Raw genomic sequence first — 114690 nt, forward strand, 5'->3', positions numbered from 1 at the left:
GACGGGACGTCCCAGCACAGCCAGCTCTGGCTCAGGGTGACCGGGACGAACATCAGCCGCCCCCGGAAGAGTTCCAGCGGCGGGCCGTCGCAGACAGTGGTTCGCAGACGGTCGCCCCCGAGCCAGCGCATGTCCGGGCGCATCTCGTTCAGAGCGGCGGCCCAGCCGTGCCGCCCGAGCCGGGCGGTACGGGCGACGATATCGGCCTCCATGATCCCGAGGCGGCGTGGCCACGAGGGCTCGACGGTCTCCGACCAGACCCACTCCAACAGGCCCGCGGCCCGCTGGGCCAGGTCGTCGCGGCGCAGCAGCTCCGGCAACGGGCCGTTGAGCGACTCCTCCAGGTCGGCGCGGACTGCCGCGGGCGGGGCGCTGCGGACCTGTTCCAGCTCCTCGGGGAACGTGCGACCGCCGTCGCCCGCCGGGGCGGGGGTGAGGAAGGTCGCGTTCCAACGGCGTCGCAGCGCGGCCCTGACCAGAATTGCCGTCACCGGATCACCGGCGAGGCGGTCCCGGTAGCGGGACAGGTGAGCGGCGAGCCACTGGTGCTCCCCGAGGTGGGCGGCGCGGCCGTGGTGCAGGGTCTTCAGGCCGGCGAGCGTCTCGGCCAGCGGAGAGATGACGAAACGGCTCCCGGCGAGAGTGTCCGAATCGACCCGCCACCAGCTCATTGGTTTCGCCTCCCCGCGAAGGATTACGACCGCTGCCCCATGTCGGAGACGCTCTCCGCCATGCGTGCGTATCGAGAATTGTTCCGTACCAGCGAATTCACCCCCCTCTTCCTCGCCTCGGCCGGGCAGACCACGGCCCAGACGATCGGCGGGCCGGCCCTCGGCATCCTGGTCTACGAGCGGACGGGCTCGGCGCTGCTGTCCTCCCTTGCCATGTTCGGTACCGCCTTCGCCCAGGCGGTGGGGGCGGCCACCGTACTGTCCGCAGCGGACCGGCTGCCACCGCGCGCCGCCATGACGGTCCTCGGCCTCCTCTTCGGAATGGGCGTGGCCGTGCAGGCCATACCCGGCCTGCCCGTGTGGGCCGTGTTCGCGGTACTGCTGGCGCTCGGCGTCGCCGGGTCGGTCAGCGGCGGGGTCGGATACGGGCTGCTCAACGAGATCCTGACCCGGGACGGATATCTTCTGGGGCGCTCCGTCCTCAACATGTCGGTCGGGGTCATCCAGATCTGCGGCTTCGCGCTCGGCGGCGCGCTGGTGCCGATGATCTCGGCGCGCGGCACGCTGCTCCTGTCCGCCGTCCTGTACGTGGTGGCCGCCGTGGTGGCGGGCTGCGGGCTGAGCAGCCGGTCACCCCGGGGTGCCGGGAGGGCGTCGATCGCCGAGACCTGGCGCACGCACGCACGGCTGTGGTCGCTGGCGCCCCGGCGGTACGTCTACCTCGCGCTGTGGGTGCCGAACGGTCTGATCGTCGGGGTGGAGTCGCTGTACGTCCCGTACGCGCCCGACGACGCGGGCCTCCTCTTCGCCTGCGGGGCCGTGGGGATGCTGGTCGGGGACGTCGTCGCGGGCCGCTATCTGCCGGCCCGCTGGAGGGAGCGGCTGCCCGTCCCGTTGTGCGTCCTGCTGGCCGCTCCGTACCTGCTCTTCTCGATCGGCCCCGGATTGTCGATCGCCCTGGTGCTGGTCACCGTCGCCACCTTCGGATACGCGGCGGGGCTGCTGCTCCAGGAACGGCTGATGGCACTGACGCCCGACGCACTGAGCGGGCAGGCACTCGGCCTGCACAGCTCCGGGATGCTCACCATGCAGGGGGCCGGGGCGGCGGTGGCCGGGTCCGTGGCCGAACTGACGTCACCCGCCACCGGGATGGTGGTGACGGCGGCGGCCTCGCTCGCCGTGACCTTGCTGCTGGCACCCGGGCTACGCGGCGGCCCGGCGGCCACCGTGGCCACGGCCCCGGAACAGAGAGCCGCCACGCCGCCGTCCTCCTGAAGGCGCACTGGAGCCGTACCGCCGATCCGATCCCGATCGGGCGACTCCTCCGCCGGCAGCTCGCGTCGGCGTCAGGCCTCGCGCCGCTCATACGGGGGGCGTTGAGTACCCGTACTCATGCGGGCGGCGTCGCCTCGTTCGTACCGTCGACCCCATGAGGAAGATCGCCGCGCTCCTGGCCCTGCTGCTGGCCGCCCTGACGACCACGGGCTGTTCCGTACTGGAGCGGGATTACCCTGCCGGCGACCCGGCGAAGCTGGCCCAGCGTCTCAGGGACCGCGCGCAGTGGGCGTACGACGGCATGGCCCTGCCGCCCCACAAGGCGGTCGGTCCCCGACCCGTTGAGCCCCAGCACAGCTGCTACGCGGGCGGCTTCACGATCGACGAAACGGTCCCCGACGTTGTCACCTTCAGCCTCACCTGGACGGTCGAAGGCATCCCGGACGACGTCGCCCGTGCCACGGAAGCCCGCTTGCGCCGGGAGTTCACCTCCGCCGGCTGGACCCTCACCCACGACGGCAACCGCCGGATCAAGGACCACGTCGAGTACGGCTTCCGCTTCGAAGATCCGTCGACAGGCGACAAGTTCGACCTGGACTGGAACAACTCGACCACCTCCCTCTTCCTGTCCGGCTATACGCCTTGTGCGCAGGTCCCCCAGGAGGCGGCCGACCATCCCTCAGCGCAGACCTGGACCCCTCAAACCGCCTGAAACGCCGCTCCGATCCGCGTCTGCGCGTAGGCGCTCACCTTCTGGCCCGCGTGCACGTCCGAGGGCCTCCCTTCCCCGACGTGGCCCGTCCTTAGCTGCTGCGCTCCCATCGGCGTCCCAGGGTGTCGTACGTGTACTGGGGCAGGCCCTCGATGGCGCTGGTGCGGAACGGACGGCCGTCGTCGTCGATGCGCACCGTGCCCTTGCGGCCCTGGGAGGACCAGTCCAGCTCCAGGTACCAGCGGCAGTCGCACGAGCTGGTCCCGGCCGTGACCAGCAGGACCTCGGGTTCCTTCGCCGAGACGCGGTAGGGCATGCGTACGGCCGGGATCGGCGTGCCGGCATCGTTCCCGGCGACCGCGCGGGCGAGGGGGCGGTCCTTGTCCAGGTCCACGGCGAAGTACCGGGGAGTGATCGAGCCGCCGCAGCCCTGATCCATGGCGTAGGCGTTGCCCTCGGCCGGCGCCTTACGGCCGACCACGCGCACACGCAGCGCCTCCAGTACGACGGCCGTGTCGCTGCGCCCCTGCACCGACAGATGCACGAGCGTTTCGCCGCCGTCCACCGCGCCTTGTGTCGCCGCCCAGGGCGCCGCGTCCTGCGGGGCCGGGGGAGGGGGGACCTGGCTCGGCGGCTTGGCGATGACGTAGTCGTGACCGCAACCGAGCTTCCACGTGTGGGAGGTGACGGACCAGGTGAGCGGCAGCCCGGCAGGCTGTGCACCGCGGGGCGGGGTGGAGGTCGCGCCGGGCGGGCGAGAGGTGTCCGGCTTCCTCTTCGGGGTGGCCGAGCCCGAAGGCCGCTCGGAGGCGGGGGCCTGGCTCGGGCTGGGTGAGGCATCCCGTCGCTTCGGGGGCCTGGCCTTGGCCGTATTGGGCGCCGCCGGACCGGCGGCCGGGGAAGGACCGTCGGCGGACGCCCGCCGCCCGTCCGGCAGCACGAACAAGGCCCCGAGCATCGCGAGTACGGCGCAGACGGAGGCCAGTCCGACCACGAGAGGTCTACGGCGGTGCCAGGGGCGGCGCGGGGGCGCCGGCGCCGGCGCGGGCGCGCCGGGCGGTCCGGGCGCAGGGTCCGCTGCGGCGACCGGACCGCCGGTGGCCTTCGGCGCCGTGTCCGGTTCGGCGATGCCCTCCACCGCTGTGTCCGGTCCGTTCGCCGCGTCGTTCACGGCTCCCGCCGCCATGGCGTCGGGCGAGCTCTCCGCCGCCCCCGCCGTAAGAGGCCGACGGCGGGCTGCCGCTGCCAGGAGCCAACGGCGGTGGAGTTCCAGGCGGTGTTCCGCAGTCGCCCCGCACAGGGCCGCGAAGCGCTCCACGGGGGCGAAGTCGACCGGCACCGCGTCACCCGCACAGTAGCGGTGCAGCGTCGAGGTGTTCATACCCAGACGGCGGGCCAGCGAGCCATAGCTGCGGTCCGTTCGCTCCTTCAGCGCCCGCAGCAGCGCCGCGAACTCCGCCACCTCGTCGATGCCGTCGCCGTCGTCCCGTACCGCCACGGCTTCCCCCGTCCTCGTACGACCCCACCCGGCCCGGGACGGCATCCCAGGCACCTCATGTACCTGCACGTCAGAGGGGCTGGGACGGTTCCACCCCGCCCGATCGGCCGTCGGCTGTTGCGCCCGGCCGCTGTGATCGCTGATGCTCTTGGTGCCGCACCGACCAGGCCCGGGCCGACCAGCCGGCCTCGCCGCGGCGTCCACGTCCACGCACTCATCCACGGGGGAACACCCATGTCCATGCGCATCCGAACGAGCGCTCTCACCGCACTCGGCGTCGCCGCCCTCGCAGCGGGCACGGTCCTCACGGCACCGGCCGCCGGCGCCGCGCCGAAGGCCGCCGCGCCCACGTTCCTGTCGGCGTCCCAGTTGCCGCCGCACCCGACGTCGTCCTGGACCGCCGGGCCGGTCACCGACGGGTTCCCGGAGGAACTCGGCCTCTGCGTGAGCACGGAGGGCGTGCCCGCCTACGACTACCGGCACCGGACGTTCCGGACCGACCTGGACACCAGCGCAGTGCAGCTGACCGTCGTGACGGGCACAGCCGCCCAGGCCAAGGCCCTGGCGAAGCACTACGACGACCTGATCCGCACCTGCGCCGACCGTATCGAGAAGTCCTCGCCCGACGTCGAGGCCGAGGGCCGGGACTACGGCACGCTGCCGGTCGAGGAGGGCGCCCGCGTCCGTGGCCTGCACACCGAGACGTCCTGGGGTGCCACCGACATCGCCCTGCTGTCGGTCGGGCGCGACGACAGGACCGTCACCGTCGTGGAGTGGAGGCAGATGGGCGACTTCGGGAACGCGCCCGTCGCCGCCTTCAAGAAGACCACGAGCACGGCCGTCAACAAGCTGTACTGACCGGGCGGCCATCCGGAAAGGGCGGGACCAGTGGTGCGGCCACCGGCCGTGCCGCTGCCCTGCCGGGTCTCGCCGCTGTGTCGCTGTCCTGCCGTCGTGCGGTCGCTCCGTGCCCATTCCGTGGCTGGGCCGACCGGTCACCGTCGCGCTGGTCGCCCGCGCCGAGGGCGGGCGCCCCTGGGCGGGCGCCCGCCAACACGCCCAGGCCGTACCCGCGATCCGCCGATCCGTCCCGCTGAGCTTCCTTGGGCGGCGGCAGCAGATGCTGTGCCTACAGCGGCACCGGCACGGCCGGCCCGCCCACTGCGGCGGCTGCGTCTTGCTGAGCCGGAAGTGGTGGAACACTCCAATACAGGCTCATGATCGTTGTTCCTGGCGGGGCCGCCGAGTACGGGGAAGTCTGCGCAGACTTGCAGGGCGTGGTCGGCCGGGCCGGTCACCACGTCCGTGCCCCGACCGACCCAAGGACTGTCATCGTGAGCGAGCGTGTTCTCACCCCCCGCAACCGGGGCTTCCTCTTCCTCGACTCCCACCCGGCGGGCTGCCGGAAGCTGGTGGACGACATGTGGCGGGCATGCCCGGCACCCGCCGGCGTGCCTGTCGACGACGGGCCGGTCGCGCTGGTCATCGGCTCCTCCGCGGGATACGGCCTCGCCGCCACGCTTGCCGGACTCAAGCGCGCCGGTATCCGCGGTATCGCGGTGTCCTTCGAGAAAGCCCCCACCGTGCGGCGTACCGCGACGGCCGGCTGGTACCGCACCGCGGCCACCGCCGACATCGCCCGCAGCGCCGGGCGGGACATGGTCTTCCTCAACGGCGACGCGTTCTCCGACTCGATGAAGGAGCAGGTCGCCGACCTCATCGAGCAGCGTTTCGGGGGCCGACTCGACTACCTGATCTACTCGGTGGCCGCGCCCCGGCGCACCGACCCCGACACCAATACCACCTACGCATCGGTTCTCAAGCCGATCGGCCGGGCGAACCGCACCAAGACCCTCATCTTCGACGATGAAGGCGTTGCTGAGGTCCGCGAGGTGGAGACCGAACCCGCCGAGGGCGACGACGTGGAGCAGACCGTCGCCGTGATGGGTGGTGCGGACTGGGAGCGCTGGATCGAGCACCTCGCCGCGCGAGGGCTGCTTGCCGACGGGTTCGCCACCGCCGCGCTGTCCTACATCGGCTCGTCCCTGACGGCGGCGATCTACCGGCAGGGCACCATCGGCGCGGCCAAAGCCCATTTGGAGGCCACCGCCCGCACCCTGAACGAGCGCCTCGACAAGACCGTGGGCGGGCTGGCCGTGACCTCCGTCAACGGCGCCGCCGTCACCCAGTCCTCCACCGCGATCCCCGGCATCGCCCTGTACACCGGCCTGTTGCGCGGCGTCCTCGGAGAGGGCCTCGTCCCGCCGATCCGCCAGCTCGCCACCTTGTGGGACCAGCTCACCGGCGCCGCCCCGCTCGTCCTGGACGACGAAGGCCGCATCCGGCTGGACGCCTTCGAACTGGCCGACGACGTGCAGGCGGCCGTCGCAGAACGCTGGGAGACCGCCACCACGGCGACCGTCGCCGACCTGGCCGACCTCGACTGGTTCCGCGCCGAGGTCCGACGCCTCTACGGATTCTCCGTCCCCGGCATCGACTACACAGCGCCAGTCGCCACCGACGTCCCTTGGCCCGCCTCCACCTTCTGACCGGTCCGTTAGGAGGACAAACATGATCAACTCCTTCCCCCCTCGGAAGGTACGCGGAGCACTGGTCATCGTCGCCATGCTGACCGCTTCAGCCTTCCCGGCGCTCCTGGCCGTCCTACCGCTGGCGCTCAACGGCGCGCAGCAGCTCCTGACCGACTCCACTCCCACGCACACCACGTCCGCCGCAGCGGGGTCCGTCATGCTCATGGCCGCCGCGCTTCCCTTCGTCGGCGGGCTCGCCACGCTGGGCTATGGACGGGCTCGACTGTCGAATGACAGGGCCTGGGGGGTGACGGCTGCGTTCGTATTCATTACTGGCCTCATCGCCTGCGTCGTCGCCATGTTCTACGCCGCCTGATCGTCTCCCCGATGGCTGCCGGCCCACCGTGCACCGTGCCCGAAGCACACATTCGGGCGGACGCCGCCTCGGCGTCCGGCACATGACCAAGCGGGCGAAGCAGCTCGGGGCGCCGTTCGAGGGCAGAGGGTGGCGGCTCAGCCGGACAGCGCGACGGTGAGGCCCACGTCGGCCCGCTTCCCGGGAAAGCCCAACTGTGTGACGCGCCCCGGCCGCGCGCGCTCGGCACCGCTGACTCCAGCACCGCCCCGCGCCGCCGGCGCGGCCACGTGGTCGTGTCGCTCCCGGACAGCCGCAGCAGAGCGAACGTGACGAAGTGTGCCGGCCACTGGCCCGTGGTTCGGGCCGCATGGGTGCCGTGCCGCGCCGCGCGAGCCGGTCCCGCAGCCGTTCGCATGCGAGGCGCCCGGCGGCGTCCCGCACCACAGACTCGTCGTCCAGTGTGGTTGGGTAGAGCGCGGGCGGACCATGCAGGCGTACCGGCGGGCCAGGAGGACCAACTCGGCACGCTCGGCCCGGTCCTCGACGCCGCCGTGCTCTCCGGGCCGCCGCACCGTGTCCCTCCACCCCGGTTGGCGGCGGCCTGGCCGCCTCGCGCAGCGCGGAGGCGGTCCGCCTGGACGACGAGGCCTGCGCCGAGGAAGGAGCTGGACCCTCGGGTCCGGCTGGTCAGCCGTTCACCGGGGGGCCGAGCCCGGAACCGGGGTCGTGGATCGGAAGCATCAGCGCCGAGTCGGTGTGGAGCGTGATGCGCACCGGTGTGAAGGAAGTGGTGTCCACCGGCGACACCCCGTTGCCGGGATTGCGGGCGTAACGCGGATGGGCGCCCCCGCTGATCTGCCAGCGTATGCGGTGACCGACGGCAAATCTGTGGGCGGTTGAGCTCATCGGCACGGTAATCTGCGACGGCTCGTGCCCGTCCGTCCGCAGACGGCCCAGCCCGTCACAGATGTTGACGGAGCGGCCCCGCGTGTCGACGTCGCACAGACGGGTGAAGACGTCGCCATGACCGGTGTCCGTGGAGATGCTCAACCGCGCCGAGACCGGTCCGAGGATGTCCACGGGCTCGGTCAGCGGGGGGCTGGTGAACGTCAGGACGTCTTCCCGAGCCTCCAAGCTGCTGTTGTCGCGAGGTCCGGCGGTACGGGAGAGCACAGGGCCGCCGAGAGACGGGGTGGGGTCGTCGGGGTCGTAGCGGAACGACGCCAGTGGTGCCGAGTCCGTGGGAGCCTGCCGGGTCAGATGCCCCTGCGCGGTGGGAAACCAGGGGCCGACGGCCCTGGTCGGTGGCCAGTCGTCGAGGTCCCGCCAGGCGTTTTCGCCGCCGATGTGCACGCGCACCCTTGTGGGACGAACGCCGGAGGGGTCGGCGTGCAGGTGAGCGCGCAGCCAGGTGAGGCTTTCGGCGAACACCTCGGGCCACCCCTGTTGCAGGGCGGAGGTGTGGGTCCAGGGGCCGACAAGCAGGCTGGTCTCGCATCCGGCCAGACGTAGCCGGTCGTACTGCTCGAAGGTCTGATCGGCCAGCGCGTCATGCCATCCGGTGATCAGACTCGTGGGCACGCCGAGCCGCCCCGCCACCCGCGCCAGGGAAGCGCCCCGCCAGTACGCGTCCTCGGCGTCCGGGTGTGTCATCACGTCGTCCAGCCACGGCACTTCGCCCCCCAGGGCTGACGCGTACGCCCCGCGCAGCGGCTGCGCGGTGGTGACATCACGCAGGCGTCGTTGCAGGCGCAGTGTCGCCCTCAGGAACGGCCCCATCCCCTGGTGCTGGTAGGTCATGCCGACGGCGACGGCGAGTGCGGTCTCCAGGCGTAGCGCACCGTGCGCATGGAACAGGGCGTAGGGATCGTGCAGGCCCACCTGCACCACCATTGCCTTCAGCTCCGGTGGCGGGTCCTCGGCGAGGGCCCATTGCACGTAGCCCAGATAACTGGGGCCGACGGTGCCCAGTGTCCCGTCGAACCAGGGTTGCTCGCGCAGCCAGGACACCGAGGCCTGGCCGTCGGCGGCCTCGTTGCGCCACAGGTCGAACGCACCCCCGGAGCCGCCGGTGCCGCGGCAGCTCTGCAGGAGTACGTGGAAGCCCTGTTCGGCGAAGAGCAGGCCGTACATAGGGGACCACGGCAGGCCTCTGCCGTACGGCGAGCGCACCAGGAGGGTGGGGAAGTCGCCCTCGGCACGCGGAAAGTAGTGGTCCGCGATCAGCGAGCTGCCGTCGGCGGCCGGCACCAGCAGCCCCGGCTCCCACCCGACATCGTGCCGTTTGGCTGGGAGGCCGCGCCAGGTCGCCCTCATCAACCGTGAGGCCAGTGGCGGCCTACCGGAAGGCGGAGCCCAGGGCGGCCTCGACGCGGAACCGTGCACGCGTGATGTCATCGTTCTCCTCGCTATTCTCGTACGTTGTACGAGAATAAAGGATGCTTGACTGTGGCCCACAAGGGCCACCGATCAAGGAAGGAGCATGGTCATGCCCCGCGACGGAGGGGGCGATGCCCCAAGCCTCGACCCGCAACAGCTCTGGCTGACCTCCGGTCGGCCGCGCAGGGGTCGGAAGCCCGGCTACAGCCGAGAGACGATCACCGCGGCAGCCGTTGCCTTGGCGGACGCCGAGGGTCTCGAAGCGGTCACCATGAGGAAGGTCGCCGCACAGGTCGGAGCCGGCGTCATGTCGCTGTACAGCTATGCCCCGGACAAAGAGACACTGCTGCACCTGATGGTCGACCATGTCAGCGGCGAACTGCCGATCACGGACACGCTCACCGGCGACTGGCGCGCCGACCTGAAAGCCATCGCCCACCTCCAGCGCACCCAGATGCTGCGACACCCCTGGCTGCCCGCAGCCCTGTCCACCCGGCGCATCCCCGGTCCCAACACCCTGGCCTTCCTGGAGTACGCGCTCGCCGCCATGCGGCCCACTGGACTGGACGGCAGGGCGAAGCTGGAGATCTTCGCCCAGCTCACCGCATTCGTGGCCGGGCATGTCGCCCACGAAATCGCGCAGGCCACAGCCGCGCAGTCCCCTGAGCGGGCTGCAGCCGAAGCCCGCTACCTCGCCGCCGTCGCCGCGGACGGACACCACCCGGAACTTGCCGAAGCCCTCTCCGCCCCCGGGCGCCCCCTCACCCCCGAAGCCACCTTCGTCCGGTTCCTCAACCGCCTGATCGGTGGCCTCGACACCAAGTGATCCCGCACTGCCGGTGTTCGACGAGAGTCCGGTAGGTGTTCGCGACGGCGCGTCGGCGGGCAGCGGGGTGGTGCGGCCGACCGGCCGCGGACCGCGCCGGAGTCCTCGCGGCCAGCACGGCGCGGGCGGGGCGGCGCCCGCGCCCGGGTTGCCGCCGTACTTCAGGCCGTGCTCACGCGTCTGCCGACCTGCGGACGCGGGCGTGGGGGCCGGCACCACGGAGCTAATCAAGTTTGACTACTTGACTCTCAGGGCATACGGTCAACGAAAGTCAGCAACCTGCACAAGGGGGACCCGTGACCGTACTGCCCGACACCGGCTATACCCCGTCCGCCGAGGACCGCGCGAGCCTGGACGCCTGGTTCGCCGCGTACGACTCGGCCAGCGCCCGGCGCGACATCGGCCGCATGGCCGACATGGCGGTCTTCCCGCTCAACCTGGTCAGTGATGACTCCAAGGGCGACGGCCGCACCACTCAGTGGACCCGCCAACAGTTCATCGACACCATGAGCCAGGTCATGAGCGAAGGAGGCGGCGAGGCGATCTCCTTCGAGTCGACCCGCACCCCGGTCTTTCTGAGCCCGTCGATGGCCGTGGTGTTCACCGACTCGACCATGACTGCCGGTGAGGAGAAGCGGCAACTGCGGTACGCCGACATCCTCGTACGGCGAGGGGGAACCTGGGCCTTCCAGACCATGGTCCAGAGCGGCTGGGGCGACGCCCTGAGCTGACCGGCCGACGGGTTCGTGGGTCGGGAACGCCCCGGAGGAGCAGGCCGATGTACTGGGCCGACGCCGTCGGCCACGTCCGTCCGGGCCTGGGCCGCCCTGCAACTGGCGGTCCAGGCCGTGCCCGATTGAGCGATGTACTTCCATGGCCTCGGCGTGCCCTGACGCACCCTCACACGGCGCGGGAAGGCGAAGGCGGACGGACGGATACGGGCCGGGGAGCCGGGGGCGTACGGGCCGGCGGCTCCCTGGCGTTTAGGCCGCCACGAGTTCCTCGGCGACGAACGTGTCCACGAACTCCTTCGCGCGCCGGTCGAGATCGGCGTACTGCGCCTCTCGCTCAGAGCCAGTGACCGCTTCGCCGACCAGGAGGTTGCCTTCGGCGTCGACGCGCTGCGGGCGTTCCTCCGCGTCGGTGAGCAGGGCGACGGTGGAGTGGGACAAGCCGCAGTAGGAGGCGATGCCTTCGCTCAGATTGGCTTCGAGGACGGTTTGCATCCCCTCCACGACGGGATCGTCGCCAGTGGCGCCGGCCAGGCCCAGCCACAGCATGCGCTTGCCGGCGAGGCGGGGCTTGCTGCGGCCGTAGGCGAACCCGTAGTTCCATACGCGGTCGATCCAGCCCTTGAGGATGGCGGGCACGCTCTGCCAGTACACCGGGAAGACGGCGACGATGACATCGGCGTCGAGGATGCGCTGCATATGGGCGTGCACTTCGTCCGAATACGGCTTTTCCCTGTTGCCCCAGTCCGGCTGGTCCGACGTGGTCATCCGCGGGTCGAACCCCTCGGCGTGCAGGTCGAGCAGGTCAATGCGGTACCCGGCGGCTTCGAGCCGGGCGGCAGCACGGCGGGCCGTGTGCGCGGTGAGGGAATCGGTGCGGTGGTGGGCGACGACCACGAGGGCTGTCCTGGCATGGCTGTTGTGCTGCTGCACGGTGTGTCTCCCGGCTGGTCTCGGTCGATTCGGTGAAACCAGTACAGCCGCGGTGACGTAGATGATCCATGGGAGAAGCGCTTCGGAACATAGGAGATCGTCTACGATGCGTTCCGTGGATCCTTTGAGTTCGTTACTGAGCGGCATCCGGGCCGAGGGTTCGGTCGTCAGTCACGCCGTATTGACGGCCCCTTGGACCATCCGCTTCGCCGACGACGCACCGCTCACCATGATCAGCGTGCTGCGCGGCGGGGGCACTCTGATGTTGCCCGACGGCACCGAGAGAGCGGTCGGCGTGGGCGATACCGCCATCGTGAGCGGCCCTGCACCGTTCCATCTCGCGGACCATCCCACCACTGTCCACAGCTCCCATGCCGCGTACGAGATCGCCTGCTTCACCAAGGACGCCGAGTGCACCGCCCAAGAACTCGACGGTATCCACTGGGGCACCGATGCGGAGGAGGCGACCGCGCTCATCGTGGGCGCCTACCGCGCCTCGGGCCATCGGCACGAGCGGCTCCTGCGTGCCCTGCCGCCCGTCCTGGTGATCAAGGAGGACGTCGAGGTATGTGCCTGGCTGGAGACGGCCGCCGCCGATGCCGCCCAACTCCCGGCCGGTTCACAGGCGTTGATGGACCGGCTCCTCGACTGGGCCCTCGTGTGCACGTTGCGCAACTGGTTCGACCGGGCCGGCGCCGACGCGCCCAGCTGGTACCGGGGTCTCTCCGACCCGGTCCTCGCCCCCGCCCTGGAGGCCTTCCATGACCGGCCCGCCGAGGCCTGGACAGTGGCGTCGCTGGCCACTCGAGCCGGCGTCTCCCGGGCGCTGTTCGCCAAGCGCTTCACCAAGCTGATGGGCCGCCCGCCTCTCGCCTACCTCACCGAATGCCGCATGGACGAGGCCGCGGCGCTCCTGACCGACACCGATCTCAGCATCGCCCAGATCGGAAGGTCGGTCGGCTATGCCGACGCGTTCGGCTTCAGCGCCGCGTTCAAACGCCACAAGGGCCTGAGCCCCAGGACGTTCCGCGCCGCAGCGGCCTGAGTTCCGGTCCGGGCGACCTCTGCTGGCCACCATCCACTGCACCCCTCAGCGGGGGGATGGCTGCGGGGGCGGCGCCCCCGCCGTTTCGCGGCCCGGCGCCCGGTCCCGTTGGGGCGCTTCAAGTCGCGGCGTTGCGTTGGTTGTCATTCGGTGCCGGTGCCGGTGCCGGTGCCGGTCACGTCGGCTGCGGGAGCGCGGCCGATCGTTACGGGTGGACGCTGAGGTCGCCGTAGGTCGACAGAACACCGGCCAGGCTGCCCGGTTTGTGCCGCAGCGTGGAGTCCAGGAAGGCGAGAGTGGCTGCGGCGACGACGCGCGGGCTTTCGGCGCGGCCCAGGGAGCCGACCATGGAGCGCACGGGCGGCAGGTAGAGAGGAGCGTCCATGAAGGTGAGGTGTGCGGAGCCGGGGATGGTGAGCCGGTAGCTCGTCGCGGTGCTGCGCTCGAGGGCCTTGGTGAGGCGCGGTATGTAACGCGAGTCGGTCTGGGGAGTGATGGCCTGGGTGAGCCCGAGCGCCGGCTGGTGGTAGGAGGTCGGGTCGGGATCGCGGGGATAGCCGTCCAGATCGATGACGGCGGCGAACCGGCGGTCCTGGCGGGCTGCCTGCAAGGCGGCAGCACCACCCAAAGAGTGACCGGTCACCGCGGCCCGGCCGGTGTCCAGACGCCCGGTCAGCGGGCCCGCGATCCGACCTTTGTCCAGACGGCCCAGTTGAGTCAGGCCGAAGCTGAGGTCCGCGGCGCGAATTCTCGTTGTTTCAATGGCCCGCTTGTCGTCTTCGTCGTCGTTGCCGGTGGGAGCGATCTTCGTGTTGATCGTTCTGCCATCGGCGAGAACGACGGCGGCGGAGTCGTAGGGGTGGTCGAAGGCGGCGACCACGTAGCCGTGGCTGGCCAGTTCCTCCGCCCAGGCGGTGCTCTGGGTACGCACTCCGCCCAGCCCGGGGGAGAACAGTACGACCGGAAACCGTCCGCCCTTGTCGGCGACCGGGGCGTTGAAGACCGCATGGGTGTGGGCGCGGGGGACGCCGTCGACCAGGAAGCCGGGCAGACCGGCATAGCCCGCGAGGGCGTCGGAGACGGTGTGTGCCTCGTCCCGCGTGCGTCCGAGGTACTGGGCCCGCTGCGCGTCTGCGGGGCTCTGTTGCGCCGGGTACCAGAGCTGGACCACGACCGTGCGCCGGTCTCGAGGGTCCGCCGTGGCGGTCTCAAGACGGTCAGGGTCGGTCCACTGCACCACGCGGGTACCGACCGCGAAGTCCCCTGACGGCGTGGGGAACACGGGTACGGGGAACGCCCAAGCGGCCACCGGGCCCGTGGCGATCAGGCCGAGGCAGGCCGCCGACCCCGGCAGCGCCAGCCACCATCGCGCCCGCCACGCCGGCCGGCCGCTGCGTCGCAGCAACGGAGACACGGCGAACGGCAGCGCGCAGGCAGCGCCGGCCAGTACCGGCAGCATCTGCCAGCGGAGCCCCGCCACGCTCAGCACGATCGCAGACAGTACGACGACCGATCCCGCCGCGATCGTGACGCGTGGACGGGTGGCGGGGGGAAGCCAGCGCGCCCCCACGATCGCGGCGGCACCCAGCAAGGCGAGGACTTCCAGGGGGGACATGTACAGCCTCGTGATGATCTCGGTCACCCGGCCATCCTCGGCGCGGGGCACGCGCTGCTGCATCGGCCCCCGGTCGCTATCGGGTGCGACTGGAGTCGCACCCGAACACGCCGGGTCAGCGTCCGGTGTGCGACCACGGGAGGAGGCAGAGACCATCCTGTGGTGGCATCGCGCCCGGCGACGCCCGGCGGAGTGGGACCTGGGGCAGCAGGGCGGAGCGCGGCCCGGAAGCGGCGGGGGCGCGTGGCCGGCGCTCGGCCGGGCCGCCGGTGGCGGCGCGCGGCACAGCAGCGGATGACGCGCCTTCGATCGAGCTAGGCCGGATCGGGTTCGTCGTGAATGCTCAATGCTCCTGCGAGGTCGAGGTCGCCGGCGGTGCCATGTGCGCCCGCGCGGACGAGAAGCACTGCGCCGAGCGCGGTGCTCCAGAACGTCCTGGCCTCCACGTTGAGCGGCCGGCGGGCCCGCCAGCCGCGCTTTTCGATGAGCTGGCGCACGAAGCGCTCGGATTGCAGGAACAGCAGCTGGAGGTGCTCATCGACGACGGGGGCGAGCTCGGGCTTGGAGATCCCGGCGGCGAGTGCTCGCGTGACTGACGGGAGCGAGGGCATGGCCAGTACGGCGCGGGCGATGTTGCGCCGAAACGTCGCCGCATCGGGGGCCTGGCGACCGATGCGCTCAATGCGTCGGGCGTCGTGCAGCAGGCCGAGAAACGCGGCGTGCACCAGGAGCGAGTCCTTGGAGCCGAAGTAGTACGTGACCTGGTTGGGGAAGGCACCTGCCGCGTTCGCGATCTCCGCGACGCTCACCTCGGCGCCGGGCCGTTCCCTGCAGAGCCGCGCGGTGGCCTCGATGAGCCGGTGCCTCGTCGCGCGACCGCGGTCACGCGACGGAGCCGGCGTTGATCGTGCTTCGCTGCTTCGCTTCTTCTCCACACCGGAATTGTATGTGATACAACAAAGGGGTTCGCTTGTATCTCATACAAGAAAGTTTGAGGGGCATGCACCGCACGCACCGCACTGAAGTCGTCGTGACCGGACTCGGCGCGATCACCCCACTCGGGGCAGACGTAGCGTCCACCTGGGACGCCCTGCTCGCCGGCGAATCGGGCATCCGCGGAGGCGTCCCGCGAGGCCACGAGGACGCCGGCCTTCCCGACGACCTCGTCGCGGGGACGATGGCGATCGACCCCGCCGAGTCGCTGCCGCCGGTGCGGGCCAGGCGGCTCGACCGCTCACAGCAGGCGGCCTTGGCCGCGGCGGCCGAGGCCTGGGCCGATGCCGGGGCCCCGGAGGTGGAGCCGGAGCGACTCGCATCGGCGATCGGCACGGGCATCGGCGGCGTACAGACGCTGCTGAAGGAAGACGACGTCCTGGAGGCGTCCGGGACGCGGCGCGTCTCGCCCCGTACGGTCCCGATGCTCATGCCCAATGCGGCGGCGGCGCTGATAAGCATCGAATACGGTGCACGGGCCGGTGTCTACACACCCGTCTCGGCGTGCTCTTCCGGCGCCGAGGCGATCGCCCTGGGGGCCAGGCTCATCCGGGCCGGCGAGGCGGACGTGGTGATCGCGGGCGGGACGGAGGCCGCGATCACACCGATCACCGTCGCCGGATTCGCCCAGGCGAAAGCACTGTCGCGGCACACCGTCGAACCCGCCTCTGCGTCCAGGCCGTTCGCCGCGGACCGCAGCGGATTCGTCCTCAGTGAAGGCGCGGCCGTCATGGTGCTGGAAAGCGCCGAGCATGCCGACGCCCGGGGAGCGCGCGTCCACGCGGTGCTCGCCGGCGCCGGCATCGCCGCCGACGCCCACCACATCACGGCACCCGCACCGGACGGCTCCGGTCAGATCGCGGCCATGCGGAAGGCCCTCGCACAAGCCGGTTTGGCTCCCGAGCAGATCAGCCACATCAATGCCCATGCCACCGGGACGCCGGTCGGTGACGCTGCCGAGGCGCACGCGATCGCGGAGGTCTTCGGCCCCGCCACCGTGACCGCCCCCAAGGCGGCGCTCGGTCATCTCTTCGGCGCCGCCGGCGCGATCGAAGCACTCATCGCCGTCCTCAGTGTGGAGCACGGTGTCATCCCGCCGACCCGCAATCTCACCGCGGTCGGCGTCGATCCCGACATCGATCTCGATGTCGTCGCAGAGCGACGAGACGTCCCTCAGGAGGCCGTGCTCAGCAATTCCTTCGGCTTCGGGGGGCAGAACGTCTCGCTCATCGTCACCGGTGCACCGCACCATGCGTCCCGCGTGGCCTCGACGGCACCTTGACCGACGCGAACGCCGGCACCCCACTGTGGTGTGGGCCGGGCCGGGCCGGGTCTGCTGCCTGCTGGAAGCAGGCCCGACGCCCGTGCATGCTGCCGTGCGTGCCGCGCCCCGTCGGCCGCCGGCACGCCGGCCCGGACTGTCCGTTCACTTCGTCGTCGTTGCCCCATCGGCGGCCCGGGCCGACGAGGACCAGGGCGCCGCCGTGGTCTACCGCAAGGACGACGCCCAGGTCGTCGTCGACCGGCTACCCACACGCCCGGCTCGACCGCGCGGCGGTCGACATGGTCGAAGCCGACCGCACGGACGCCGAGGCCGTCATCGGCTACGAGACGGTCCGAGCGGTGATGGATACGGCTTGTTCCGAGGCGTCAGGGGGACGATCATTCGGTCATGAGACCCGAAGTGCAGACGTTCGTCGCCGACGGACCGCTTCCCGACTGGGACGCGAGCGAGGATGAGATCGACCGGCGTGAACGCCAGCTGGTCGGGATCTCCCGTCCCGTCACGCCAGAAGAGGCGGCTGCCCTGGCCACTTGCTTCGGCCCCGACGATTGCTACGGCGTCGCCTGGACGCTCGTGCACCTGATCGAGACGGCTCCCGGCCCGGTGCCACAGCTGGAGGGCCCGGGTCCGGAAGCCGGCGACTGGGCCGAGGTTCTGAGGACGCGATGGGGCGGCTAGCCGCCGCTCTCGGACCGTGCCGTTGGCCCACCCCTGCCCCTTCGTTCCTGCCCACCAGGCGGCAGGATGGGCGGTGGCGATGAGCGAGACGGAACTGCTGGCGCTCCAGAGTGAACTCGACTGACCGGATGGTGAGGGGCGTGCACGGCGACGCCACCCGCCCCCGCCGTCGCGAAAGGGCGCCTACGGTGAGCTGCGGGGCGGCGGATAGCGTGCGGGCATGGCGATGACGGGGAAGCGACGGATTCTGTACCGGCAGGGCACTGGGTTCTGGCGGATGACGGCCAAGTGGGTTGTGGTCTTCGGGGCTCTGTACCTGGTGGACGGCGGGCTGCTCCGGTCGTGGGGCGACGCTCTGGTCTGGCCGATGATCGGGATCCTGCTGTGGGTGCCGTTCGGGATCGGCGTCGTCTGGTATCCGAAGAAGGACCAGCGCGTCGAGCTGACGGCGCGTGAACTGCGGGTGCGCCGCAAGCGGCTGCCGATGGAGAAGGTGAACCTGCAGCATGTGGCGCGGCTGTGGCTGGAGGGGCGGTCGACCGCGGACGTTCAGCCGGTGCTGGAGTGGACACGGGGCGACCGGGTGGTGTGGGTGCCGCTGCGGGACGGCCGGGCGTTCGGCGTGGAGTTCCGCGACCCGGCCGCTTTCGCCAAGGTTTTCGGGGCCTTGGCGGTCGCGGCGTGCGGCGGGCCCGACATCGTCCGCGCGAGGGCCGCAGCGGAGACCTACCAGGAGCCGCGCCCGATGCGGCCCCGTCCCGCCGACGACGCGGGCTCCTGGCTGGACGTCCTGGACGTCTTCAGCTGACAGCCGGAAACGCCCGGCAAGGGGCAGCGCTCCGGGCGCGGCCGCCTGACGCCGTCGTGGACGCTGTGCCCGGCGGCTGCTGAGCGAGCGGGGCGTGGTCCGCTTGTGGCAAGTCCTCCTCTTCAGGGGTCCTCCGTCTCCCTGAACCAAGGAGGCAGAGGGCGAAGCCGACGGGGACCGTGACCAGCCCTGGCGTCTGTAAGGGGAAGACGTGGAAGTCCCGGTCGGGGAACAGTGCCGAAGGTGTGCCCGAGACGGCAGGGGAGAGGGCCATGAGCGTGGCCACAAAGGACAGGGGTGTCCCGTACAACCCCCACCGCGCGCCGTGGGCCGTCATGCCGGTCCAGAACAGGGAGCACAGCAGCACAGGTGCCAGTGCGGACGCTGCCACGACGAAGGTGAAGGCGAAGAGGACCTGAGGGTTGCTGTTCTGGGCCCATACGGAAAGGACCACGGCGACGGCACCGACCAGCAGCACGGCGTACCGTGCCCGCCTGAGCTCGGGCAGGGGGGACCGACACAGGCGGCGGCGAAGGGATGGTGCCAGATCGTGGGCGAGCGATGCGGCGACCGCCACAGTGATCCCCGCGACCGCAGCCAGCGTGGTCGCGCAGACAGCGTACGCCACCACCGCGAAGAGCGACGAGATCACGGGCGAGCTCCGCGACACCGTATGGCGGGGGTGGATCAACGACGACCCGTACCGCCCGACCTGGCCCGACGACGGAACGAACGCCCGAGCAGGTGTGCGGATGATCCCGTCAGCCGGGCGCGCACGGCCCTGCGTCGTTGGATCGTGGATGCGCGACAGTTCGGCCTTCACCAAAGCCGGCACCCGGGGACCGGTGGCCGTGTGGGCGACCTTCAACCGGCTTCCTGTGCAGGCCGGTCAGGCGGTGGAGCCGGTGACGGTCGCCCGGCGCCGCGGTAAGGGGCCGGCCGGCGGCGCGAGAACTCCTCCAAGATCACAGCAGGCGATCACGTGATGACACGTTGTCAGTGAGGCTCTCTATATGGGTGGGTTGCGCGGGAAAGCGCGCGTTCGACCAGGGAGGGGGCTCCGGCCTTGCCGTTCGTCAAGGGGTACACCAAGCCGGACGGGACAGTGGTCCGGCCGCAACTGGCGAGCGCCCGGAGGGAACGCGGCGGGAGACCGCGCTCGATGTCGGCATCGTGGCAGCCGTGTTCAGCTTCGGCAGCTTCGGCCGGTCGACAGGCGGCGGAACGGGCAGCGAGCGGTTACCGGCGCCGCGGTCCTCGGCGGCGTTGACGTACCCCATGAAGTGGCGCAGCTCGGACAAGCGGACGCCTCGCCCGGCTCCGCCGGTGTCGTATCGATCTGCCCGAATGTGGTTCTGCTAGGGGGACTTGAGGCGAGGGGACTGCGAGTGTGCCCCGACGCGGACCAGGCCTGCCGCCAGGTTGTTTGCCTGGGTCATGCCCGCAGACCTTCGGTCACGGGCAGGCACTCGGCGAGCAGGTCGACGACGTCGCGCCAGGCTCGCTGCGCGTGCTGTGGGTGGTAGCCGACGCCAGGGACCGTGGGGTGGTCGACGGGCGGGTGGTGGAAGGCGTGCAAGGCGCCGCCGTAGACCGCGAGGCGCCAATCGACGCCTGCGGCCTGCATCTCGGCGGTGAACGCGTTCCGTTGTGCGGGCGGCATGATCGGGTCTTCCGACCCGACGCCGGCCCACACAGGGCAGCGAATGCGCGCTGCCTCGCCCGGTCGGCCCGTGGTCAATGCGTTGACTGTCCCGATCGCGCGCAGGTTGACGCCGTCGCGCCCGAGTTCCAGCCCGACGGCGCCTCCGGTGCCGTATCCGATGGCGGCGACCCGGTCGGGGTCGGCCCGCGATTCGGTGCGCAGCACGTCGAGCGCCGCATGGCCGATGCCCCGCATCCGGTCGGGATCAGCGAGCAGCGGCAGGCAACGGGCCAGCATCTCCTCGGGGTCGCCCAAATAGCGCCCGCCGTGAAGGTCGAAGGCCAGCGCTACGTATCCCAGCTCGGCGAGAGCATCGGCCCGGCGGCGCTCGACGTCGCTGAGCCCCATGCCCTCTGGTCCGAGCAGCACCGCGGGCCGGCGGTCGACACCGGCCGGGAGCGCGAGGTGCCCGATCATCGTCAAACCGTCGGCCGGATACTCGACCGTACGCGTCGTAATCGTCGCCATGACACCGGACTGTAGTGAACGTCGAGCCCGGTCCGTCCGGTGTTCTGCCGCTGGCAGAGCAGTGCGCGTGTCCCTCCGAAATACGGGGGCCGAGCGCTCAGGGCCTCAAGATCACCTCGTTGCCTCTTCAGCGCGTACCCCGGTCACACCCCGTACAGATCCACCCCGACCAGGGAGCGCCGTTTCCCGCTGCCCATCGTCGACTACGCCCGCGCCGACGGCTGCCCCGCTGACCGACGAGGACTTGGACCGGCTTCAGGAGCTCGCCGGCACCCCCTCCTCCCTTCCCTTCCCGTCCGGAAAGGTCACCATCCGATGCCGCTGAACGTACCGTTCCTCTTCTTGCCGGGAGAGGTGGACCGCGCCGCCGAGGCCGGGCAGTGAGCAAGCCGACCCCCGTCTGGGACGACACCCTCCGCTGGCCAGGAGTCATCCACGCCTCCGACGCCCCGCTGTCGCGCGTAAGGCCGTCCACAGAAAGGAATCCTGCCGTACAAGACGCCCGCGCCGGGGCGGACGACGTCTGGAGGCTGCCCGCCGGCCTGGACGGCGAGGCCCTCCGAGCCGCCTGGGGCCGCATCTACGATGCCCTGCCCAAGGCCCTGATTGACGAGCGGCACGCGCTGCGCACCGGCAAGGAGGTCGCCGGAGGCCCGAGCGGCACACAACCGAAAACCGGCGGCGCCGGCGGGTGGCCGACGGCACGGCCGGCGCGGAGCGGTTCACGGAGCCGACTGCCCTCCGTCCTGATATGGCCGGCCGTGGTGCCACCCACCGTGCAAGCCGACGCAGCCGCGCAGCACCCAAGTGGCGAATCGCCCCAGGGTGAGTTGCCATGGGAGGGATGGCGTCCAAGGCCCTGTCCGAGCGCCTCCGGCGGATCGCGCACCGACGCGCCGCACGACGGAGGCGGCGCGGTCGTGACCGCCGCTCCGGAGGCCAGGGGCTGGGCCGTGCCCGCGTCCAGTGGTCCGGGCTCCTGGCCAGTCTCCCGGGCCTGGCGGCACTCCTGGCTCTGCTCTTCACATGGATGCAGGTGTCGCAGGCCAACAAGGAGATCGCGATCATCGAACGAGGACAAGTAACCAACCGGTTCAATGCCGCCATCGGCAATCTGGGATCCGACTCCGCGGACGTCCGGCTGGGCGGGATCTACGCGCTGGAGCGCCTCATGCACGACTCCGCGCGAGACCACCCCACCGTCGTGTCCGTCCTTTCCGCCTACGTCCGCCGTCAGGCACCGGTCCGGGGCGACCCGAGGCAGCTCCCCGTGCCGTCTGAGAGCGAGCCGCCCGCCCGCGCCGACATCCAGGCCGTGCTGGCTGTGCTGTCCTCTCGCGATCCCGCGAAGGACCCACGTCAGCCCATCGACCTCAGCGGTACCAGTCTCCGTGGCGTCGAGCTGTACGAGACACCAGGGCAGGAGATTCAGTTCAGGAACGTGGACTTGACCGAGTCGGATCTGAGCGGCGCGGCCATGCACGGCGTCGACTTGAGCGGTGCCGATCTCTCCTGGGCAAATCTGGCAGCCGCTCAGTTCACTTCCTCCCGGCTTGTCGGTGCGCACCTGTACGATGCGGAACTCACCGACGCGAACCTCGAGAAGTCGGACCTTCGCGAGGCGTATCTGGCGGACGCTGACCTAACGGGGGCATGGTTCTGCTCGGAAACCGTCGACGGCGCCGGCGAAGTGCTTGAGAGGGAATGCGGCAGCCTCAAGGAGGCGGATCTGACCGGCGCGACGCTGACCGGTGCGGGCCTGAGCGGCATGAACCTCAGCACCACGGAGTTCTGCCCGCCCGACGAGCCGCTCTTCTCCGAGCTCAAATGCGCGAAGTTGGAGGGCGCCAGCCTCGAGGACACAGATCTGACGGGTGTGGATCTGGCCGGCGCAAACCTGAAGGGCGCACGCCTCAACGGAGCCGACCTGACCGGTGCCGATCTCTCCGGGGCGGACCTGACCAAGGCGGACTTCACCGGTGCCACCACAGCGGGAGCCACCTTCAAGGGGGCAAGAACCAAAGGTTCCCAAGGCCTTCCACCATCCGTCACCGCGGGTTGACCGACCGACTCGTCGATGCGCCATCGAGGGGTGCGGTGCCATGGATCTGTTGGGAGAGGCGTCCGCATGGGGTAGGCGTTGCTCATCGGTGCCTTACCGCGCCGTCCTGGTGCAGACCTGCTTCCTTGCCTTTCTCCTGGGGCCTGGATCTCAGCTCGCAGCCGAAGTCCAGGCCCCGGTGCCGACCGGCGGGAACGGCAGGCACCACATGCGACCTGACCGCGCCGGGCGGTGCCCGGGGGAGCGGGGGGCCGGATGCGGCGAAGCCCCCCGCGACCACCGGCCTCAGCCACGACCAGCGGCGGCGCTGTGCCGAAGGACGTGAAGAGGCCAGTCGGTACCGATCGTGGCGTTTACCCGCTCGAACATGCGAGGGGCGCCGTGGTAGGCCAGCGGCTGAAACGGACGCCGCAGCGTCCACCACACTGGCCGTGTCCGGCCTCGCGGCACCAGCTCGTGCAGCTCACGCCGATCAGCTCCGAGGCCCGGACTCCACTGGAACCAAAACGTGGGCCGGTAGCGGCGACCTGTCCGCTCCGGTGCTCAGGCGTCCATCGGGTTGTGGTGTGCATGCGCGCGGCCGGACGGAGCGACGCGCCAGATCCGACGGGAACGGGTTGAGCAGCCGCTCCGAACCGGCATCACGGTGCAGGTCGCAGAACCAGCGCAGCACCGTCTCGCTGTGGGCGACGGTCGACGGGGCATAGCCGGGCCCAGGCCTCGCTTTCCCGGTCAACGGTACTGGGCGACAACCGCACTTGTGCCCTGAAGTGCACATGCAACATGGTCCGTTCAATCAGTGGGGCGTCCGTTGTTCGATGCTCCGTCCCGGCGCGGGGAAGGCGCCGGCCTTCAAGTCAGCCATGATGGGACAAAGGCCAAGCTCGCCCAGCTCGACGGCCGCTCCGCCGCCCCCTCGGCATGCCCAACATCAGCCGCGTGGTCGGGTGAATCGTCACCGGTCCGGAACCCTCAGCAGACGATGACTGACGCAGCGAACCCAGGCTCGGCTCATCGCCAGCCCGGGTTGTCGGTGGGCACGAACTCTCCGAAGAGTGACTCGTACTCATCCCCGGACTCAGTGACTACCAGGTGGTCCGGTTCCGTCCTCATCACCGCACTCCTCAGCCCACGGGACCACCCTCGGGGCCCAGTCAAGGCAAGCCGAAATCCCGTGGAGCCCACTTGCGCGGAGTGGAATGCTCTTCGGCGACCGCTGACGGAAGGGAAAGCTGAAAACGTGTACGTACCGTCATCTGCACGAGCGCTCGATGATGACGAGCGTGAGCTCGTGGAGCTGGCACGCCGCACCATAGAAGCGCATACCGACGCAGGGCCCGACGAGGACGGGATCCACACGATGGGCGCCGCGGTCATGGCCGCCGACTACCGGATGTTTGCCGGCGTGAACCTCTACCATTTCACCGGCGGACCCTGCGCCGAACTCGTGGCTCTGGGAGCCGCACGAGCCCAGGGCGCCCGCCAGATGCGCTGCATCGTTGCCGTGGGAAACCACGGGCGCGGGGTCATCGGCCCGTGCGGGCGCGATCGGCAGGTCTTTGTGGACTACTACCCCACCATGCGCGTCATCGTGCCCACTCCCGCGGGGCCCAGGTCGGTTCTCGCCGCTGACCTGATGCCGCTGACTCAGCGATGGGCCCCGGAAGGCATGAGTGGTCTCGACCCATCGCTCTACCAGGACCCCGAGACGGCCGGCCCCCCGATCATTCGGTTCAACCCCCGTTACCTCGAAGGCGTCCGCTCCGGCACCAAGACCAAAACCACCCGCTTCCGGGACCCGGCCCAGCTCGGGCCGGCACGGCTGGTGTTCGAGAGCGACCCCGAGGTGGTCCTGCCGGCAGAGGTGACCGGCATCAGGCATTGCCCGGTCAGCGACCTCACCAATCAGGACGCCCAAGCCGAGGGACTCACGACCGCAAACGAACTCCGGGAAGTCCTCAAAGACCACTACCCAGACCTGGCGGAAGCCGACGAAGTCGACGTAATCACCTTCCGGATCAACGGCAAGACAGGCGCTGCTTAGACCGCGGAGGCATCAACGACGACTGGGCAAGTTGCCGCGTTTTCGTCCTCAGTCGTCGTGCCGGGCGAAGTCGCCCGAGACGGCGAGCTGTTCGCTCCGCGTCCGGGCGGTGGCCGCGTAGCGGTCGTCCCGGGCGTCCCGGCCGCCGCGGGCGTGTGTGTACTGCCCGGCGAACACCCACTGGCCGGCCGGGACCGTACGACCCTCCTTCAGCCTCCAGGTGTGGACGAGGTAGCCGTCCTTCTCGGCGATCGTCAGTGTGAAGTCGGCCTCGGGCAGCGACCGCCAGGCACCGGTGGAGGTGACCCCGCCGGTCTGGGCGATCCGCAACTCGACGGTCAGCGCGGTCAGTTCTTCGCGCGTCTTGAGGGTGACGTTGCTCTGTGCCCAGAGGTCGTTGCTGTGCGGGTCCACGGAGCCGTCCGACCACAGCGGCCCGTCCTGCTCACCGGCGGCGGGCGCGCCGGCATCGGGCGTACGCGACGGGGAGGCGCTCGGCTCGCGGGTCGCGCTCGGCACGGGGTCCGCGGGCGCCGGATCCACCGGCGTCGGGTCCATCGGCGAGGGTGTCCGGCGCGTCGCGTCCGTCGACGGGGTGGGCGTGGAGGTGGAGGTGCGGGCGGGCGTCGGTGGGACCGCGACCGTCTGCTGCTCAGGCTCCTCCTTCGCCACGGAGGCCACGCCGTAGCCGCCGGCGGCGAGGATCCCCGCGACCGCCGCGGTGACGCCCACCGCGCGCACCCAGCCGAACCGGGGAGGGCGGGCCGCTCGGGAGCGGGGCAGGTTCTCCTGCGCCATGCCGCGTTCGAGCCGTGCCAGGATCCGCGCGCGGTCGGGCCGGTGCGCCCCGGCCGCCTCGTGCAGCCGGGCGCGCAGTTCGTCGTGCACGTCCCGCCGCATGGTCATCGGTCCCTTCCTCCGGCAGCCCCGGTACGCGCCATCGCCGTGTGTACCTTACGCGGAGCGTGCTGCGTGCCGAGCAGCCGCTGCAGCTCGGCCATCCCCTTCGACGTCTGGCTCTTCACCGTACCGACCGACACGCCCAGGGCCAGCGCGGTGTCCTTCTCGGACAGGTCGAACGCATGACGCAGCACAACACACGCCCGCTTCCGGAACGGAAGCCTGCGCAGCGCCTCTTGTACGTCGACCACCCCGGCCACGTCCGGATTCTCCGTCTTCTCCTCCCGCTGCGCCCAGAACAGCGCGATACGCCGCCGCTCGCGCACCGCGCTGCGTATCCGCGTCCGGGCCAGATTGGCGACCACGCCCCGGGCATACGCCACCGGATACTCGCTCGCCCGCACCCGGTCCCAGCGGTGCCACAGCGCGAGCAGCGCATCCGCGGCCAGGTCGTCGGCGGCATCGGCCTCGCCGGTCAACAGGTGCGCGAGCCGGGCCAATTCTGCGTAGTGCCGCTCGAAGAAGGCATGGAACTCCACGGAGGCGGCGTCATCGACAACTGTGGCCACGGGCGATGTCTCCTCGCAGCGACCTCGGGGCCCCGGAACCGGGCGCCTGTGCGTGTCATGTGTGCGACATATGAATGTCCGGACGAGATCCGCAAGAGTAGCAGTGAGCAAGCGCTTGGTCTGCAACCCCTGCTACCTGACGGCACTCCTGGTTTCGATCGGGCGGGCAGAGGTGCCGGCACGGATGGGCAGGGGGCGCCCGCGGCCGTCAAGGCGATCGGCTGCATCGAGGCGCGCTCGGACCGGGAACGTGGACGGCGTCTTGGACACGCATACAAAGACAGAGATAGCTACCTTCGGTGACCCCCACCTGCTTCATCGGGTCTCTGGGTGGCGGGGTGTGAACCCACGACCTCTTCGTCCCGAATGAGGTTCTTGCTGACCTGGCCCGTAAAAAGATCCCCGCACGCGGCAACCATTCACGGGTCGGCGGCCACTGACAGGGCGTAACCCCGTTCCTCCCCCTGTAAGGAAGCCCCGTGGCTGCTCGCTCCCACCGCCGGTCCCTCCGCTCCCGTCGTGCTGCCGTCATCGGCGCGGCCGTCGTGGCCGCTGGCGTCGGCGCTGGTGTCGTCGTGATGAACGCCAATGCCGGGACCGTCGACCTGTACCACCAGACGCTCACCGCGGGAGACGGCTGGGCGTCCTCCGGTACGGGGACCACTGGTGGCACGAAGGCCGACGCCGCCCACACCTTCACCGTCTCCACCCGTGCGCAGCTCGTGAAGGCGCTGGGCTCGGCCTCCGACACCACGCCCCGCATCATCAAGATCAATGGCATGATCGACGCCAATACCGATGACAGCGGAAAGAAGCTGACCTGCGCCGACTACGCCCTCGGTACCGGCTACTCCCTGTCGGCCTACCTCAAGGCCTACGACCCGGCCACCTACGGCCGCTCGAAGCTGCCCTCCGGCGCCCAGGAGAAGGCACGCGCCGCCGCCCAGGCCAAGCAGGGCAAGAACATCGTCTTCAAGGTCCCCGCCAACACGACGATGGTGGGTGTCCCTGGCACGAACGCGGGCCTCAGCGGGGCCATGCTCCAGATTCAGAACGTGGACAACGTCATCGTCCGCAACCTGACCTTCGCCGCCACTGAGGACTGCTTCCCGCAGTGGGACCCGACCGACGGCGACGACGGCAACTGGAACTCCAACTACGACTCGGTGTCCCTGCGCGGCGCGACCCACGTGTGGGCGGACCACAACACGTTCACCGACGCGCCGCACTTCGACAGCGCCAACCCGAAGTACTTCGGACGCGAGTACCAGATCCACGACGGCGCCCTCGACATCACCAAGGGGTCCGACCTGGTGACCGTCTCGCGCAACCAGTTCACCAACCACGACAAGACGATGCTGATCGGCAGCAGCGACTCCGACAGCGTCGGCAGGCTGCGCGTGTCCATCCACCACAATGTGTGGAAGGGCATCATGCAGCGCGCCCCGCTGGCCCGCATCGGTCAGATCCACATCTACAACAATTACTACGACGTCACGCCCCTCAACGGGTACACGCCGCAGTACAGCATCAACTCCCGTGCCAAGGCTCAGGTCGTCGCGGAGAACAACTACTGGAAGCTGCCGTCCGGCGCGAAGGCCGCCAAGCTCCTCAGCGGTGACGGCACCGGCTCCGTCAAGGGCTCCGGCAACCTCGTCAACGGCACGGTGACCGACCTCGTCGCCGCCTACAACGCCGCCTCGTCCAAGGACCTGAAGACCACGGTCAACTGGACCCCGACCCTCACGACGGGCCTGGAGGCCCCGGCGAGCCACCTGCCGACGTCGCTGGCGACGACGACGGGGGCGGGCGTGCTCAAGTAGCACCCGAGACACGCGAAGGCCGGGACACCACGAGCCCGGCCCTCGCGTACCCATGCTGCGCGGTCCGCCGCGCCACGGACTGTGCGGGGCCCGGGATGCTTCCCGGGCCCCGCACGGCGTGTGCCGCGACAGTCCACAGGCCGCTTCACCCACGCCGCATGCTCTTGTTCTCGGTGGCAAGAAGCCGGCGGAGATGGTCCACGAGCGGCGCCGGCCGCTACCTGTGGTGCTTCCACGGCTTCGGCCGACCACTGCTCGAGTGAGATTACCTCTCTGCCGGACACGCGAAAATCTATGTCGGCCAGAGTAGACATTGAGCAGTGGTGTGGATATGTTTCTCCCGTAACCCAGAAGGACCGCAGGGCCCGGCAGAGACGAACTGCCGGGCAGTAGTATCCGCAGTTGCAGGACGGTGCGGTGGTGGAGTTCCGAAGCCAGGGTGGTTGCAGGACGGCGACGGGACTGACGACCGGACCGGGCGGCCCGCAGTGATCAGGGGCCGCCACCGTAGGGGCAGTACCCAGCAGTGAAGTCAGTGAGCGGTACCCCGGTGAAGGCGTCGGCTGCGGACGCGCGCACCGGGAGGTTCGGCAGTGGGGTTCTAAGCCAGAGCAGACGCAGGACGGGCAACGGGGCTGGCTGCCGAAGAGTGGCGCTGTCACAGGTCACTTGAGCGGTTCGCATCACCAGCAGTACGCACCAGAGCAGTACCCGCAGGAGAAAGTTCCCGTTTGGTAGGTAGTTGATCACCGAGGGAAGAACGGAGGAACGAAGCGCCATCAGGATCGCCCGGGCGGAAGTGTTGAACCCGGGTACCGCAGGACATCGATAGTGAGGTGGTCTCCGGTCAAGCAACCGCGATCCCCGCACCCCCGACGGCAGCCAGGTCGAGTGGGCGGACACAGAAGGCCGGCGCAGTATCAGGGCCGGCAGATGGTGTAGTTCCTTCGGGGCCCTGGTGCCGTACGGCACCAGGGCCCCTCCATGCGTTCCGCAGAGAGGTGCAGAGGACAGCAGACGATTCGTGCGGCCGTCTCGACGACGATGACTGTCCCGCCTGCACCATGCGCCGGGCCGCCGACATGCTCCGCACCACCCCCGCCTTCCTCCGCGCCCTCGGCGAAGCCCGCCTCATCACCCCGCTCCGCTCCGAAGGCGGCCGCCGCCGCTACTCCCGCTACCGACCGCGCATCGCCGCCCGCGCTCGGGAACTCGTCGACCAGGGCACTCCCATCGAGGCCGCGTGCCGCATCGTCATCCTGGAGGACCAGCTCGAAGAGGCCCAGCGCATCAACGCCGCGTACCCCCGCGCCGCCGAATCCGACGGCCGCGGCCTGAGAGCGCGCGTCCGCCACCGGCGGGCCCTGCGCACATCAGGGTTCCTGGGGTGACAGGGTGCGCGGCGTGTAACGTCCGGGCATCGGGAACAGCCGGCGGACAAGGGGCGGAGGCGACCCGCTGTGACCGCATACGTTCACCGGCTTGGGTGTCGGTGGCTCGGTTGGGCCTGGGTACCCTCGGCTCGTGGAAGATCGCGAGGAGTATGTGAGGTATCGGCAGGATCGGGCCGTGCTGGCATCGATCGGGGCTCATCTTGATCCCCAGATCAGTCGGATCAGCGTGCGGTTGCCTCGGTCCGTGGCTGAGTCGGCAGTCGCTGCCTGGGAACGCGAGGAGCTGGGCGGGATCGGCGAGGAGAGCCGCGAAGAGTACGAACTGCGTGACGATGCTGCCGAGCTGGCTTTCATCGGCCTGGCAATCTCCTCGCGCGGCGTGTGGGACGGCGAGGAGGTCGTCGTCGACCTGGATGTCGTCCAGATCGCGGCGGCGTTGCGGGCTGCGCGGTAGATCAGGCTGCAGCGGCGGGGGATCGTCCTCCCCAGCGGATGCCTCTCTCGCTGTGGATTCGGGCGCGTTCGCGTCGCTGGGCGGCGAGGACGTCGGGGTGGCGGGCGTTCTTGTCGCGCCAGCGCGGGTAGGCGTGAAGGGCTCTGGTCCGGGCGGGTGGCTCGGATCGTTCTCAACGCGACCCAGGTGTGGTCGATGCCCTTGGGGTAAAGCCACTGGCCAGCAGGGCTGTTCCCGTGGCAGTGTCCCGGTCGTGACAGAGATAGACAGCATTGTGATCACCACTCTTGCCGAGCGTCCGTCGTTGTTCTCCCGTATGTATGAGATCGCTGAGACGTGGCCGGCGTTCATACCGCACGATCCGGTAGGGGAAGCGTTGCTGGGCCGGGTGGCGGAGGACTTCCCTCGGTACTGCGTGGTGGCAACGGATGGTTACCGTGTCGTCGCCCGCGGGTTGAGCGTGCCGTTCAACGCAGAGCTTGACGGCCGTGAGGAGATGCCGGACAAGGGCTGGGATCAGGTACTCGTCTGGGCGTTCCGTGACCAGCGCCATGGGCACTCACCGACAACGGCCAGTGCCTTGGAGATCACGGTGGACACCGAATATCTCGGCCGTGGTCTGTCCTACCGCATGCTGGCCGCGCTGCAGGACGCCGTCGGCCGGCAGGGCCACAACGTGCTGTTGGCCCCGGTCCGTCCCACAGCCAAGCACCACGAACCGCGAGTCGCCATGAGCGACTACATTCGGCGACAGGGCGACGACGGATTTCCGATCGACCCCTGGCTCCGAGTACACGTCAAGGCCGGTGGCAGCATCGAGAAGATCGCCCCGGCATCGATGACGGTCAGCGGCTCACTGTCCCAGTGGCGTCAGTGGACTGGCCTGCCCTTCAACAGCAGCGGTGACATCGAAGTACCAGGCGCTCTCGTCCCGGTGCACTGCGACACCGCACATGACCAAGCGGTCTATGTCGAGCCCAATGTGTGGATTCGGCACAAGGTGAAGCCGCCCACTCCTTGACCACACCGTTCGACGAGACAAACCACTGGCCCAGCGGTTGACTTCGAGGCTCGTCAGGACGAGCAGGGCGCGCATGAGCTGGGCGGTGCGGGCCGCCGGCCTCGGAGCGGTGGCGGACCTGGGCTTTCGCGGTCCGGACAAGGACGTACTCGACCCTGTGATCGTCACCGGCTCCATGCTGGCCGCACTCACAAGCTCGCCACCGGCGAAAAAATCGCCAACCGCGTCCTGGCCGTCGGACGGGCACCGGTACGAGCACGGCCTCGCCCATCTCAAGAACTGGCGGACGCTCACCGAGCTACGCACCTATCCTGCCCGCAGGTGGGTCAGGACGTGGTCGTGGCGGGCGGCGGTGTTGTCGTGGGTGCGGCCGCGCTGGGCGGCGGATATCCACATCAGCCGGCTTCTCTCGTCGGTCAGGGCGAGGAAGTGCAGGCCGTGATGTGGCGTTTGCCGGAGTAGTGGCGTCGGTCGGACTTCCCTCGGCCTGGCGGCTCGGCTCCTCGCCCTCCAGCACGCGCCCCGCTCGCTGAGCTCCGGCCGGACGGGTACGGCGTCGGTCACGGACAAACCCGCCCGGTCAGGGGGCAGTCAAGGCGAGAACGGACATCCGTCAGCGGTGGCTGTCAGACCGCGATCAAGGGGTGGCTCCTCACGGTGGCTCCGGCCCGGGCGCAGATCCGCGCGCGGGCCGGACGACCGCCGACCCGGCCCGCGGGCCGGAGGAAGCCGAGGACCACCGTGCCCGCCCAGAGCGCGCCCGACCCCGCCCACGGGAGGTCGAGCTCGCAGGTGCGGCCGAGGGTCTCTCGGCAGGCGGAAGCTGCCGACCGGGCTCAAGCTGCTGGTTCGCGCCTGGCATCCCACGATCGGAGACCTGGCACCCCATCAGCCCCGCGCGTGCTCCACGAGTGGCAGCACCGTGCGCGGGTCACCGCCCGCGAACCACACCCCGATCACGAACGCGGCGGTGGCTTCCACGTAACCAGCCCGGTCCAGGCCACCCGCGTCGAGCGGGATCGCGCCCAAGTCCGTCACCAGCGTGCGCACCAGGTCCAGGGCGCCCGCGTCCTCCCCGCACAGCGGTACCGCCAGGCCGTCCGCGTACCGGGCCCACACCTCTGCCGCACACACGTTGAACGCCTTGACCACGTGCGCGTCCGGCGCCGCGTCCGCGATCAGGCGGGCCGCGGACGGGCCGCCGCCGGTGGTGAGCATGAGCCCGCCCGGCCCTTGCACGATCGGGTTCGAGCAATCGATCACGGCCCGCCCCGCGAGCGTATCGGCCAGCGACGCGACCACGTCGAGCATCACGGCGTGCGGAAGGGCGGCGAGCACCACGTCCCCGTGGGCTGCCGCCTCGGCGAACGTGCCCGCACGGGCACCGAGCCGGGCCGCGAGGTCCCTCGCCTTGCCCGCGTCGCGCGCTCCGACGACGATGTCGTGTCCCGCCTTCGCCCAGCCCGCGCCAAGGGCCTCGGCCATGGCGCCCGCACCCACAATTCCGATCCGCATATCGATCCCCTTTGCTTGACCTGCCGCTTCGTTCCAGTGAATCTAGGCCGGCCGAAAGGAACCGTTCGGTTCCCGCCGGGGGACCATACTCGGGGGATGGGGAACAACGGTGAGTACCTGGCGGACTGTCGGGCGCGTGTGGGCTTCGACTTGTTGACCAATCGGTGGAACAGCGTGGTGCTGTTCGCGCTCGCGGACGGCCCGATGCGGCCCGGGCGACTGCGCGCGGCCATCGGCGGAATCAGCGCCAAGGTGCTCAACGAGACGCTGCGCCGCCTTGAATACGACGGGCTCGTCATACGGCGCGCCTACGCGGAGGCGCCCCCGCGCGTCGAGTACGAACTGACCGACCTGGGCCACAGCTTCATGGTCCCGATCCGCGCGATGGGCGCGTGGTCGGCGGAACATGGGCACCTCGTCCTGGAGGCGCAGGATCGCGCCGACGAGGCGTCAGCCACGGCGTAACGTATCGCCTGTCGCTGACCGCCCCCGCAGGATCGGTCACTCCTTCCCGTGCTCGTCGCTTTAGCCGTGCCGTCGTGCTGACCGCCTCCGAGCGCCACCGGCCGAAGAAGATGGCCTACAGCCACAAGACCGCACATCGGGCTCGGCAGGCGGGCAACCATCGTCCGCTCGACGAGCGCCCGCAGCCCGGTGACGCTCAGGAGCGTTTGAGGTCCGGGTCCTGGCGCAGCTGGGCTTGACGCTGCTGCCCCTCTCGCCGGGTCCGCGCTACCCCGAGCGCGCGGACTCCGGCGACGTCAACGGCCATTGGGCGAAGCCAGCGCTACCCCCAACCGGCAGGGCGCTGACCGCGGCGCGGGCTCCCCCCAGCACGCGGGGCCGCCACCCGAGGCCGCACCGCCCGAGCTGGGGGTGAAGACCCCGGTGTTCTTCATCGCCCTTGACGCCCTGCAGATCGACGGCATCGAGCTGCTGGCCCTGCCCTACGCCCAGCGCCGCAGGCGCCTGTAAGTCCTCTTCGCCATCCGCCCACTGACCGCACCATGGACGCTGTACCCGATGAGCACCGGGTCGGCCAGAGCCGGGAGTGGCTGGAGGACTGGACGGACGTCTCCGGCGTCGAGGGCCTGGTCGTGAAGAAGATGGACCAGCGCTACTAGGCTGTGCGCCGGTCGGCCCCGGGCGCGGGGTCCAAGGGGGTGGGGAACACGATGTCCGTAGAACGTCATATAGCGGGGATGCTCCAACAGATCGCCCGTCAGCAGGACGTTGTCGAGATCGCCCCCCAGGGCTCCGCGCCGAAGGCGGCCGCCCTGGCGCACGTGGCGGAGCAGTACGGCTACACGTACGGCATGGCGTACAGGACCGGGTTCAAGAACTCGCTGGTCCAGGTCCGGATGTACCGGGACCCGCGGCCCGACGCGCGCGTCCGCGAGGCGGCCACCATCGCCGCCCATCCGCGGGCGGGCAACGGCGGGACAGTGCCGGGGCTGAAGCAGGGCTCGCTGAAGCCGCTGCCCGAAGCGGCCGCTGCCGTGGCCGTGCTGAAGGACCTCGTCACCTTCGACGTCATGGCCCTGTACATAGCCGACCGTAGGCAGAAGGTGATGTGCTACCTCGCCTGCGTAGTCCTGGCGGGCCTTCTACTCATCGACAAGTCGCCGGTCGAAGCGGTCGCCTCCGGCGGGGCGGTCGCGCTGCTCTGCACCGTGGCGTTCAAGGTGGGCGCGATACGCCGCGGGAAGATCGCACAGCGGCTGACGGACGCCGGGTTCCTCGCGGTGCGCGACGAACAGGGCGCCCAGCGGTTCCTGCGCCCGGGGCAACAGTTGCCCGGCCACACCAACCCGTTCGCCGCCTGAGACCCTGGCCTGCGGCGCAGGCAGGACTGGAACACCGCGCTGCGCCTGGCTCAGGCCCTTCTCCGTGCGGCCGACTGGAACTTCGAGCGGCCCACCGCGGTGGTTCGACGCCTTTGACCTGACCGTGGGCCTGGTCATCGACCCCGACCTCCGCCGGTACGAGTGGAAGGACGTGGACGAGTACGCGCACGTGCGGCGGCTGGGCGTCATCACCGACACCGACCCCAAGGCCGTGAACGCCGCTCGCGACCAGGCCGTTGCGACGCTTGAGGAACTCTCCGGCCCCTTCGCCGATGCCGTCGCCTGGACGACCTGGCGGTGAAAGCCGGGCTGGCCCACCCCACGCCTCTCCGCGGCCGACGACGGCCGCCGCAGAAAGGGTGCACCGAAAGAGCAGCGGCCCAGGTCGGACCTGGCGGCCTGCTTCGCCAGCGCGGCGAGCGGGAAGCGCCGGCCTTCTCCACCGCGCGCAGCTACTCCCAGTCGACCACAAGGTGTGCGGGGATGACCGCGTCGACGGACGCCGTGATGTACAGGGCGACGTCGACTGCTCCGGCCCGGCTGGTGCCGAAGCCGACCTCGATCGACCGCGGGGAGCGGACCCAGCCGAGCCGCACCGTCCAGTCGAACTCGGCCCTGCACACCCCGAGGCGGGCGGCTGCCTGCTCGGGTTCGAGCGGGGTACCGGCGGCGAACAGGTCCGCCGACCATCCGTCCTTGCTGATGTCCTTGCTGCCTGGGACCGTGCGCCTGGGCGATGAGGGGGCCGAGCGGCGTGGCGAACTGCTGGCCCAGCAATGAGGGTCTGTCTCTTCGATCTTGCTGAGTGTCACGGAAATCTGGTCGAGTTCATCCCGGTCGGACCGTACCCTGACCCGCATGGCCCACGCGAAGACCTCCTACGTCTGCCTGCCCTGTCGGGCCTCCTACAAGCAGCCTTACCTCGGTGACCACGACCGGATCTGTCCGCGCTGCGCCAAGCCGTTGATCCATGCGGGTTCCGCCTTTGCAACGCCGCGGCGGCGCGACACTGCTGCCTGGCGGACCCTGTCGGTACTTTTGAATGCCGGTGTCCGTTTCCACAAGAGTTGCTGTGGCGGCCCTGGCTATCGTCCGCGCACACTCAGCGAGGTGCGCGAGCGAATGGCATTCGCGCGCAAGACCGGTGAGCCGTTCGCGCGTGCACTGGTGCGCCGCGAACTGCCGTAGCCCTTGGCTCAGCAGAGCAGCCATGCCTGTTGTGAAACCACACATCGACGACTGGTTGCTCGCTGAGGCCCTGGTCGACGTCGCAGAGAGAGCTGCCTGTACTGCGAGGGTCCCATGCCATCCCTCCTCCACGAGAACCGAGACGAGCTGGTTCAGCACTTCGGTCGTGAAGGGCCGCGGCGATTCGGGGTCGGGCGGCAGTCAGACCCCGGGAAGCGGATCGGAGCGTCGGAACCCCGAGAAGCGATGGGAGGGGGCGAACTACGCCTGGCTATGGGACAGTTCATGATGCCGTGTCACTGGCTGCTGGGAGAAGGGCAAGATATGGCTGACGAGTTGGAGGGCGACTGGCTGACGGAGCGCCAGGTGAGCACTTTGTGGCCGGGCGTCGGTGCTCGCTCGGTGTATGTAAATGCGCTGGCCCATGGAGTGCGGGTCCGTACGGAGAGCTGGATGACCACTACCGGGTCCGCCGGTAAGAGGCGGTATCGGGCCGACGACGTGCGCCGAGTGGCGCCGCAGATAGCAGCCCAGCCACCCCTCAAGGGGCCCTCCCCGCTACCGTGCTGTCTACTGCTGATCGTTCTGGCAGCGGGACCAGTCGTCTGGCTGGTGCTGGCCATACGAAGCGGGCAGTAGAGGTCAAGCGCGTGGCTGCGGCTGGCCAGCCGTGAGAGCGTGCGGTGTCAACTGCAGCATCTCTGGCTCGTTGGGCAGGGCGCCGCCGAGCCTCGAGGGGAGGCCAGTCAGATGCCTGCCCGCGAGCGGCCGCCTCCGCCCCATCGGCCGCACGGTCCCGCTGCGCCGCGACGCCGCCCGCCACCTCGCTGAGCACCTGACCCCCGTCGGCGGCCACCCTGGACCGGCGCGAACCCCGCCTCGAGGAGACCCGTTTCGAGGAAACTGGCCTCGAGAAAAGCCGTCTTGCGGAAACTCGTCGCCACCCGCTGGACCTGGCCGCCCGCTCACCGGACGACGCCGGCGTGGCGTACCGCACGGCCTGCGTCCACGACCGACTGGGCCTGGAGGCGGAGGCGGCCCCGTTCTACGAGCGCTGCCTGACCGGAACCGGCCTCTCGGCCGAGGACCGCCGTGGCGCCTTCCTCGGGCTCGGCAGCACCTACCGGGTGCTCGGCCGGAACACCCGCGCCGTCGACACCTTCCGCCGAGGCGTGGCGGAGTACCCCGACGACGGCGGCCTCCGGGCCTTCCTCGCCATGGCGCTGTACACGGGCGAGCGCCACGAGGCCATGCGGATTCTGCTGGACATGCTCGCCACGACCAGCCACGACCCGTCCGTCCAGCAGTACCGCCGCGCCCTCGCCCTCTACGCCGAGTACCTCGACGCCACGGGATGACGACGGCACGTCGGGGGAGCCCCGGGGCCGGGTCTAGGTAAAGAATCATTGACATCATGTACGTGATTCTTTACGCTCCTCGATGTCAAGTTCGTTTTACGTGGGGGAGGGCGAGTGGCGTTCGAAGAGAAGCGCGCATGGATCATGGCGGTGGTCGCGGTCGGGGCGTATCTGGCCTACGTCGCTGTGATCCTGGGGCGCGCGCAGGGCATCCCCCTGGCCGAGGTGACGTACGCGGCGACGCTGCTGTGGAGTGTCGGAGCCGCGATCGCCGCGGCGATCGCGCTCAACATCCTGGCCGCGGTCGCCTCGCCCAAGGAGGCCCACAAGAAGGACCAGCGCGACAGGGAGATCAACAGGTTCGGCGAATACGCCGGACAGTCGTTCCTCGTCGTCGGCGGTGTGGCCGTCCTGGCCCTGTCGATGGCCGAGGTCGACCACTTCTGGATCGCCAACACGATCTACCTGGCGTTCGTTCTCTCCGCCGCCCTCGGGGCCGTCGCGAAAATCGCCGCCTACAGGTGGGGTTTCCAGCCGTGGTGAAGCCGACCCGCGTCACGAACCAGATCCGCTCCCTCCGGTTCGCCCACGGAGAGATGACCCAGGCGGAGCTGGCGGACCGCCTCGGCGTGACCCGTCAGACCGTCATCGCCATCGAGAAGGGCCGCTATTCGCCCTCCCTCGAAATGGCGTTCCAGATCGCCCGCGTGTTCAAGGTCCGCCTCGACGAGGTCTTCCAGTACCCGGGCAACGAAGGAGATACGCCGTGAAAGCCATCGCGCACGACAGGTACGGCTCCTCCGAGGTACTGGAGCTCCGGGACGTCGACCGACCGACCGTGCCGGGTGAGGGGGACGTACTGATACGGGTGCACGCGGCCGCCGTCGACGCGGGCGTCCGGCACCTCATGACGGGCCTGCCGTACCTGCTCCGGCTCATGGGGTTCGGCCTCCGCGCCCCCAAGGTCCCCGTTCGGGGCCGCGAGGTGGCCGGCCGCGTCGAGGCCGTGGGCGCCGCGGTGACCCGGTTCCGGCCGGGCGACGACGTGTTCGGCTTCTGCGAAGGTGCCTTCGCCGAGTACGTGTGCGCCCCCGAGGACCGGTTCGTCGCGAAGCCCGTGAACCTCACCGCCGCGCAGGCCGCTGCCCTCCCCATCTCCGCCGTCACCGCCCTCCAGGCCCTCCGGGACGCGGGGCGCGTCCAGCCGGGTCAGAAGGTCCTGGTCATCGGCGCGGCGGGCGGTGTGGGCACGTACGCGGTCCAACTGGCCAAGGTGTTCGGCGCGGACGTCACCGGCGTATGCAGCACCACCAAGACGGAACTGGTCCGCTCGATCGGCGCCGACCGGGTCATCGACTACACCCGCGACGACTTCACCGCCGGTGGCCACCGCTACGACCTCGTCGTCGACACCGCCGGCAACCGCCCCCTCTCCCACCTCCGGCGCGCCCTCACCCCCCGCGGGACCCTGGTTCTCGTCGGCGGCGAGAACGGAGGCCGCTGGCTCGGCGGCACCGACCGCGTCCTGCGGGCGCTGCTGCTCTCCCCGTTCGTGGGCCACAAGCTGCGCGGTCTGTTCTCGGCGGAGCGCCAGGAGGACCTCCAGACGCTGAAGGACCTCATCGAGGCCGGCCGTCTGACCCCGGTCGTGGACCGTACCTACCCCCTGGCCGACACCCCGGAGGCCATCCGGTACTGGGAGCGGGGCCACGCGCGCGGCAAGGTCGTCATCACCGTCTGACGGTCGGCCCGGCCGTCGCGTGTCCTGCGTGTTCCGCGTATTCCGCGTGTTCGAGAAGGGCGCACCCCATGCCTGAGTTGCCGGACGTCGAGGGTTTCCGCAAGGTGCTCGAAGCCTGCGCGAAGGGCAGGGTCGTCCAGCGCGTCGAGGTGCGTGACGCGGGCATATGACACGGGGTGAGCGCGCGGCGGCTGCGCGACGCGCTGGAGGGCCGCCGGTTCACCAAGGCGGAGCGGCACGGGAAGTGGCTGCTCGCCCGCACCGACGGTGGCCCCACCCTCGTGCTGCACTTCGGAATGACCAGCCTGCTGGTCTGCGGCCACCCCGACGAGCCGGCCGGGCCCCACGGCCGCGTCCTGTTCACCGTCGGGGACGGCCGTCAGCTCCGCAGCCGACGCCGGTCCGGGTCTGCAGCCGCGCGGGGGGCGTGGTGTCCCGTGAAACGACGCGGCATGTCCCCTCTGTGCGCATGCGGGAATGCCCGAGCTGGGTAAGCTGGAAGATGGAACGCGAAAAAAAGGACAGTCGTCTTGGCGACAAGGAGTCCGCAAGCTCGCTATCCCGGCGAGCGAGTGCGAGTGTACCTATGACGTGGGTATACCGGCCGCGTTCCCAGGCGACCAGGGCTGAGACCATTCGGAGAATCCCCCCGTTCAGCCGTCATTCCTATTCCTCGGGATGACAACTGACGTCCGGTGCCGTTGACCCAGCTCAGTCCACCCGACAAGTTGCCCTCCCGGGAGGTTGGTTGGGGTGAACCAGCGACCGCGAAGCCAGGCCGTGATGGTCGCCGTCAGCGTATGCGTCGTCGTGCTGATCGCGCTCTACTACACATATCCGGAACAGCCGCTGATCTTCGTATGCATCGGAGTGATCGGCGTCATCGGTATCGGTCTGGGCGTCTATTTCAACCGGCCGGCGCATCGACTTCCTTGGCTGCTGCTCGCCGCGGGAAATCTCACCTTCGCCGCGGGTGAAACCGCTCAGATCGTCCTCATCGAGACGCACCCCGAGCAGATGCCGTTTCCGTCCGTCGCCGACGGATTCTATCTCGCGGCCTATCCGCTCTATGCGGCAGGGCTGCTGGGCTTCGTTCATTGGCGCACGGGGTGGCGAGACCGCGCGAGCCTCGTCGACGCGCTGACGCTGACGGTCGGCCTGGCACTGCTGGTGTGGCTCTATCTCATCGAGCCCTACTCCCGCGTCCCGGGTCTCACCTGGGTACAGAAGGCATTCTCCATGGCCTATCCGCTCGGCGACATCCTCGTCCTGGCGATGCTGCTGCGCCTGCTCACCGGCCGAGGCGGCAAGAGCCTCGCGCTCGTACTGCTCACCACAGGCACCCTCGCCCTGCTCGCGGCGGACGTGGCTTACGGCCTCATACAACTGCACGGGACCTGGCGCACGGGTACCGCGGTCGATCTCGGCTGGGCCGTCCTGTACGGCGCCTGGGCGGCCGCCGCGCTCCATCCGTCCATGCGGTCGCTGACCCAGCCGGTGGCATGGCACGGCGAGACCGGCACGAGCCGGCTGAGCCTACTCACCCTGGCGTCGCTGATCGCGCCGACCATCCTCCTGACGGAGGCGGTGCGCGGGGAGAGCGCCAACGTCGGCGTCATCGGGGTGTTCTCCGCGGTGCTCTTCGTCCTTGTGCTGTACCGCTTGTCCGGCGTGGCGGCGACCCACCGGCAGGCAGTGGGGCGGGAGAAGGTGCTGCGCAAGGCGGTGTCGTCGCTGGGCGGGGCGGGCAATCCACGGGATGTGGCCGCTGCCGTCCTCTCTGCGGTGACAGAGCTGATGTCGCACGGCCCGCCGCGTTCCGCGCTGCTCACCGTGCCGGACAACTCGCTCTGGCTGGACCGGATGCACGGCGGCGTACGAGGTCCACTGACCGCGCCGGTGACCGCGAACGTCCGGGAACTGATCGCGTCGGGCGGGAGCCGCCTGGTCACCCTCGACGGGGTGGGGCCAGAGCTCGCCTCCCACCTCACGGGCCAGGACAAGGAGCCGAACCGCACCGGCCATGCGCTGGTCTGCCCGCTCACCTCGCAGGATCACCCGTCGGGCGATCCGCTGATCGGGGCACTGATCGTGGCCGGGGACGAGCGGAACCTGCTTGTGCTCCGCGAAACGCTGGCGACTCTCGCCGCGCAGGCGGCACTCGCCGTGGCGCGGGTGGCGCTCGCCCAGGAGGTCAACCGGCGCAACAGCGAGATGTACTTCCGCACACTGGTGCAGAACGCCTCCGACGTCATTCTGATCCTCGACGACGACCGGGTCCGTTACGCCAGCCCGTCCGCCGACCAGATGCTCGGCGTTGCCAACCTCGAGGGCGCCCACATCATCGACCTGGTGCCGCCGCAGGACAGCCGCACGGTGGCCGAGACGCTGGGACGGATACGGAGCCGCGAGTACCAGAGCAAGAGCGAGCACTGGCGCATGGTCCGCGCCGACCGGGCGACCATCGAGGTCGAGGTGAGGTGGAGCGACCTGCGCGACGAGGCCACCGTCGGCGGGGTGGTGCTCACCCTGCGGGACGTGACCGAACAGCGAAAGCTCGAACGCGAACTCACCCACCAGGCGTTCCATGACTCGCTCACCGGTCTGGCCAACCGCGTGCTCTTCGAGGATCGGGTCAACCACGCTCTCGTGCAGGCCCAGCGCGACGGCACGGTGGTGGGCGTGCTCTTCGTCGACGTGGACGACTTCAAGGTCGTCAACGACATACACGGCCACGGTGTGGGCGACGAACTTCTCGTCGCGCTGTCGCTCCGGCTGCAGACCGCAGTCCGTGCCTCCGACACCGCCGCGCGCATCGGCGGCGACGAATTCGCCCTGCTGGTGGAGGGCTCCTCCACGCCGACGGGCGTGGAGAGGTCCACCGAACACCTGATGTCCGTGTTCGCGGAGCCGTTCCGGCTCAGCGTGGGGCCGCTGAGCACCTACGCCAGCATCGGCGTCGCGACGACGGAGGACAGCGTCGACTCGGTCGAATTGCTGACGCACGCCGATCTCGCGCTGTACGCGGCGAAGACGGCGGGCAAGCGCCAGTGGCGCCGCTACCACCCGGATCTGCAGCGCGGCATGGCCGAACGCGCCAGGTTGCAGGAGGGGTTGGACAGTTCGTCGATCGAGACCTCGTTCATGGTGCTTTACCAGCCCATCGTGGAGTTGGCCAGCGGGCGGATCGCCGGCTTCGAGGCACTCGTTCGCTGGCCCCACTCCACGCACGGCATGGTGCTGCCGGAACAGTTCATCACGCTCGCCGAGGAGAGCGGGCAGATCGTTCCGCTCGGAGCGTGGGTGCTCGACCAGGCCGCGGCCGAGGCGGTCCGGTGGCAGGACTCCGTGCTGCGCGAGGGGACGGCCGACCACAACGCTCCGTACATCAGCGTGAACGTGTCTCCGCGTCAGTTCCGGGACGAGGGGTTCTACGACGTGATCCGGCGCGCTCTGGAGGTTTCCGGTGTCGCACCGTCGTCCCTGGTACTGGAGCTGACCGAAAATGTGCTGATGTACAACGATGAACGGATTCTGGCCGAGATGAGTTCGCTCACCGACCTCGGTATCCGTATCGCGATCGACGACTTCGGAACGGGCTACTCGTCGCTGAGCTATCTGCGGGAGTTTCCGATCTCGATACTCAAGATCGACAAGTCGTTCGTCGACGAACTCGGCCGCTCGCCCGAGCAGTACGCCCTGGTCGAGGGGATCACGCATCTCGCGGACACGCTCGGCCTCACTGTGATCGCCGAAGGAGTGGAGGACGTGAGGCAGCAGGAGTCGCTGATCTCCATGGGCTGCCGGTTCGGCCAGGGGTACCTCTTCGCCGAGCCGGTCGGTGCCGAGGAGGCGGAGCACCTCGTCCTCGCGCCACCGCTCGGCCAACTGGCCGGACTGCGCGGACTGACCGCGGACAGGAAGCCGTGATGGCGGCGGCCCTCTCCCGCGAGTGGCGCAGGTCGTGGTCCGCAGCACTCTGCGCGAGGCAGGAGAACCAAGGTGACGGAACGTGACCGAGCTCCGACGGAGTCTGCTGCGCTGTGTGTCGTACTGCGCAACGACGAGGAACAGTACGCGATCTGGCCCGCCGGTCGCCGGCCTCCGGCCGGGTGGCGTCAGGTCGGCGGGCCGGAGTCCGCCGGGTGGTGCGCGGGTCTGGTCGACCGCCTGTGGACCGACATGCGGCCCGCGAGCGCCCACGCCGAGCGGCGGCACCCGGAGTCCTGGCCGAGCAGTGTGCCCGAGCTGATCCGGGAGCGGGCGCGGCGTGAGCCGTCCGCTCTCGCAGTTCTCTCGGACGAGGGCCGGCTCAGCTACGCTGAGCTGACCGGCCGTGCCGACCGGTTTGCCCGCCGACTGAGGGAGTCGGGCGTCGACGCGGAGTCCGTCGTCACCGTGTGCCTCGACCGTGCGCCCGAGCTGGTCGTCGCGCTGCTGGCGGTGCTGAGCTCCGGCGGCGCGTTCCTGCCCCTCGACCCCGCGACACCGCGGCAACGGATGGCCGGACTGGTCGGGGAGACCGGTTCACGTCTCATCGTCTCCAACCGCGAGTACGCCCCGATGTTCGCCGGGTGCGAGGCGCGCATCCTCCACGCCGGGGAACCGGCCCCGCCGGCCCCGGAACCGGCCCCGGAACCGGCCCCGGAGCCGGGCCCCCGGCCGGACGACCTGGCCTACGTGATCTACACCTCCGGATCCACCGGACCTCCCAAGGGAGTGATGATCAGCCACCGGTCGCTGGCACACTCCCTCACCGCGGTGGCCCGGGCCTACGAACTCGCGCCCGGCGACCGGGTGCTGCACGCCGCGGCACTCGGCTTCGACACCTCGCTGGAGCAGATCTTCGCCACGCTGATCAGCGGCGCGACACTCGTCCTCGCGGGAACACATACGTGGGCGCCCACCGATCTGCTGCACCGTCTCCCGGAGCACGGGATCACCGTCGCCGATCTGACGCCCGCCTACTGGCATCGGATCGTCTCCGCCCCGGACCACGACGAGGCCCTCGCATCGCTGAGGCTCGCCATCGTCGGCGGCGAGATCGTCCATACGAAGGCCTGTCGCGCCATCCTGCACCGGATCCCCGGCGCCCGGCTCGTCAACGCCTACGGGCTCACCGAAACCACCATCACCTCCACGCTCTGCGACCTGAACGAGGAGTTGCTCGCCGCGCCGGACACCGCCCTCGCCCCGATCGGCAGACCCCTGGAGGGGACGCATGTCCACGTACTCGACGCCGAACTGAACCGGGTGCCGCCGGGCGAGCGCGGCGAGATCTACATCGGCGGTCCGGGGCTGGCGCGCGGTGTCTGGCGCCAGCCTTCCCTGACCGCACAGCAGTTCCTGCCCGACCCGCACGGCTCGGCGCCCGGCGACCGGATGTACCGCACCGGGGATCTGGGCCGTCGGCGCCCGGACGGCAACCTGGAAGTCCTCGGCCGGGTCGACGACCAGATGAAGATCCGCGGCTTCCGGGTCGACCCGGCCGAGGTCGAGGCCGCGCTCGGCTCCCACCCTGAGATCGGCCAGGCGATGGTGGTGGCCCGGACACGTGGCAGCAGGGACCGGGACCTCGTCGCCTACGTCACGCCGACCTCGCCGCCGGCCGGCGGCGAGGCGGTGCTGTGCGCACGGCTGCGGTCGGCGCTCGCCGAGGTCCTGCCGGGCTACATGATTCCGGCGGCCTTCCACGCGGTGGAGCGACTGCCCCTCACGCCCGGAGGAAAGCTCGACCGCAAGGCCGTGCCGGAACGCGTGACCGCGGCGCCGACGGCCGCGGCCGACGACCGTCCGGTGCCGCAGGGGATGGCCCAGTTGTGGAGCCAGATCCTGGATGTCGACCACGTCCGTCCGCGCGACGACTTCTTCGAGCTGGGCGGCAACTCCCTGCTGGCCATGGAGATGCTCGCCCGAACCCGCGTCGTATTCGGCATCGGCATCACACAGATCCGCGACCTGACCCGTTCACTGCTGCGGTATCCGACGCTCGCCGCGTTCGCCGAGTCCGTGCGGAAGGCACGTGCCGGGACGCTGGCCCACCCGGGCGGCGGGAGCGTCGACTTTACCGCCGAGACCGACCGGCGCTTTCCGGAAGTAGGTCGTGGCGCACCGGCTCCGGACCCCCGGCGCCCCGGCGACGTCCTCCTCACCGGGGCGACGGGGTTCTGCGGGGCGTACATGATCGACGAACTACTGCGCCGGACGACGGGACGGGTCCTGTGCCTGGTCAGGGCCTCCGACGAACAGCACGGCCTGGAACGGATCCGCGTGAGTCACCAGCGGCACGTCCTCAGCGATCTGTCCAGCGATCGTGTCCAACCGGTCGTCGGCGACCTGGGCAAGCCTGGGCTGGGGCTGTCACCCAGCCGGTTCGAGGAGCTCGGATCGACCATCGACGCCGTGTACCACTTCGGTGGACACGTCAACTTCATCTACCCGTACCACGAGTTGCGCGCGGCCAATGTCGACGGAACATTCGAGATCATCCGCCTCGCCGCCGGCCGTGCCGTCCCCGTCCACTTCACCTCCAGCATGGCGGTGCTCGCCGGATTCGGCCCCGCCGGGGTGCACGAGGTGACGGAGAGCACCCCGTTGCGCTTCCCCGAATACCTGTCGGTGGGATACGTGGAGACCAAATGGGTTGGCGAGGCGCTGCTGCGGCAGGCGTCCGACGCGGGCCTTCCCGTCACCGTCTACCGCCTGATGGACGTCACAGGCAGCATCGAAACCGGCGCGATGAACACCAGCAGCGAGATGGTCGCCCTCATCGACTTCATCGCGCGGACCGGGCTGTGCCCGGCCGTCCGGCTGCCGCTGGACTTCCTGCCGGCCGACCAGCTCGCCCGCGCCGTCGGACACATCTCCACCCGCTGTCCCGCCCGCGGCGAGGTCTACCACCTCACCAACCCCCGCCCCGCATTGTTGAGCTCGCTCGCCGAGCGTCTTCGCCGACGGGGTTACCCGGTCCAGGAGATCCCGTACGCCGAGTGGATCGCCGCTCTGGTGAAGTACGTGGCCGGGCACCCCACCGACCCGATCACACCGTTCGTCCCGCTCTTCGTCGACCGGTGCGCGCACGCCGACATCACCGTGAGCGAAATGTACTTCCAGGGCGTTTTCACAGAGTTCACCCGCAACAACGCCGAACGGGCCCTGGTGGACAGCGGGATCGACATTCCGCCGGTGGACGCGCAGATGATGGACCGCTACATCGACTTTCTTCAGCGGTCCGGCGCCGTCCGCCCGGTGAGGAGCCAAGGGCGGGAAGCGGCACGGTGGTGAGCCGATGCCCAAACTGGGAGGCGCTCGACGTGCTGGACGCGGCCCCCGACGGTCCGGTGGCCTTCTGTGCCGACCTCAGTCCCGCCGGCCTCCTGGCCGGGTACCGCGCCGGGGTCTATCCGTTCCCAGCATCCGACGACTACGCCCGCGTCTTCAACGAGGTGGTCTACGCCGACCAGGTCGACGAGGGCCGCATTCCGCTCGTCGGTGAGGAATCAGAGGATCACTACGCCGTCTCCTGGTGGTCGCCCGATCCCAGGCCGGTGCTCCCCGTCTCGGCCGCGCACATCAGCCGCAGCCTCGCCCGGCGGCTGCGCGGTCGGCCGGCGTGGTCGACCAGCCTGAACCGGAGGTTCGAGCAGGTCGTCCGCGAATGCCGTGCCGACCGCGTCCCGTTGTGGCTCACCGACGAGCTGATCGCAAGCTTGATACGCCTGCACGAGCTGGGCCATGCTCACAGTGTCGAGGTGTGGGAGGACGGCGATCTGGTCGGCGGCGTCTTCGGTCTTCAGGTCGGATCGGTCCTCAGCATGGACTCGATGTTCTTCCACCGTCCCGGTGCCTCGAAGGCCGCGGTCGCCGACCTCGCGGCGCGCTTCGGACAGGTCGGCGGCCTGCTCCTCGACGCCCAGCGGGACAGCCCGCACGTCCGCGGCCTGGGCGCCCTTCTCGTCCCTCGAGAGCAGTACGTGCGACAGCTCCGCCGCACCGCGTGCGACAGCCTCCCGATGATGCCTGCCGCCACTTTGCCCGCCCGCCGCCTCACCCGGCCGACGGGATCGCGATGAGCGCGGTCGCCGCACTGCTCGCCCGGCCGATCAACGCACTCGAGATCCACCGTGCCACCGCGCCACTCGCACCGGACGCGAAGGACCCGACCGCGATGCGGTCGGGTCCTTCGTCTGCTGGCAGGACTGTCCGCTCATTCCGCCCGCTGGCTAGGGGAGCTCGCGTACCAGACATGAGGCGTTCCAAAAGCGTACGAGGTGCGCACGCGGCGCGTACCTTACCGGGTGTTCCTCCCCGGGGACTGCCGCCTCCCGGGCCTCGACGTCGGCCGAACCAGACAACCCGAGCGCCGCGGGCCACCACCCGGGTGGGGCTAGCACGGCGTGATAGCCCACCAGCGGGGGAGAGGCACCGCCACCAGCCTCAACCGCCACCAGCCTCAACTGGTGCAGCGACGAAGCTCGCCGCCCCCACGACTTTTCCGTGCCCGGCGTCATCTACATCGCCGCCGTCGAAACTGACGTCTTCTGACCCCGCTCTCGCCACCTGACCCGCGCCCCGAGCGCCCGTAAGACGCCTCATCCGGGCGGCTACCTCCCAGCCCGCGTGCCGCACTCAGCACGGAGAACTTGATGGAGAGGTCGTCGCCGGGGTCCCGCGCAGGCTGCCGCTGGAGGCCCCGGGAAGAGGCCAAGCGCCTCGACCCGCGCCGCCAGCTCCGGCCACCGGGGAAGTACCAGGGCCCACGTCGTCGGGGGAGTGGGCGGAGTTCCAGGAGCACTTCGGCAAGCGGAGGGTGGCGGGCTGGACTCCTACGGGGCGCCCAGACGGGACGACGTACGCGCACGCCTGCTTCTTCAACCGGCGCTCGTTACCTGGGGCCTGAGTAAACCGCATGGCCTGCGTGCTGATGGGAGGACCGTGCGCCGACGCGGGTGTCCTTCTTCCTTCGTGGTCAGGTGCCGGGAGTAGCTGTCGAGCACGATCGCGATGCGGACCTCGGGCGGATGAAGGCTGCGCAGGTAGCGGCAGAACTCCAGGAAATTCAACCTCCGAGGCAATCTTGTGAGCCCGGAGCATCTGTAAGTCACGGGCCCAACGCTCCAGTATCTCCACGTGGTCCGGACCACCGACGCTTTCCACCACGTGTCCCCCGCCCCGGTAACCGCGCCCAGTGCGCACCTACCATCCCGCCCAACTATGAAGCGACTGTCAAGAGCGCACCGCAGGCCGCCGGCTCGTCGTGGGGCGTGCCGCCGTTCGTCAAGCCCCCTATTGCATTGACTTGTAAGGCGCAGGGCGAACGTTGCCTGATACGGCACTACTGGCGCTTGCCCCGACGGGTGGCGGAATGCGGCCGGCGACGAGTTCAACCGCTGATACTCGTCCTGCCAATGTGTTTCTGGGTGTTCAGAGCGGCCCTGCTCAGGCCCCCGGGGTGGGCCTCGTGGGCGCCGGTCTAACGCCTGGGCAGGGGACGCTCCTCAGGCGGATTCGAGGACCGGCCGGAGTTCGAGTGTCTCAGGTGTGGGGAAGCTGCGGGCCAGCTCGATGGCTTCAGCGTGATCTATCACCTCCAGCAGGAACCAGCCGCCGAGGGTTTCTTCGCCGCCGTGCACAGGCCCGTCGGTCACCGAGACGGTTCCGTCCGCCGCCGTACGCACGGTGACAGGGCCTTGATGCTCGGTGTCGAGGGCATCGCCGCCCGCAAGTTTGCCCGCGTCAGCCAGCTTGCCGATCCATGTCTCGTAGGCCGCGCGGTGGGCATCGCGGTCGGCCTGGATCCGGGCGCGTGACGCGTCGGTCTCGAAGATGACGAGGGCATACTTCATGACAGGTTCCTCTTCTCGGTGGGTACTGCAGAACTGGTGGTTCTCGCATCGATGGCGGTCGGGGCGAGGCGCGCCAGTGCACCTGTCTCCAGCGCGGTCCATAGCGCGCTGTCCGGGCCCACCGTGATGCCGTGCGGTTCGGAGGCCGGGGTGGGCAGGTCATGGACGGTGACGTTGCCGTCACCGGTGAGTGAACCGACCCGGTTCGCGCCCCACTCGGTGAACCACGTGGTGCCTTGCGCGTCGGTGGTGATGGCGTGCGGCCGGGCCGACCGGTCGGGCAGCGGGTACTCAGTCATCCGGCCGTCGGGTGTTCTGCGGCCGATCTGACCGGCCGCGATCTCGGTGAACCAGACGGTGCCGTCCTGGGCCACGGTGATCCCTACCGGTGCGGCCGCTTCGGTGGGCAGCTCGTGGACCGTGATGAGGCCGTCCATGTCGATGCGGCCGATGGCGCCCGCCTGGTTCATCGTGAACCACATCGCGTCCTGGGACGCGGCGATCGCGGAGGGGAACGCGCCGGTGCGCGGCAGCGGGTATTCGGTGACCGAGCCCTGCATGGTGATCCGGCCGATGCGGTCCGCGGCGGTTTCGGTGAACCACAAAGCCCTGTCTGGCCCGACGGCGATACCGAACGGACCGCACTGCGCGGTGGGCAGGGGGAACTCGGTCACCTCGCCGGCGGTGGTGATCCGGCCGATCCGGTGCGCACGGTACTGGGTGAACCACAAGGCGCCGTCCGGCCCGGTGCAGATGGCGGTCGGACCGCTGTCCGGGGCCAGTTGATGATGGACCGGTTCCTGCCCCGGGACGAGTCGTCCGATCCGGCCGCTGTGCACCAAGGTGAACCACAGCGCGCTGTCCGGACCCGTGGTGATCGCGTATGGGCCGCCGGCGGGATCGGACACCACATACTCCTCGAATTGCCGTGTCGTCATCGCTTCCCCAGACCTTCGGTGGCGGCGATGCGGGCGATGTCCTGTGGGGAACCGGCCATGATGGTGCGGGCGTTGGCGCTCACCACGTCGACGGGCCAGTCCCACCAGGCGGCGCGCAGGAGCTGCTCGACGGCCTGGTCGTCGAAGCGCTGTCTGATCGCTCTGGCCGGGTTCCCGCCCACGATGGTGTACGGCGGCACATCCGTCGTGACCACGGCACCCGCCGCGATCACGGCACCGTCACCGATCCGTACGCCCGGCATCACCGTGGCCCCGTATCCGAACCACACGTCGTTGCCGACCACTGTGTCGCCGCGGCTCGGCATGCCGGTGACGATGTCGAGCGTCTCCTCGGCCCACCGGCCTCCGAACATGGTGAAAGGGAAGGTGGACGTCCCCATCGACGGATGGTCGGCGCCCGCCATCAGAAACCTCGTGCCGGTGGCGATCGCACAGTACTTGCCGATGATCAAGCGCTCCGGACCGTAGGCGTACAGCACATTGCGCTGGACGAAGTCGGTCGCGCCGTCGGGGTCGTCGTAATACGTGAAGTCACCCGCCACGACGTGGGTCCCGGTGACCAGGGGTTTGAGGAAGACGACCCGTTCGTGCTCCGGCAGTGGATGGAGCGTGTCCGGATCGGGTGTGCACACAGCATTGCGGTCAGACGTCACGCGGGAATCTCTCCCTATGGGTTCCAAGGGGCAGGCAAGCAGGCAGCGCAGGGTGTGGGAGCCCCAGAGGCGGCTGAACTGGCTCCGTCCCAGCATGCGGAGCACCGAGCCCGGGAACAACTGCCGATCTTGTTAGAGTCGTTAACTCAGAGGTTCACGATCCGGGACCGCCGCCCGGCAACCGGATCGGAAGCCGCGCGACGGGGGCGGAGCGGGATGGAACTGCGGGACATAGAGATCTTTCTGACGCTCGCCGAGGAGCTTCACTTCGGTCGCAGCGCCGAACGCCTGAAGGTCTCCCCGGCTCGTGTCAGCCAGGCGATCAAGAAGCAGGAACGTCGCATCGGGGCGCAGCTTTTCGAGCGGACCAGCCGGCATGTACGCATGACTCCCCTTGGCGAAGAGTTGCACCGGAGGCTGAAGCCGGCCTTTGAGGACATCCAGGCGGCCATGGCCGAGGTGACGGCCATCGCCCGTCGGCCTCCCGCCACGCTGACAGTGGGGGTGATGGGTGCGCAGATGCATGAGATGCGCTCGGTCCTCGACCACTTCCGGTCCCGGCACCCCGCCGTCGAACTCCGTTTCAAAGAGGTGTTCTTCAGTGATCCGTTCGGAGCGCTGCGGGCCGGTGAGGTCGACACCTTGGCCGCCTGGCTGCCGGTGCGCGAGCCGGACCTCACCGTCGGCGTGGTGCTGCGCGAGGAACCGCTTCGCCTGATGGTGGCCGCGGACCATCCGCTTGCCGGGCAGGTGACGGTGAGCATGGAAGTGCTCGGCGACCACAAGGTGCCGAGCCTGGCCGGCTCCGTGCCCGCCTACTGGGTGAGCGCTGTCCTGCCGCTCTACACACCGGCGGGGCGCCCGATCCGCCGCGGCCCGTCCGTGGCGACCTTCTACGAGGTCCTCGCCCTCGTCGCGATAGGGGATGTGGTGTGCACTGTCCCTGACGAGGGGCGGCGCTACTACGCACAGCCCGACATCGCCTTTGTGACCATCCACGATGCACCGCCCGTCCAATGGGGCCTGATCTGGCGTACGGACCGCGCGACCCCGCTGGTGCACGCACTCGCCGAGGCGGCGACGGAGCACGGGGCCCGATGGTGCGGTAGGGGCGGGCCCCTCGGCCCGGCCTGCTCCCCTCACGGCGCCGTCGCTGCACCGACCGGAGGCACACCCGAAGCTCCCGGGCGATGACCTTATTGTCGTGATGCCCGGCGAGCATCTCGGCCGCCGCATCCGGATGCCCTCGCGGAACACCCGCCGCTCGTCCGTCAGCCCGCCTCCCTGCGAATACCTCACGCACCAGGCGTACCGCGACGATCACTGTTGTCAGCCCAGGCGACAACACCGCTTCGACCTCAGTCGTTCAGAGAAGAACTCGTCTCTGCCCAGGCGGCCGACGACTCCGTGGGTCCGGCCCAGCGGGCGAGGCGCTCGCCGGTCGCGGCGAGCGCGGCGTCGCCGGCGGCGTGGCCGTGGGTGTCGTTCGGGCCCTTGAAGTGGTTTTTCCGGACTGAGCGGAGGCGGCCAGAATCGAGGGGACGCAGCCGCAGAGCTGGCTGCACGTATCCTCCGAGCCGTGACACCGACATATGTGCTGGACGGCAGGCAGATCAGAACGCTGGAAGACTTCTGGCGAGTCATCGGCGAAGCGATCAACGGCCCCGGGGCTACTTCGGCCGAAACCTCGACGCCTTCGCCGACTGCCTCAGCGGTGGCTGCGGGGCACCCGACGACGATGACTACGTGGTTGAGTGGTGCGACCACCAGGTGTCTCGCCAACATCTCGGCTATCCGGAGACAGCCCGCCAGCTAGAGATTCGGCTGTCACGCTGTCACCCCACGAACCGCCCCAAGGTCGGCGCCGACCTTGCCGCAGCAAGGGAAGAGCGCGGAACCACTGTCTTCGACTGGCTGGTCGAGATCTTCGAGGATCGCGCTCCTGGCGTCCTGCGACTCCGGTGACAGGTTACGAGGACGCCTTGTTCAGCAGGGCTCTCCATGAGGGTGGGGCGAGGTACGGCGTGTTTGGTGGGTAAGCCGCACCTCGTGTGCATTCAGGGTTGTCTGATCTGGGGAATGCCCAAATCAGTGACCCGGGTCTTAGTCCGGGCTCGACACCACGAACGAGCAGGTCGACACCGACGCCGGGGAGGATCGGTCCGTCCGAGGTGGAGACGCTGGAGGCGATGTGGGAGCGGATCGAGCAGGTCGTGCCGCGTCATGAGCCGGCGGCGGCGATCGCCGCGCTGTTCGAGCTGACCCCGCCGCTCGACTCCGACGCGGACGAGGCATGGCGGACCCAGCTCGTCACCCGCTTTGGCACCGTGCGGCCGTTCCTGAAGCTCCTGGTGACGGTGGTCGCTTTCGGCGCCACCCCGGAGGGCCTGCCCGTCCTCACCGCCCTGAAGTCGCTGCCGGATCTCATGGGACGCAAGAAGGTCGGTCCCGCCGAGGTCGACACCGGGCTGCTCACCGGCTCGTGGCGGCGGCTGGTGCTGTCCGCGCCTCATCTGGAGCCGGGCACGGTGGCTGGAAGGCGTACGCGTTCTGCATGCTGGAGCAGCTGCACCGGATGCTGCGGAGCAAGCAGGTGTTCGCGCAGAACTCCTCCAAGTGGGGCGACCCCCGCGCGAAGCTGCTGGACGGAGACGCGTGGGACCAGGCCAAGCCAACCGTGCTCGCCTCACTCAACCTGCCCGCCGAGACCGGTGAGCACCTGGCGGCGCGGGCCGCCCTGCTGGACGGCACCTACCGTGAGGTCGCCGGACGGGTGCCGGCGAACTCCCAGATCGTGTTCGACGACGACGGCCGCCTGCACTTCGCCGCCCTGGAGCCGGAGCCCGAACCCACCTCCCTGCGTGACCTGCGGGAGGCGGTGGAGGCGATGCTGCCGCGGGTCGACCTGCCGGAGGCACTGCTGGAGGTGTTCTCGTGACCGGCGCCGACCAGGCGTTCACCTCGGTCACCGGCGGCGAGGCCCGGCTGAAGGACCTGCACGTGACGATCGCCGCGCTCCTAGTCGCGCACAGCTGCAACGTCAGCTACACCCCGGTCATCGGAGCCGCGGACGCGCTGAAGTACGGGCGGCTGTCCCACGTCGACCAGACCTACCTCCGGCTGGCGACGTATCGGGCGGCGAACGCCCACACTGATCGACTACCAGGCAGCCATCCCGCTCGCGCAGGCGTGGGGCGGCGGCTTGGTCGCCTCCGTGGACGGGATGCGGTTCGTCGTCCCCGTGCCGTCGGTGTACGCCCGGCCCGACCCCAAGTACTTCGGGCGCCGGGGCGGCGCCACCTGGCTCAACATGATCAACGACCAGGCTGCGGGGCTCGGCGGGAAGGTGGTGGCCGGCATCCCACGCGACTCCCTGTACGTGCTGGACGTCCTGTACGACCGCGACGGCGGCAAGCGCCCCGAGATGATTGCACCGACACCGCGAGCTACAGCGACATCGTCTTCGGGTTGCTCACCCTGGCCGGGTTCGCGTACGCGCCACAGCTCGCCGACCTGCCGGACCAGAAGATGTGGCGCATCGACCGCACCGCCGACTGCGGCGCCTCGGACGCCGCCCGCGGCCGGGTCGACCTCGCCCGGATCGAACGCCACTGGGAGGACATCCTCCGGATCATCGGCTCCATCCACATTGGCACCGTGCGCGCGTACGACGTGATCCGGATGCTGTCGCGGGACGGGCGCCCCACTCCGCTCGGCGACGCGATCGCCCACTACGGGCGGATCGCCAAGACCCCTTGCACATCATGCGCCTGGCCGACGAGCCGGGTTACCGAAGGCAGATCAAGAGCGCAGGCGAACATCCAGGAGGGCCGCCACGCGCTCGCCCGGAAGATCTTCCACGGCCGCTCTGGACAGCTCTACCAGCGCTACCAGGACGGTATGGAGGACCAGATCGGCGCCCTGGGTCTTGTCCTCAACGCCCTCGTGCTGTTCAACACGCGGTACATGGACGCCGCGGTACACCAGCTGCGGGCGGACGGCTTCGACGTCCGTGACGAGGACGTGGTACGCCTCTCGCCGTTTGTGAGGCTTACACCAACATGCTTGGCCGCTACTCCTTCCATCTCCCCGTATTGAGTGGCGGCCTGCGGTCTTTGCCCGACCTGGATGCCCGGACGACGAGTGATCGGCTCCGGGGTGAGGCCCACCCGTCAGTGCTGTTCAGCGGCGGGTGGGCGCCGTGAGCCGGCGGCAATATTGCGCCCACCCGTGCCGGCAGGCGGGCTCGGTCAGCACCGCGAATCGTGCCCGGCCCGAATCCGTGCCGGACGGCATGGGGCGCCCATGCTGTCAGTGGGCGGTCCAGCCACCATCGACCGGCAGCACCGCGCCCGTAAGGTAGGACGCCGCTGGGCTGGCCAATAGGACTGCGGCGCCGACGAGTTCGTCGGGGTCGGCCCAGCGTCCCATGGGGACTTGGTGGTCCAGGAAGTCCCGGACATGCGGGTCGTCGTCGACGCCGGCGTTCAGCGGTGTGCGAAAGGGACCGGGAGCCAGCGCGTTGACGCAGATGCCGGTGCCTGCGAGTTCGACGCCGAGGCTGCGGGTGAGTTGGGCCACCGCGCCCTTACTGGCTGCGTAGCCTGCCCGGCCTGCGGCACCGACCAGTCCCAGAGCGCTGGCCAGGGTGACGATGCGGCCGTACCCCGCCTGCCGCATCGCGGGCACAACAGCCTGACAGGAGAGGAAGGTTCCGACGACATTGACGTCCAGGCAGCGCCGCAGCGTGGTGGCGTCAAGCGCACCGAGTGCGCCTCGGGCCTGGATTCCGGCGCTGGTTACGAGCACGTCCAGGCGGCCATACCGGTTGACGATGTCCTGGGCAAGGTCGTGGACCGAATTGTCCTCGGTCACGTCGCAGGACATACCCGCGGCAGTACCTCCGGTTCGGGCGATTATCTCCTTTGCTGTCTGTCTGCATGCCTCCAGCCGTCGGCTGGCCACCACCACTGTGGATCCGGCGAATGCCAGGCCCAGCGCGATGGCCCGGCCGAGCCCGGTTGAGCCCCCGGTGACGAGTGCCACCTGCCCGGTCAGATCGGTCCCTGGGCCGAGGGAACCCCTGGTCACGGGCCGACAGCGAGCAGGAGCCCGCCCGTGATCCGGAGGAGTTCACTGGCGGTGGTCGGGAAGACCGTGCGCGGCGTCCCGGCGGCGGCCCAGAGCTGGGGGTAGTCGCTCAGGGCTGCATCGACCACGGTAGGAAGCGCCTGGGGGTGGCCGACCGGAGCCACGCCTCCGATCGCCTGTCCGGTGGCCTGACGCACCTGTTCCGGGGTGGCGCGCCGGAGCTTGCCGCGTCCCCACCGGGCGGCGAGTGCTGTGGTGTCCACCTTGTGCCGACCGCTGGTCAGGACGAGAACGGGCTCGTCGTCGGAGATGAACACGAGGCTGTTGGCAATTGCGCCCACGTCGCACCCAAGGGCCTCGGCGGCCTCGGCGGCCGTGCGCGTCGACTCTGCCAACTCGCGTACCTGGCCCCTGATGCCGGCCTCAGCGAGGATGCGGGCCACCTCCATACTGCGGACGGGCAGGGATGTGCCCTTCTTGGGCGCCATGTGACTCCTCCATTCAACGTCGCACCGTCGTGCGTTCCATATACGGAACGTTCTGTGTGTGGAACGATAGATCCCTCAAGAGGCCTGGATCAACCGGCCTCTGCAGACGGGAAGGGGGCTTCATGGATCTGGCCGCCAGTGTCGGCTTGCGCTTGCGGGAGTTGCGCGAGGCGCAGGGGATGTCACTGTCCGAGCTGGCGCGCAGGTCCAAGATCGGCAAGGGGACGCTCTCCGAACTGGAGAGCGGCCGGCGCAACCCCACTCTGGAAACGCTCTACGCTCTTACGACAGCGCTCAAGGTGCCTCTGAGTACCGTTCTGCACGATCTCGCGTCTCCCGCCAAGATCTCCGGTCACGCCGTCGAAGCCGTCCTTATTGAGCGGTTCGAGGCTGATACCTCCGTTACGGAGACCTACCGGGTTCGCATCCGCTCCGGAGCGACGCAGGAGTCCGCCGCTCATTCTTCGGGTACGACGGAGCACATCATCGTCTTTGCCGGCATGGCGCGCGTCGGTGGGCTCACCGACTCTGTCCTGGTCGGCCCGGGCATGCACGGCAGTTGGGCCGCTGATGTCCCGCACCTTTATCAGGCACCCGCTGGAGACGTCGAGGCCCTGCTGATCGTGTGCTACCCGCAGTGATGCGCCATCGGTACCGCTGGGCCGACTGCGGTCAGCGCCTGCTGCCGCCGGGCGCGAGGAGGCTGGTGATCTCGGCGATCGCCTCCGACGAGGGATGGAAGTTCGTGCCGACGTTCTCCGGCTTCTTGTGTCGGGCTTCCCTCCTCCTGCCTTGTCGCGGGCCGTTGACTGATGCTCACCCGCCCGGTGCTCGCGGGGCCGGGCCCGTCACGAGATCCACCCGAACCTCGTTGCTGGAGGCATCGTGCATCACCGCTCAGATCTCGCCGTCCTCTCCGGTGCCACCGTGCTGGTGACCGGTGGCGCGGGACTCATCGGCTCCCGCATCAGCACCCAACTGCGGAGCCTCGGGGCCCGCCCGGTGTCCTTGTGCGCCATGAACGCCTACCCCGACCACGTGTACGCCGACCTCTTCGACGTCCACTCCTCGGACCCGGACACGGTCCTGGGCGACGTCCGGGACGCGCCCTGGTCCGCAAGGTCGTCGCCGAAGCGGACTACGTCATCCATGCCGCCGCCCTGGCGGACGTCGCCGCGTGCACCCGCGAGCCGCTGGCCGCGATCGACACCAACGTCGCTGGCACCCAGACCGTCCTGGATGCCGTGGCCGCTACCGACCGCGTGCGCCGCTTGGTGTTCGTCTCCTCCGCCAGCTTCTACGGCGACGGCAACCCTGAGGAGACCGACAGCCCTGTCCTGCTGACCATGCGGCAGTTGCTGGAGTCCGTCCACGGCCGGATCCCGCCCCAGTTCCACGAGTTCACCCGCATGCGGCCCAAGTCCGTCTACGGCAACGCCAAGGCGTGGGGCGAGGAACAGACTGCTCTGGTCCTGGGCCAGGTCGGCACCTCGTACGCGATCGTCCGGTACTTCTCCGTCTACGGCGAACCGCAGACCATCAAGCAGAACTCCCACTCCTGGGTCGTGGCTTGGTTCGCCGCCCGCGCCCACCTGGGCCTTCTTCTGCACCTGAACGGCGGAGGCCACCAGGTGCGGGACCTGGTCAACGTTGACGACGTCGCCGAGGGCACCCTGCGCGCCCTGATCAGCCCGAGGGCGCACACCGAGACGGTGAACATCGGCACCGCGTGCCCACCACCGTGCGCAAGGTCGCCGAGCTGGTGCAGCGCCACTATCCGCACACGGCGTTCCTGGACACGCCGCTGCCGGCCGGTGACCCGCTGGGCGGGTACGCGGCCGTCCGGAAGATGGAGAACGTCCTGGGCTGGAAGCCGCAGGTCAGCGTCGCGGAAGGCGTCGACCGCTACGTGAAGTGGCTCCGCAGCACCCCGGCCGCCGCGCCGGACTGGCTGCGGCAGGCCGCCGCGGTCTAGATGACCGGGGGCGGTCCAGCCGGGTCAGCCGCCATACGGTGCGCCAGTGCATAGGGCGGCGCGGGCCGCCGGAGGTCCTGGCACCTTCGGCGAAACCGCCGAACCAGGCCCGCACACCGGCGAGCGACCGCGTGCGGGCCACGGTCACGCCGATCCACACCCCGAGGTAGAGGGGGACGAGCGGCGCGGGCAGGTGCGGTTTGGCCAGCCAGACCCGGTTGCGGGCCGTCATCCGGTAGTAGACCGCGTGCCGTGCCGGGGACGTTCTGGGGTGCTGGCGGACCAGCTCCGGCTCGTACAGGACGTCCCAGCCCCGGTCGATGGCCCGCCAGGCCAGGTCGGTCTCCTCGTGGGTGAAGAAGAAGGCATCCGGCCAGCTGCCGGTCCTCTCTAGCATCCGCATCGACAAGGCGTGCCCGCCGCCCAGGAACGTGGTCGCATCCACCCCTCCGCCTACATCCACCCCTCGGCAATCATCGGCGACGACGTGATCATCGGCCCCGACGTCAAGGTCCACGAATTCACCACCGTCCGCAAGGGCAGCCTCCTGTGCGCCGGCGCCCAGGTCGGCTTCAACTGCGAAGTCACCGCCGCCTTCGTCGGAGAAGATGCCGTTCTGGGACGCCGGATCGGCATCAACCGGACCATCCTCGGCGCCCGGACCCATCTCTCCGCCAACGTCACCGTCGCCGCCATCAAGATGACCACCGACATGCGCACACCCGACCGGGAAGTCATCACGTGTACCACGACCGGCCTGTACCGAACGGGCACGACCCAGTTCGGGGCCGTGATCGGCGACGACACCCAGACCGGCAACAACATCAGCATCGGCCCCGGCGCGGCGATCGGCCGATGCTGCCAGATCGCCAGCGGCGTCACCCTGGCCATCCGCACCATTCCGGACAACTGCATGGTCACCTTCCCGCACACAGCCGCCGGTCTGGGGATCCGTCACCCCTGTGATGATCGGCGTCGCAGAGCCCCGGTCCCCGCGTTCTGGAGCGGGGCCCAGGCACGTTCCACGGGCCCACCACCCGCCGTAGCGCGCCGGAGATCCGGGCACTGGGAACCGACTTGTCGCCCCCTGCCCGCAGCGTGGTGATGTCGCGGTGCTGGGCGGCTTGGGTGAGACGGGCTGCGGGGCGCTCCCGGGAGAGAGCGCGCCGCAGGGTGCGTGTCTGGCGTCGTACGGCGAGGTACGTGCCTGCCGCGGTGCAGAGGGTGAGAGCCGCTGCGAGGAGGTACGGGTGGGGCGCGGCTCTCACCTCCCTCGGGTGCCGTGAGCGGGGGTTGGGTTTCATCGGGGTGGGCCGCTGGTGTCGTACAGCGGGGCCAGCAGCCGGTAGGTGTCGGCGACGAGCCTCTCGGCCTCGACCACCAGCGGCGGCGCAGGCTCTGGGAGGTACGGCACGGGCCGCTGGCGGGGGCGGCGCTTGCGCCACCGGGACTCGGCCCACGCGTACAGGCCGGACGCGCACATGAGGATGGGGATGAGCAGGGCCAGCAGAATGTCGCGCACGGCGGGGACTCCTTGATGGTGATGGGCGGCCCCGCGCTGGTGTGGGCGGGGTCGGGTGAACAGGTCTTTTGGCCGGCCAGCGGGCGGTTCGCCCGGATGACCTCGGTACGGGCCTTGTCCGCGGTCGCGTTGCCGGCCAACGTCGACTGCTCGTAGCGGCGTCGGCCGGCGTACAGCTCGGCGTACAGCGGACTGTCGTAGCCGGACAGCAGGATGGTTGCCGTGCACGAGTGCAGCGCGGCCGCGAGCTCCTGGTGCTCGTCGTCGTTCGTCATCTCGCACCGGTAGTTGCGGCCCCAGCCGCGCGTCGACCCCAGGTACGGCGGGTCGACGTACAGCAGGACCTTCGGCTGCGCGCCGTACTCGCCGATTAGGTCCAGGGCGGGCAGACACTCCAGGGACACGCCCATCAGCCGCTCGACGGCCGCCGCGAGACGGTCGCGGTAGCCGTCGAGGTAGCCGGGCCGACCAGGCACACCCGGTCAGCGGCGGCCTGCCCCGGCACTCCACTACCTCCATGCTGCTGCTCGCCGACGGCGCGAGCCACTGCCTGCTTGAGGACCAACTAGTCCCGAACCCGCAGGCACAGGCCGACCTGTGCGGCCGCCGGGTGGCCCTGTACGAGCGGCTCATCCGCGAGGGCGGTACCGTCCCTGCGGAAGTCCACCAGTGGATCGCGAAGGACCGGGCCCGGGCCACGGCCCTGCGGGCCACTCCCGGCCACGGGGTCACCTAGGACGAGATGGCCGGCGCGACAGCCCCACCGCACAGAACGGGGACGCCCGGTGAGCGAGCATCAGCCCGCACGGGTCCACCCCGGCCAGGGAGCCAGCCCTGTTCCCTCCGCCCAAGCCGCCCATCGTCATCGCGTCAGGGGAGGTCACCATCCGATGCCGCTGAAAGTGCCCGTGACGCTCACCGTGCCGCCGATCGACCGGCGGTTCACGGCGCACACCGACGGTGCACGGCGGGAGCGGCGGTGACGCGCAAGGTGTAGCCCTGGCCGCGCCGTACGGCCACCCCCTGATCGAGAGCAGCCCGCTCGGCGGGCTCCAGTTCGGTGGTGCGGAGGAAGCCCGCGACGGCCGCGCAGCCGCAGATATCTAGGGGGCGAAGCCCGATTGCGCATGCAGGCACGTTAGGTACGGCTTGTCATGTTCGGGGAAGGCGTTTCGATCGAAACACTTCCTGCACTCGCGTTCGGACGCGAGCGTTCAGTCCACGATACGCAGGGGAGCCAGCGGGACCGGCTCGGGCTCCGGCTGCTTGGGGAGCATGCGGGGGTAGGCGGCCTTCTCGCCGCCCGCGGCCCAGGCCAGCGCACCGAGCACGGTCCGCTGATTCGCGGCCCGCTGCTGCCCGGCCACCCAGGCGTCCTCGACCCGGGTCTGCTGGACGTGGACGTATCGGCTGGCCGGACCACAGCCCGGACATCTTCCCGGCCGAGATGACCAGGCCGTGTTCGGCCAAACTCCGCTGGAGCTCGGAGGCTTTCCAGGTCCCCTTGTTCGCGGCGGTCAGCCGCAGGACGTCGCCTTCGACGTTACCGGTGAGGGACGACGGCCAGGCCCCGGTTGACGGCGAAGCGGATTAGACCACTGCTCGCCGCGGGGCTCGCGGCCGCCACGACGGCGCCGGCGTCGGCCGCATCCTTCGTCGACAAGCGCACGAACGCCTGCACGCCCGGGTGCGGCTACGGCATCGTCGTGAAGTACTGGCACAAGAAGGGCTCCGCCCAGCGCGGGGTGGGCTGGGTGTACACCTCCAAGAGCTCGACGACCAAGGGGCACACCTACTACGCCCGCTGGCTCTACCAGAAGCCCGGCAAGCCGATGAAGGCCGCGACGAGCTGGACCAAGGGCCCGACGGTCGGCGACTTCAACGAGGTCTCCTGGGGCAGGGACGGACACACGGGCCCGCAGTTCCCCCCCAGGAACACGAAGGTCTGCATCCAGTACAAAGGCGCCGCCAAGCTGTGCCGCACCCTGGGCTAGCCTGCTCCGGCCATCCCCGCCGGGCGACGGCGGTGTGCAGGTCGATCCTGGCCAGCAGATCGTCCAGGTCGGAGGCAGTGAACTTCCACTGGAACGCTGTGCCGTGGCGTTGTAGCGGTCTTCGAAGACTCGGAGCCGGTCCCCGACCTGGGCAAGGTCGGTGAAGCCGTTGGGCGCCACGACTTTGCGCTGCACGACGGAGAAGAAGATCTCCACCTGGTTCAACCAGGAGGCGTGCACCGGGGTGTGGACCAGCACGGCGTTCGGGAACGCGGCGACAATGCGGTCCGCTGCGGCCTTGCCGCAGTGGGAGGAGCCGTTGTCGACGATCCAAAGCACGCGCTTCGCGCTCGCGTAGGGCTCCTGGCTCATGACTTGGGCGACCGGGGTCATGAACGGGGCTATGCCGGTGGTGGCCTCGCAGCGGCCGAACACTGTGGCCTGGTGGACGTCGAAGGCGGCCAGGTAGGCCAGTGCGCCGCCGCGCCCGTACGTGTGGTTGACCCGCATCGCTCTCGCCTGGCCGGGCACGAGGCTGGGGTGGCAGCGGCAGCGGGCCTGGATGGAGGTCTTTTCGTCCGCGCTGATCACGTACTCGTCCACGCCGAGCGGCTCGCCGTCCCAGGTGCGGCCGTACAGATCCAGGACCCGGGCCGCCTTGGGCCGGAAGTCCGGGTCGGTGATGAAGATCCACGAGCGGTGCTGCCAGGGTTTGATCGCGTCCTGGTCGAGCCAGCGGCGCACGGTGGAGGCCGACAGGAAGGGTGCGATGCCGCGCTCGACGGCCTCGCGGGCCAGTTCCGGGCACGACCAGCGCGACAGCGGCGCGCCGGCCTCGGCGGGAAGCTGGCAGGCCAGCGCCTTGACCTCGGCGACCTGCACGGGGGTGAAGTGGGCGGGACGTCCGGTGCGCTTGCGATCGGCCAGTCCCGGCAGGCCCGGGTTGGCGAACCGGCCCCGCCACGTGCGCACGGTGTCCACGTGTACTCCGACCTCGACGGCATTGCGCGCGTTGGACCTGCCCCGAGCCGCCCGGAGCACGATCTGCGCCCGCGCCCGGTGCTCGGTCTTGTGGCCCCAGGCCGCCTTCTTCCGGTGCCGCTCGGCGGCGCTCAGGACTATCGGGCGCGCGGTGGCAACAGGCAAGGCAGTGCCGATCAGCAGAAGTGGATCACGAACGGCCGCAGCCTGCCGCATCCGCTTTCCCCCTGGGCCCGGCCCGTGCTAGGGGAGCGGGCCCTGGCGCTCACGGGGATTCCGGCGGGCGTCGATATCGAGCGGGCGGCTCAGGAGAGTTCGTGCCGAGTGCCGTCGGCGACGGCGTGGAGCTTGTCGGGGTTGGCCACGTTGTGGATGGTCGAGACGCGGCCTTCCGGGTCGAAGTCGAAGGTCAGCGTGGCGATCACGCGGTCCGGGCCGCGGAAGACCACGCCCGGGCCGCCGTTGATCCAGGTGAGCTCTGCCCGCATCTGCCCAGGCCCGATGCCCTGGTAGGTCACGGTGCCGAGCGCGGCGAACCAACGGGCCACGGTCTCCAGGCCGACGACCGGCTTGAGGGCCTGGCGGACCTTGCCGCCGCCATCGGTCCACAGCGTCACGTCCGGGGAGAGCAGCTCCATGAGGATGTTGATGTCGCCGCCCGTCACCGCAGCGAAGAAACGCTCGGTGACGTCGCGTTGGCGGGCGCGGTCCGCGGTGAAACGAGGTCGGCGGGCCTGGACGTGCTCGCGGGCACGGTGCGCGGCCTGCCGGACCGCCGGCTCCGAGCGTTCCACCGCGTCCGCGATCTCCGCGTAGCTGAAGGCGAAGACCTCCTTCAACACGAAGACCGCGCGCTCCAGGGGGCTCAGCGTCTCCAGGACGACCAGCAGGGCCATGGAGACCGAGTCCGCCATGGCGACGCCGTCGGCGGTGTCCGGGCCGGTGAGGATCGGCTCGGGCAGCCAGGGCCCGACGTATGTCTCGCGCTGGTGGCGGGTCGAACGGAGCCGCTCCATCGACAGGTTGGAGACGATCCGGGTCAGGTAGGCCTTGGAGTCGGCGACCTGGGAACGGTCAGCCGCCGACCACTTGAGCCAGGCGTCCTGGACCACGTCCTCGGCGTCGGCGGCGGAGCCGAGGATGCGGTAGGCGACGGAGAAAAGCAGGGTGCGGTACTGCTGGAAGGCGAGCTGGTCGGGGCTGGTCTGCTGCGGCTGGGTCACTTGGCGCTCCGTGTCCGGGTGTAGCGGCCGCCGTGCGGCCAGAACGCACCTGAGGCAGGCATCTTCTTCATGCGGGCGAAGGTCGGCCACGGCGCGGCGGTGACCGTCTCCTTGTACTTCGCGGCTCGCTGGCCGGTCAGCACGAGCCGGCGCGGACTGTCGTCGGGGTGGGTGAACTGCACGACGGCGTCATTGCGGCCCAGGCTGACGGGTGTGTGGTAGTAGCCGAAGCGGAAGGGCTTGGGCTCCTTGCCGGCCAGCACCCGTAGGATCGAGAGGGCCGCGTGCACACCGGTGGGCATACCGCCCTGGCAGGTCCCGTGCATCACGCCGTAGCCCTGACGGATCGCCGCCGCGTCGCCCACGGCGTAGACCTCCGGGTGGGAGACCGAGCGCAGCGCACTGTCAGTGACCACACGGCCGCGCTCGTCGACGGTCAGGCCCGCGGCGGCAGCCAACGGCGAGACGCGAGTGCCGCTGGTCCACAGCACCGCGGCCGCCGGGATGCCGGAGCCGTCCGCGAGCTCGACGCTGTCCGGCAGCACCTTGGCCACCTCGACGCCGCTGAGCACCCGCACGCCGACCCGGGCGAGCGCCGCGTCCAGGTAGGCTTTGGCCTTCGGGTGCATGCTCGCGCCCGGCTCCTGCCGGCCCAGCAGCACCACCTGGAGCTCTGGGTGCCGCTCGGCGATCTCCGCGGCGGCCTCGACACCGGTGAGGCCGCTGCCGCCGACCACGACGGTCCCGCCGTCGAGCCGGGTCAGCCGGTCAGCGAGGAAGCCGGCGTCCTGCGGGCTGTTGAGGGTGTAGGCGTGGTCGTCCACGCCGGGGACGGCGACGGTGTCCGCGATGCTGCCCAGGCCGTAGACCAGGGTGTCGTAGCGCAGGACCCGGTCGTCGTCGATCCGGACGGTCTTCGCCTCGGCGTCCACGGCTGTGACCCAGCCGCGGACGAAGGCGGCGCCGGTGCCGTCCAGCAGCTCCGGGATGTTCATCTCGGCCGTCTCCTGGCCGGTGGCGGTCATGTGCAGTCGGAGCCGCTCGGTGAAGTTGACGTAGGGGTTGACCAGCGTCACTCGCAGGTTCCCACGCTTCCTGGTACGGGCCGCGAGCTGGATCGCGGCCGAGAGCCCGGCGTAGCCGGCACCCAGGACCAGGACCTCGTGCTGCTGCGCTGCTGTCGCATTCATCGCTCTGCCATCTCTATTCGTGTCGGTTGTTCCCGCCGTGCGGACGACCACCAGACGCAAGCTGCCCTTCCGTTCGTGACATGGAGCTGATGCGACCTGCGTCACATCGCGAAGAGAGAACGGGCGCGCGGCGTCAGCACCCCAAGCGCCGCGACGCAGCATTCAACCATGATCGAACTGGCCCCGCGCGGGAACTGACGAGCCAACAGGAGCTGCAGGTCGGCGGCAGGGCTTGGTGCCTCCACGCCGCCCGCGAGCACGACCGCCTCTACACCACCCCCCGACCAGCAGAACTACATCCTCACCGCTTGATAGCGAGCTTCACTCGAAGCGAACCGCACCCGAGGCGATGGCGATCGTTCGGTGGGCGGGCTGGCGGCTGCGGCGAGTGCGAGCGAGGTCATGTCGGCGCTTGCGCAGTACAGGGTGGCTTCGAACAGGCGGCGCTGCTCGGAGCGCGCGACAGCAGGACCGAGGCGACCGCGCCGGGGGAGGCGTCCATCCCGGGCACGGTGGGGAGTACGGCGGTGTGCCCGGCGTTAACGGTCTGGGCGAGCATCTGCCTGCCCGCCTTGCTGCGGATGTGGTTACGCAGCTGTGCGCGCCACTCGGCGACTTCGCGGGGTGCCGGCGGTGTCCATGCTGGGCTGGCCAGCCTGGCGGGGGTCGGGGTAGCCATGAGCGTGGAACGTAATATCGAAGAAGCGCTCCGTACCACCACGGTAGCCAACGGCCGCGCTGCGCGCCCTGCCGTCCACCCCCGGGAGGCCAGCCCCGCCATGGCGGCCACCGACCCGACCCCGCCTCCGCCACGCCCGCTCCAATCGGCCGGCTGCCGCCGTTCGATCGAGGCACACAGCCAGGCCGCGCCGCCGTCCCGCGTGGCCCCGGTCATCGCACAGGCGGTGGAGCGGCAGACCGCCGCGCCGCGCCCACTGACCCGCCGCGCGCTCCCCGAGCGCGACGACGTCCCGGACGACGCGATCGCCAACTCGGCGGTCAGAGGCCCGAGTTTGGCGAAATTCACTCGATAGTGGCGAGAAGTCGCTCACGCATCGGAAGTGTCATTTTGTGACGTCGATCACGCAGTGAATGTAGATCATGCCATTGAGTGACTATCTGCACAGATCAGAGGGGCACTAGCCACTCTAGTGATCACTTTGAGCTTCGGAGTGACCGCACCGCGTGAAATTTGTCGGGCCGGGCGTGCGTGTTCGGCCGGTTGGGCCGGTTGAGTGATCCCCAGCGGTGCCCCGGGAGCCGCCCTTTCCGTCACCCCTCAACGAAGAGGACCGAAGAGACCCCATGACCGACGACGTTTCTGAGGACGGCCGCGTGCCTGTGGCCGAGGAGGTCCCGCTCCAGCTCCCACTGGAGTTCGAAGCCCACTACCTCACCAACCAGGAGACGTTCCACGACTTTGCGCTGAAGATCCTGCTGACCAACGACCGGGCGGAGAAGGCCGTCCACCGCGCCTACGTGGAGATCCGCACCCGCTGGGACACCCTGCTCACCGAACCCGACCTGCAGAAACAGACCTGGCAGATCCTGCGCCGCGCCATCATTGATGGACTGATCGGCGGCTACCGCGAGGAACTCGCCGCGCGCGACAGCGGCATCGGCCTGTACCCGGCCCTCGCAAAGCTGCCCCCGCGCCAGTTCGACGCGATCGTCCTGCGCTACGTCGGCGGGTACGACACCAAGAAGATCGCCTGGTACATGGGCCTCACACCCAGCACCGTCACTCACCACATCCGCAAGGCCCAAGAGCGCCTCGCTCCCATCCACCGCCGCGCCACGCGGCCGATCAAGAAGGAGGACGCCCAGTGAGCGATACCTGGGAACAGCTCTTCGCCGACGCCGACAACGCCGTCTGCGAACCCCGCCGCGCCTTCGATGTCGGCGCCGGGCTGCGCCGCATCGCCCGCGACACCGCCCACCTCCCGTCCCCCGATCCGGCACCCATTGGCGGCCACCCCAGCGCCCGGCGCCGACTCGGCGTCATGACCCGGGTAGTAGTCACCCAGGCCGGGGCGGCCGCCCACATGGAGGAACTGACCGCGCTACTCGGCGACGACGCCACCGTCGCGCAGTTCGACGGCTGGACCGACGGCGTCGACATCGACGGCGTCCAGGTCTTCGCGTGCATGCTCTACCTCGCCCACCACCCCGAAAGCGCCCGCTTCTGGTGGCGCTTCGCCGCCGGCGCCGGCTCCAGCGGCGCGGCGTACTGTCTCTACCTCGACCACCTTGCTCTCGGCGATGAGCGTGAGGCGAAATTCTGGAAGCGGCAGGTGACCGCTCTGTTCTGCCCGGATGCGCCCCGGGGTCGCGAAGTCGACACTCAGGCCTTCCTCAAGGCGCTGGAGCACTTCACGAACGACTCCGCTCGCCGCAACGCCAGCAGGGCAGTACTGACCGGCGGACTGGAGGCCGACGTCGACCAGCTGGCCGACCGTCACACCGCCGACGGACTGGTCTGCCGCCCCGACGCCCGCCTGACCGACCGCATCCACGAACTCGCCGGCCGCCCCTGAAACGCAGAATTCCGGCGGGGGGGGCCGAAGGTTCCTAGGCCGCCCAGCCCCCGCCGGACCACACACCAGCGCCCCGAAGAACGGAGCATCTACCGGGAAGACTAACCGTCGCACCCGCATATGGGAGACGACCCCGCGAATCCGCCGCGGCCGCCACTGGATCGCCCGCCGACGCACCGCCCTGATCTCCAGCGCCCTGCGCGGCGCCGCCTACGCCACCGGCGCCGGCATCGTCGGTCTCGGCTTCTACCTGCTCCAGCAGCAGATCTGACTCCGGCAGACCCCCGGTCCGTCAGACGCGCGGCGGTCCGCAACCTCTGGGTGCAGCCCGCCGCCCGTCTGCAGGCGTCAACTATGGTGCTGCGACGCCGCCCATCCCGGTGATCTCCAGCCCTTAAACCTCTCGGGGTGGCTAGGAGCGTGTCTCCGTAACGGGCAAACTGACCGGGTGGTCGCGACCGGCCGGATCGCTCGCGGTCGCCGGCCGGTGTCCTTGGGCGATCGGTGGCCGGTCCTGGCGGTCCGGAAATCGGCCCGATAGGGCCGGTGGCCGCGCCGGTCAGGCGATCGCCGCGGCGAGTCCTGCGGTTCCCGCGTGCCGGAAGGCTTTGCGGAAGTTGTGGCAGGCGGCCAGCAGCAGCCATTCTCCTCGGGCTCAGTCCTCGCCGCGCAGGAGAAGCCGGCGGCCGTTGTGGCAGGTCATGATCTGGCCGAAGACGGGCTCGACGATCGCTTTCCGGCGGGCGTAGGCGGCCTTGCCGGATTTCGTCCGGAGCTTGCGGGCCATGCGTTCCTTCAGCGTGGCGTTCTTGGGGATACGTCCGCGTGGTGCGGGCGGGACCTGCTCGTCGTGGGCGAGTCGACCGGTGGCCATGAACGTGTCCGTGTCGCAGGCCAGTTGGCGCTCTCGTGCGGCCTCGAGATTGGTCTCGGAGCAGTAGCCGGCATCGGCCAGGGCCTGCTTGGGGTGGACGCCGGTGTTCTGTGCGGACTGGTCGAGCATCGTGGTGTAGTTCAGCGCGTCCGAAGGATCGGTCGTCACGTCGGCGGCGATGATGACCTGATGCTCTTCATCGACGACGGCCTGGGCGTTGTAGGCCTGGATGTAGGCGCCGTCGCTGTTCTTCATGATCCGCGAGTCGGGGTCGGTGAAATTGGCCTGGGCCTTGGGCTTGGGCCGCGACTTGGCTGCTGCCTGATCGCCCGCGTCGGCGACGGCCCGCTCGTCGCCGGTGCCGGCATGCTCCTGCCGGCGGCGTTCTTTGTCCTCGGCATGGCGGCGGCCTCGGCTTCGATCTGTGCGCGGGTGGCCTGCAGCTTCGCCAGACGCTTCTCACGCCGGTCCAGCTCGGCTGGCAGGTCCGCTTCCTTGCCGTCACGGCCGAAGGTCTCGTCCTCGGCCGTGTCGGCGGCTTCTGCCTCGGCCAGCAGGCCCTGGGCCTTGGCCTCCAGCTGGGCGATCTCGGCCTCGATGCGTTCTTCTTTGTCGACCAAGCGGCCGTAGCTCATCGCCTTGTGCTTGGAGGCGCTGGCTTCCAGTTTCGTGCCGTCCAGCGCGACGCGGCCCATCTTGACCATGCCGAGCTTGGTCGCGAGGTGCAGCGACTGGGTGAACAGGCCGGCGCGTGCATCGAGATGGCGACGGCGGAACCGGGCGATCGAGCGGAAGTCCGGTTCCTGGCCGACGGCCAGGAACCGGAACGCGACGTCGTCGGCCAGGCGGCGCTCGATCGCCCGGGAGGAGCGGACGCCGGTGGTGTAGCCGTAGATCAGCAGACGCACCATGAGCCGCGGATCGTAGGGCGGGTAGCCGCGTTTTTCGGTGTGGTCGGCCAGGACCGGCGAGAGGTCGAGCACTTCGTCGACCAGGTCGGCGACGAACCGGGCCAGATGCCCCTCGAGCAGCCAGTCCTCCAGCGACGGCGGGAGCAGCAGCATCTGATCGGGGACGAACGCCCGGAAGGTCTTCTTCACCGCCACCGTCGGCGCGATCTCCGCCTTCACCACCGCCGCCGGATCCACCTCGAACAGGCCATCCCCACCAGACATCCAGGACTCTCCCATATGGAAGATCACGAACAGGAGGCGGCGTCGGGCTCAATTGCCTGATCGACTGCCAAGGTCCGCGGACAGAGCCGCGTAGATGTACTCGCTGCCCCAGCGATCCCCGTCGAGGTCGTTCTCGACCAGGTGCGCCTCCCGGCGCATCCCGAGGCGCTCACAGACTCGCACAGACCCGGTGTTCTCCACATCCAGCCGTGCGTAGAGCCGGTGCACGCCCAGCGTGTCGAAGGCAAACCCGGCCAGCGCCGCAGCCGCCTCGGTCGCGTAGCCGTGCCCCTGGTGACCTGGGTCGAGAGTCCAGCCGATCTCGGCCTGGGCTGCGCGGGCATCGGCCAGGGCGAGGCTCACCTCGCCAAGGACGCCGGGCTCATCGCGTCGGCAGACAGCGAGCGCCAGCTTGTCCCCGTCGGCGCGCCAGACCGTCTGCGCCGCGCGCTCGGCGGTAACCTGCTCGCTGCGCTCACGCGTGTGCGCCGGCCGGTACAAGTAGCGCGCCACGCTCGGCAGGCTCTGATAGGCGTACAGGTCGTCGGCGTCGCCGGGAGTGAACAGACGCAGCGACAACCGGGCCGTGGTCAACGGCAGCAGCGAGGATACGTCCATGCGGACCTCCGGGACGCGGATGTGGATCAAGGCGCGGACTGATTTTCGCATCACGACTGCCCGGCAGCCACGCCTTTTCAAGAGCAGCGCTCGGCAGCCGCACTTCACCAGGAGGCGCGGCATTCCAGGAGTTGTTTACTGACCCCCGCTCCTGGCGGAGCTCGGTCACGGTTTGGAACTGAACGACGTGTTGGCAGACGAGGGCGTCATTAACGATCATTGCCGATTCCCCTGTGGTGCCTGTGACCACGCTGCCATGATCGGACCATGCTCGCAGAGTCTTCAGATGTACCTGCCCCCAAGCCCGAGCCGCTCAGACGGCGCTGGCCTGTTGCAGCAGCGTGCCTGGTGCTCGGAATCGTTCTCGGCGGAGCAGGCGTAGGAGCGGTGTGGTGGGTGACCTCGAGGGAGGAGGCTATGGCCTTGAACGGCCCTGCCTTCAGCGCTGCGGGCAAGGTCACGGTGTTCGGCTCATGGGTGCATGGTCAAGAAGGCGAGGGCTGCGTTGGAACGGATGCTTTCGCCGACCTGCGCGGCGGTGCTCACGTGCGCGTCTTCGACCTGTCGGGACGGCAGGTCGCTCAGGGGGCGCTCCAAGACGGGACAGCCGGTGAAGTGATCGGCGACAGCTGCACGTGGCCCTTTAGACCGTGTCCTATGTGGTGAGGCGGACGTTGAGGTCGTCATGGGGCGGGGCACGTGGAGTTGGATTGTTCCGGATGGGTTGTGGGAGATCGCGAAGCCGCTGATCCCACCGTCGAAGGTTCGGCCGCAGGGCGGTGGAACGCAGGACACACCTGATGAGACGCTGTTCGCCGCGATCATCTATGTGCTGGTCTCCGGCTGCGCCTGGCGGGCCCTGCCGCCGTGCTTCGGGATCTCGAAGTCGACCGCGCATCGCCGGTTCCTGATCTGGTCCAGGGCGGGCGTGTGGGGCCGGCTGCACGAGGAGATCCTGCACCGTCTCGACGACGCCGGCCTGCTCGACCTGTCCCAGGCGGTCCTCGACTCCGCCCACGTCAGGGCGAAAAAAGGGGGTGAACTCACCGGTCCGAGTCCCGTGGACCGGGGCAAATCGGGTTCCAAGATGCACGTCCTGTCGGACGCGAACGGACTGCCCCTTCTCGTCGGCATCTCAGCCGCCAACACCCACGACAGCCAAGCTCTGAAGCCCATGGTGCTCGGGCACCCACCGAGTCACCCCCGCCGTACCCGTACGCTCACCTCACCCTGCGAGGGCACCGCGGAGCAAATCACCTGCCCCGTCGGTGAGCTGTCCCCAGGCCAAGCGTTCGAAGGCACGATCGTGGCCGAGCTGTCTCCCGGCCAGACCGAGGCGCAGATCCAGGGAAAGGCCACCTGGAAGGAACCCGCGCCGGTGTAGCCGACCGTATCCCAGAAGCTGTGTTCCGGCTCCCCGAGAGCGGTGAGGGAAGCCGCCGCAGTGCCCCTGGCCACCGGCGTCCCGGCACCTGCGGCCGGTCAGGCGCCGGGGGGCGGCGGATGTCGGCGTCCGCCGCCACCCCGGCGGGGAGCTATCCGTTCTGGGGGCGGATCCTGTCGATGCCGGCGGCGGCCGGGTCGGCTGCGGTCGGTTGGCGCCGAGGGGCTCCGGCCACGTCTTCTCCTCGGGCGGAGCGGCCTGCCGGTCAGTCGGCCTTGACCACGTACACCGTGTCCAGGAACGGGTTGTCGGCCGGGCCCTTCGGGTAGTCCAGGACGGTGATGTCCTGGTGGGTGCACCCGCCGCTGCTGGGCAGGGCCGGGTTCATGCAGTGATCCCCCGGCGTCGGTCCGCGCGCACCTTGACCAGCCTGCGCCTCTCCTCGGCGACGTCGACCACGGCCCGGCCCACCCGTTCCTGAGTGATCAGGTCCCAGCAGGCGACGATCGCGCGGGAGGCGAAGTCGGCGTTCTCCGCGCCCTCCTGTGTGGCCTCGTGCTTGGTGGCGAGCACGTCCCCGGCGGTCAGCCGCTCGAAGCCGATCGGCGCGAGCGGCGGCGTGGCGGCCGTGTGCGTGTAGAGGGTCAACGCCCACGTCGTCGGGCCGTCCTCGCTGTGGCCGGGTACGTGCCAGACGCTCCAGGACGTGGCGACCAGCGGCGCCATCCCCGGGGCGTAGTCGACCGGCTGGTCGAGCACGAGGAAGCCGGAGGGGGAGGGGACGCGCTGGGGATCGAGCGGAGACTTCCTCGGCCGGGCGGCCTTGCGGGTGGCGACCGCCGTGGTGTCGGCGTCCGCGTAGTACATGCACGCACTCCGCAGCATTTATGAGAATCACCGTCCGCAACCACCGTCACGCACGGTTATACGCGGCTGTCGTGATGTTGCTTCTCCTGTCCTGGGTAGTCGCTCAGGTAGGAGAGCGTCGATCTTGGCGTGATCCCGACCTGCGGAGCGTGCTTCGCATGACGGATTGGACACCTGCCATGACCACTACGAACCCGGCGGGCACCCCTGGTCGTCGTGACGGCGGTACAGGCGTTTCCGGACACGGCCCACGCCGCTTGTCGACCGAGACGAAGTCGGCCCTGAAGACGACGGAGTTCTTCGTCTACATCGCCTCTGTGATCGCGGTCCTGATCGCCTCCATGGTGGTGGGCACCGAAGAGGGACACGTCGACTACTTCCGTGCTGACAAAGCCTGGCTGTACATCGTGATCCTCACCTTCGGCTACATGATCAGCCGTGGGCTGGCCAAGTCGGGAAGCCGTGATCACTACGACGGCTCCTGACGCGGCATGCCGGATCCGCGCGAGCGCCCGTCCTGATGGGCGGTGATCCGCGAACGGGTGATCCCAGGACCGTCGCGGTCTTCACCTGCCCGCCCAAGGGAACGTTCATCGTGTGAGGCGGGCGTGCTGTCCGCTGCTACGGGCGCCTCACAGCGCGCCGCCCCCGACCGGCCACGAGGCCGGGCAGGGGCGGCGCAAAGCCAGACGGCGGCTTCCGGTAGGGCGGGTCGGCCGTCAGTCCTTGGCGATGGCCATGCCGAGGAAGATCCCGACCAGCAGTGCGACGCTGCCGGTGGCCATCACGGCCCACGTCCCGGTCTGCGTCGCGGTGAACGTCGAGGTCATCCCCGCCTGCGCCGCCGCCTGAGTGGACTGCGCGCCGGCCATGGCCGCCTCCTGGACGGCCAACCCCGTCTCCAGCTTCTGGATCTTGCTCTCCAGCTCCGACTGCTCCATCGTGCGGTTCCTCTCTGAACGGTGTGCCGGGCTGATTCCGGCATCACCGTCCATCGGTTCCCCACCTGCCATGCACAGCCGCGCTGGCCGCCTGCGGAGCACCCGTTTGCCGACGGCCGTCCCTGCCGAGGACCTCGGCCAGCGGCCACCACTCCCGGCCCGGGTCACGGAACCGCGGGCTGAAGTTGTAGCCGAGATCTTGAACAGGCCGAACACCATGTCGGAGTAGGAGGCGTTGTCGGTCGCCACCATCTCCGGCTTCACCCCGCCATCCAGGTTCAGCAGCGCGTCCAGGATGTGCAGCGAGTCGCGCGGGGTGCGGGCACCACCATCTGCCCGATGCCCGCGACGGTCGTTGACGGCGTTGAGCCAGGTGATGCCGCGCTTGAAACCGAAGCACTTCGGCGCCGGCGCGGCGTTGATCGTGCGCACGGGCACGACGAACCGCAGCCCGTCCACCGACGCCAGCAGACCGTCGCCCCAGTACCGGACGATGGGCACCTCGGCCTGGGCGGCGATCAGCTTCGCGTTCGCCGCGGCGATCGTGTCGGCGCGCAGGTAGAACTGGTCGACGTGGACCAGCCGGGAGCGGGTCAGGGCCTCGATGGCGGGGTTGGTCACCGGGGTCATGCCGATGTTGCACGCCTCCGACACCAGCAGCGCCACCAGCGACGTGTGCAGGTCCTTCATGCGGGTAGTGCCGTCCCCCAGGTACACGAAGGCGTCCAGGAACCCGGTCCAGCCGTGCACCTCGAACAGCAGGTCCGGCAGGTCAACCTTCGGCAGCATCCGCTCCACCCGCCGACGCAGCCACCGCAGCGACTTCGGCTCGCCCAGCGCGCCGAGCGCGTCCACGTTCAGCTTCGCCCGCCCGTTCGACTGGACCTCGATGGAGACCTTCGCCTCCTTCCCGGCCTCCTCCAGCCGCTCGGCCATCAGCTTCCACGCCGCGTCCAGCGCCCTCACCAGCGCGGACAGGTGCTCCTCGACGGGCATGTCCAAGCTCAGCCCGGCCAGGACGTCCTCACAGACGGCGTCCCACTCCTTGCCGTCCAACAGCCGGGCCCGCGGGTCGGACCAGCGGTGCGACGGGGAGGCGAAGACGTTGCGGCTGTTCAGGGCCCGGTGCAGCTGCTCCAGCACGCACACCACGTACGCGCCCCGGTCCACCGCCCCCGCGGGCAGATCCGGGTTGGCGTACACCGCCTTGCGCCACGCGGGCGGCACGAGCTTGTCGTCCACCTCGCGCGGGAGCAGCGGCTTGTCCTTCACCCGCCGCCGCGCCAGCGCCGGAAGGCGCCGCACCCCGGCTAGCACCCTCGCCCCGGCCGGCGCCGCCCCCAGCGCGGACGTCTCGCCCAGCAGGGCCAGGAACGGGCGCACCGTCGCGTAAGCGCGGCCCGCATGGCGACCTCGGCGGAGTCCTCGTCCTCGGGCACGAGCGAAACCACCAGCGCCGCGGCGCTCATCACCACCGCCCTGGGGGCGACTTCCTCCATCGCCGCCCACAGCGCCGCCGCGTCCAGGTCGGTGCCGTGGGTCTCGACCAGCTCCAGCTCCTCGAACAGAACCTTCGCCGCCCGCGCCAGCGTCCGTGACGCCTTCTCCAGCTGCGGCAGCGTGGAGAGGCGTTCCTTGTCCGTGGCCCGCTTCGCCGTGCTGATCAACCGGGTGGCCATCAGGACCTGGAACAGGTCCAGGGCCTCGTCGATGGCCTTGGCCTCCAGGTGCCGCATCACCGCAGTCAGCATCGCCGTGCGCTTCGGCTCGCTGGCCCGCTCCAGCCGGGCCGCCTTGCTGCCCAGCCCGTAGCGGGCCAGCGCCGCCAGCCGGTTCGGCGGGATCTTGTTCAGCCGCACCCGCCCCAGACCGAACGCGCCGATCTCGTCCACCCGCTCCAGCGCACGGGCGAACGCCGTGCCCGTCGTCCGCGTCGGCGGCCGGCGCAGCCGCTCCAGCTCCGAGTACCGCTTCCCCTCCGGCGTGACCAGCGTCGCCACCAGCTGCTCGGGCAGCTCACGGTCCGCGCGGGCCGCGGCCCTGTCGACGGTGGCGTGCAGCCGCTTCTCCGCGATCGTCCGGACCTCCGAGACCTGCCGGGCCAGCACACTCACGCCCGGCAGCAGCACCCGGTTCCGGCGCAGCCAGCCCACCGCCTGGTTGAACAGCGCCACCGGCCCCTCGGCGTGCGTCCACGCCCGCCCGTACAGGAACGTACGGAACCTCCGACCCCACTCGGGGTCTTCGTACGGGTGGTAGCCGTAGGCGTCCCGGATCTCCCACGCGTGCTCGTACGCGGTCATCTGCCGCTCGGTGTACCGCTTGATGCACGAGACGTTCTCGGTGCCCAGCTGCTCGCCCACGTGCTCGATCACCGGCCACGGCACCGCGAGGGGGTCCTCCAGGAACAGCCCGATGTACCGGACCGTGCACATCTGCAAGGCGAAGCCGAGACGGTTGTGGTCACCACGACGCTTCGCGATCAGCTTCCGGTCCTCGTCATCGAGGAAGAAGAAGCGCTCCAGCTCGGGCCTCGTCGGCTCCTCGGCGAACTTCCCGTACGCCTCAGCCTGCTCATCAGTTAAGAATTCCACCGGCACCCGGCGGACGGTACCGACGCCCCACACCCCGCCGACGATCTTTTCCTGAACGCCCGCGCACGGCGGATCACCTGTGGTAGCCGCCCAAGATCAAGTGCCTAGCGCTAACGGCTGTACCGATGTTCCCCAAGGCCGTTCCATCCCAGCCAGGCCGCGACCGCCGGCGGCCGTCACCACCCGGGTGCAGCACCTCGTGATGCTCGGCCGCCGACGCCCTGCTGCTCCTGGTGGAGTACCGGCCCGACACTCTCCACGGCTTCATAGCCCGCACCGGCCTGATCCTCGACGAACTCACGTCACCTTGACGAGCCGAAGTCAGTTAATTCCCCGCAGAAACACGAGAGCCCCCGTCCTCCTGGTCGCGGAGGCGGGGGCGCTGCGGTGTGCGAGGTCTGGCAGCGTCAGGTCTGGCACTGCGAGGTGGCCGCGCTGGACCAGTTCGACCAGGCGCCCCCCGCCGGCCTTACGTGGACGCGGATCGTGACTTTGATCGTGTCACAGATGCGGCTCTTGGAGGCGATGGCGATCGGGCCGACCGTGGAACGCCGCTGCACGATGGTCCGGCCGCTGCCCATTTTCACCCAGTCGTCGCTGCCCGCCTGGGAGTACGCCTCGTACTCGACCCATGAGGCGTGGGAGCGGGAGTTGGTGATGAGGGCGTGGGCGGTAATGTCGCGCCAGAAGATCCGCCCGTCCTGCCAGCGTTCGGCGGAAATACAGCCCCGGGCGCCGATGTTCTGCGTCGAGACCCCGCCGCCGCAGGCGACGGCAGCGGCGTGGGCCTGGGCGGGGAAGACGAGCACGGCCACGGCGGCTGCCGCGACGAGAGCTCCCGTACGTTTCATGGTCCGGGCAGTTTTCGTCATGGGGGAACCGTATCCGCTCGTTCAGTCGCCCGCCCCACGGTATCCGGCACAGTCACGGTCTGGTTCTGGACATCTTCGACCACGGTGGCATTAACCCAGGTCGAGACCGAGCAGGTTAGCGGTGACGAGCAGTAACGCGCTGGCCGCTTCTGTGCACCCCGACAAGGTGAACCAGAGCCCGTTCTCGCGTGCACAGCCACCCAGGCCACCGAATAGCGCAGGGTTGGAACACCGACTCTTCACCAGTGGCCTGCCACGACTGCGGCCGCCCCCCATGGTCCTGCGCGGCCTGCGGCACCGTCAACCCCTCCGCCCGCAGCCACTGCGAGCGGTGCGACGGCACGATGGCCGCCGAGCAGTTGGGCAACCGCGAGTAGGGGTTCGAGATGACCTACGAGGAGTGGATCGCCACCCAGGTCGGCCCCCGCGTCGTCGGCGGCCGGTACGACCACGGCCACGCCGGGAGCGTCTACGAGGTCCTCGCGATCGAGCGCGGCCCGCGCCCGCTCGGCGTCTGGCCCGTGTGGGACATCACCGTCCGGTTCGAGAGCGACGGAAAGAACTGTCCCCGCGCACGCACCGTTTACCACAATTGATCACCACCTTGGAGGAGGCACCCATGACCACACCCGGCAACGGAATCTCGATCACGCACGCGCTGGAGCCGCACGACTGGTCCAACGAGGAGACCGCCGCGTACGAGGCCGCGATCGAGGCGGTGAACGGCGCGGTCGGCGCCTACAGCGCCCGCATCGCCGCCGAGTAGACCAAGCCGCAGCCAGACCAGCAGGTCATCCAGGACGCCCGCACAGCCCAGGCCCGGCTCGCCCGCGAGCGTGAGGAACTGCGCTCCAGCGACCGGGAGCAGATCGCCGCCGCCCGGCAGCACTACGCCCAGCTCGCCCGTGAGGTCCGGGGAGGTGCCGCGTGATCGACCCGGACGCAGTCGAGCGCTACCGGTTACGGGAGGCGGACAACCAGCGGATCTTCCGTGAGCGGATCATTCCCGACCTCCTGGAAGGGCGCGCGCCACAGGAGACGCCCACCGTGGTCTTCCTCGTCGGTCAGCCCGGCGCCGGCAAGAGCAAGGTGACCGAGATGGTCGCCGCCGCGCTCAACCAGCACGGCGGATTCGCGGACATCGACAGCGACCTCTACAAGCCCTACCACCCCGCCTACGACGAGCTGATGGCGCAGGACGACACCCTCATGGCCGCCTATACCCGGGCGGATGGCCGGGCCTGGATGGTACAGGCCGAGGAGTACGTCCGCACCCACGGCCTGCACGCAATCATTCAGGAGACCTCGCAGAACGCGCAGGCCGTGGAGGACAAGATGCGGGCCTACCGGCAGTCCGGTAGCCGGATCGAAGGCCTGTTCATGGGTGTGCCGAAGGCGCTGAGCGACCAGGGCATCCTGAACCGGTACGTCGAGCAGCTCGCCGACCGCGGACAGGGACGCCTCACCGTCCAGGCCAACGCCGACGAATCCTTCGACGGCACCCTCGACCTGGCCGACCGCGTCGACCGGAGCGCCCTGGTCGACCTGGCGAGCGTCTACCGCCGCGGCGAGAGCAAGCCCCGCTACACCAACAGCCTGGATAGCTCCGGGCAGTGGACCGCCCCGCCGGCCCTGCGGGACGGGGTCGGGCCCGAACGCATCCGTCCCCTCGCGGCGGCTGAGAGCAAGGGCTTCGCCGACACCCAGCTGCGGCTGCGCGAGGCCACTCGCGGGCTAGGTCCGGAGTGGCCGGAGCAGCTGGCCCGGATCGAGCAGAGCGCGGCCCCGATCCTGCTGCCCGCCGACGCCCAGCGCCTCGCGCTGGCGGCGCGACCGTCCGCCGCAGCCGCCCGGACCCGCAGCACCACCACCGCCCGGAAGCCGGGCCAACCGAAGCACGGTCCGGCTCAGGATCCCGGCTCCAGGCAGCAGCCGCCCCAGCACGGGCCGGACGGGCCCGAAACCGGACGCGGACGAACCCGGTAACCCTGCTACTGGCTCTTTCGGCAGCGGGCCAAGCCCAAGTGGCCAGGCCCGCTGCCACCCGTGCGGGCAGCAACCTTCTCATTGTTGCTGCTTGACCCGGTCTTTTACCGTGCGACGGCCGTGGCGCCGAAGGGCTTTGGCTTTGTTCACGAGATCGGGTTCTGGTCCAACCTCTGTGGAGCCCTCACACTCTGTAACCTGCCGGGACTCGATGGTCCTTCGTCACTCGCTGACAGACCTGTTTGGGACCATGCCCGCATGGACTTCGACCTCGCCCCACCAAACGGCGTTGGCCCGTTGCGGATCGGTATGACTCGACACGCGGCCAACACCGCGTTGGACTCGCTCCGCGATCCTTCTGCGATCTCGGAGTCCGACCGGCAGGGACAACACGGGTTCCGTCCCAGCGGGCTGATGATCAGCATCCACTGCATGCGCGGCATGCTCGAAGCTATCGAGCTGGGAAGGCCCTCGTCCCAGACGGATCGAGTGTTGTTCCAGGGTGTGGACGTGTTCGCGCTTCCGGCCCGCGAGGCTGTCCGGCGCGTCGGTGAGCTCACCTCGATCGAGGAAGATCCTGACGACGATGCTTCCTTCGTCGCCCCGGACTTGCTGCTGAGCTTCTGGCGTCCGTTCGCAGCCGACGATGAGCCGGAAGAAGAACAGGGCTACTACTTCAGCTCGGTCCTGCTGGCACGGCCTGGCTACTACGACACCCTTGCTCAGGCTGCGGAGCGACTCCAGCAGAGCTCGTGACTGTCCCGTCTGGATGCCAGCAGGACTCGTTTCCGAGGGAGGACCGAAACCAGCCCGGCCGTACATCTGGCGCTTGATCATTTTGATCCGGTTGACGTGGCCTTCGACGACGCCGGAGCTCCACGGCAGAGTTAGGCCGGCGGTGACGGCGGCGAGATCGCGTTCGAGGCCGTTGACGAAGGTGTGGAGGCTGGGCAGGTCGTCGGCGCGGACCGCCTTGATCCATTGTGGGAGCTGGTCGCCCTGGAGCTGAGTGAGCATCTTCCCGAACGCGCGGACGTGCCTGGTGAGGGCATCCAGTTCAGGGCAGCCGGTAAGGACGGATTTGAGCTTCAGCCGTTCGCACTCCGGCAGGGTGTCGGGGTGAGTCAGGATCCAGCCGGTGACCGTGCGCGGGGACGGAGGACGGGTTGCAGGTGCGCCGACGCGGCGATCGGCAAGCCGGACGAGGTGGTGCGCACGGCGCTGTACCCGGTGGTCGGGGAGAAGACGCTGCGCGACCTGGTGGCGGAGGCGAAGGCGAACGAGAAGGTCTTCAAGGCCAAGGTCCGTACCACCCTGCGCTCCTCGTACAGCTCCTACTACCGGCAGATGCTGCCGCCGCTGCTGAGGATGCTGGGCTTCAGGTGCAACAGCACCGCCTACCGGCCGGTGATGGACGCGATGAGGCTGCTGGAGAAGTACACGGAGGTCGACGGTAAGACCCGCTTCTACGACGCCGCCGACGAGGTGCCGATGGACGGCGTCGTGCGCAAGGACTGGCGCGAGGCGGTCGTTGACGACAGGGGCAGGGCCGAGCGCATCCCTTACGCTGTGCGTGCTGGTGGCGCTGCGGGGGGCGATCAGGCGCCGCGAGATCTACATCGAGGGCGGCCTGCGCTGGCGTAACCCGGAGGACGACCTGCCGGGCGACTTCGACGCCACCCGCACCGTGCACTACGCCGCGATCCGCCAGCCCAGGACCCCGCCGAGTTCATCACCGGCCTCAAGCAGCGGATGACCGACGGCCTGGACCGGCTGTCCGCCGCTCTGGCAGACGGCTCGGCGGGCGGGGTGAAGGTCACCACCCGCAAGGGTGAGCCGTGGATCACCGTGCCGAAGCTGGAGAAGCTGGACGAGCCCACCGGCCTGGCGGCCCTGAAAGAGGAGGTCGTACGCCGATGGGGCGTCCTCGACCTCCTGGACGTACTCAAGAACGCCGACTTCACGACTGGCTTCACCGACGAGTTCGCCTCCGTCGCCGCGTACGAGCGGATCGACCGCGCCACCCTCCAGCGCCACCTGTTGCTCGCGCTGTTCGTGCTGGGCAAGAACATGGGCATCCGCGCGATCGTGGCGACCGGCGAGCACGGGGAGACCGAGGCCGCGCTACGGCACGTCCGCCGGCACTTCATCACCGTCGACAACCTCCGGGCCGCCGTCACCAAACTGGTGAGCTCCACCTTCGCCGCCCGCGATGCCGCATGGTGGGGCCGCGGCACGGCGTGCGCCTCGGACTCGAGGAAGTTCGGCTCGTGGTCCTCGAACTTCATGACCGAGTACCACGCCCGTTACGGCGGCAACGGCGTGATGATCTACTGGCACGTGGAGCGCAAGAACGTCTGCATCTACTCGCAGCTCAAGAGCTGTTCTTCCTCTGAGGTTGCGGCGATGATCGAGGGCCTGCTGCGGCACTGCACGGACGCCGAGATCGAGTCCAACTACGTGGACACGCACGGCGCGAGCGTGGTGGGGTTCGCCTTCACTGAGCTGCTCAACTTCCGGCTGCTGCCCCGGTTGAAGGACATCGGCAGCATCCGCCTGTACCGCCCGGACGACGACCCGCCCGGGTGGTCGGCGCTCGGCGCCTCCCTGACCCGGGCCATCAAGTGGGACCTGATCGAGCAGCAGTACGACCAGATGGTCAAATACGCCACCGCCCTGCGCCTGGGCACCGCCGAGGCCGAGCAGGTGCTGCGGCGCTTCACCCGCGGCGGCCCCAAGCACCCACCTACTCCGCGCTCGAAGAACTCGGCCGCGCCGTACGCACGACCTTCGCGTGCGACTACCTCGCCAGCCCCGGCCTGCGCCGCGAGATCCACGGCGGGCTCCAGGTCGTGGAGAACTGGAACAGCGCGAACACCGTCCTGCACTACGGCAAGGACGGCGCCCTGACCGGCCCGGACAAGGAACACGCCGAGACCTCGATGCTCGCGCTGCACCTCCTCCAGTCCGCCCTGGTGCACGTCAACACCCTGCTGTTGCAGCAGGTCCTCGCCGAACCGGCCTGGGCGAAGAAGCTGTCCGACGAGGACCGGCGAGGACTGACTGCGCTGTTCTGGTCGAACATCAACCCGTACGGCACCTTCCGCCTCGACATGGACAAGTGGCTCGACCTGCTGCCTGCCCTGGTGCCCGGGCCGCGCCGCGCGGCGGATGAGGCGTTCAAGCAGCAGGCTCGGCATCCGGCCGCTGAACCGGAGCAACACCGCCGCCCACGTCGTGACCACCCGCAACCTTCCATTGACGTGATTCAGGCGGGAGCATCTTGGTGACGGTGGACGGGGGTGGCAGACCATGGGGCGTAGACGGGGTGCGTGGGCCGGGTCGGCGGTAGCGGGAGGGGCCGCATTGGTGGCGGCTGTGCTGGGGCCGGTGACCAACTACGCCAGTGCCGCGGTGCCTGGCTGGGCGGCGCAGGCGTGGGTGATCTGGCCGGTGTTCGCCGTGCTGGTGGCGGTCAGCATCGGGCTGTTGCTGTGGGGCCGGCATCTGGATGCCGCAGCAAGGCCCCCGGCGCGGCTGGCACCGGTGAGCCGACTGGCCCGAGGCCAGCAGGCTTCGTTACGCCCCCCGCATGTTCAGCGCGTGCGGGGGCGTGAGGGAGAACTCGCCGTGCTGGCAGGCATGCTTCGGCGGCCACAGGGCCGGTTCGCGGTGCTGTGCGCGGTCGGCGGGATGGGCAAGACAACGGTGGCCGCGCAACTGGCCAGCCAGGCCGAGGCGGCGGGCTGGCGAGTGTTTTGGGTGCGCTGGCGCGACGGTGCCGAGCTGGCGCAGCAGATGGTGCAGGCGGCGCTGGCCTGCGGCCTGCCAGAGGCAGAGCTGGAGGCCGCACGAGCGGGGCAGGCGAGCCTGCCGGATGTGGTCTGGCGACAGTTGGGCCGGGTGCGGCGGTGGCTGCTGGTGGTGGACAACGCCGACGAGCCGCACGAGATCGGCCCGGCAGGGGAGCCGGTGGCCGACTATCGCGGCTGGATCCGTCCTCACGGCCGGGGCCTGCTGGTGGTGACCAGCCGGGATGGCAGCGAGCAGACCTGGGGTCCGTGCGCACAGCTGCTGCCACTGGAGCCGCTGCCGGTGCGACCTGCGGGGCAGGTCCTGCTGGACGCTGCTCCCGTGGCCGGCACCGCCGAGCAGGCCCGGGAGCTGGCGGCGCGACTGGGCGGGCTGCCACTGGCTTTGCACGCGGCCGGCACCTATCTGGCCGGACCCGCCAGCCGCTACCGCACCTTTGCCGCCTACCGCCACGCCCTGGAACAGGAACTGCCATTCTTGTTGGGAGCGGCGCACCCGAATGCCTCCCATCCGCAGGTCGCCCGCGCCGTGGTGCGGCACACCTGGGAGGTGTCCTTGGACCAGCTCGCCGGGGAGGGCAACGCTTTGGCCCGCCCCTTGTTGCGACTGCTGGCCCTGCTGGCTCAAGCCCCCGTCCCACTGTCCCTGATCACTCCGGACCTGCTATCCGTCGTCACCGGACACGACGTCACCGCGGTGGCCCTGGAGGCCGCGTTCGCCGGCCTGCACCGCTACGGTCTCCTCGGCCTGCCCCACTCTCCCGGCAGCACCGGCCCGGCGTCGGGCAGCAGCGAGGGGGCGCAGGTGGTGCTGCATCCCCTGATCCGAGAGATCAACGCTGTCGCCCTCACGGCCGAGACCTCCGATCTCGCCGTGTGGCACCGGGCCCTTGCCGAGCGGCTGACCACGGCCGTGCACGAGGCCAACCAGCGCGGGCGCGCTGGTTGGCCTGCAGCCGTGCTCCTCGCCCCCCACCTGCCTCTGCTGCTCGACTACGCGGACCCGCGCACCGCCACACACCACCGCACCACTCTCAACGCCCTGGCGCAGGTGCTGCAGAAGGCTGGCGCTTTCGGTGCGGCGCGCCTGCTGCATGAACGGGTCCTCGACGTCGAGACCCGCATGCTGGGCCCCGAGCACCCCGATACCTTGACCAGCCGCAACAACCTGGGCAATGCCTTGTTCGGAATGGGAGAGCCGGCCGAGGCAATACGCCTGCTCCGGCAGACCCTGGAGGACCGCACCCGCATCCTGAGCCCCGAGCACCCGGATACCCTTGCCAGTCGGCACAACCTCGCTCTCGCTTTGACCAGTGCAGGTGAGCAGGCCGAGGCGATAGACCTGCTGCGCCGAACCCTCGATGACCGCGTCCGCATCCTGGGCGACGAGCACACGCATACCTTGAGCACCCGCAACGCGCTGGAGACAGCGCTAGCCGTGTCCACCCAACGGCCACAGAGCCGGTGGTGGCACTGGCTGCGGCGCAGGAACGTCGCAGCCGGTGGCGGTTGAGGAGGCTCTGTATCCCCGAGCCACCGCCAAGCGACAAGTAGCACTCTGTAATTACTGTTGCATTGTGTGAGCGTAGCGGTGGTTGGGTCCACGGCTGTGAGTGTCGGCAAACGCCCGTCTGCCGACACTCACACCCGCGATCACGAACCCGCAGGTGGGCACCGTCGATAACCCGCGTCGGAAATCAACGTCGGAGAACGGTCCTTCGGGTGGTTTCCGACGATGCTTCTTTGCTACTGCCGCACTTCGACGGCCGACCAGAACCCCGATCATCAGATCGACGCGCTTCTCCGCAACGGCGTCGACCGCGACAACATCCATGTCGACGTCGCCAGCGGCGCGAAGGCGTCCAGGCCGAAGCTCGATCTCGTCATACAGCTGATGCGCGAGGGCGACACGTTGAAGGTACCCGGCTCGACCGGCTCTCCCGTTCCGTCCTGCACCTGGTGACCCTCGGCGCCGAGCTGCGCGAGCGCGGGATCGGACTGCACGTCATCGAGCAGGGCATCGACACCGCCACCATGGAGGGCCGGGCCATGTTCGGGATGCTTAGCGTGCTTGCGGAGCTCCAGAGAGAGCTGATCGTGGCGAACACGAACGATGGGCTTGCCTCCGCGCGGGCCCGCGGCCGGGTCGGCGGCCGCCGGCCGAAGCTCACAGCCGACCAGGCTGAGCTCGCCCAGCAGCTCTACGACGCCCGGGAGAAGACTGTCCAGCAGATTGCCGACATGTTCAACGTGTCCCGTTCCACGGTGTACGGACACCTCGACAAGACCAAGACGGTCCCCCGCCAGCCGAAGAGAACCGCCGCGGCAAAGTCTTGAAAGCTACCGGTGGGTTACTTGCTCCCTGGTGTCCGAGCTGGGACTACAGGGCCTTGTCGTCCGGTTGCAGTCGGCCGTGCGGGGCGCCGAGCAGTTCTTCGTCAACGACCAGATGACGTGGCTGGCCCGTACGACGGGCGAGGAACTGCCGCTGTGCGCCTTCGACGCCGACGACCTGCCGGAGCCGATCGGGTTTCTGCTGTGGTCGGAGGACTCCAGCGCCCACACGACAACCCTCGGCCGGCCCCGCGCCGTGCTGTGGAGATCGGCCCAGCCGCTTGGCCAGATGCCGGGCCGATTCCCACGCAGCGACACCTATGCTGCCCGCACCTCGGCCGCCAGTGGCGGTTGGCGACTTGCAGTGCGAGGTGTGCCACCGTCCGCTGGGCCTGCTCCTGGCGCGGAGCCGGCGTCACATCCTGTGTTGACGGCCCCAGGCGAAGCTCCCCTCGGTCGCTGATCTCGCCCGCCTTGGCCAAGGTTGAGTCGCTTCAGTCGCTTGAGTACCTGCTCGGAGGCAGCGTCGTAGGGGCAGCGACTGAATGTCAGCGACTGGCCGGGCTTCAGTCGCTTGGCAGAAACTGCAGGTCAGAAGCCTTTGGGTCGCGGACCAGCGACTCAAGCGACTCTGGGTGGGTATATGAGCGAAACCGTATGTGCGCGTGTGCGTCATATATAGGAACCTTCAGTCGCTTCAGTCGCTGTTTGCTGAGCACTGAGCACCTCCGGCATCAACGCCATGCTCGCACAGGCAAAATCGGCCCCCGGCATGGTCCTCAACGCAGCCCTCCTGGACGCCGACCCCTACGCCTTGTGCACCCCAGCCGGCATCGTCGACCTGCGCACCGGCCTGGTCCGCACCCCCGACCCGAACAAGGACTTCCACTCCCGCTCCACCACCACCGGGCCAGCCGCCGTGCCCACGCCGCGCTGGAACCGGTTCCTCACCGACACCTTCGGCGACGACACCGACGGCGCCGAAATGATCCGTTTTCTCCGGCTCCTCCTTGGTTACTCCATTACCGGGGACGTCGGCGGGCAGGTCATGCCCTTCCTCTTCGGCGCGGGCAAGAATGGCAAGTCCGTCCTGCTCGACGTCCTGATGAAGCTCCTCGGCGACTACGCCGACGCGGGGCCGCCCGGCTTCCTGATGGCACGCCCCTACGAAGGACACCCCACTGACCTTGGCGAACTCCACGGCCGGCGCGTCATCGTCTGCTCCGAGGTCAAACCCGGCGACAAGTTCGATGAGGCCCGCGTCAAGCTCCTGACCGGCGGCGACCGCATCAAAGCCCGCCGGATGCGCCAGGACTTCTTCTCCTTCGCCCCCACCCACAAGCTCTGGCTGCTCGGAAACCATCGCCCGGAAGTCGGCACCGGAGGCTTCGCCTTCTGGCGCCGCATGCGCCTGATCCCTTTCGAGCCCACAGTCTCCGACGACCGCAAGATCGACAACCTAGCCGACATCCTCGTGGCCGAAGAGGGGCCTGGCATCCTCAACTGGCTCATCGAGGGAGCACGCCGCTACCTCGGCGGCGACAAAGATCTCACCGGCCCCGACAAGGTCCGCATCGCCACCAGCGCCTACGCCGAAACCGAGGACCACACCGGCCGCTTCTTCGACGAAGCCTGCATCCTGAACCCCGACGCGCGTACCGAACAGTCCAGCCTGTATGCCGTCGTAGCGCGTGAAGTCGCCGGCGATACAGATCAGGCGCGGGCCGCTCCACAGCATTTTGGACGCGGCCGTCCCCCCGAGCCGGTCGCGGACCAGGTGCTCGAACTCGACGCGATGGTCCATCAGCCACGTCAGATAAAACAGGCCCTGGTTGATGGCGCCGGCATCGACGCCCCTCTTGTAGACCGGCCCCGTCCCGTACTCGCTCGCCACGAAGCGGACAGCCTCAACGAGGCCCTGCACATCCGCCTCGACCGCAGCAAGACGCGGCGTGACCTCGGTCACGCCGCTATTCGTCATGTTCGTGCGGAACAACTTCAGGCCCCGGCACCTTCCCCTCCTCGGCTCGGAGATCACCTACGCCGGGTGAGGGCAGGATTGTTTCCGCGAGGGTCTTCGGACCTGTGCAGATGGTGTGAGAAGCGCGCCGTCCACCTGTCGGCCCGGACGGCGAGCTTCCGGCTGGGGAAGCGAGGACGTCAAGACGCCACCGGCACCCCGGCGGCACACACAACGGCTGACCCGCGGGTCGCATGCCCCGGTGGCTTACAGGTCCTTGGCCCGCTCCACCCATGTACATCATCGCGGTGGCGCCGCGGCACGCCGGTCAGTCACGCTGAGAAAGCGTCGCGCGGTGTTCGCGCCAGCGGTCCAGCATCTGATGCATCTCCTTCTGGAGGAACTCGAAGAACTCCGCCGTCTCGGCCACCCGCGCTCCCGCCACCGAGTCCGGACCCAGGGTCTCCGCGCCGTCACGCAGGATGGCCTCCCAGCGGGTGAGGATCTGGTCGCGGCGGGTGAAGGTCTCATACCAGAGCTCGTTGTGCAGGACGTACCGGTCCCGCCGTGAGCCCGGCTCGCGTTCGCGGCTGACCATGCCGACCTGATTGAGGTACCGGATGGCGCCCGAGACGGCGGCCGGGCTGATCCGCAGTCGCTCGGAGAGCTCGGCGGAGGTCAGTGAGCCGCTCTCGGAGGCGAGCAGCGAGGCGAAGACCCGTGAGGCCATGCGCTGCATGCCGGCCTCGGTCAGTTCGGCCGCGAAGCGCTCCACGAAGCGGCTCACCTGTTCCTCGTTGCCCATGGGCTCATCGTCTCCCGTCGTCCGGCGCACCCCACAACTTTATACGGTTCCTTAACTTCACAAATTTGTGAAGCACGCGTACGTTCTGAAGCATGACGCACGCCATCACCGTCTCCGGACTGCACAAGTCGTTCGGACGGACGCACGCGCTGAACGGCCTCGACCTGACCGTCAGGACCGGTGAGGTCCACGGGTTTCTCGGCCCCAACGGCGCCGGGAAGTCCACCGCCATCCGGGTCCTGCTCGGCCTGCTGCGCGCCGACTCCGGCTCGGCGCGGCTGCTGGGCCGCGACCCCTGGCACGACGCCGTCGAGCTGCACCGGCGCGTGGCGTACGTCCCCGGTGACGTCACGCTGTGGCGCAACCTCTCCGGCGGCGAGGTCATCGACCTGTACGGGCGGCTGCGCGGCGGCCTCGACAAGGCCCGCCGCGCCGACCTCATCGAACGGTTCGAGCTCGACCCCGCCAAGAAGGGCCGCACGTACTCCAAGGGCAACCGCCAGAAGGTCGCCCTCGTCGCGGCCTTCGCCTCGGACGCCGACGTGCTGATCCTCGACGAGCCGACGAGCGGTCTCGACCCACTCATGGAGGCGGTCTTCCAGAGGTGCGTGGCCGAGGAACGCGACCGCGGCCGGACCATCCTGCTCTCCTCGCACATCCTCAGCGAGGTGGAGAGCCTCTGCGACCGGGTCAGCATCATCCGCAAGGGACGGACCGTGGAGACCGGCTCACTAACCGAGCTGCGCCATCTCACCCGTACCAGCGTCGTCGCCGAACTCGCCGGACCGCCCAACGGGCTCGCGCACCTCCCGGGCGTCCACGGACTCGACGTACAGGGCAACCGCATCAGCCTCCAGGTCGACACGGACCACCTGAACGCGGTGCTGACGTCCCTCGCCGACTCCGGCGTACGGTCGCTGACCAGCACCCCGCCCACCCTGGAGGAACTGTTCCTGCGGCACTACGCCGTCGCCGAGGAGGCAGGGCGATGAGCGCATTGACTGGCACAAGCACCCTCGTGCGGCTCGCGCTGCGTCGCGACCGGCTGATGCTGCCCCTGTGGGCGGTGGTCACCGGCGGCATGGTGGCGAGCGGAGCCGGCTCGATCGGGGCGCTGTACGACACGCCCGCCGCACGCGCCGAAGTCGCCTCGTCGATGAACGCGAACAGCTCGATCCGGTCGTTGTACGGGCCGGTGTTCGGCGACTCGACGGGCGCCCTGGTGGCGTGGCGGTTCGGCGTCTTCGCAGCGGCACTGGCAGCCGTGATGAGCCTGATCATCGTCATACGGCACACACGGGAGGAGGAGGAGACGGGGCGTCAGGAAATGCTTTCGGCGGGGCGGGTGGGCCGCCGGGCGCCGCTGACCGCCGCGCTGCTGGCGGCGCTGGTCGCCAACAGTGCCGTCGCGCTCCTCATCTGCGCCGGGCTGTCCGGCGAGGGCGCGGCCGGAGCGGTCGCCCTCGGTCTCGCGGTCGGTGGCACCGGCATGGTCTTCGCCACCATGGCGGCGATCGTGGCCCAGCTCACCGAGAGCGCCCGGCTCGCGAAGGGCCTGACGGCAGCGGTACTCGGCCTCGCGTTCCTGCTGCGGGCGGCGGGCGATGCGGGTGGCGCTTCCGCGCTGACCTGGCTGTCCCCCGTCGGCTGGACCGAGAACGTCCGCGCCTTCGCCGCCGAACGCTGGTGGGCGCTCCTGCTCATGGCGGCGGCGGTCGCCGGCCAGACGGCCGTGGCGTACGGGCTCGCCGGACGGCGCGACGTCGGCATGAGCTTCCTGCCGGCCCGCCCCGGCCCCGCCTCCGGCCGCCTCGCCACCGCCGGCGCCCTCGCGTGGCGGCTCCAGCGCGGCGGCATCCTCGGCTGGACGCTGGGCTTCCTGGCGGCGGGGCTGGTCTTCGGCGGCATGGTCGAGGGCGCGAGCGACCTCGTCGGGGACAACGAGCAAGCCCGGCAGATCTTCGAGCGTATGGGCGGGCAGTCCGGCCTGGAGAACGCCTTCCTCGCCGCGATGACCGGCCTCTTCGGCATGGTCGCAGCCCTGTACGTCGTCGGCGCGGTTCTGCGCCTGTACGGCGAGGAGACCTCCGGCCGCGCCGAGCCGGTCCTCGCCAACGCAGTGAGCCGCCTGCGCTGGGCCGCGGGCCACCTGCTCATCGCCTTCGGCGGCGCGGTACTCCTCATGGTCGCGGCGGCAGCCGGGCTGACCCTGTCGTACGGCCGGGAAGCCGGACCCGTCCTGGGCGCCGTGCTCGCCCAGCTCCCGGCGGTCTGGACGCTCGGCGGCATGGCGGTGCTGCTGTACGGCACCGTGCCCAAGGCGGCACCGGCCGCGTGGGGCGTCGCCGGGCTGTGCCTGGCGCTGGGCTGGATCGGCCCGACGCTGGACCTCCCCCAAACCGTCCTGAACATCTCACCGTTCGGCCACCTCCCGAAGCTCCCGGGCGCGGCCGTCTCCTGGCCGCCGCTGCTGATCCTCGCCGCCCTCACGGGCGCGCTCGTGGCTGCGGGGTTGGCCGACCTGCGGCGGCGGGACCTGGTGACCTGAACCGCGGCCGGGCCGCAGTCTCACGCCGGCTCCACCAGCCCCCACCCAGCGGATCGCATGTGTCACCGGTCCGGCACGCCTTCCGGGCGGGCCGCGTGTCGGCCGGATGGGCGGCTCAGTGGGTGGCGGGGTCCGTGGCGCGGGTGATGGCCGTTTCGACGGCGGCGATCCGATCGGCGAGCAGGCCGAGGGCGACCACCGCCCGGCCGAGGGCGTCGTCCCCGGAGCGGCCGAGGGCCTGGGCGCGGACGTACGCGGTGGTGATCTCCGCCCAGCGCGCCGCTTGTGCGGCCCGGCTCGCCACCACCGAGCCCGAAGCCGCCGGTGCCCTCGACGCGCTCCTCGCCCGCTCCGGCGCCAGCTGACCGCACCACGCTCTTCCGGCCGGGTTGTCATCTGACATCGAAGCTGGACCGTTTCCCACGGGAGTTCGACCACCTCGTCATGGACGCTGTCGGCGATGCTCGAAGTTTGGAGAGGGCGCCCCGCTGCCAGTCGCCTGTATCCCGAACGGCCCGCAATCACGGTTGCGGGGGCGGACAGTTCTTCGTGCGGCCGGGCGGCCGGTGGCTAGGTGGGCTGTCCTTCGTAGATGCCGTCCCACTGCAGTTGGACGGCAGAGAGGTCAGGCAGGCCGTCGGCAGGCAGACCGGCCTTGAAGTGGGTGGGGCCCGTTGCTGTCAGGAAGGCTCCGCCGGTAGGCGGCCGGTGGGGGTCGGTGCTGGCGATCAAGGGCGGGGGCAGGAACTGAGGCAGATCGCCGCTTGCCTTCGCCGGCTGCGACGTCTCCAAGGTGAACGGACCGGTCAGGTCACCCCACCGGTCGAAGGTCATGGCCATCGACTGCAGCCACGTGTGCACAAGGCCGCCCGGCCCCTCCTGCAGGGTGCTCGGGGGCGACACTTCGAGGGCGGGAAGGGTGAGCCGGACCCTTCCGAACAGATCGTGCTCGGTCACCAGGTTGAAGTCCAGGGTCTGCAGGCGGACGAAGTCCGCGCCGCCCGCAAGGACCTCGACCGAGATTCCGCCGATGAAGTTCAAGCGGGGAAGGGGCGGAGGCAGTGGGACCACCAAAGTGGCGCCGAAAACATTCATCGGCATGGTGAAGGTCTGGCCGATGACCGGCAGCAGCGCGGCGGCTCGGCGCTGAGCCGCTTGGGCGTTTGGTCCGCTGGTCAGCAGCAGTCCCGTGCCGGCAAGGGCAGCAGCGGCCGCCTGGCGAAGCACCTGGCGTCGGCCCAAAGGTGTCGGGGAAGTAGTCACAACGGGGCAGTATCGGTTGCCCGACAGCAGTCGAAGCACTTCCGACAGGCATCATCACCCGGACGAGTGGCAGAACCGGTCGTCCAACTTCGACTGTCCTGTGCCATCGAACTTTGAGTAAGTGACATCGAAGTTTGGAGGCTGCGTCGCTAGTCACGAGTGTGGCGCACGGGGTGGGTGGGGAGTATCGGGTCGGCCGCGTCTGCGGCCCGCGAGACACTTGACCCGCCGGGGGCCGGCGGTATTCGTTCCGGTTGTCTTCGCCCGTTCCCCGGGGGACACACCTGACGACCGCCGGCCAGCGCGCTCGGGGCCGATCCGCCGAGGGCTCCCCTTGGGCGGCCCGGACGGGGCCGTGCCGCCCTCCTTCTGTGGGATCAGCTGATGCGAGCGGTGAAGGTGCGGTTGTCGCCGGTGAAGCGGACCAGGGGATTGGCCTGGGCGTGGAAGAGGGTGCGCTCGTGGTCGGTGGCGATGGTCAGGTGGTTGACGTTCCAGTTGTCGCCACCGAGGCCGCCGCCGGAGGTGGTGGTCAGCTGCACGCCGGTGATGTGGGAGGCGGGGGACCGGCTGGTCCAGGCGGATGCGGACGGTCTGCTGGTAGTGGTCGATCCAGCGGGCGCTGTTGTTGAGGTTGAGGGCGTGCTGCGGCGGGCGGCCGGCGACGTGGATGGTGGCGTTCACGTTGTCGTTGCCGCCGCGCAGGTCGTCGCCGCCGGTGCCGATGTGGAGGACGAGTTCGGTGACCTGTCCGGGGGCCGGGGTGGCCGGATCGGGGAACGCGGGGGGCGTGCGGGGCTGGTACCTGTGGTCGACGAAGTAGGTGCGCCAGGTCTTGTGGGGTTCTTCGAGGTAGCTGAAGACGTTGCGGTCGGGGTGCGGGACGAGCGTCAGGGTGCGGCCTGGGAAGTTGGGGTCGTACACGAAGATTTTCAGGTCCTGCTGGTGGCTGCGGAGGTCGCCGGTGTAGCGGCCGAGTTCGTAGCCGACGGCGACGACCTGGTGGTGTGGGCCCCAGACGTTGGCGTCCGGCTTGAACAGGCCCAGGGGCATGGGCGTTCCGGCGTCGATGGCCTCGCGCAGCTCCTGGAGCCGTCCGCCGCCGAAGCCCTGCAGGCCCCAGGTGAAGAACTCGCGGTTCCGCCATCCGAACGGGTTGAAGGTGAGCTCGCCCCACTTGTCGAGGTTGTCGGCGATCGACGTCACCTGACGGCCGTAGATGCTCTGGTGCAGGGGTGATCCGGTGGCGGGGAGGGTCTGCTGCTGTGGGATGCGCCGGCCGGTGTGGAAGTGGTCCAGGGACAGGTACGACATCCCGCCGCACAGTCCGCCGAAGCGGAAGTCGAACAGCGGTTTGCTCTGGAAGTCGTTGCTGAAGCGGAAGCCGTGCCGGCCCGGGTCGAAGCCGGTCATCCGGCGTCCGAGCGTGCGCGGGTCGACGCAGGTGTGGTCACCGCCGGACCGGGCGTCGCGCCAGACCTGGCCGGTGGGGCAGGACCGCCGGTCTGCGGTGGAGGGGGTGGCGCCGGCCAGCATGCCGGCGAGCACGGTGAGGGTGAGTAGGAGGGCTGCGGCGCAGCGCCGCCAGAACCGGTGCATCAGTGATTGTCCTCTCGGGTTGTGGTGTGGGTTGTGGTGGCGGGAGACGGCCGGGCATGGGGGGTGGGGCCGGACGCTGCCGGGTGGGGCCGCCGGCAGCGTCCGGGGCGGGGTGAGGTACCGCTGGCCTGCCGAGGCTGGGGTCAGCTGGAGAGGACCTTGATGTCGTCGATGGACATGTGTGCGGGGGCTCCGACGCCCCAGAAGCCGGCGAAGGCGGTGACGGTGGTGTTGTCGCCGGAGTTGAAGCGGACGCTGATCTGCCCGTAGCAGCGGGGGGTGGTGGGCGGGCACCAGGCGGGTGCGGGGCCGAAGTGGCGTTCGGTGGGCGCCCGGACGCCGGGCTTGCGGACTCCGAAGAAGGCTGTGTTGACGTTGCTGGAGGTGCGGAAGAACCCGGTGATCACGTAGTTGGTGTGGGGCCTGACGGGGATGGGCTGGGTCAGGGCGTTCCACACGCGGGTGCCGGGCGAGCTGAGGACGGCGGCGTTGCTGCCGGAGTTGGCGCCGCCGGGCCTGTTCACGATGGTTTTGAGGTCGGGGCCTTCCACGGTCCAGGGCTGGGAGACGGCGGAGGTGCGCTGCTGCTCGAATCCGCCGTCCTGGAGGGGGTTGCGGTAGAGCTGGATGTCGACGTTCCAGGCGCCGAAGTTGTCCCAGTCCTGGGGGTCGTTGATCCGCAGGTCGAGCTTCCCGGAGGTTCCGATCTGGCGGCAGCCAAGGCGGCTGAGGACCTCGAAGGGCTGGGCGCCGGTGAGGCGGCCGATGAGGCTGTACGCGTTGAGGCCGGGCGCGGGATAGCCGACGTCGGCGGGCCGCCGGGGGTCGGCGCCGGCCGGGGTGACCCACTGGGAGCCGTCGGCTGGCTGCCACCAGAAGCCGCTGGTGGAGACCTCGTCGTTCATGTGCGGGACGACGCGGACGACGTCGCCGGGACGCAGGCCCCGGGCATCCGAGGGGAAGGTGGTGCCCCGGCCACCGGACAGGTGCAGGGCGGCGGACTCGTCCGGGTCGAACCCGTGGGCGCAGCGGGTCTTCGCGGTGGTGGGGACCGGGCTGGGCTCGGCGTGGGCCGGCACGCTCTGCAGGAGGGTGGCCAGGACGGCCAGGAACAGGGCGGCGGCCAGGCCGCGGACCCTGCCGGGGCGGGTGTGACGGCTCATGACGACCACGGCGCTACGCCGGGTGCCGGTGTCAGGACGCTGCCCCGGGACGAAGCGGGAGCGTGGCCGGCCGGATCCGGCGGGGGCGGAAGGGACGGCGGCGCGGCACCGCAGCCAGAGCTTGTTCATGCTGTTCTCCTTGTCGGGTGATGGGCCCGCCGAGACCGGTCGCGCATGCTCGGCAGCACTTGGCTCAGCGGGATGTACGGGGAATCCGGGCCGGTTGGGGCGTCCGGATGTCCGGCGGGCAAGTCAGCGCCGTGCGGCGGGCAGGCGGCCGGACAATGCGCGGTGTGTGCTGCAGACGTCGGAGCGGTTGTGGCCCGGGTACGGCCTGAGCTGTACGGCGTGCCTGTCAGCGGCGGACGGGGCGGACGTAGGCGGTGACGCTGTTGGCGGCCGGCAGGGGGGCGTAGCGCACCACCGGACGGGTGGCCTCCAGGACCCGGCCGCTGCCGGCGTAGAGCTGGACGTGGCCGAGGCTGCGGGTGAAGACCAGGTCCCCAGGGCGCAGTTCGCTGCGGCGGATACGGGTGCCGGCGCCAACCTGGGCGTAGGTGGTGCGGGGCAGCCTCACGCCGGCGGAGCGCCAGGCGGCCTGGACCAGGCCGGAGCAGTCGTAGCCGCCCCGTCCGGTGCCGCCCCACACGTAGGGGGTGCCGATCCGGCTCCGGGCGAAGGCCACGGCGGCCCCGCCCCGGCCCGCGGCGCGGACGGAAGTCCCGCGGGTGGTTCCGGGCGTGATGTCGGCCTTCCTGGTGCCGGGGGCTGTGTTCGCGGCCGGCAGGCGGAGGTGGTGTCCGGCGTAGATGAGGGTGGAGCGGCCCAGGCGGTTGGCCTTCTGCAGGGCGGCGACGGTGGTTCCATGGCGCCGGGCCAGCGACCAGAGCGTGTCTCCGCGCTGCAGCACGACCGATCCGGCGGCCGGGCGAGTGACGGGTGGCTGCGACTGGTGGGCCGCTGACGTGGTGGCCGGCCGCGGGGAGGACAAGTGGTGCGCCACGGTGGGGCCGAGCAGCATGGCCAGCAGGCCGAGGGCCAGGACCGCGGCCAGCTTCGCCGCTGCGGCGACGGGGGTTCGGGTACGCATCGGGGCTTCTCCTTGGAGGGGAGCAGGGCAAGAAGGACGTCGGTCGGGCGGGCCAGGCACGGACGGCGTTCCGAGGCCTTCTGCGGCCGAAGGTCGGGCCGGTGGCCGGTTTTGGGCGTGGCGGGGCCGTGCCGCGGCGTGGCACACCGCGCGCCGGGAGGTGAGGAGAGGGATGTGCCGTCAGGGGACAGGCCCGGGGATGGGCCGCGCGCGGGCCTGCCCTGGACGGGGCGTCAGGCGCAGGTCAGGTAGAACTGGTCGCCGACCTTCTGCCGGTCGATCTCGGGAGAGTGGACCTGTACAGCCATCTCGCCCTGCACGACCTGGCCGGACTGGGTGCCCTGGAGCTGGACCTGGAAGGTCTCGTACTGGGTGTTGGGGGTGGTGAAGGTCATGCTGCCCGTGCGGGGCCGGTAGCCGCGGTCGGTCAGGCGCTCGTCGGGGTACCAGGTGTAGGTGATCGTCCCGGTGCGCCGGGCGGTCGCGGAGAAGGTGAACGTGATCGGCTTGGTGCAGTCCACGGTCTCGGAGCGGGGCTGGACGTAGACGGAGGTGCCCATCAGGATCGGCTCAGGCGGGTTCTTGGACTCGCCCGTGCCGTCCGAGGGGCCTTCCGAAGTCCCTCCGGAGGGCCCCCGGGAGCTGCCCTCCGACGTGCCGGGCGACGGCCCGCCCCCGGGACCCTCGGTGGTGCCGGCCGTCCTGCCGCCCGTGGGCCCGGTCGTGGTGCCGGCCGTCCTGCCGGTCGTGATCCCGGTGGTCGCGCCTTGCGTGGGCCCGCCCGACGTGCCGCCGGTCGGCCCGCTGCTGCTTCCTCCCGTGGCCCCGCCGGTCGGGCCGCCGGTGACCGTGCCGCCGGTCGGCCCCTGGTTGGTGCCCCCCGAGGCGCTGCCGCCCGACCAGGTGGGGACCGGCACGGTGGCTCCCCCGGTCGGCCCGGTCGTCGCACCGGCGGTCGCACCGCCGGTCGGGGAGCTGCTGCTGGGCGGATTGGCGCTGCCCCGCCATGACGGCGGGTTCAGGTTCAACAGCGCTCCCACGAGGGCGATGACCGCCGTCACCGCCGCCGTGGCGAGCATCACCCGAGCGGCCCGGGGGCGGGAGTCGCCCGCCTTCGGTGCCGGGTCGGGCACACGGACCTCGGCGGCCTCCCGGGCGCGCTGCCGGATCATCCCGGTCAGCGGGGCGGGCAACCAGCCCGGCCCCGGCTGGCCGGCGCGTTCACAGCACCAGTCGATCACCTGACGGGGGCTCGGGCGTTCGTCCGGATCCTTGGCCAGACACCACGCGACCAGTTCCCGCAGGTCCTCGGGCACCGGCTCCAGGTCGGGCTCGCCGTGCACGATCCGGAAGCCGATCTCCGACGGCTCGGTACCGAACGGCAGTCGGCCCGTCGAGGCGAAGGCCAGCAGCGCGCCGAGGGAGAAGACGTCGCACTCCGGCCCCACGTCTCCCTTCGTCAGTCGCTCAGGCGCCACGTAGCCGGGCGTGCCCATCAGCATCTGTGTACGGGTCAGGGTGGTGGCGTCCCGCGTGCGGGCGATGCCGAAGTCGATGACCTTCGGCCCGTCCTTGGCCACCAGCACGTTGCCCGGTTTCAGGTCGCGGTGCACCACCTCGGCGCCGTGGATGGCCGCCAGTGCCTCGGCGATCCCCGCGGCCAGCCGGATCACGGTGTCCACCGGCATCGGGCCCTGTTCGCTCACCATCTCCTGGAGCGAGGGCCCGGGCACGTACTCGGTGGCCAGCCACGGGTCGTCGGCGTCCGGGTCGGACGCCACCACCGCCGCGGTGAACATCCCGTGCACCCGGCGGGCCGCCGCGATCTCCTGCCGGAACCGGGCCCGGAACTCGGTGTTCCCGGACCGCGCACCGTCGATCACCTTGATGGCGACCTTGCGCCCCCCGAGGCTTTCCCCCAGGTAGACGCGCCCCATCGCGCCGGCCCCGAGGAACCGCAGCAGCCTGAAACCGCCCACCTCGCGCGGGTCGTTCGGGCCCAGCGGACGCAGCGTCTCCAGCCGCGTCCCCTCCCCGCCGGCGTCGATGCGCTCGCCGGCCGCGGGGCGCTCCTCGGCCGCGGACCGGGCCGCGTCCTGCGCGTCCTCCTCCTCCAGGTCCTGCTCGAGCCGGGCCTTCGTGGCCTCCCAGCGCCGGTCCCACTCCCGCACCGTCCGCTCGTTGCCGCCGCAGGCCCGCACGAACGCCAGCGCCACGTCCTTCGACGGCAGGTTGTCGCCGCCGGCCGCCGCGTTCAGAGTCGACCTGCCGTACCTCACCCGCTTCGACATCGCCTCGTACGAGGGACTCCCCGCGTCCTGCCGCAACTGGCGCAGTCCCGCGGCGAACTCCACGACCGGCCCCCCGCCCGGATCCAACGGCTGTTCCCGACGCCCCACCATCACTGCCTCCCCTGGCTCCGCGTACGGGCGACACCCCGCGCCGCGGTCGTTGCCACCGCGCCGACCGGCACCGGCGGCGCGAACTTGCTGACCACATGAATAGCGGTAAATCCGCCCCCGCGGACAGCAATCCGGCGTCCCGGGATATCCATGGATATCCAGACCGCTCCGCCGCAGGTCAGAGCCCTCCGGCGAAGCGGCTCCGGACAATCCACGGCGCGTGGGAAGCCTGTTGGCTCCAACAGATCCAACGACGGCCGTCTCCAACCGACACAGCAGAGTGCCCGCGGCCAGAGCGCTGGTCCGCGGGGCGTCAGTGCGCGATCACCCCCGCGGCGCGGTTGCCGGACGAGTCACCACAGCGGCGGCGCGCTGAGCGGAGCGCCCACGACGGGCTCCGGCCTCAGGGAACATCGGTCACCTATGAAACGGGCCAGCACGTCGGCTTGCTGGCGTGCTGGGCAACCGGTGCCACGAGGGACGGTCGGCTGCGATGCTCGGCAGACGATCCCGCCTTCCCCTTGGAGAGCCCGCGCTGCACCCGCCGGTGCCGGTGACCGCTGGGTTCGCCGAGCACGCGACCCGGCGGCTGTGCCTGCCCGGTGCGCCGCGGGGTGCACAGCCGGCAGCCGAACGCGGTCGGCTCCGCCATCGTCGCTGCCGCCCGCCACTGGCTCTGCGCCACGCCGGCCTCCTGGCCGCCGTCGTGCTGTCCGTGCCGTCGCGCCGCCGTTCGGCCGAGTTCGCCGCGTCCGTCCCATCGCCCGTTCCGTTGCCGGCCGCGGTTCTGCCGCCGGGCTCACGCCGCGAGCTACCGTGTCCGTGGCGTCCCGGCCGTTGCGCCGTCGTCCCGCTGTCGCCGGTCCGCCAGGCCGTCAGCCTGGCTGGCGACGTGGCCGTCGGCCTTGCCACACCTTTTGCTGCGGGTCTTGCCCAGGGCTGTTCCGTCTGCTCCGGGTATCGAGATACGGCTGCTGGCGGTAGCTGGTCTTCAGTGATCCGGTTGGTTGGTGAAGCGGGTGAGTTTCTCGGTGGTGCCGCGTGGCAGGTCGCGGAGGGTTGCTTGGGGGAGGGAGGCGATCAGGGCGCGGAGTTGGTCGGCGATATCCGGCATCGTGGTCCAGGCCGTGGCCGGGGCTTCGACGACTGCGAGCAGCAGGTCGCCTTCGTAGAAGTAGGCGTCCAGCAATGGTTTGTCGAGCAAGAGGTGTACGGCGAGCGGCAGGACGCAGGGCAGAGCCACATGCTGTGAGATCAGGGTGTGAAGGTCCGCCGGGTGGAGTTGGCCCAGTGGTATGGCCCTCAACCTGTGGACCTTGCGGACCAGGGGGGTGGCCTCGGGAGCCGGAGCGTTCCAGCGGGGCGGGTCGAGCTCATCGAGGCTGCGGTCGAGGTGTAGCAGGCGGTCCATGGACTCATTCTGCGCCTCATCGAACGCGGCCCTTGTGCGTCGGCGTTCCGTTTCACCAACGGCTGGTTCGTTCTCGCCGGGCCAGCCGGCGGCGCCGCTGCCGTCACCCGAGCGGCTTTGTGGGGTGGGCGGCGGGGCACCCGGCCTGCTTCGAGGCCTGTGGACCCGGGTCGGCTCGTGACTGCTCGGGTCCGGAAGGACCGGGGCCGGGCCGTGCCAGTCTCCGTGTCCGACGGCGTGGCACAGGAAGTGCTCGTCGCACGTCCGGTGGTGAAGCGAGCCAGCCCGCCGACCACCTCCAGTTCGGCTCGTCATCGTTGGGCGGCCGGACATGGCCAAGGGACGGGGCCGGGTAGGGTCAGCGGCAGCTCGTGCCGGTATGGAGTGTGCGCGTCAGGCCCGGTGCCAGCATGCTGGGGCAGTACCACCGGGCCGCTTCGCACTTGTCGACCAGCTCGGCCACGCTCCGCGGCCGGCGTCGTCCGCCTGCTGACGCGACCAGCGGCCGCCCCAGCGTAGCCGCCTCGTGGACGGCCGAATCGCCGACGAGCGCACCACATCTGTGACCGCCCGCGCCTGGAACCTCACACGCACCGGGCACCGGCACCCGCCCCTGCGCCGCTGGTTCGCCCTCCACGCACCACTGCGCCCCCGGAACAGATCGTCCAGCACCTGCCTGCACCGGGACTTTCCCGACCGGCCGGAGATGCACGTGGCCCACGAGACGATCCACCAGGCCCTCTACGTCCAGGGCCGGGGAGGACTGCGCCGGGACCTAGCGAAGGCCCTCCGCACCGGCCGGGCCCGCCGCAGGCCCCGCCGTCAGGCCCAGCAACGTCAGCCCCGCTTCCGCGAACCGATGGTCATGATCAGCGACCGACCTGCCGAGGCGGATGACCGGGCGGTACCCGGCCACTGGGAGGGCGACCTGATCATTGGCAAGGACGGAGCCTCCACCATCGGCACGCTCGTCGAACGCTCCACCCGCTACGTGATGCTCCTCCACCTGCCAGACGGCCGCAGCACCGAGCTGGTCCGCGACGCACTGGTGGAGGCCGTGACGGTTCTGCCGGTCCATCTCACGCGATCCCGGACCTGGGACCAGGGCAGCGAGATGGGACGGCACCACGAGTTCACCATCGCCACGGACGTCCCTGTCTACTTCTACGACCCGGCCAGCCCCTGGCAGCGCGGCTCGAACGAGAACACGAACGGCCTGCTCCGGCAGTACTTCCCAAGGGCACCGACCTGTCCGTCCACAGCCGCGAGCGCCTGAACGCCGTCGCTGCCGAACTGAACAACAGGCCCCGCAAGACGCTCGGCTGGGAGACGCCGGCCGAGCGCCTGTCTACACTGCTCAAGGCCCAATAGAGCCGGTCGTCGGGCTTGCCGTCGACACACGGCACAACCGCGACAGGGGGAGCGGTGAAAGTACCGGCGGAGCTGGTCGGCACTCGTGTCACGCGCACGGCCTTCGACCACCAGGTTCGGATCAGCTTCACCGATTACGCCCCAGACGGCCGCATCCGCGTCGATGGCGAGCTCGTCATCGAGACACCGTTCACCCTCACAGACACCTCGGGCCACCAGATCCTCCTGACGCCGGCCACCGGACCGTCCTTGGCGCCGCTGCTCGGCCTGTTCGCCAAGTCCGTCACCGAAGCCGAGGTCACCGGGCAAGGCACCCTGTCTCTCGGCTTCGATGACGGCACTCGGCTCAGCGTCGAACCAGACCCCGACCACGAGTCGTGGAACCTCACCGGCTCGGGAATCGATCCCGTCCTGGTCGGCCCGGGCGGCGAAACCGACTGGCAACACTGATCACCGCCGCAACCGACACCGTTGCGGCACTCAACCCGTGTTGCGACGACTGCTGGAATCCGCCGTGTAGCGGAGGGGGCGTCACCGTAGCGCGGTCTGCACGCCACCCTGCCACGCGCGCTTCCGTCCGACGTCACCGTCCTGATCACGCGCGGCCAGCACCAGCGCCCCAGCACCAGACGCCGTGCTGGGGTATGTCCAATGAAGTGCGCCGCCAGGCAAGATGATCATCGAGGGGCCTCGTAGAGCGCGCTCAGGGGGCCTTCCGCGCCTATGGTGTGCGTCAGATGATCCAGGTCTTCACTTCAGCAGCGGTGTCGCGTGGTCAGACGACCATCGGTGACGGCGGCGACCAGCTCGGCCGCGTCGCTGGTGGTGACCTTGATCTGCTGGCCGCTGACCTGGAGGTAGGCTGCGGCGACCATCGCGGCGTACAGCTCGTTGCTGTGCTCGAGCGCGGGCACGCGGGCCAGGCAGTGCAGGAGAGCAGCGGCCGCCGCTGGCCCGTCGGCCCAGCGCCGTCGGCTTGCGGGCGACGTTGTGCCTCCGGTCGGTCGCTGCCCTGCGCGCTGTGCGTTCCATGCCAGGTCTCGGTCCCGTCAGGGCAGCCGATGCTGATTACCCCGCTTCGCGGTCCTCCGCGTCCTTCGAATCATACCGACGGGACTACCAGCGCGCGGTAGCGTGAGGGATATGGTGGCAAGCAGACTCCTGGCGTTCGCCGACGCTCTGGTGCTTCTCGGTGCCGAGCCGCCGCGGCTAGCGGCGTTGGATCGGGCGCTCGGTGGGGCGTTGAATTTGGCGACCGCCGGGGTCAGCGGCACGGTGATCGGCATGGCCGACGCCCACGGACGCCTCCTCGGCCTCGGACGCGACGCGATCCGAGGCGTCGGCGCCCGTCTGGACCGTACCCAGGGGCGTGCGGAGCGGACCGATGTGCTGCGCGCGGCGCACACCGTCATCGTCGTGGTGGCCTTCTTCGAGGCGATGGAGGAGTTGGAGCTTCCGTTCACCCTCGCCGAGGTGCGGTTGACCCGGGACGAGCAACTCGCCCTCGCGCGAGGCGAATCGGGCTCGACCTCGCAGACGCCGGATCTGGTGTCGCTGCTGCTCGCCACGGACCTGCCCTGCCCGGCACCGCACATACCGGCCTCGGCACTCACCGCGATGCTGCTCGCGAGTTACGCGGACTACGCCCGCAGGTTCTACGCCTTCCTCGAAGGCCTTGCTCTTTGGGAGCACATGGATGCGTCGCGGCGCCTTCGGGCCCAGGCGGCTCTCGTGGATGACCTGCCGCGCGCAGCGCACGACCGATACCAGAGCCTGTACGTCGAGCTCGCCAAGGAGGCACCCGAATTCGGTTTCTGGGTCACACATGTGGCGCAGCAGGCAATCCACACAGACGTCGGCCGTGCCCTGTCCGGCATCGAGACTCTCCTCACCCGCACCACCGAGGCGCTGCGCCCGCCGGTCGACGTGGCCTCCGCGCTGGCGCGCGCTCACCGGGCGGCGCTCGCGCACCCTGTGCTGGACGCCGCGTCGGCGCCCGACGGCATTAGGATTCCCACCCTTCAGGACCTCTACCTCGACCCGGACTTCCGCGTCAGTGCCGTTTCCGGGCAGGCCGCACCAGCCGACCACGAGTGGTGGGGGCGACTGCCCCTCCGCCGAGACCTCACGCTCTACCTGGCCGGGGCCCTCACCTCTCCTCAGCTCGCCGAGGCGCCCCTGCTGATCCTGGGCCAGCCCGGTGCCGGTAAATCCGTCCTCACCAGGGTGCTCGCCGCACGGCTCCCCTCGGTCGGTTTTCTCCCCGTGCGCGTGCGGCTGCGGGACGTCCGGGTGGAGGACGAACTGCAGGACCAGATCGAACAGGCGATCCGCGCCTCCACCGGCGAACGGGTCAGCTGGCCGGAACTGGTGCGCGCCGCAGGCGGCAGTACTCCTGTTCTGCTCCTGGACGGCTTCGACGAGTTGCTGCAGACGACCGGCGTCCACCAAACCAACTTCCTGGAGCGCGTGTCCCAGTTCCAGCGGCGTGAGGCGGATCAGGGGCGGCCCGTGCTAGCCCTGGTGACGAGCCGGACCTCCGTGGCCGACCGCGCCCGATACCCCACTGGCATGGTCGTCCTGCGCCTGGAGCCCTTCCGCGCCGAGCAGATCACCACCTGGCTGGCCGTGTGGAACGAGGCCAACATGGCCGGACTCTCGGCGCACGGTCGCGGCCCGCTCACTTGGCAGCACCTCGAACGGCACGCCGAACTCGCCTCTCAGCCGCTGCTGCTGACGATGCTCGCGCTATACGACGCAGCCGAGGGTGCTCTGCGGCGCACCGTCGACGACTTCGACGTCACCGAGTTGTACGAGCAGTTGTTGTCCTCCTTCGCCCGGCGCGAGGTCGGCAAGACAACACTTCACGCCGTCTCCGACGAGGACACGGCCGCCCTCGTCGAGCAAGAACTGCAGCGCCTGTCGCTCGTAGCCTTCGCCCAGCTGAACCGGGGTCGCCAGTGGGTGTCGGCCGACGAACTCGAGCAGGACCTCACCGCCGTACTGGGCAGGCAGCCGGTACGGCCATCGGGCTTCCGCACCCCGCTCACCGCCGCCGAAACGGCGCTCGGCCGCTTCTTCTTCGTCCAGCGAGCCCAGTCAGTGCGGGACGGCCAGGTACTCGCCACCTACGAGTTCCTGCACGCGACCTTCGGCGAGTATCTGGCCGTACGCCTCACCCTGCACCTGCTCACCGACCTGCTCGCCCCCCGCCCCGCGCTCTCTCTCGGGGACACCCGCATCGACGACGACCTCGCCTACGCACTGCTTTCCTACACCTCCCTGGCGTCCCGGCAGATGCTGCGCTTCGCGCGTTCGATGACGGGCAGGCTGTCCATGGCGGAACGGCGCCGGCTGACTCGGACCCTCATCCAGGTCCTAACCCAGCACACGACGCGCACCGGCGACCAGCACCCGGCCTACCGGCCCGCCCTGCTGCGCACGACGACCCGCCACGGCCTGTACGGTTCCAACCTCGTGCTCTTGACGGTGCTCCTCGCCGAGCGCTGCTCCGCCGCCGAGCTGTTCCCGGGCTCCGCGGACCCGCCAGGTGCCTGGCACCGGCACTGCCTGCTGTGGCGCTCGGCGATGAACGAGAGCCAATGGACGGACTTCGCTCTGTCCCTCGACGTGCATCACACGTGGGAGGGCGAGGGCCGGGCCTTGGAGATATCGCTTCGCTCCGAGCCAGGCATCCCACCACAGCCCCTCGACATGAACTGGCACTTCCGCTACCCCCGAGGCAGCGGAGGCCCAGGCTGGTCACGGTCGTACTGGGACGAGCTGTGGCACAAAACGACCGTGTCCGGCGGAACCAATGACTCGGTGATGCGGCATGCCCTGGACCCGGTATTCCGGTGGCTCGGCCAGGCCGTGACCATGTTCAGTCCGCTCGACGGTGCTCCGGCCTCGTCGCTCGCCCACGACCTGCTCGAACTGCTGCTGGCCGACCGCACGACCATGAGCGACAGGGAACTCGGCGATCTCTACGACCGGGCGCTCCAGGGAACGCGGCTGCTGATGGACATGCGCCACCCCCACCTCGTGTCGGCCGTGCACGCCCTTCTCACGGCCTTCGGCCAGGACAGGGGACGAGTCCCCGGCGACGCACACGACGACGTCCTCCAGTTTCTAGCACAGCTCGTCCGGCTCATGTTTGGTGACAGCGAGAGGGCACACCCATTGCCGGTGACCGTCTTAGATGCACTGTCCCATGCGCTGGCATCCCACCGACCCTTGGTGCACGCCCTCATATCGGTGGAAGAGCGGGCCCTGATCGCGCGCCACCATGATCCGGCCACCGGCCCACCGGAGTAAGCAGGCGGGCCGACGGCCGGCGAGGCTGTCGGTCGGCGACCTCGGTTGCTTCGCCCGCCCGAAGCCGATTTTCCGCCCCGCATGTGCTGGGCAGCATGACATCCAGCCGGGGAGCGCGGCACACGAAGACAGAAACGACCCTGAATAGCGCCGGCACCAGAGCGCCTCGCCCGACCCAGGGACCTCGCCGTGTGGCTCCCCGACGGGCGCACCGCGCTCCCCCAGGCACCGCCGAGAATGACCGCTCGCTGTTCACCTCCCCGCCTGCCGGGGGGTGTCGAGACGGCGGGCGATCTACGGCAGGCTCTGTCAGGCGTCGCAGGAGGCGGAGGAACCCGCTGGCCCCTAGCTGCAGCCCAGGCGAAGGTGGGGCTGTGTCCGTGACCGGTCACGCTGCCTGTCGTGGGCTGCGGCTGGGCCTTCGATGCTCAAACCATTGGAGTGGGTGTGGTTGCGCGGTAGGTACGTCCTTTGTACGCCGTTGGTGCGCCTCATGCCCAGTGGATGCCGAGTGTGGTGTGGGGGGTGATAGGGCTCTGGGCCGAGCTAGCACGGTTTGGTGATGGGCATCCGGGGTTTCAGTTTTTTGCGTTGAGCTGCTGTTTTGCCCTGACGCGTGTCATCAGGCCGTCGTTCACCGGATCTGGAATATAGGCGGAAGAGGGAAACCAGGCGCGCGCCAGCGGAGTTCCGCTCGCGCTCTGATACGGGACGGGCGCTCGGACAAGCGCCCATACAGTCACCACCGAACCTATGTAGGCGTAGAGCTGTCCCTCACGTCCTGTCACTGCGTCCGCTGTCGCCGTCCACCACGATGAAAGGAACGCTCGTGCAGCTCCTCGCCCGTAGATCCGTGACCCCGACGATCACGGACACCCCCAGCGTCATCGGCACCGCCGACGCCGGTTCGGCACGTTGACGGCCGGTCTGGCCGGCATGGCGGCCATTGCCGGGCTCGCCACCTCGCTGTCACCGGACGCCAGTGCCGCGAGGAACCCCCACGAGCGCGGCCCCGTTCCCACCCAGGCGAGCATCGAGGCGGCAAGTGGCCCATACGCCGTCTCGCGCGCCTCGGTCCCCTCGTTCTCCGTCACTGGGTTCGGCGGCGGCACCATCTACTACCCGACCACCACCGACGAGGGCACCTTCGGAGCGGTGGCCGTCTCCCCTGGCTACACCACCGCACGGCAATCCTCGATCGCCTGGCTCGGCCCGCGCCTGGCCTCTCAAGGCTTCGTCGTCTTCACCATCGACACCACCAGCACCTATGACCAGCCGGCTGCCCGTGGCCGCCAGTTGCTGGCGGCGCTGCATTACCTGACGCAGCGTAGTAGCGTCCGCGACCGGGTCGACGCCACCCGGCTCGGCGTGATGGGTCACTCGATGGGCGGCGGTGGAACGCTGGAGGCTGCCAAGAGTCGGCCGTCCTTGAAGGCCGCGATCCCACTGACCGGATGGAACCTCGACAAGACGTGGCCCGAGCTGCGGACCCCGACGCTGGTCATTGGAGCGGACGGCGACACCATAGCCCCGGTGTCCTCACACTCGAAGCCGATCTACCAGGGCCTGCCGCCCTCGCTGGACCGCGCCTACCTTGAGCTGAACGGCGCCACGCACCTCACGCCCAACCTCTCCGACACCGCCATCGCCAAGTACAGCATCGCCTGGCTCAAGCGCTTCATCGACGGCGACACCCGCTACGAGCAGTTCCTGTGCCCACTGCCGCGCCCGAGCCTGGCCATCCAGGAGTACCGCGGCAACTGCCCGCACGTCTCCTGAAGCCCCTGCTCGCCGGCCCCCTTCCGGCTCAGCCGGAAGGGAACCGCCGGGCTGACGGAGCGCCTACCCGGGCGCCGCTCCACAGGTTGCTAAAAGCGCGTTGCGGTGGACACCGGACTCACCTCCCGGCTGTGGGCGGGGGAGGCGGGACGAGGCCCGGGTATGCCGGTCACGACAGCCGCCGCCCGCCCTCTGGCGGTCGGTGGCGAAAGGAGTAGACCTTCGGGATTCCCATGTGGGCGAGGATCTTGCCCCTCGTCGCCCCCGGGATCACCTCGAATCGGTGCTGCATGTCCGCCAGCTCGTTCGGCGTGATGCCGAGTTTCTCGGCAATTCCGGGCCGGGCTTCCTGGATGTAGAGCTCTTGCTGACTGCCCGCCAGTTCAGGCCCGTCTCCTTGGCGACCTCGGTCAGGCTCATCGCTCCGGACTCGACCAGGCCACGAAAACGCCGTGGTTCCAGCCTTCGCTGCGGATCCAGGACCACGGTCACCCCATCTCTGCGACCTCGACCGACAGGTTCTGGGCTCTGTAGGTGCGCTCCGCAATCCAGCCTGCCATCGCCCGCACGCCGACGCCGATGGCGCGCTCATCAGGGGAGAAGTCGGGGTAATGCGGATAGCTCGTGGTGATAGATGTGCCAGGTGCACGGACACCGAGAAAGGTGTATGTACCGGGGATCCGGTTCAAGAAGAGGGCGAAGTCCTCGCCACTGAAGGGCGGGAAGGCGGCGCAGAGCTGGGTGACCATGTCCTGGCCGACGGTGCGGCGCAGGTGGTGGGCGAGGAGGCGGGCGTCGCGTTCTGAACAGACCATGGCCGGGAAAGGCTCAGCGGGGAAGCTCACCCCGGCCCCCGCATATGGCATGGCCACTCGACGAATGCTTTCGCGCACCTCCACGTACCGCTCCTGCGGCCAGCAGCGATAGGACACACTCACCTTGGCCTCCTGCGCCGCTGCCCGCACGGCTACGAACCGGGCCAGCGGCCCGTTGGGCGTCTGGGCCTCAGCGACGATCCGCTCCAGGTCCGCTGGTGTCTCTGGCAGATCCACGGTTGCGAGTGCGCCGATATCGACGGCCAAGCGCCGCGCGGCATCGAGTGCGTCCGGCCCGGAGAGGGTCACCTCCGCCTTGTCCTGGCCTGGCATCCCATAGCCCGGAGTCACGGCGAACTGGCCGACTGGGAACGGCCCGCAGTGCAGCGCATGGACTTCCTCGACGTACTCGCGCTCCAGCACACCTGAGTCGATCAGTGCGCGGGCGCCGGACAGCGTCTCCTCGGCAGGCTGGAAAAGGAAGACCACTGTTCCGCGCAATTGCTGCCGCAGCCGCGCCAGGACCCGCGCGACGCCGATACTCACCGTGGTGTGGATGTCGTGTCCGCATAGATGGGCCGGCGCGGGACCTCCTCCAACAATGTCTTTGGGCGGAACCGCGTCCATGTCCGCCCGGTAGGCAACGGTCCGGCCTGGACGCGAGCCCTGCAGGACCCCGACGACCCCGTGGCCGCCCACTCCGGTGGTGACAGCCAGCCCCGCCGCCCGCAGCTCCCGGGCCACCACAGCGGCCGTGCGCTGTTCCTGCCCCGGGGTCTCAGGGTGCCGATGGATGTCCCGCCGCAGCTGAATCAGCACACGGTCCAGACGCGCCGCCTCGGCGGCCACCGCCGCCTGCTTCACCGGCCCTCTCCACCCACCCGCGACGGCCTTCCCCATGCCTCCCCACACCATTCCCGCACCGGCCGCCGCTGTGCTGGCCAGTAACGTGCGGCGCGCGAGCGCGTGCTCTATTGGACGATTCACTGTTACCCCTTGACTCAAGTCGTCTTCTGGGACACACGATCGCCGCGCACCTATGTCATTGCCCATCCGGTGAGCCACCCCTTGGCGGTGGGGATAGCCATACCAAGGGACATCGCCGCGTTGAGGTTGACCAGAGCCGGGTTCAGAAACACGTACTCAGAGGTCGTTTTCACCTACCTCAGCTCGTTATCTGATGTTTCGTGGATGGCGGGATCGTGGTGCGGAAGAGGAGGCAGCTGTGGCTGTGGTCGATGGGGCTGGAGGGGTGATAGCTGGGGCGAGGGGTGGTTCGTTCCTGTCTCATCCCGGGATGCCCGGCTTTCAAAACTGTGTGCTTCCGTCGTCATCGCTGCACGCCTGGGCGCACTCGGTCTCCGGCAGTACGCCGGATGCATGGCGAAGCGACGTCCGTATCCGAGTGATCTGTCCGATGCCCGCTGGGAGTTGATCGAGCCGGTGTTGGCGGCCTGGCGTTTCGAGCGCCGGGGCAGGGCCCTGGACTTCGGCCGGCCGCCTGAGCATGACCTGCGCGACATCATGGACGCGATCTTGTACGTGGATCGCACCGGCGTTCAGTGGCGCTACCTTCCGCACGATTTCCCGCACTGGAACACGGTCTACGGCTACTTCGCCAAATGGGCCGACGAGGCGTGTTCGCCCAGCTCAACGGCCTGCTCAGGCAGCAGCTGCGTGAGAAGGAAGGCCGGAACGGCGAGCCTTCCGCGTGCGTGATCGACGCCCAGAGCGTCAAGACCTCCACCAGCGTTCCCGCCACCGGCAAGGGCGTCGACGCGGGCAAGAAGATCGTCGGCAGGAAACGGAGCATCGTCACCGACACGCTCGGCCTTCTCCTCGCCGTGCTGGTGACCGCGGCCAGCGTGCAGGACTCCGTTGCCGGCACCACGCTGCTCGACCAGGTCGCCGCCGACCACCCGGGCATCCGCAAGGTGTGGGTCGATGGCGGCTACCGACAGCACCTCGTCGAACATGCCGCCACCCTCGGCATCGACATGGAGATCACCGCCCGCAAGCCCGGCACCAGGGGCTTCACCCCGATCCCGAAACGGTGGGCGGTCGAGCGGACCTACGGCTGGCTCATGCTCCACCGCCGACTGGCCCGCGACTACGAAACCCTGCCCACCCGCTCCGAAGCCGTCATCCACATCGCGATGACCGACCTCATGGCTCGCCGCCTCACCAGCGAGAACACCATCTCCTGGCGCGATCCGAGAAAGACCACAGAACAGCCCATCCCAGGATGAAACATCGGACGAAAACGACCTCTCACCGTCACGCGGGCTGACGGCACAGCGCTGGCGGATCCCTGCCCCGCGGCTCCCGCTGGAGCCAGGCGCACCGTGTCGCGCCTGGACCACCTCGCCCGGTGGCACACGCTGCGCAGGCTCGGCAATCCCCTTACCCGCCTTCCGGGATCGGTCTCGGCGGAACTCCTCACGGCACTCCCGGGGGAATCCCCACCGGGCCCGGTACCCGCGCACCCCTGACGCCAGCGGTAGACGGCGCCGTCCACCTGCCCTACCCCTCGGCCCACCAGACACCCACGTATACTTGCACAACCTGGGCAACCGGCCGCTGTTCGTCGCGCTGCTGAACCTGACCGACCGCTATCGCTGTCATGCCGGTCTCTTCCCTGGCGACCACATTCCGGCGGGCGGAACCGCGGTCGCCCACGGAGGCCAGCCGGTGAGCGTGTCGATCCCCCGAGAACAGCTCTCCCGTGTCGATCCCGAAGTCCGTGACTGGCTCGCGGTGGTGGCTGCCGAACGCCGGTTCTCCAGTGACGCCTTCGAGCTTCCCGCCCTCGACGGCGCACACCCTTCCGTCCGCGTAATGGGCGGAAGAATCCTGGAATCCCTGGCGCTGCGCCGTGACTTTGGCGACGCGCCGCAACGAGGTCTACGAATGGGCGACCTCGATCCTCGAAGTCCGCACCCACCTGCCGAGAAACCCCCCGATGCATAGGCGACAGGCCCCCAGGGCGTATGCCGACCGCAGGCTCGCCCGCCTGCTGAGATCGTAGATGCCGGGCTGTGTCGGCCTTGAAGGGACTTGTCGCGGTGCTGCTGGGAGGGCGGCGAGTCACCGTCGAAGGGTGCTCACGCGAGAATCACGGGTGCGCGACAGCAGTGACCCGGTTGTCCCTGGGGGAGCCAACAGGGACAACCGGGACTGATCAATGACGAGGCGTGCCGGGTCTGCCCAGCCGGGGGTCAGCTGGACAGGACCCTGATGTCGTCGATGGCCATGTGTGCGGGTGCCCCGACGCCCCAGAAGCCGGCGAAGGCGGTGACCGTGGTGTGGTCGCCGGAGTTGAAGGGCACACTGATCTGCCCGTAGCAGGTGGGCGTGGTCGGCGGGCACCAGCCTGGTGCGGGGCCGAAGTGGCGTTCGACGGGCGCCCGGACGCCGGGCTTGCGGACTCCGAAGAAGGCCGTGTTGACGTTGCTCGAGGTGCGGAAGAACCCGGTGATCACGTAGTCGGTGTGGGGGCGTACCGGGATGGGTTGGGACAGGGCGTTCCACACGCGGGTGCCGGGCGAGCTCAGAACGGCGGACTTGCCGCCGGAGTTGGCCCCAGCGGGAGAGGTGGAGATGACCTTGAAGTCGGGACCTTCCACGTTCCAGGGCTGGGAGACGCCGGAGGTGTGCTGGCTCTCGAATCCGCCGTCCTGCAGGGGATTGCGGTAGAGCTGGACGTCGACGTTCCAGGCGCCGAAGTTGTCCCAGTCCTGGGGGTCGTTGATCCGCAGGTCCAGCTTCCCGGAGGCCCCGACCTGGCGGCAGCCAAGACGGTTGAGGACCTCGAAGGGCTGGGCGCCGGTGAGGCGGCCGATGAGGCTGTACGTGTTCAGGCCGGGCGCCGGGTAGCCGGCGGGAGCGGGCTGCCGAGGGTCGGTGCCGGCGGGCGTGACCCAGTTGGAGCCGTCGGCGGGCTGCCACCAGAAGCCGGTGGTGGAGACCTCGTCGTTCATGCGCGGGACGATGCGGATGACGTCGCCGGGGCGCAGGCCCCGGGCGTCCGGGGGGAAGGTGGTGCCCCGGCCACCGGACAGGTGCAGGGCGGTGGACTCGTCCGGGTCGAACCCGTGGGCGCAGCGGGCCACCGCGGTGGTGGGGACCGGGCTGGGCCCGGCATGGGCCGGCACGCTGTGCAGGAGGGTGGCCAGGGCAGCCAGGAACAGGGTCACGGCCAGGCGGCGGGTCGTGCCGGGGCGGCTGTGGAGGCTCATGACGGCCGGTGCACCGCGTCGGCTACGGTTGCCGGGGCGCGGACGGGGCATGGCACGGGTTGCTGGCTGGCCGGATCCGGCCGGAGCGAGACGGATGGCGGCGCGGCAGCGCTGCCGGAACTTGTTCAATGGGGTTCTCCTCGTGTGCTGATGTCGGTGCGGCGTCACCGGCATCCGGCGGCGCCGGATGCCCGGACGTCTGGCGAGCGGGTCAGAGCCGTTCGGCAGGAAGGCGACAGGACAATCGCTCCGTGCTCGTTGAGGTATCGGAACGGTGCGCGGCGCGGGTCGGGATGATGTCGGCCCGCTGTGCGGGCGTTCCCTCAGCGGCGGGCGGGGCGGAGGTAGGCGGTGACGCTGTAGGAAGCGGGCAGGGGCGCGTAGCGCACTACGGGACGGGTGGCCTCGAGGATCCGGCCGCCGCCGGCGTACATCTGGACGTGGCCGAGGCGGTGGGTGAAGACCAGGTCCCCCGGGCGCAGGTCGGCGCGGCGGATACGGGTGCCGGCGTGGACCTGCTCGTAGGTGGTGCGGGGCAGCGTCACACCGGCGGAGCGCCAGGCCGCCTGGACGAGGCCGGAGCAGTCGTAACCGCCCCTGCCTGTGCCACCCCACAGGTAGGGGGTGCCGAGCCGGTTCCGTACGAAGGCCACGGCGGCTCGGCCCGGGCCCGCGGCGCGGGCGGACGGCCCGCGGGTGTCGCTGCTGTTCCCGGGCGTGGTGCCCGCCGCCGTCGAGGGGGGGCGCAGTATCGCCGGCCGGGAGGCGGAGCCGGTGTCCGGCGTGGATGAGGGTGGAACGGCCGAGGCGGTTGGCCTACTGCAGGGCGGCGACGGTGGTTCGGTTGGGGATGCACGGGAGCTTTTGCTTGGTTACGTCGACGCTCTGAACGCGGTCGACGAGGCCGTGAAGGCGACGATGCCCTCGCTTGAGCGACTCGCAGATGTCCTCGGCCTGGTCCACTCGCGCCGGATCAGCCGGAGCGGGCAGGTCGGCACCTACTCATACACGGTTCATGGGGCAGGGTGCCGCTTCGTCAGCGACAACGGCACAGAGGCCGATGTCGACTTCGAAGCTGACGGGAGCGAAATCTTCGACCTCTGGCGCCTGCGCTGGCACGGGCTGAGCCTGCCGGAGGCTCTTGACGTCACAGATCAGGACCTGCGGACCGCGGTGCGGTCCCTGCAACCGCCTCTGACCGAGGTACGACCGGGGTGGTTCGGCGTCACCGACTGATCGCTTCAGGATGAGGTGCGCAGGCGGCGCAGACGTATGAGGCTGCAGGCCAGTTCCAGCAGGCCCTGATGGAGATCGGCGCGTCGCTCATAGCGGGTGCGGAGCTGTTTGAACTGGTGCAGCCAGGCGAAGGCGCGCTCGACCACCCAGCGCACTTTGCCCAGTCCGGACCCGTGAGCGACACCGCGTCGCGCGATCAACGGCTTGATGCCCCGCTTCCACAGCAGGCGGCGGTACTTGTCGAAGTCGTAGGCCCCGGTCGGCATACAGGCGCCGGGCCTTGCGGCGGGGACGTCCGCGCAGACCCCGGATCGGCGGGACGGCGTCGAGCAGGGGGAGGAGGACTTGATGCCGGTTGCCGCCGGTGAGGGTGACAGCGAGCGGGGTTCCCTGGCGGTCGACGATCAGATGGTGCTTGCAGCCGGGGCGGGCGCGGTCGACAGGTGAGGGGCCGACGTGATCCCCCCTTTGAGAGCCCGGACGTGCGACCCGTCCACGGAGCAGTCGTCCAGGTCCAGCAGACCTGCACGGCGGCGCTCGGTCAGTGGTCACCGGTCGCCGTGCCGGTCGGGTTCCGTGCCCGGGCGTTGCCACTCATTTGGGCTACGTGTCCGTGCCGGACTCTGTGGCCACCCCTAGCGTAAAGATCCAGGTTGTCCTTTGGGCCGGGAAGGAGGCGCTGTGCACCGCCGTACTGTCGCTGCCGGAATAGTCGTAGCAGCGGTGGCGATCGCCCCGCTGTCTGGCGTGGCTCACGCCCAGGACCTCGACTGCCGAGATTTCATTTATCAGGAAGACGCCCAAGCGGTCTTCGACAGCGATCCCAGCGATCCGAACCGTCTCGACGAGGACAGAGGCGTCGACGATGGCATCGCGTGCGAGGTCCTGCCCCGGCGCTCGGCCGCTACTGGTGATCGACCCATGCGACGCCCCACCGCCACGCCGACGGGAGGGGCGCGGGGAGGACTCGGCGGCTCCTCCGCAGCCCCACCCAGTAACTGGGAGACGGGAATCGGCATCGGCCTCGCCACAGTTGCCGTGGCCACCGCTGGCTACACCGTGCTCCGTCTCCGTCGCCGTGCCTAACCCCGGCTGATGGCATGACCACCTCGGTGCTTTCCACCCCGCGGGAGAGCCTATGACGTTGCCGGGCAGCTGATGGACGGGTCCGTCTCTCCAGGCCCCGGCAGGTCGCTGTGGCGCGCTGGCGCGCTGTTCTGTGGCTCCCTCGCCGTTCCCCGCGTCCTGCGGCTCCATCGGGGCGAGCGGTGCGGTGACGGTGTTTTCGGGCATGACAGCTCCTGACGTTCGGACCGCCGCGTGGGTCACGGCGACGTCCTCGACAGGCTCCGCCGGTCGGCCGGTGGACAGAGGACAGAGAACTCCCCCCCTCGAACCGGACGAATCAGGGCTGCAAGGGTCAAACCCCGCCCCCTTGTCCGGCCTGGTCGGCCCGACCACGAACCCGACCACGAACCCTCGTCCACCTCTGCTACCGCCCCAACCACCGCCGGTGCCACAGGCACGGCATGCCAGTCGGTGCCCGACGCCGGCGCCACAACGGCAGGCGCAGCTTCAGCGGCGCGGCCCCTGATTCCTCGGCCGCGATACTCCCTTCACGTACGGTGTGCCGCGTCTCCGGGTCCATGTGCGTGCGCCGGGCCGATGCCGTCGGCGTCCACTGTCGGCCACCGGGCGAGGCTGTGTCTGGTTCGTGCCAGAAGTCCGTACACCACGCGTTCCAGAGGCCTGTCCGTTCCCAGCAGCCGGTTGCAGTGCAGGTGCGCCAACGACGCCGCTACGCCGCTGCCCGGCGCAGACCACTCGGCGGGCCGGGAGACCGGCGTGACCAGGGACGTGATCGCCCGCCGACGTCGCTGAAGGCTGTGCCGGACCTCCTCCGGAGGAGAACCGCCGTCGAGAAGCACGCGGAGGGTGGCGCCGGACTCCCTGAAGGGCGCTGCCGACGCGGTGCGCTCACCGGCCATGGCGGTGGACAGAGCCTCTCGGTCGGCCGCCGCCAGCCCCAGCGCGGCCAGGAGATCGTCCACCGTGGCCACCGCGAGCAGAGTGCGGTCGAGCGGCACCCGGCCTCGTACGACATCACGTACCAGGGAGAGCACCATCGTGCTGTCGGCGGTGAACACTCCTTCGGCCAGGCCCATGCCCCGTACTCCTCCGAACCTCTCGATCTCCCGGTCGTAGGTGTCGAACACGAGCCGTTCCACGGCTCCTGAGGCAAGGTCCGCGCGCAGCGCGCGGGTGACGTCGGTGGCCAGCTCGGACCAGTGTTCGCCGGGCTTCAGCTTGAATCGGAGCCTGAGGTGGTGGAGGGGATCCGCGAAACGCAG

98 protein-coding genes and 19 pseudogenes (1 of these 117 only partly in view) are annotated in these 114690 nt (G+C 69.8%); 66 read left to right on the forward strand and 51 right to left on the reverse strand.

From position 1 onward, the window contains the following. Positions 1-671 (reverse strand): transcriptional regulator (locus ACF068_RS07205; RefSeq protein WP_392273156.1); only part of this gene is annotated, 671 nt, incomplete at its 3' end. A gap of 60 nt (positions 672-731) precedes the next feature. On the opposite strand from ACF068_RS07205, the gene ACF068_RS07210 reads away from it, so the two are divergent. Then, positions 732-1946, forward strand: a complete 1215-nt coding sequence (locus ACF068_RS07210; protein WP_392273157.1) for an MFS transporter — start codon at positions 732-734, stop codon at positions 1944-1946. Between the two features lie 154 nt (positions 1947-2100). Further along, a complete protein-coding gene (locus ACF068_RS07215; protein WP_392273158.1) occupies positions 2101-2658 on the forward strand; it encodes a hypothetical protein in 558 nt (185 codons plus the stop codon). A gap of 91 nt (positions 2659-2749) precedes the next feature. Here the strand turns inward: ACF068_RS07215 and ACF068_RS07220 are convergent, their stop codons facing one another. Then, entirely contained in the window at positions 2750-4156 is a 1407-nt protein-coding gene (locus ACF068_RS07220) for a helix-turn-helix domain-containing protein (RefSeq protein WP_392273159.1), read from the reverse strand. Between the two features lie 234 nt (positions 4157-4390). Here ACF068_RS07220 and ACF068_RS07225 point away from each other — a divergent pair, with 234 nt between their 5' ends. The 3 genes from ACF068_RS07225 (at position 4391) to ACF068_RS07235 (ending at position 7063) form a co-directional block, all read left to right on the forward strand. Further along, the gene (locus ACF068_RS07225) at positions 4391-5014 is read left to right on the forward strand and encodes a hypothetical protein (protein ID WP_392273160.1); all 624 of its coding nucleotides are present in this window, start codon (positions 4391-4393) and stop codon (positions 5012-5014) included. A gap of 476 nt (positions 5015-5490) precedes the next feature. Then, positions 5491-6705 (forward strand): enoyl-[acyl-carrier-protein] reductase FabV, encoded by a 1215-nt coding sequence (fabV, locus tag ACF068_RS07230; RefSeq protein ID WP_392273161.1) that lies wholly within the window; start codon positions 5491-5493, stop codon positions 6703-6705. A 22-nt stretch (positions 6706-6727) separates the two neighbouring features. Further along, positions 6728-7063, forward strand: a complete 336-nt coding sequence (locus ACF068_RS07235) for a hypothetical protein (RefSeq protein ID WP_392273162.1) — start codon at positions 6728-6730, stop codon at positions 7061-7063. A gap of 669 nt (positions 7064-7732) precedes the next feature. On the opposite strand, the gene ACF068_RS07240 is transcribed toward ACF068_RS07235, so the two are convergent. Then, positions 7733-9361, reverse strand: coding sequence for a CocE/NonD family hydrolase (locus ACF068_RS07240; protein WP_392273163.1), 1629 nt, complete (start codon positions 9359-9361; stop codon positions 7733-7735). Between the two features lie 172 nt (positions 9362-9533). Here ACF068_RS07240 and ACF068_RS07245 point away from each other — a divergent pair, with 172 nt between their 5' ends. Both ACF068_RS07245 and ACF068_RS07250 read left to right on the forward strand, forming a co-directional pair. Beyond that, positions 9534-10250 carry a TetR/AcrR family transcriptional regulator C-terminal domain-containing protein gene (locus ACF068_RS07245; RefSeq protein WP_392273164.1) on the forward strand — a complete coding sequence of 239 codons (717 nt, stop codon included), beginning with the start codon at positions 9534-9536 and terminating at the stop codon, positions 10248-10250. 296 nt (positions 10251-10546) lie between these two features. Next, complete coding sequence (locus tag ACF068_RS07250) at positions 10547-10981, forward strand: DUF4440 domain-containing protein (protein WP_392273165.1); 435 nt, start codon at positions 10547-10549, stop codon at positions 10979-10981. A gap of 252 nt (positions 10982-11233) precedes the next feature. Here ACF068_RS07250 and ACF068_RS07255 read toward each other — a convergent pair whose 3' ends face one another. Beyond that, the gene (locus tag ACF068_RS07255) at positions 11234-11914 is read right to left on the reverse strand and encodes an NAD(P)H oxidoreductase (protein ID WP_392273166.1); all 681 of its coding nucleotides are present in this window, start codon (positions 11912-11914) and stop codon (positions 11234-11236) included. Positions 11915-12020: 106 nt separating this feature from the next. Between ACF068_RS07255 and ACF068_RS07260 the strand changes: the two genes are divergently transcribed. Next, a complete protein-coding gene (locus ACF068_RS07260) occupies positions 12021-12959 on the forward strand; it encodes an AraC family transcriptional regulator (protein WP_392273167.1) in 939 nt (312 codons plus the stop codon). Positions 12960-13164: 205 nt separating this feature from the next. Here ACF068_RS07260 and ACF068_RS07265 read toward each other — a convergent pair whose 3' ends face one another. Further along, a complete protein-coding gene (locus tag ACF068_RS07265; RefSeq protein ID WP_392273168.1) occupies positions 13165-14637 on the reverse strand; it encodes an alpha/beta hydrolase family protein in 1473 nt (490 codons plus the stop codon). 251 nt (positions 14638-14888) lie between these two features. Then, positions 14889-15509, reverse strand: coding sequence for a TetR/AcrR family transcriptional regulator C-terminal domain-containing protein (locus tag ACF068_RS07270; RefSeq protein ID WP_392273169.1), 621 nt, complete (start codon positions 15507-15509; stop codon positions 14889-14891). 65 nt (positions 15510-15574) lie between these two features. Between ACF068_RS07270 and ACF068_RS07275 the strand changes: the two genes are divergently transcribed. The 3 genes from ACF068_RS07275 (at position 15575) to ACF068_RS07285 (ending at position 18338) form a co-directional block, all read left to right on the forward strand. Then, complete coding sequence (locus tag ACF068_RS07275) at positions 15575-16849, forward strand: beta-ketoacyl-[acyl-carrier-protein] synthase family protein (RefSeq protein ID WP_392273170.1); 1275 nt, start codon at positions 15575-15577, stop codon at positions 16847-16849. A 390-nt stretch (positions 16850-17239) separates the two neighbouring features. Further along, positions 17240-17530, forward strand: coding sequence for a hypothetical protein (locus tag ACF068_RS07280; protein WP_392273171.1), 291 nt, complete (start codon positions 17240-17242; stop codon positions 17528-17530). Positions 17531-17750: 220 nt separating this feature from the next. Continuing rightward, positions 17751-18338 (forward strand): hypothetical protein, encoded by a 588-nt coding sequence (locus ACF068_RS07285; RefSeq protein WP_392273172.1) that lies wholly within the window; start codon positions 17751-17753, stop codon positions 18336-18338. On the opposite strand, the gene ACF068_RS07290 is transcribed toward ACF068_RS07285, so the two are convergent. Next, positions 18331-19008 (reverse strand): hypothetical protein, encoded by a 678-nt coding sequence (locus ACF068_RS07290; protein ID WP_392273283.1) that lies wholly within the window; start codon positions 19006-19008, stop codon positions 18331-18333. The two genes, ACF068_RS07285 and ACF068_RS07290, sit on opposite strands and share 8 nt — an antisense overlap. Between ACF068_RS07290 and ACF068_RS07295 the strand changes: the two genes are divergently transcribed. Further along, positions 18941-19324: a hypothetical protein gene (locus ACF068_RS07295; protein WP_392273289.1), complete on the forward strand. Its 384-nt coding sequence runs from the start codon at positions 18941-18943 to the stop codon at positions 19322-19324. The genes ACF068_RS07290 and ACF068_RS07295 overlap by 68 nt on opposite strands. Before the next feature lie 449 nt (positions 19325-19773). Here ACF068_RS07295 and ACF068_RS07300 read toward each other — a convergent pair whose 3' ends face one another. Next, positions 19774-20511 (reverse strand): dienelactone hydrolase family protein, encoded by a 738-nt coding sequence (locus ACF068_RS07300; RefSeq protein WP_392273173.1) that lies wholly within the window; start codon positions 20509-20511, stop codon positions 19774-19776. 1030 nt (positions 20512-21541) lie between these two features. Between ACF068_RS07300 and ACF068_RS07305 the strand changes: the two genes are divergently transcribed. Together ACF068_RS07305 and ACF068_RS07310 are read left to right on the forward strand one after the other, a co-directional pair. Further along, the gene (locus ACF068_RS07305; protein WP_392273174.1) at positions 21542-22573 is read left to right on the forward strand and encodes a pentapeptide repeat-containing protein; all 1032 of its coding nucleotides are present in this window, start codon (positions 21542-21544) and stop codon (positions 22571-22573) included. Positions 22574-23864: 1291 nt separating this feature from the next. Next, positions 23865-24617 carry an ASCH domain-containing protein gene (locus ACF068_RS07310; RefSeq protein WP_392273175.1) on the forward strand — a complete coding sequence of 251 codons (753 nt, stop codon included), beginning with the start codon at positions 23865-23867 and terminating at the stop codon, positions 24615-24617. Positions 24618-24665: 48 nt separating this feature from the next. Here ACF068_RS07310 and ACF068_RS07315 read toward each other — a convergent pair whose 3' ends face one another. Both ACF068_RS07315 and ACF068_RS07320 read right to left on the reverse strand, forming a co-directional pair. Continuing rightward, entirely contained in the window at positions 24666-25523 is an 858-nt protein-coding gene (locus ACF068_RS07315) for a hypothetical protein (protein WP_392273176.1), read from the reverse strand. Continuing rightward, on the reverse strand, positions 25520-26086 hold the full coding sequence (locus ACF068_RS07320) for a SigE family RNA polymerase sigma factor (protein ID WP_392273177.1): 567 nt from the start codon (positions 26084-26086) through the stop codon (positions 25520-25522). The genes ACF068_RS07315 and ACF068_RS07320 overlap by 4 nt, the downstream gene beginning before the upstream one ends. Positions 26087-26565: 479 nt before the next feature. Between ACF068_RS07320 and ACF068_RS07325 the strand changes: the two genes are divergently transcribed. From ACF068_RS07325 to ACF068_RS07335, 3 genes are all read left to right on the forward strand, one after another. Continuing rightward, positions 26566-27909: a polysaccharide lyase family 1 protein gene (locus ACF068_RS07325; protein WP_392273178.1), complete on the forward strand. Its 1344-nt coding sequence runs from the start codon at positions 26566-26568 to the stop codon at positions 27907-27909. 1064 nt (positions 27910-28973) lie between these two features. After that, entirely contained in the window at positions 28974-29300 is a 327-nt protein-coding gene (locus ACF068_RS07330) for a MerR family transcriptional regulator (RefSeq protein ID WP_392273179.1), read from the forward strand. A 133-nt stretch (positions 29301-29433) separates the two neighbouring features. After that, positions 29434-29757 carry a hypothetical protein gene (locus tag ACF068_RS07335; RefSeq protein ID WP_392273180.1) on the forward strand — a complete coding sequence of 108 codons (324 nt, stop codon included), beginning with the start codon at positions 29434-29436 and terminating at the stop codon, positions 29755-29757. Between the two features lies 1 nt (position 29758). On the opposite strand, the pseudogene ACF068_RS07340 reads toward ACF068_RS07335, so the two are convergent. Further along, positions 29759-29908, reverse strand: a pseudogene (locus ACF068_RS07340) (IS630 family transposase); the annotation flags it as partial. Between the two features lie 102 nt (positions 29909-30010). Here ACF068_RS07340 and ACF068_RS07345 point away from each other — a divergent pair. Both ACF068_RS07345 and ACF068_RS07350 read left to right on the forward strand, forming a co-directional pair. Then, positions 30011-30778 carry an N-acetyltransferase gene (locus ACF068_RS07345; RefSeq protein ID WP_392273181.1) on the forward strand — a complete coding sequence of 256 codons (768 nt, stop codon included), beginning with the start codon at positions 30011-30013 and terminating at the stop codon, positions 30776-30778. A gap of 73 nt (positions 30779-30851) precedes the next feature. Further along, positions 30852-31220 (forward strand): hypothetical protein, encoded by a 369-nt coding sequence (locus ACF068_RS07350; protein ID WP_392273182.1) that lies wholly within the window; start codon positions 30852-30854, stop codon positions 31218-31220. Positions 31221-31666: 446 nt separating this feature from the next. On the opposite strand, the gene ACF068_RS07355 is transcribed toward ACF068_RS07350, so the two are convergent. After that, positions 31667-32293: an NADPH-dependent F420 reductase gene (locus ACF068_RS07355; protein ID WP_392273183.1), complete on the reverse strand. Its 627-nt coding sequence runs from the start codon at positions 32291-32293 to the stop codon at positions 31667-31669. Between the two features lie 96 nt (positions 32294-32389). Between ACF068_RS07355 and ACF068_RS07360 the strand changes: the two genes are divergently transcribed. From ACF068_RS07360 to ACF068_RS07370, 3 genes are all read left to right on the forward strand, one after another. After that, positions 32390-32758, forward strand: coding sequence for a winged helix-turn-helix transcriptional regulator (locus ACF068_RS07360; RefSeq protein ID WP_392273184.1), 369 nt, complete (start codon positions 32390-32392; stop codon positions 32756-32758). A 737-nt stretch (positions 32759-33495) separates the two neighbouring features. Further along, entirely contained in the window at positions 33496-34119 is a 624-nt protein-coding gene (locus ACF068_RS07365) for a hypothetical protein (protein ID WP_392273185.1), read from the forward strand. A 124-nt stretch (positions 34120-34243) separates the two neighbouring features. Then, positions 34244-34441, forward strand: a complete 198-nt coding sequence (locus tag ACF068_RS07370; protein ID WP_392273186.1) for a hypothetical protein — start codon at positions 34244-34246, stop codon at positions 34439-34441. A gap of 151 nt (positions 34442-34592) precedes the next feature. Here ACF068_RS07370 and ACF068_RS07375 read toward each other — a convergent pair whose 3' ends face one another. Then, on the reverse strand, positions 34593-34952 hold the full coding sequence (locus ACF068_RS07375) for a hypothetical protein (RefSeq protein ID WP_392273187.1): 360 nt from the start codon (positions 34950-34952) through the stop codon (positions 34593-34595). Positions 34953-34998: 46 nt separating this feature from the next. Here ACF068_RS07375 and ACF068_RS07380 point away from each other — a divergent pair, with 46 nt between their 5' ends. From ACF068_RS07380 to ACF068_RS07425, 10 genes and pseudogenes are all read left to right on the forward strand, one after another. Continuing rightward, positions 34999-35328 (forward strand): deoxyxylulose-5-phosphate synthase, encoded by a 330-nt coding sequence (locus ACF068_RS07380; protein WP_392273188.1) that lies wholly within the window; start codon positions 34999-35001, stop codon positions 35326-35328. A gap of 857 nt (positions 35329-36185) precedes the next feature. Continuing rightward, on the forward strand, positions 36186-36686 hold the full coding sequence (locus ACF068_RS07385) for a tetratricopeptide repeat protein (RefSeq protein WP_392273284.1): 501 nt from the start codon (positions 36186-36188) through the stop codon (positions 36684-36686). A 114-nt stretch (positions 36687-36800) separates the two neighbouring features. After that, positions 36801-37229, forward strand: coding sequence for a hypothetical protein (locus ACF068_RS07390; protein ID WP_392273189.1), 429 nt, complete (start codon positions 36801-36803; stop codon positions 37227-37229). Beyond that, a complete protein-coding gene (locus ACF068_RS07395) occupies positions 37223-37456 on the forward strand; it encodes a helix-turn-helix transcriptional regulator (RefSeq protein ID WP_392273190.1) in 234 nt (77 codons plus the stop codon). The genes ACF068_RS07390 and ACF068_RS07395 overlap by 7 nt, the downstream gene beginning before the upstream one ends. Then, the gene (locus tag ACF068_RS07400) at positions 37453-38427 is read left to right on the forward strand and encodes an NAD(P)-dependent alcohol dehydrogenase (RefSeq protein ID WP_392273191.1); all 975 of its coding nucleotides are present in this window, start codon (positions 37453-37455) and stop codon (positions 38425-38427) included. The genes ACF068_RS07395 and ACF068_RS07400 overlap by 4 nt, the downstream gene beginning before the upstream one ends. A gap of 68 nt (positions 38428-38495) precedes the next feature. Beyond that, the gene (locus ACF068_RS07405) at positions 38496-38597 is read left to right on the forward strand and encodes a DNA-formamidopyrimidine glycosylase family protein (protein ID WP_392273192.1); all 102 of its coding nucleotides are present in this window, start codon (positions 38496-38498) and stop codon (positions 38595-38597) included. 6 nt (positions 38598-38603) lie between these two features. Continuing rightward, positions 38604-38822: pseudogene (locus ACF068_RS07410) on the forward strand (DNA-formamidopyrimidine glycosylase family protein); the annotation flags it as partial. Between the two features lie 358 nt (positions 38823-39180). After that, positions 39181-42357, forward strand: a complete 3177-nt coding sequence (locus ACF068_RS07415) for a putative bifunctional diguanylate cyclase/phosphodiesterase (RefSeq protein WP_392273193.1) — start codon at positions 39181-39183, stop codon at positions 42355-42357. Between the two features lie 72 nt (positions 42358-42429). After that, positions 42430-45711, forward strand: a complete 3282-nt coding sequence (locus ACF068_RS07420) for an amino acid adenylation domain-containing protein (RefSeq protein ID WP_392273194.1) — start codon at positions 42430-42432, stop codon at positions 45709-45711. Then, positions 45708-46499 carry a leucyl/phenylalanyl-tRNA--protein transferase gene (locus ACF068_RS07425; RefSeq protein WP_392273195.1) on the forward strand — a complete coding sequence of 264 codons (792 nt, stop codon included), beginning with the start codon at positions 45708-45710 and terminating at the stop codon, positions 46497-46499. Before ACF068_RS07420 ends, ACF068_RS07425 begins: the two co-directional genes overlap by 4 nt. Positions 46500-47387: 888 nt before the next feature. Here ACF068_RS07425 and ACF068_RS07430 read toward each other — a convergent pair. From ACF068_RS07430 to ACF068_RS07445, 4 genes and pseudogenes are all read right to left on the reverse strand, one after another. Beyond that, positions 47388-47492 (reverse strand): annotated as a pseudogene (locus ACF068_RS07430) (transposase); the annotation flags it as partial. 432 nt (positions 47493-47924) lie between these two features. Continuing rightward, the gene (locus ACF068_RS07435; protein ID WP_392273196.1) at positions 47925-48272 is read right to left on the reverse strand and encodes a YciI family protein; all 348 of its coding nucleotides are present in this window, start codon (positions 48270-48272) and stop codon (positions 47925-47927) included. Next, the gene (locus tag ACF068_RS07440; protein ID WP_392273285.1) at positions 48269-49210 is read right to left on the reverse strand and encodes a virginiamycin B lyase; all 942 of its coding nucleotides are present in this window, start codon (positions 49208-49210) and stop codon (positions 48269-48271) included. The genes ACF068_RS07435 and ACF068_RS07440 overlap by 4 nt, the downstream gene beginning before the upstream one ends. Then, on the reverse strand, positions 49207-49884 hold the full coding sequence (locus ACF068_RS07445) for a CatB-related O-acetyltransferase (RefSeq protein ID WP_392273197.1): 678 nt from the start codon (positions 49882-49884) through the stop codon (positions 49207-49209). Before ACF068_RS07445 ends, ACF068_RS07440 begins: the two co-directional genes overlap by 4 nt. Before the next feature lie 216 nt (positions 49885-50100). Here ACF068_RS07445 and ACF068_RS07450 point away from each other — a divergent pair, with 216 nt between their 5' ends. Further along, positions 50101-51078, forward strand: a complete 978-nt coding sequence (locus ACF068_RS07450) for a LysR family transcriptional regulator (RefSeq protein WP_392273198.1) — start codon at positions 50101-50103, stop codon at positions 51076-51078. Between the two features lie 180 nt (positions 51079-51258). Here ACF068_RS07450 and ACF068_RS07455 read toward each other — a convergent pair. Next, positions 51259-51389: pseudogene (locus ACF068_RS07455) on the reverse strand (diguanylate cyclase domain-containing protein); the annotation flags it as partial. 74 nt (positions 51390-51463) lie between these two features. On the opposite strand from ACF068_RS07455, the pseudogene ACF068_RS07460 reads away from it, so the two are divergent. From ACF068_RS07460 to ACF068_RS07475, 4 genes and pseudogenes are all read left to right on the forward strand, one after another. Next, positions 51464-51849 (forward strand): annotated as a pseudogene (locus ACF068_RS07460) (barstar family protein). A gap of 589 nt (positions 51850-52438) precedes the next feature. Further along, positions 52439-52822, forward strand: coding sequence for a hypothetical protein (locus ACF068_RS07465; RefSeq protein ID WP_392273199.1), 384 nt, complete (start codon positions 52439-52441; stop codon positions 52820-52822). Then, positions 52819-52971, forward strand: a pseudogene (locus tag ACF068_RS07470) (Tn3 family transposase); the annotation flags it as partial. The gene ACF068_RS07465 and the pseudogene ACF068_RS07470, both read left to right, overlap by 4 nt. Positions 52972-53086: 115 nt before the next feature. Beyond that, positions 53087-53982 (forward strand): annotated as a pseudogene (locus tag ACF068_RS07475) (Tn3 family transposase). 213 nt (positions 53983-54195) lie between these two features. Here ACF068_RS07475 and ACF068_RS07480 read toward each other — a convergent pair. Further along, positions 54196-54975 carry an SDR family NAD(P)-dependent oxidoreductase gene (locus ACF068_RS07480; RefSeq protein WP_392273200.1) on the reverse strand — a complete coding sequence of 260 codons (780 nt, stop codon included), beginning with the start codon at positions 54973-54975 and terminating at the stop codon, positions 54196-54198. Continuing rightward, positions 54972-55463, reverse strand: coding sequence for a YbaK/EbsC family protein (locus tag ACF068_RS07485; RefSeq protein WP_392273201.1), 492 nt, complete (start codon positions 55461-55463; stop codon positions 54972-54974). Before ACF068_RS07485 ends, ACF068_RS07480 begins: the two co-directional genes overlap by 4 nt. A 122-nt stretch (positions 55464-55585) precedes the next feature. Here ACF068_RS07485 and ACF068_RS07490 point away from each other — a divergent pair, with 122 nt between their 5' ends. Together ACF068_RS07490 and ACF068_RS07495 are read left to right on the forward strand one after the other, a co-directional pair. Continuing rightward, positions 55586-56104, forward strand: coding sequence for a helix-turn-helix domain-containing protein (locus tag ACF068_RS07490; protein WP_392273202.1), 519 nt, complete (start codon positions 55586-55588; stop codon positions 56102-56104). A 171-nt stretch (positions 56105-56275) separates the two neighbouring features. Next, positions 56276-57376 (forward strand): NAD-dependent epimerase/dehydratase family protein, encoded by a 1101-nt coding sequence (locus tag ACF068_RS07495; RefSeq protein WP_392273203.1) that lies wholly within the window; start codon positions 56276-56278, stop codon positions 57374-57376. A gap of 69 nt (positions 57377-57445) precedes the next feature. On the opposite strand, the pseudogene ACF068_RS07500 reads toward ACF068_RS07495, so the two are convergent. Continuing rightward, positions 57446-57880 (reverse strand): annotated as a pseudogene (locus ACF068_RS07500) (glycosyltransferase family 2 protein); the annotation flags it as partial. On the opposite strand from ACF068_RS07500, the gene ACF068_RS07505 reads away from it, so the two are divergent. Further along, positions 57851-58543 carry a transferase gene (locus tag ACF068_RS07505; RefSeq protein WP_392273204.1) on the forward strand — a complete coding sequence of 231 codons (693 nt, stop codon included), beginning with the start codon at positions 57851-57853 and terminating at the stop codon, positions 58541-58543. The pseudogene ACF068_RS07500 and the gene ACF068_RS07505 overlap by 30 nt on opposite strands. Positions 58544-58738: 195 nt before the next feature. Here the strand turns inward: ACF068_RS07505 and ACF068_RS07510 are convergent, their stop codons facing one another. Next, positions 58739-58960: a hypothetical protein gene (locus ACF068_RS07510; RefSeq protein ID WP_392273205.1), complete on the reverse strand. Its 222-nt coding sequence runs from the start codon at positions 58958-58960 to the stop codon at positions 58739-58741. A 517-nt stretch (positions 58961-59477) separates the two neighbouring features. On the opposite strand from ACF068_RS07510, the gene ACF068_RS07515 reads away from it, so the two are divergent. Continuing rightward, positions 59478-59696, forward strand: coding sequence for a hypothetical protein (locus tag ACF068_RS07515; protein ID WP_392273206.1), 219 nt, complete (start codon positions 59478-59480; stop codon positions 59694-59696). Between the two features lie 478 nt (positions 59697-60174). On the opposite strand, the gene ACF068_RS07520 is transcribed toward ACF068_RS07515, so the two are convergent. The 5 genes and pseudogenes from ACF068_RS07520 to ACF068_RS07540 all read right to left on the reverse strand — a co-directional run bounded on the left by ACF068_RS07520 (position 60175) and on the right by ACF068_RS07540 (position 64348). Then, a complete protein-coding gene (locus ACF068_RS07520) occupies positions 60175-60327 on the reverse strand; it encodes a hypothetical protein (protein ID WP_392273207.1) in 153 nt (50 codons plus the stop codon). A gap of 37 nt (positions 60328-60364) precedes the next feature. Continuing rightward, positions 60365-60487 (reverse strand): annotated as a pseudogene (locus ACF068_RS07525) (XRE family transcriptional regulator); the annotation flags it as partial. Further along, a complete protein-coding gene (locus ACF068_RS07530; RefSeq protein ID WP_392273208.1) occupies positions 60478-62151 on the reverse strand; it encodes an IS630 family transposase in 1674 nt (557 codons plus the stop codon). The pseudogene ACF068_RS07525 and the gene ACF068_RS07530, both read right to left, overlap by 10 nt. Before the next feature lie 89 nt (positions 62152-62240). Next, entirely contained in the window at positions 62241-63158 is a 918-nt protein-coding gene (locus tag ACF068_RS07535) for an RNA polymerase sigma-70 factor (protein WP_392273209.1), read from the reverse strand. Further along, positions 63155-64348, reverse strand: a complete 1194-nt coding sequence (locus tag ACF068_RS07540) for an NAD(P)/FAD-dependent oxidoreductase (RefSeq protein ID WP_392273210.1) — start codon at positions 64346-64348, stop codon at positions 63155-63157. The genes ACF068_RS07535 and ACF068_RS07540 overlap by 4 nt, the downstream gene beginning before the upstream one ends. 1305 nt (positions 64349-65653) lie before the next feature. Between ACF068_RS07540 and ACF068_RS07545 the strand changes: the two genes are divergently transcribed. Further along, complete coding sequence (locus ACF068_RS07545) at positions 65654-66178, forward strand: RNA polymerase sigma factor (protein WP_392273211.1); 525 nt, start codon at positions 65654-65656, stop codon at positions 66176-66178. After that, positions 66175-66885 carry a hypothetical protein gene (locus ACF068_RS07550; RefSeq protein WP_392273212.1) on the forward strand — a complete coding sequence of 237 codons (711 nt, stop codon included), beginning with the start codon at positions 66175-66177 and terminating at the stop codon, positions 66883-66885. The genes ACF068_RS07545 and ACF068_RS07550 overlap by 4 nt, the downstream gene beginning before the upstream one ends. Before the next feature lie 559 nt (positions 66886-67444). Here the strand turns inward: ACF068_RS07550 and ACF068_RS07555 are convergent. Both ACF068_RS07555 and ACF068_RS07560 read right to left on the reverse strand, forming a co-directional pair. Continuing rightward, positions 67445-68934, reverse strand: a pseudogene (locus tag ACF068_RS07555) (IS1182 family transposase). 48 nt (positions 68935-68982) lie between these two features. Next, positions 68983-69552, reverse strand: coding sequence for a GNAT family N-acetyltransferase (locus ACF068_RS07560; RefSeq protein WP_392273213.1), 570 nt, complete (start codon positions 69550-69552; stop codon positions 68983-68985). A gap of 685 nt (positions 69553-70237) precedes the next feature. Here ACF068_RS07560 and ACF068_RS07565 point away from each other — a divergent pair. After that, a pseudogene (locus ACF068_RS07565) lies at positions 70238-70768 on the forward strand (IS5 family transposase); the annotation flags it as partial. Between the two features lie 433 nt (positions 70769-71201). Here the strand turns inward: ACF068_RS07565 and ACF068_RS07570 are convergent. After that, the gene (locus ACF068_RS07570; protein WP_392273214.1) at positions 71202-71324 is read right to left on the reverse strand and encodes a hypothetical protein; all 123 of its coding nucleotides are present in this window, start codon (positions 71322-71324) and stop codon (positions 71202-71204) included. Next, positions 71321-71803, reverse strand: a complete 483-nt coding sequence (locus tag ACF068_RS07575) for a hypothetical protein (protein WP_392273215.1) — start codon at positions 71801-71803, stop codon at positions 71321-71323. The genes ACF068_RS07570 and ACF068_RS07575 overlap by 4 nt, the downstream gene beginning before the upstream one ends. Before the next feature lie 257 nt (positions 71804-72060). Between ACF068_RS07575 and ACF068_RS07580 the strand changes: the two genes are divergently transcribed. Continuing rightward, complete coding sequence (locus ACF068_RS07580) at positions 72061-72288, forward strand: hypothetical protein (protein WP_392273216.1); 228 nt, start codon at positions 72061-72063, stop codon at positions 72286-72288. A 234-nt stretch (positions 72289-72522) separates the two neighbouring features. Here the strand turns inward: ACF068_RS07580 and ACF068_RS07585 are convergent, their stop codons facing one another. The 3 genes from ACF068_RS07585 to ACF068_RS07595 all read right to left on the reverse strand — a co-directional run bounded on the left by ACF068_RS07585 (position 72523) and on the right by ACF068_RS07595 (position 76210). Next, positions 72523-74127 (reverse strand): Tn3 family transposase, encoded by a 1605-nt coding sequence (locus ACF068_RS07585; RefSeq protein ID WP_392273217.1) that lies wholly within the window; start codon positions 74125-74127, stop codon positions 72523-72525. Next, positions 74055-75344, reverse strand: a complete 1290-nt coding sequence (locus ACF068_RS07590; protein ID WP_392273218.1) for a DUF4158 domain-containing protein — start codon at positions 75342-75344, stop codon at positions 74055-74057. Before ACF068_RS07590 ends, ACF068_RS07585 begins: the two co-directional genes overlap by 73 nt. 401 nt (positions 75345-75745) lie before the next feature. Then, complete coding sequence (locus ACF068_RS07595) at positions 75746-76210, reverse strand: hypothetical protein (RefSeq protein ID WP_392273219.1); 465 nt, start codon at positions 76208-76210, stop codon at positions 75746-75748. A 245-nt stretch (positions 76211-76455) separates the two neighbouring features. Here ACF068_RS07595 and ACF068_RS07600 point away from each other — a divergent pair, with 245 nt between their 5' ends. From ACF068_RS07600 to ACF068_RS07620, 5 genes are all read left to right on the forward strand, one after another. Beyond that, positions 76456-76587, forward strand: a complete 132-nt coding sequence (locus ACF068_RS07600; protein ID WP_392273220.1) for a zinc finger protein — start codon at positions 76456-76458, stop codon at positions 76585-76587. 9 nt (positions 76588-76596) lie between these two features. Further along, positions 76597-76806, forward strand: coding sequence for a hypothetical protein (locus ACF068_RS07605; protein ID WP_392273221.1), 210 nt, complete (start codon positions 76597-76599; stop codon positions 76804-76806). A gap of 23 nt (positions 76807-76829) precedes the next feature. Continuing rightward, positions 76830-76976 carry a hypothetical protein gene (locus tag ACF068_RS07610; RefSeq protein WP_392273222.1) on the forward strand — a complete coding sequence of 49 codons (147 nt, stop codon included), beginning with the start codon at positions 76830-76832 and terminating at the stop codon, positions 76974-76976. 161 nt (positions 76977-77137) lie between these two features. After that, positions 77138-78196: a zeta toxin family protein gene (locus ACF068_RS07615; protein ID WP_392273223.1), complete on the forward strand. Its 1059-nt coding sequence runs from the start codon at positions 77138-77140 to the stop codon at positions 78194-78196. Between the two features lie 258 nt (positions 78197-78454). Continuing rightward, entirely contained in the window at positions 78455-78952 is a 498-nt protein-coding gene (locus ACF068_RS07620; protein ID WP_392273224.1) for a hypothetical protein, read from the forward strand. A gap of 117 nt (positions 78953-79069) precedes the next feature. Here the strand turns inward: ACF068_RS07620 and ACF068_RS07625 are convergent. After that, positions 79070-79327: pseudogene (locus ACF068_RS07625) on the reverse strand (ISL3 family transposase); the annotation flags it as partial. On the opposite strand from ACF068_RS07625, the gene ACF068_RS07630 reads away from it, so the two are divergent. The 6 genes and pseudogenes from ACF068_RS07630 to ACF068_RS07655 form a co-directional block, all read left to right on the forward strand. Further along, a complete protein-coding gene (locus ACF068_RS07630) occupies positions 79316-79840 on the forward strand; it encodes a hypothetical protein (protein WP_392273225.1) in 525 nt (174 codons plus the stop codon). The pseudogene ACF068_RS07625 and the gene ACF068_RS07630 overlap by 12 nt on opposite strands. A gap of 108 nt (positions 79841-79948) precedes the next feature. Further along, positions 79949-81486 (forward strand): annotated as a pseudogene (locus ACF068_RS07635) (transposase). A gap of 100 nt (positions 81487-81586) precedes the next feature. Continuing rightward, on the forward strand, positions 81587-83521 hold the full coding sequence (locus ACF068_RS07640) for a tetratricopeptide repeat protein (protein ID WP_392273226.1): 1935 nt from the start codon (positions 81587-81589) through the stop codon (positions 83519-83521). Positions 83522-83743: 222 nt separating this feature from the next. Then, positions 83744-84093: pseudogene (locus ACF068_RS07645) on the forward strand (recombinase family protein); the annotation flags it as partial. After that, on the forward strand, positions 84067-84345 hold the full coding sequence (locus ACF068_RS07650; RefSeq protein ID WP_392273286.1) for a helix-turn-helix domain-containing protein: 279 nt from the start codon (positions 84067-84069) through the stop codon (positions 84343-84345). The pseudogene ACF068_RS07645 and the gene ACF068_RS07650, both read left to right, overlap by 27 nt. Before the next feature lie 712 nt (positions 84346-85057). Further along, positions 85058-86023, forward strand: a pseudogene (locus ACF068_RS07655) (phage/plasmid primase, P4 family); the annotation flags it as partial. Here the strand turns inward: ACF068_RS07655 and ACF068_RS07660 are convergent. Both ACF068_RS07660 and ACF068_RS07665 read right to left on the reverse strand, forming a co-directional pair. Continuing rightward, positions 86024-86399 (reverse strand): annotated as a pseudogene (locus ACF068_RS07660) (transporter); the annotation flags it as partial. A 231-nt stretch (positions 86400-86630) separates the two neighbouring features. Further along, complete coding sequence (locus ACF068_RS07665; RefSeq protein WP_392273227.1) at positions 86631-87107, reverse strand: GbsR/MarR family transcriptional regulator; 477 nt, start codon at positions 87105-87107, stop codon at positions 86631-86633. Between the two features lie 92 nt (positions 87108-87199). On the opposite strand from ACF068_RS07665, the gene ACF068_RS07670 reads away from it, so the two are divergent. Both ACF068_RS07670 and ACF068_RS07675 read left to right on the forward strand, forming a co-directional pair. After that, positions 87200-88099, forward strand: coding sequence for an ATP-binding cassette domain-containing protein (locus tag ACF068_RS07670; RefSeq protein WP_392273228.1), 900 nt, complete (start codon positions 87200-87202; stop codon positions 88097-88099). Then, positions 88096-89655 carry an ABC transporter permease gene (locus tag ACF068_RS07675; RefSeq protein WP_392273229.1) on the forward strand — a complete coding sequence of 520 codons (1560 nt, stop codon included), beginning with the start codon at positions 88096-88098 and terminating at the stop codon, positions 89653-89655. The genes ACF068_RS07670 and ACF068_RS07675 overlap by 4 nt, the downstream gene beginning before the upstream one ends. A 115-nt stretch (positions 89656-89770) precedes the next feature. Here the strand turns inward: ACF068_RS07675 and ACF068_RS07680 are convergent, their stop codons facing one another. The 7 genes from ACF068_RS07680 to ACF068_RS07710 all read right to left on the reverse strand — a co-directional run bounded on the left by ACF068_RS07680 (position 89771) and on the right by ACF068_RS07710 (position 98583). Continuing rightward, positions 89771-89959 (reverse strand): hypothetical protein, encoded by a 189-nt coding sequence (locus ACF068_RS07680; RefSeq protein ID WP_392273230.1) that lies wholly within the window; start codon positions 89957-89959, stop codon positions 89771-89773. Positions 89960-90225: 266 nt separating this feature from the next. Further along, positions 90226-90882 (reverse strand): hypothetical protein, encoded by a 657-nt coding sequence (locus ACF068_RS07685; protein ID WP_392273231.1) that lies wholly within the window; start codon positions 90880-90882, stop codon positions 90226-90228. Between the two features lie 189 nt (positions 90883-91071). Then, positions 91072-92517: a hypothetical protein gene (locus ACF068_RS07690; protein WP_392273232.1), complete on the reverse strand. Its 1446-nt coding sequence runs from the start codon at positions 92515-92517 to the stop codon at positions 91072-91074. 143 nt (positions 92518-92660) lie between these two features. Continuing rightward, complete coding sequence (locus tag ACF068_RS07695) at positions 92661-93809, reverse strand: hypothetical protein (RefSeq protein ID WP_392273233.1); 1149 nt, start codon at positions 93807-93809, stop codon at positions 92661-92663. Between the two features lie 226 nt (positions 93810-94035). Next, positions 94036-94770 (reverse strand): C40 family peptidase, encoded by a 735-nt coding sequence (locus ACF068_RS07700; RefSeq protein WP_392273234.1) that lies wholly within the window; start codon positions 94768-94770, stop codon positions 94036-94038. 233 nt (positions 94771-95003) lie between these two features. Next, entirely contained in the window at positions 95004-97124 is a 2121-nt protein-coding gene (locus ACF068_RS07705; protein ID WP_392273235.1) for a protein kinase, read from the reverse strand. A 1039-nt stretch (positions 97125-98163) separates the two neighbouring features. Further along, positions 98164-98583: a contact-dependent growth inhibition system immunity protein gene (locus tag ACF068_RS07710; RefSeq protein WP_392273236.1), complete on the reverse strand. Its 420-nt coding sequence runs from the start codon at positions 98581-98583 to the stop codon at positions 98164-98166. A 601-nt stretch (positions 98584-99184) separates the two neighbouring features. On the opposite strand from ACF068_RS07710, the pseudogene ACF068_RS07715 reads away from it, so the two are divergent. Both ACF068_RS07715 and ACF068_RS07720 read left to right on the forward strand, forming a co-directional pair. Beyond that, positions 99185-99954 (forward strand): annotated as a pseudogene (locus tag ACF068_RS07715) (IS30 family transposase); the annotation flags it as partial. 54 nt (positions 99955-100008) lie between these two features. Continuing rightward, positions 100009-100404 carry a DUF6188 family protein gene (locus ACF068_RS07720; RefSeq protein ID WP_392273237.1) on the forward strand — a complete coding sequence of 132 codons (396 nt, stop codon included), beginning with the start codon at positions 100009-100011 and terminating at the stop codon, positions 100402-100404. A gap of 305 nt (positions 100405-100709) precedes the next feature. On the opposite strand, the gene ACF068_RS07725 is transcribed toward ACF068_RS07720, so the two are convergent. Further along, positions 100710-100868, reverse strand: coding sequence for a hypothetical protein (locus tag ACF068_RS07725; protein WP_392273238.1), 159 nt, complete (start codon positions 100866-100868; stop codon positions 100710-100712). Positions 100869-101097: 229 nt separating this feature from the next. Between ACF068_RS07725 and ACF068_RS07730 the strand changes: the two genes are divergently transcribed. Together ACF068_RS07730 and ACF068_RS07735 are read left to right on the forward strand one after the other, a co-directional pair. After that, on the forward strand, positions 101098-104271 hold the full coding sequence (locus tag ACF068_RS07730) for an NACHT domain-containing protein (RefSeq protein ID WP_392273239.1): 3174 nt from the start codon (positions 101098-101100) through the stop codon (positions 104269-104271). Between the two features lie 915 nt (positions 104272-105186). Next, the gene (locus ACF068_RS07735) at positions 105187-106050 is read left to right on the forward strand and encodes an alpha/beta hydrolase family protein (RefSeq protein ID WP_392273240.1); all 864 of its coding nucleotides are present in this window, start codon (positions 105187-105189) and stop codon (positions 106048-106050) included. A gap of 208 nt (positions 106051-106258) precedes the next feature. Here ACF068_RS07735 and ACF068_RS07740 read toward each other — a convergent pair. Together ACF068_RS07740 and ACF068_RS07745 are read right to left on the reverse strand one after the other, a co-directional pair. Continuing rightward, positions 106259-106536, reverse strand: a pseudogene (locus tag ACF068_RS07740) (IS21 family transposase); the annotation flags it as partial. A gap of 2 nt (positions 106537-106538) precedes the next feature. After that, positions 106539-107780 (reverse strand): M20 family metallopeptidase, encoded by a 1242-nt coding sequence (locus ACF068_RS07745; protein ID WP_392273287.1) that lies wholly within the window; start codon positions 107778-107780, stop codon positions 106539-106541. A 465-nt stretch (positions 107781-108245) separates the two neighbouring features. Between ACF068_RS07745 and ACF068_RS07750 the strand changes: the two genes are divergently transcribed. From ACF068_RS07750 to ACF068_RS07760, 3 genes are all read left to right on the forward strand, one after another. Then, entirely contained in the window at positions 108246-108584 is a 339-nt protein-coding gene (locus ACF068_RS07750) for a transposase (protein WP_392273241.1), read from the forward strand. Beyond that, entirely contained in the window at positions 108488-109114 is a 627-nt protein-coding gene (locus tag ACF068_RS07755) for an IS5 family transposase (RefSeq protein ID WP_392273242.1), read from the forward strand. Before ACF068_RS07750 ends, ACF068_RS07755 begins: the two co-directional genes overlap by 97 nt. A 307-nt stretch (positions 109115-109421) precedes the next feature. Next, complete coding sequence (locus tag ACF068_RS07760; RefSeq protein ID WP_392273243.1) at positions 109422-109835, forward strand: hypothetical protein; 414 nt, start codon at positions 109422-109424, stop codon at positions 109833-109835. 248 nt (positions 109836-110083) lie between these two features. Here ACF068_RS07760 and ACF068_RS07765 read toward each other — a convergent pair whose 3' ends face one another. Together ACF068_RS07765 and ACF068_RS07770 are read right to left on the reverse strand one after the other, a co-directional pair. After that, positions 110084-111103, reverse strand: a complete 1020-nt coding sequence (locus tag ACF068_RS07765; protein WP_392273244.1) for a hypothetical protein — start codon at positions 111101-111103, stop codon at positions 110084-110086. Positions 111104-111426: 323 nt separating this feature from the next. After that, positions 111427-111756 carry a C40 family peptidase gene (locus ACF068_RS07770; protein ID WP_392273245.1) on the reverse strand — a complete coding sequence of 110 codons (330 nt, stop codon included), beginning with the start codon at positions 111754-111756 and terminating at the stop codon, positions 111427-111429. 43 nt (positions 111757-111799) lie between these two features. On the opposite strand from ACF068_RS07770, the gene ACF068_RS07775 reads away from it, so the two are divergent. After that, the gene (locus tag ACF068_RS07775) at positions 111800-112339 is read left to right on the forward strand and encodes a DUF6896 domain-containing protein (RefSeq protein WP_392273246.1); all 540 of its coding nucleotides are present in this window, start codon (positions 111800-111802) and stop codon (positions 112337-112339) included. A 5-nt stretch (positions 112340-112344) separates the two neighbouring features. On the opposite strand, the pseudogene ACF068_RS07780 reads toward ACF068_RS07775, so the two are convergent. Continuing rightward, positions 112345-112884, reverse strand: a pseudogene (locus ACF068_RS07780) (IS5 family transposase); the annotation flags it as partial. A 1071-nt stretch (positions 112885-113955) separates the two neighbouring features. Then, on the reverse strand, positions 113956-114690 hold the 3' end of the coding sequence (locus ACF068_RS07785; protein ID WP_392273247.1) for a lantibiotic dehydratase. It continues 2379 nt past the right edge of the window; 735 of the gene's 3114 nt are visible here — the last part of the coding sequence; the start codon falls outside the window, past its right edge — the gene reads right to left on this strand; its stop codon occupies positions 113956-113958.

The organism is Streptomyces sp. NPDC016309 (genome assembly GCF_043077235.1).
Classification (GTDB): Bacteria; Actinomycetota; Actinomycetes; order Streptomycetales; family Streptomycetaceae; genus Streptomyces.

Bases quoted from the DNA above. Each gene is read 5' to 3' on its own strand.
- ACF068_RS07210 (WP_392273157.1), top strand. From the start codon at position 732: ATGCGTGCGTATCGAGAATTGTTCCGTACCAGCGAATTCACCCCCCTC.
- ACF068_RS07215 (WP_392273158.1), top strand. From the start codon at position 2,101: ATGAGGAAGATCGCCGCGCTCCTGGCCCTGCTGCTGGCCGCCCTGACG.
- ACF068_RS07225 (WP_392273160.1), top strand. From the start codon at position 4,391: ATGTCCATGCGCATCCGAACGAGCGCTCTCACCGCACTCGGCGTCGCC.
- ACF068_RS07235 (WP_392273162.1), top strand. From the start codon at position 6,728: ATGATCAACTCCTTCCCCCCTCGGAAGGTACGCGGAGCACTGGTCATC.
- ACF068_RS07240 (WP_392273163.1), bottom strand. From the start codon at position 9,361: ATGAGGGCGACCTGGCGCGGCCTCCCAGCCAAACGGCACGATGTCGGG.
- ACF068_RS07245 (WP_392273164.1), top strand. From the start codon at position 9,534: ATGCCCCGCGACGGAGGGGGCGATGCCCCAAGCCTCGACCCGCAACAG.
- ACF068_RS07260 (WP_392273167.1), top strand. From the start codon at position 12,021: ATGCGTTCCGTGGATCCTTTGAGTTCGTTACTGAGCGGCATCCGGGCC.
- ACF068_RS07265 (WP_392273168.1), bottom strand. From the start codon at position 14,637: ATGCAGCAGCGCGTGCCCCGCGCCGAGGATGGCCGGGTGACCGAGATC.
- ACF068_RS07275 (WP_392273170.1), top strand. From the start codon at position 15,575: ATGCACCGCACGCACCGCACTGAAGTCGTCGTGACCGGACTCGGCGCG.
- ACF068_RS07280 (WP_392273171.1), top strand. From the start codon at position 17,240: ATGAGACCCGAAGTGCAGACGTTCGTCGCCGACGGACCGCTTCCCGAC.
- ACF068_RS07285 (WP_392273172.1), top strand. From the start codon at position 17,751: ATGGCGATGACGGGGAAGCGACGGATTCTGTACCGGCAGGGCACTGGG.
- ACF068_RS07300 (WP_392273173.1), bottom strand. From the start codon at position 20,511: ATGGCGACGATTACGACGCGTACGGTCGAGTATCCGGCCGACGGTTTG.
- ACF068_RS07305 (WP_392273174.1), top strand. From the start codon at position 21,542: ATGCAGGTGTCGCAGGCCAACAAGGAGATCGCGATCATCGAACGAGGA.
- ACF068_RS07315 (WP_392273176.1), bottom strand. From the start codon at position 25,523: ATGACCATGCGGCGGGACGTGCACGACGAACTGCGCGCCCGGCTGCAC.
- ACF068_RS07330 (WP_392273179.1), top strand. From the start codon at position 28,974: ATGCGCCGGGCCGCCGACATGCTCCGCACCACCCCCGCCTTCCTCCGC.
- ACF068_RS07350 (WP_392273182.1), top strand. From the start codon at position 30,852: ATGAGCTGGGCGGTGCGGGCCGCCGGCCTCGGAGCGGTGGCGGACCTG.
- ACF068_RS07355 (WP_392273183.1), bottom strand. From the start codon at position 32,293: ATGCGGATCGGAATTGTGGGTGCGGGCGCCATGGCCGAGGCCCTTGGC.
- ACF068_RS07360 (WP_392273184.1), top strand. From the start codon at position 32,390: ATGGGGAACAACGGTGAGTACCTGGCGGACTGTCGGGCGCGTGTGGGC.
- ACF068_RS07365 (WP_392273185.1), top strand. From the start codon at position 33,496: ATGCTCCAACAGATCGCCCGTCAGCAGGACGTTGTCGAGATCGCCCCC.
- ACF068_RS07380 (WP_392273188.1), top strand. From the start codon at position 34,999: ATGGCCCACGCGAAGACCTCCTACGTCTGCCTGCCCTGTCGGGCCTCC.
- ACF068_RS07405 (WP_392273192.1), top strand. From the start codon at position 38,496: ATGCCTGAGTTGCCGGACGTCGAGGGTTTCCGCAAGGTGCTCGAAGCC.
- ACF068_RS07435 (WP_392273196.1), bottom strand. From the start codon at position 48,272: ATGAAGTATGCCCTCGTCATCTTCGAGACCGACGCGTCACGCGCCCGG.
- ACF068_RS07440 (WP_392273285.1), bottom strand. From the start codon at position 49,210: ATGACGACACGGCAATTCGAGGAGTATGTGGTGTCCGATCCCGCCGGC.
- ACF068_RS07450 (WP_392273198.1), top strand. From the start codon at position 50,101: ATGGAACTGCGGGACATAGAGATCTTTCTGACGCTCGCCGAGGAGCTT.
- ACF068_RS07465 (WP_392273199.1), top strand. From the start codon at position 52,439: ATGCTGGAGCAGCTGCACCGGATGCTGCGGAGCAAGCAGGTGTTCGCG.
- ACF068_RS07485 (WP_392273201.1), bottom strand. From the start codon at position 55,463: ATGGCGCCCAAGAAGGGCACATCCCTGCCCGTCCGCAGTATGGAGGTG.
- ACF068_RS07490 (WP_392273202.1), top strand. From the start codon at position 55,586: ATGGATCTGGCCGCCAGTGTCGGCTTGCGCTTGCGGGAGTTGCGCGAG.
- ACF068_RS07495 (WP_392273203.1), top strand. From the start codon at position 56,276: ATGCTCACCCGCCCGGTGCTCGCGGGGCCGGGCCCGTCACGAGATCCA.
- ACF068_RS07515 (WP_392273206.1), top strand. From the start codon at position 59,478: ATGCTGCTGCTCGCCGACGGCGCGAGCCACTGCCTGCTTGAGGACCAA.
- ACF068_RS07530 (WP_392273208.1), bottom strand. From the start codon at position 62,151: ATGCGGCAGGCTGCGGCCGTTCGTGATCCACTTCTGCTGATCGGCACT.
- ACF068_RS07540 (WP_392273210.1), bottom strand. From the start codon at position 64,348: ATGAATGCGACAGCAGCGCAGCAGCACGAGGTCCTGGTCCTGGGTGCC.
- ACF068_RS07545 (WP_392273211.1), top strand. From the start codon at position 65,654: ATGACCGACGACGTTTCTGAGGACGGCCGCGTGCCTGTGGCCGAGGAG.
- ACF068_RS07560 (WP_392273213.1), bottom strand. From the start codon at position 69,552: ATGGACGTATCCTCGCTGCTGCCGTTGACCACGGCCCGGTTGTCGCTG.
- ACF068_RS07570 (WP_392273214.1), bottom strand. From the start codon at position 71,324: ATGAACCCGGCCCTGCCCAGCAGCGGCGGGTGCACCCACCAGGACATC.
- ACF068_RS07575 (WP_392273215.1), bottom strand. From the start codon at position 71,803: ATGTACTACGCGGACGCCGACACCACGGCGGTCGCCACCCGCAAGGCC.
- ACF068_RS07595 (WP_392273219.1), bottom strand. From the start codon at position 76,210: ATGACGAAAACTGCCCGGACCATGAAACGTACGGGAGCTCTCGTCGCG.
- ACF068_RS07605 (WP_392273221.1), top strand. From the start codon at position 76,597: ATGACCTACGAGGAGTGGATCGCCACCCAGGTCGGCCCCCGCGTCGTC.
- ACF068_RS07610 (WP_392273222.1), top strand. From the start codon at position 76,830: ATGACCACACCCGGCAACGGAATCTCGATCACGCACGCGCTGGAGCCG.
- ACF068_RS07620 (WP_392273224.1), top strand. From the start codon at position 78,455: ATGGACTTCGACCTCGCCCCACCAAACGGCGTTGGCCCGTTGCGGATC.
- ACF068_RS07650 (WP_392273286.1), top strand. From the start codon at position 84,067: ATGCTTAGCGTGCTTGCGGAGCTCCAGAGAGAGCTGATCGTGGCGAAC.
- ACF068_RS07665 (WP_392273227.1), bottom strand. From the start codon at position 87,107: ATGGGCAACGAGGAACAGGTGAGCCGCTTCGTGGAGCGCTTCGCGGCC.
- ACF068_RS07670 (WP_392273228.1), top strand. From the start codon at position 87,200: ATGACGCACGCCATCACCGTCTCCGGACTGCACAAGTCGTTCGGACGG.
- ACF068_RS07675 (WP_392273229.1), top strand. From the start codon at position 88,096: ATGAGCGCATTGACTGGCACAAGCACCCTCGTGCGGCTCGCGCTGCGT.
- ACF068_RS07690 (WP_392273232.1), bottom strand. From the start codon at position 92,517: ATGCACCGGTTCTGGCGGCGCTGCGCCGCAGCCCTCCTACTCACCCTC.
- ACF068_RS07695 (WP_392273233.1), bottom strand. From the start codon at position 93,809: ATGAACAAGCTCTGGCTGCGGTGCCGCGCCGCCGTCCCTTCCGCCCCC.
- ACF068_RS07700 (WP_392273234.1), bottom strand. From the start codon at position 94,770: ATGCGTACCCGAACCCCCGTCGCCGCAGCGGCGAAGCTGGCCGCGGTC.
- ACF068_RS07710 (WP_392273236.1), bottom strand. From the start codon at position 98,583: ATGGACCGCCTGCTACACCTCGACCGCAGCCTCGATGAGCTCGACCCG.
- ACF068_RS07730 (WP_392273239.1), top strand. From the start codon at position 101,098: ATGGTGGCAAGCAGACTCCTGGCGTTCGCCGACGCTCTGGTGCTTCTC.
- ACF068_RS07745 (WP_392273287.1), bottom strand. From the start codon at position 107,780: ATGGTGTGGGGAGGCATGGGGAAGGCCGTCGCGGGTGGGTGGAGAGGG.
- ACF068_RS07750 (WP_392273241.1), top strand. From the start codon at position 108,246: ATGGCGAAGCGACGTCCGTATCCGAGTGATCTGTCCGATGCCCGCTGG.
- ACF068_RS07755 (WP_392273242.1), top strand. From the start codon at position 108,488: ATGGGCCGACGAGGCGTGTTCGCCCAGCTCAACGGCCTGCTCAGGCAG.
- ACF068_RS07765 (WP_392273244.1), bottom strand. From the start codon at position 111,103: ATGAGCCTCCACAGCCGCCCCGGCACGACCCGCCGCCTGGCCGTGACC.